At 44.4% G+C, this 115343-nt stretch carries 93 protein-coding genes and 1 pseudogene (1 of these 94 running past the window's edge); 36 read left to right on the top strand and 58 right to left on the bottom strand.

Going from position 1 to position 115343, the window contains the following annotated elements; translation table 11 throughout:
- Positions 1–474, bottom strand: the 5' end (the start) of a protein-coding gene (locus tag A3EU_RS32900; protein ID WP_020537043.1) for a stage II sporulation protein M. Its footprint begins 1359 nt before the window's first position; only the first 474 of its 1833 coding nucleotides appear in the window; it begins with the start codon at positions 472–474; its stop codon lies beyond the left edge, outside the window.
- A 77-nt stretch (positions 475–551) separates the two neighbouring features.
- On the opposite strand from A3EU_RS32900, the gene A3EU_RS0115195 reads away from it, so the two are divergent.
- Positions 552–1295, top strand: a complete 744-nt coding sequence (locus A3EU_RS0115195; protein ID WP_020537042.1) for an RDD family protein — start codon at positions 552–554, stop codon at positions 1293–1295.
- A gap of 25 nt (positions 1296–1320) precedes the next feature.
- On the opposite strand, the gene A3EU_RS0115190 is transcribed toward A3EU_RS0115195, so the two are convergent.
- Positions 1321–2286: an aminotransferase class I/II-fold pyridoxal phosphate-dependent enzyme gene (locus tag A3EU_RS0115190; RefSeq protein ID WP_020537041.1), complete on the bottom strand. Its 966-nt coding sequence runs from the start codon at positions 2284–2286 to the stop codon at positions 1321–1323.
- Positions 2287–2613: 327 nt separating this feature from the next.
- On the opposite strand from A3EU_RS0115190, the gene A3EU_RS0115185 reads away from it, so the two are divergent.
- On the top strand, positions 2614–3129 hold the full coding sequence (locus A3EU_RS0115185) for a hypothetical protein (RefSeq protein ID WP_020537040.1): 516 nt from the start codon (positions 2614–2616) through the stop codon (positions 3127–3129).
- 70 nt (positions 3130–3199) lie between these two features.
- Here A3EU_RS0115185 and obgE read toward each other — a convergent pair whose 3' ends face one another.
- The 4 genes from obgE to A3EU_RS0115165 all read right to left on the bottom strand — a co-directional run bounded on the left by obgE (position 3200) and on the right by A3EU_RS0115165 (position 6448).
- Positions 3200–4237, bottom strand: coding sequence for a GTPase ObgE (obgE, locus tag A3EU_RS0115180; protein WP_020537039.1), 1038 nt, complete (start codon positions 4235–4237; stop codon positions 3200–3202).
- An 11-nt stretch (positions 4238–4248) separates the two neighbouring features.
- Positions 4249–4824 carry an adenylate kinase gene (locus A3EU_RS0115175; protein ID WP_020537038.1) on the bottom strand — a complete coding sequence of 192 codons (576 nt, stop codon included), beginning with the start codon at positions 4822–4824 and terminating at the stop codon, positions 4249–4251.
- Positions 4825–5035: 211 nt separating this feature from the next.
- On the bottom strand, positions 5036–5764 hold the full coding sequence (locus A3EU_RS0115170; protein WP_425412692.1) for a sugar phosphate isomerase/epimerase family protein: 729 nt from the start codon (positions 5762–5764) through the stop codon (positions 5036–5038).
- A 327-nt stretch (positions 5765–6091) separates the two neighbouring features.
- Complete coding sequence (locus A3EU_RS0115165) at positions 6092–6448, bottom strand: transmembrane 220 family protein (protein WP_020537035.1); 357 nt, start codon at positions 6446–6448, stop codon at positions 6092–6094.
- A 226-nt stretch (positions 6449–6674) separates the two neighbouring features.
- Here A3EU_RS0115165 and A3EU_RS0115160 point away from each other — a divergent pair, with 226 nt between their 5' ends.
- Positions 6675–9068, top strand: a complete 2394-nt coding sequence (locus A3EU_RS0115160; RefSeq protein WP_020537034.1) for a DUF2339 domain-containing protein — start codon at positions 6675–6677, stop codon at positions 9066–9068.
- On the top strand, positions 9052–10296 hold the full coding sequence (locus A3EU_RS0115155; protein ID WP_044086027.1) for a DUF3999 family protein: 1245 nt from the start codon (positions 9052–9054) through the stop codon (positions 10294–10296). The genes A3EU_RS0115160 and A3EU_RS0115155 overlap by 17 nt, the downstream gene beginning before the upstream one ends.
- Before the next feature lie 37 nt (positions 10297–10333).
- On the opposite strand, the gene A3EU_RS0115150 is transcribed toward A3EU_RS0115155, so the two are convergent.
- The 6 genes from A3EU_RS0115150 to A3EU_RS32895 form a co-directional block, all read right to left on the bottom strand.
- Positions 10334–11071, bottom strand: a complete 738-nt coding sequence (locus tag A3EU_RS0115150; protein WP_156825779.1) for a hypothetical protein — start codon at positions 11069–11071, stop codon at positions 10334–10336.
- 26 nt (positions 11072–11097) lie between these two features.
- The gene (locus A3EU_RS0115145) at positions 11098–11850 is read right to left on the bottom strand and encodes a hypothetical protein (protein WP_020537031.1); all 753 of its coding nucleotides are present in this window, start codon (positions 11848–11850) and stop codon (positions 11098–11100) included.
- 37 nt (positions 11851–11887) lie between these two features.
- Positions 11888–12649 carry a hypothetical protein gene (locus A3EU_RS0115140; protein WP_020537030.1) on the bottom strand — a complete coding sequence of 254 codons (762 nt, stop codon included), beginning with the start codon at positions 12647–12649 and terminating at the stop codon, positions 11888–11890.
- A gap of 429 nt (positions 12650–13078) precedes the next feature.
- The gene (locus tag A3EU_RS30620) at positions 13079–13489 is read right to left on the bottom strand and encodes an FAD-dependent oxidoreductase (RefSeq protein WP_281169153.1); all 411 of its coding nucleotides are present in this window, start codon (positions 13487–13489) and stop codon (positions 13079–13081) included.
- A 16-nt stretch (positions 13490–13505) separates the two neighbouring features.
- Positions 13506–14045 (bottom strand): hypothetical protein, encoded by a 540-nt coding sequence (locus A3EU_RS0115130; protein ID WP_020537028.1) that lies wholly within the window; start codon positions 14043–14045, stop codon positions 13506–13508.
- Positions 14046–14085: 40 nt separating this feature from the next.
- The gene (locus tag A3EU_RS32895; protein ID WP_020537027.1) at positions 14086–15669 is read right to left on the bottom strand and encodes an N-acetylmuramoyl-L-alanine amidase; all 1584 of its coding nucleotides are present in this window, start codon (positions 15667–15669) and stop codon (positions 14086–14088) included.
- 358 nt (positions 15670–16027) lie between these two features.
- On the opposite strand from A3EU_RS32895, the gene A3EU_RS0115115 reads away from it, so the two are divergent.
- From A3EU_RS0115115 to A3EU_RS0115100, 4 genes are all read left to right on the top strand, one after another.
- Entirely contained in the window at positions 16028–17971 is a 1944-nt protein-coding gene (locus tag A3EU_RS0115115; protein ID WP_020537025.1) for a hypothetical protein, read from the top strand.
- Positions 17972–18060: 89 nt separating this feature from the next.
- Positions 18061–20817, top strand: a complete 2757-nt coding sequence (locus A3EU_RS32890; protein WP_020537024.1) for an FG-GAP-like repeat-containing protein — start codon at positions 18061–18063, stop codon at positions 20815–20817.
- Between the two features lie 181 nt (positions 20818–20998).
- The gene (locus A3EU_RS0115105) at positions 20999–23287 is read left to right on the top strand and encodes a TonB-dependent receptor (protein WP_020537023.1); all 2289 of its coding nucleotides are present in this window, start codon (positions 20999–21001) and stop codon (positions 23285–23287) included.
- A 10-nt stretch (positions 23288–23297) separates the two neighbouring features.
- Positions 23298–23783, top strand: a complete 486-nt coding sequence (locus tag A3EU_RS0115100) for a thioredoxin family protein (RefSeq protein ID WP_026211411.1) — start codon at positions 23298–23300, stop codon at positions 23781–23783.
- A 93-nt stretch (positions 23784–23876) separates the two neighbouring features.
- Here the strand turns inward: A3EU_RS0115100 and A3EU_RS30605 are convergent, their stop codons facing one another.
- Positions 23877–25475: a cytochrome c peroxidase gene (locus A3EU_RS30605; protein ID WP_020537021.1), complete on the bottom strand. Its 1599-nt coding sequence runs from the start codon at positions 25473–25475 to the stop codon at positions 23877–23879.
- 141 nt (positions 25476–25616) lie between these two features.
- Here A3EU_RS30605 and A3EU_RS0115090 point away from each other — a divergent pair, with 141 nt between their 5' ends.
- The 3 genes from A3EU_RS0115090 (at position 25617) to A3EU_RS0115080 (ending at position 29780) form a co-directional block, all read left to right on the top strand.
- Positions 25617–26132, top strand: a complete 516-nt coding sequence (locus A3EU_RS0115090; RefSeq protein ID WP_020537020.1) for an RNA polymerase sigma factor — start codon at positions 25617–25619, stop codon at positions 26130–26132.
- 87 nt (positions 26133–26219) lie between these two features.
- Positions 26220–27140 (top strand): FecR family protein, encoded by a 921-nt coding sequence (locus A3EU_RS0115085; RefSeq protein ID WP_020537019.1) that lies wholly within the window; start codon positions 26220–26222, stop codon positions 27138–27140.
- Positions 27141–27146: 6 nt separating this feature from the next.
- The gene (locus A3EU_RS0115080) at positions 27147–29780 is read left to right on the top strand and encodes a TonB-dependent receptor plug domain-containing protein (RefSeq protein WP_020537018.1); all 2634 of its coding nucleotides are present in this window, start codon (positions 27147–27149) and stop codon (positions 29778–29780) included.
- Positions 29781–29788: 8 nt separating this feature from the next.
- Here the strand turns inward: A3EU_RS0115080 and A3EU_RS0115075 are convergent, their stop codons facing one another.
- Together A3EU_RS0115075 and A3EU_RS0115070 are read right to left on the bottom strand one after the other, a co-directional pair.
- A complete protein-coding gene (locus tag A3EU_RS0115075; protein ID WP_020537017.1) occupies positions 29789–32083 on the bottom strand; it encodes an FdhF/YdeP family oxidoreductase in 2295 nt (764 codons plus the stop codon).
- Positions 32084–32165: 82 nt separating this feature from the next.
- Positions 32166–33311, bottom strand: a complete 1146-nt coding sequence (locus A3EU_RS0115070) for an ankyrin repeat domain-containing protein (RefSeq protein WP_020537016.1) — start codon at positions 33309–33311, stop codon at positions 32166–32168.
- A gap of 402 nt (positions 33312–33713) precedes the next feature.
- Between A3EU_RS0115070 and A3EU_RS0115065 the strand changes: the two genes are divergently transcribed.
- Positions 33714–34364, top strand: a complete 651-nt coding sequence (locus tag A3EU_RS0115065) for an SPOR domain-containing protein (protein ID WP_020537015.1) — start codon at positions 33714–33716, stop codon at positions 34362–34364.
- Positions 34365–34423: 59 nt separating this feature from the next.
- On the opposite strand, the gene A3EU_RS0115060 is transcribed toward A3EU_RS0115065, so the two are convergent.
- The 3 genes from A3EU_RS0115060 to A3EU_RS30600 all read right to left on the bottom strand — a co-directional run bounded on the left by A3EU_RS0115060 (position 34424) and on the right by A3EU_RS30600 (position 41226).
- Positions 34424–34720: a rhodanese-like domain-containing protein gene (locus A3EU_RS0115060; protein ID WP_020537014.1), complete on the bottom strand. Its 297-nt coding sequence runs from the start codon at positions 34718–34720 to the stop codon at positions 34424–34426.
- A 7-nt stretch (positions 34721–34727) separates the two neighbouring features.
- The gene (locus tag A3EU_RS0115055; RefSeq protein ID WP_020537013.1) at positions 34728–37277 is read right to left on the bottom strand and encodes a T9SS type A sorting domain-containing protein; all 2550 of its coding nucleotides are present in this window, start codon (positions 37275–37277) and stop codon (positions 34728–34730) included.
- Between the two features lie 181 nt (positions 37278–37458).
- Entirely contained in the window at positions 37459–41226 is a 3768-nt protein-coding gene (locus A3EU_RS30600; RefSeq protein ID WP_020537012.1) for a PASTA domain-containing protein, read from the bottom strand.
- A gap of 445 nt (positions 41227–41671) precedes the next feature.
- On the opposite strand from A3EU_RS30600, the gene A3EU_RS30595 reads away from it, so the two are divergent.
- A complete protein-coding gene (locus tag A3EU_RS30595; RefSeq protein WP_020537011.1) occupies positions 41672–42127 on the top strand; it encodes a TraR/DksA family transcriptional regulator in 456 nt (151 codons plus the stop codon).
- Positions 42128–42217: 90 nt separating this feature from the next.
- Here the strand turns inward: A3EU_RS30595 and A3EU_RS30590 are convergent, their stop codons facing one another.
- Positions 42218–43648, bottom strand: a complete 1431-nt coding sequence (locus A3EU_RS30590) for a M14 family zinc carboxypeptidase (RefSeq protein ID WP_020537010.1) — start codon at positions 43646–43648, stop codon at positions 42218–42220.
- A gap of 344 nt (positions 43649–43992) precedes the next feature.
- Between A3EU_RS30590 and A3EU_RS0115035 the strand changes: the two genes are divergently transcribed.
- Positions 43993–46857: a M16 family metallopeptidase gene (locus A3EU_RS0115035; protein WP_020537009.1), complete on the top strand. Its 2865-nt coding sequence runs from the start codon at positions 43993–43995 to the stop codon at positions 46855–46857.
- 63 nt (positions 46858–46920) lie between these two features.
- Here A3EU_RS0115035 and A3EU_RS32885 read toward each other — a convergent pair whose 3' ends face one another.
- The 4 genes from A3EU_RS32885 to A3EU_RS0115015 all read right to left on the bottom strand — a co-directional run bounded on the left by A3EU_RS32885 (position 46921) and on the right by A3EU_RS0115015 (position 50185).
- Positions 46921–47505, bottom strand: coding sequence for an SMI1/KNR4 family protein (locus A3EU_RS32885; protein WP_020537008.1), 585 nt, complete (start codon positions 47503–47505; stop codon positions 46921–46923).
- Positions 47506–47691: 186 nt separating this feature from the next.
- Complete coding sequence (locus A3EU_RS0115025; protein WP_020537007.1) at positions 47692–47907, bottom strand: Sec-independent protein translocase subunit TatA/TatB; 216 nt, start codon at positions 47905–47907, stop codon at positions 47692–47694.
- A 193-nt stretch (positions 47908–48100) separates the two neighbouring features.
- Positions 48101–49054: an isopenicillin N synthase family dioxygenase gene (locus tag A3EU_RS0115020; protein WP_020537006.1), complete on the bottom strand. Its 954-nt coding sequence runs from the start codon at positions 49052–49054 to the stop codon at positions 48101–48103.
- A 78-nt stretch (positions 49055–49132) separates the two neighbouring features.
- A complete protein-coding gene (locus A3EU_RS0115015) occupies positions 49133–50185 on the bottom strand; it encodes a gliding motility protein GldB-related protein (RefSeq protein ID WP_020537005.1) in 1053 nt (350 codons plus the stop codon).
- A gap of 128 nt (positions 50186–50313) precedes the next feature.
- Here A3EU_RS0115015 and A3EU_RS0115010 point away from each other — a divergent pair, with 128 nt between their 5' ends.
- The 5 genes from A3EU_RS0115010 (at position 50314) to A3EU_RS0114990 (ending at position 56077) form a co-directional block, all read left to right on the top strand.
- The gene (locus A3EU_RS0115010; RefSeq protein ID WP_020537004.1) at positions 50314–51042 is read left to right on the top strand and encodes a porin family protein; all 729 of its coding nucleotides are present in this window, start codon (positions 50314–50316) and stop codon (positions 51040–51042) included.
- A 228-nt stretch (positions 51043–51270) separates the two neighbouring features.
- A complete protein-coding gene (gene nadC / locus A3EU_RS0115005; protein ID WP_020537003.1) occupies positions 51271–52137 on the top strand; it encodes a carboxylating nicotinate-nucleotide diphosphorylase in 867 nt (288 codons plus the stop codon).
- A gap of 27 nt (positions 52138–52164) precedes the next feature.
- Positions 52165–54273, top strand: a complete 2109-nt coding sequence (locus A3EU_RS0115000; RefSeq protein ID WP_020537002.1) for a tetratricopeptide repeat protein — start codon at positions 52165–52167, stop codon at positions 54271–54273.
- Between the two features lie 100 nt (positions 54274–54373).
- The gene (locus A3EU_RS0114995) at positions 54374–54925 is read left to right on the top strand and encodes a class I SAM-dependent methyltransferase (RefSeq protein ID WP_020537001.1); all 552 of its coding nucleotides are present in this window, start codon (positions 54374–54376) and stop codon (positions 54923–54925) included.
- Between the two features lie 12 nt (positions 54926–54937).
- Positions 54938–56077 (top strand): PQQ-dependent sugar dehydrogenase, encoded by a 1140-nt coding sequence (locus A3EU_RS0114990; RefSeq protein WP_020537000.1) that lies wholly within the window; start codon positions 54938–54940, stop codon positions 56075–56077.
- Positions 56078–56156: 79 nt separating this feature from the next.
- Here the strand turns inward: A3EU_RS0114990 and A3EU_RS0114985 are convergent, their stop codons facing one another.
- The 13 genes from A3EU_RS0114985 to mqnC form a co-directional block, all read right to left on the bottom strand.
- Positions 56157–56774: a DUF937 domain-containing protein gene (locus A3EU_RS0114985; protein ID WP_020536999.1), complete on the bottom strand. Its 618-nt coding sequence runs from the start codon at positions 56772–56774 to the stop codon at positions 56157–56159.
- Positions 56775–57111: 337 nt separating this feature from the next.
- Positions 57112–58572, bottom strand: coding sequence for a lytic transglycosylase domain-containing protein (locus tag A3EU_RS32880; protein WP_020536998.1), 1461 nt, complete (start codon positions 58570–58572; stop codon positions 57112–57114).
- Between the two features lie 254 nt (positions 58573–58826).
- Entirely contained in the window at positions 58827–60416 is a 1590-nt protein-coding gene (locus A3EU_RS0114975) for a DUF4139 domain-containing protein (RefSeq protein WP_169433358.1), read from the bottom strand.
- Positions 60417–60488: 72 nt separating this feature from the next.
- Entirely contained in the window at positions 60489–61796 is a 1308-nt protein-coding gene (locus A3EU_RS0114970) for a TolC family protein (RefSeq protein WP_169433357.1), read from the bottom strand.
- A 31-nt stretch (positions 61797–61827) separates the two neighbouring features.
- A complete protein-coding gene (locus tag A3EU_RS0114965; protein WP_020536995.1) occupies positions 61828–62250 on the bottom strand; it encodes a GtrA family protein in 423 nt (140 codons plus the stop codon).
- Positions 62251–62254: 4 nt separating this feature from the next.
- Complete coding sequence (locus tag A3EU_RS0114960; protein ID WP_020536994.1) at positions 62255–62785, bottom strand: 5' nucleotidase, NT5C type; 531 nt, start codon at positions 62783–62785, stop codon at positions 62255–62257.
- 30 nt (positions 62786–62815) lie between these two features.
- Positions 62816–65959 (bottom strand): efflux RND transporter permease subunit, encoded by a 3144-nt coding sequence (locus tag A3EU_RS0114955; protein WP_020536993.1) that lies wholly within the window; start codon positions 65957–65959, stop codon positions 62816–62818.
- Positions 65960–66014: 55 nt separating this feature from the next.
- Positions 66015–67190, bottom strand: a complete 1176-nt coding sequence (locus A3EU_RS0114950) for an efflux RND transporter periplasmic adaptor subunit (protein ID WP_020536992.1) — start codon at positions 67188–67190, stop codon at positions 66015–66017.
- A 72-nt stretch (positions 67191–67262) separates the two neighbouring features.
- Positions 67263–67703, bottom strand: a complete 441-nt coding sequence (locus A3EU_RS30575) for a MarR family winged helix-turn-helix transcriptional regulator (RefSeq protein WP_020536991.1) — start codon at positions 67701–67703, stop codon at positions 67263–67265.
- 222 nt (positions 67704–67925) lie between these two features.
- The gene (locus A3EU_RS0114940; protein ID WP_044085992.1) at positions 67926–68222 is read right to left on the bottom strand and encodes a muconolactone Delta-isomerase family protein; all 297 of its coding nucleotides are present in this window, start codon (positions 68220–68222) and stop codon (positions 67926–67928) included.
- A 150-nt stretch (positions 68223–68372) separates the two neighbouring features.
- Positions 68373–69671 (bottom strand): ABC transporter permease, encoded by a 1299-nt coding sequence (locus A3EU_RS0114935; RefSeq protein WP_020536989.1) that lies wholly within the window; start codon positions 69669–69671, stop codon positions 68373–68375.
- Positions 69668–70306, bottom strand: coding sequence for an ABC transporter ATP-binding protein (locus A3EU_RS0114930; protein WP_020536988.1), 639 nt, complete (start codon positions 70304–70306; stop codon positions 69668–69670). Before A3EU_RS0114930 ends, A3EU_RS0114935 begins: the two co-directional genes overlap by 4 nt.
- A 69-nt stretch (positions 70307–70375) precedes the next feature.
- A complete protein-coding gene (gene mqnC, locus A3EU_RS0114925; protein WP_020536987.1) occupies positions 70376–71518 on the bottom strand; it encodes a cyclic dehypoxanthinyl futalosine synthase in 1143 nt (380 codons plus the stop codon).
- Positions 71519–71715: 197 nt separating this feature from the next.
- Here mqnC and A3EU_RS0114920 point away from each other — a divergent pair, with 197 nt between their 5' ends.
- Together A3EU_RS0114920 and A3EU_RS0114915 are read left to right on the top strand one after the other, a co-directional pair.
- Positions 71716–73353 carry a glycerol-3-phosphate dehydrogenase/oxidase gene (locus tag A3EU_RS0114920; protein WP_020536986.1) on the top strand — a complete coding sequence of 546 codons (1638 nt, stop codon included), beginning with the start codon at positions 71716–71718 and terminating at the stop codon, positions 73351–73353.
- Between the two features lie 113 nt (positions 73354–73466).
- Positions 73467–75128, top strand: a complete 1662-nt coding sequence (locus A3EU_RS0114915) for a long-chain-fatty-acid--CoA ligase (protein ID WP_020536985.1) — start codon at positions 73467–73469, stop codon at positions 75126–75128.
- Between the two features lie 5 nt (positions 75129–75133).
- Here the strand turns inward: A3EU_RS0114915 and A3EU_RS30570 are convergent, their stop codons facing one another.
- The gene (locus tag A3EU_RS30570) at positions 75134–76639 is read right to left on the bottom strand and encodes a lipopolysaccharide biosynthesis protein (protein WP_020536984.1); all 1506 of its coding nucleotides are present in this window, start codon (positions 76637–76639) and stop codon (positions 75134–75136) included.
- A 169-nt stretch (positions 76640–76808) separates the two neighbouring features.
- On the opposite strand from A3EU_RS30570, the gene A3EU_RS0114905 reads away from it, so the two are divergent.
- The 4 genes from A3EU_RS0114905 (at position 76809) to A3EU_RS0114890 (ending at position 80033) form a co-directional block, all read left to right on the top strand.
- Positions 76809–77912, top strand: coding sequence for a M42 family metallopeptidase (locus tag A3EU_RS0114905; protein WP_020536983.1), 1104 nt, complete (start codon positions 76809–76811; stop codon positions 77910–77912).
- A 226-nt stretch (positions 77913–78138) separates the two neighbouring features.
- Positions 78139–78729 carry a sigma-70 family RNA polymerase sigma factor gene (locus tag A3EU_RS0114900; protein ID WP_020536982.1) on the top strand — a complete coding sequence of 197 codons (591 nt, stop codon included), beginning with the start codon at positions 78139–78141 and terminating at the stop codon, positions 78727–78729.
- Positions 78730–79017: 288 nt separating this feature from the next.
- Complete coding sequence (locus A3EU_RS0114895; RefSeq protein WP_020536981.1) at positions 79018–79281, top strand: hypothetical protein; 264 nt, start codon at positions 79018–79020, stop codon at positions 79279–79281.
- A gap of 191 nt (positions 79282–79472) precedes the next feature.
- On the top strand, positions 79473–80033 hold the full coding sequence (locus A3EU_RS0114890; RefSeq protein WP_020536980.1) for a hypothetical protein: 561 nt from the start codon (positions 79473–79475) through the stop codon (positions 80031–80033).
- Between the two features lie 7 nt (positions 80034–80040).
- Here A3EU_RS0114890 and A3EU_RS0114885 read toward each other — a convergent pair whose 3' ends face one another.
- A complete protein-coding gene (locus tag A3EU_RS0114885) occupies positions 80041–80355 on the bottom strand; it encodes a hypothetical protein (protein ID WP_020536979.1) in 315 nt (104 codons plus the stop codon).
- Between the two features lie 311 nt (positions 80356–80666).
- On the opposite strand from A3EU_RS0114885, the gene A3EU_RS32875 reads away from it, so the two are divergent.
- Positions 80667–81377 (top strand): class I SAM-dependent methyltransferase, encoded by a 711-nt coding sequence (locus A3EU_RS32875; protein ID WP_052331309.1) that lies wholly within the window; start codon positions 80667–80669, stop codon positions 81375–81377.
- 122 nt (positions 81378–81499) lie between these two features.
- Positions 81500–82117: a NifU family protein gene (locus A3EU_RS0114875; RefSeq protein ID WP_020536977.1), complete on the top strand. Its 618-nt coding sequence runs from the start codon at positions 81500–81502 to the stop codon at positions 82115–82117.
- 5 nt (positions 82118–82122) lie between these two features.
- On the opposite strand, the gene A3EU_RS0114870 is transcribed toward A3EU_RS0114875, so the two are convergent.
- On the bottom strand, positions 82123–82983 hold the full coding sequence (locus A3EU_RS0114870) for a site-2 protease family protein (RefSeq protein ID WP_020536976.1): 861 nt from the start codon (positions 82981–82983) through the stop codon (positions 82123–82125).
- A 182-nt stretch (positions 82984–83165) separates the two neighbouring features.
- Here A3EU_RS0114870 and A3EU_RS0114865 point away from each other — a divergent pair, with 182 nt between their 5' ends.
- The 3 genes and pseudogenes from A3EU_RS0114865 to A3EU_RS35030 all read left to right on the top strand — a co-directional run.
- A complete protein-coding gene (locus tag A3EU_RS0114865) occupies positions 83166–84725 on the top strand; it encodes a YifB family Mg chelatase-like AAA ATPase (RefSeq protein ID WP_020536975.1) in 1560 nt (519 codons plus the stop codon).
- A gap of 104 nt (positions 84726–84829) precedes the next feature.
- Complete coding sequence (locus tag A3EU_RS0114860) at positions 84830–85594, top strand: exodeoxyribonuclease III (protein ID WP_020536974.1); 765 nt, start codon at positions 84830–84832, stop codon at positions 85592–85594.
- Positions 85595–85723: 129 nt separating this feature from the next.
- Positions 85724–86089: pseudogene (locus A3EU_RS35030) on the top strand (GxxExxY protein); the annotation flags it as partial.
- 52 nt (positions 86090–86141) lie between these two features.
- Here the strand turns inward: A3EU_RS35030 and A3EU_RS0114855 are convergent.
- Complete coding sequence (locus A3EU_RS0114855; RefSeq protein WP_020536973.1) at positions 86142–87299, bottom strand: methionine aminotransferase; 1158 nt, start codon at positions 87297–87299, stop codon at positions 86142–86144.
- A 114-nt stretch (positions 87300–87413) separates the two neighbouring features.
- On the opposite strand from A3EU_RS0114855, the gene speB reads away from it, so the two are divergent.
- Positions 87414–88223: an agmatinase gene (gene speB, locus A3EU_RS0114850; protein ID WP_044085988.1), complete on the top strand. Its 810-nt coding sequence runs from the start codon at positions 87414–87416 to the stop codon at positions 88221–88223.
- A 176-nt stretch (positions 88224–88399) separates the two neighbouring features.
- On the opposite strand, the gene A3EU_RS32870 is transcribed toward speB, so the two are convergent.
- The 5 genes from A3EU_RS32870 to A3EU_RS0114815 form a co-directional block, all read right to left on the bottom strand.
- Positions 88400–90859 (bottom strand): M12 family metallo-peptidase, encoded by a 2460-nt coding sequence (locus A3EU_RS32870; protein WP_425412691.1) that lies wholly within the window; start codon positions 90857–90859, stop codon positions 88400–88402.
- A 731-nt stretch (positions 90860–91590) separates the two neighbouring features.
- Positions 91591–92799 (bottom strand): T9SS type A sorting domain-containing protein, encoded by a 1209-nt coding sequence (locus A3EU_RS0114830; protein WP_020536968.1) that lies wholly within the window; start codon positions 92797–92799, stop codon positions 91591–91593.
- 6 nt (positions 92800–92805) lie between these two features.
- Positions 92806–93228: a hypothetical protein gene (locus A3EU_RS0114825; RefSeq protein WP_020536967.1), complete on the bottom strand. Its 423-nt coding sequence runs from the start codon at positions 93226–93228 to the stop codon at positions 92806–92808.
- Between the two features lie 16 nt (positions 93229–93244).
- Positions 93245–93649, bottom strand: coding sequence for a hypothetical protein (locus tag A3EU_RS0114820; RefSeq protein WP_020536966.1), 405 nt, complete (start codon positions 93647–93649; stop codon positions 93245–93247).
- 2 nt (positions 93650–93651) lie between these two features.
- A complete protein-coding gene (locus A3EU_RS0114815; RefSeq protein ID WP_020536965.1) occupies positions 93652–94206 on the bottom strand; it encodes an RNA polymerase sigma factor in 555 nt (184 codons plus the stop codon).
- A gap of 124 nt (positions 94207–94330) precedes the next feature.
- On the opposite strand from A3EU_RS0114815, the gene A3EU_RS0114810 reads away from it, so the two are divergent.
- The gene (locus tag A3EU_RS0114810; protein ID WP_020536964.1) at positions 94331–94882 is read left to right on the top strand and encodes a hypothetical protein; all 552 of its coding nucleotides are present in this window, start codon (positions 94331–94333) and stop codon (positions 94880–94882) included.
- A 64-nt stretch (positions 94883–94946) separates the two neighbouring features.
- Here A3EU_RS0114810 and A3EU_RS0114805 read toward each other — a convergent pair whose 3' ends face one another.
- The 4 genes from A3EU_RS0114805 to A3EU_RS35535 form a co-directional block, all read right to left on the bottom strand.
- Positions 94947–96164 carry an IS4 family transposase gene (locus A3EU_RS0114805; protein ID WP_020536963.1) on the bottom strand — a complete coding sequence of 406 codons (1218 nt, stop codon included), beginning with the start codon at positions 96162–96164 and terminating at the stop codon, positions 94947–94949.
- Positions 96165–96434: 270 nt separating this feature from the next.
- Entirely contained in the window at positions 96435–97979 is a 1545-nt protein-coding gene (locus tag A3EU_RS0114800) for a SulP family inorganic anion transporter (protein ID WP_020536962.1), read from the bottom strand.
- 441 nt (positions 97980–98420) lie between these two features.
- Positions 98421–99122, bottom strand: a complete 702-nt coding sequence (locus A3EU_RS0114795; RefSeq protein ID WP_020536961.1) for a response regulator transcription factor — start codon at positions 99120–99122, stop codon at positions 98421–98423.
- 16 nt (positions 99123–99138) lie between these two features.
- The gene (locus A3EU_RS35535; RefSeq protein ID WP_425412690.1) at positions 99139–99816 is read right to left on the bottom strand and encodes a sensor histidine kinase; all 678 of its coding nucleotides are present in this window, start codon (positions 99814–99816) and stop codon (positions 99139–99141) included.
- 864 nt (positions 99817–100680) lie between these two features.
- Between A3EU_RS35535 and A3EU_RS0114785 the strand changes: the two genes are divergently transcribed.
- A complete protein-coding gene (locus tag A3EU_RS0114785; protein ID WP_020536959.1) occupies positions 100681–101076 on the top strand; it encodes a hypothetical protein in 396 nt (131 codons plus the stop codon).
- A gap of 81 nt (positions 101077–101157) precedes the next feature.
- On the opposite strand, the gene A3EU_RS0114780 is transcribed toward A3EU_RS0114785, so the two are convergent.
- The 4 genes from A3EU_RS0114780 to A3EU_RS30555 form a co-directional block, all read right to left on the bottom strand.
- Entirely contained in the window at positions 101158–101403 is a 246-nt protein-coding gene (locus tag A3EU_RS0114780; RefSeq protein ID WP_020536958.1) for a VF530 family protein, read from the bottom strand.
- 113 nt (positions 101404–101516) lie between these two features.
- Positions 101517–102149, bottom strand: a complete 633-nt coding sequence (locus A3EU_RS0114775) for a hypothetical protein (protein ID WP_020536957.1) — start codon at positions 102147–102149, stop codon at positions 101517–101519.
- Positions 102150–102171: 22 nt separating this feature from the next.
- Positions 102172–102639 (bottom strand): GNAT family N-acetyltransferase, encoded by a 468-nt coding sequence (locus A3EU_RS0114770; RefSeq protein WP_020536956.1) that lies wholly within the window; start codon positions 102637–102639, stop codon positions 102172–102174.
- A 60-nt stretch (positions 102640–102699) separates the two neighbouring features.
- Positions 102700–104805: a glycoside hydrolase family 9 protein gene (locus A3EU_RS30555; RefSeq protein ID WP_020536955.1), complete on the bottom strand. Its 2106-nt coding sequence runs from the start codon at positions 104803–104805 to the stop codon at positions 102700–102702.
- Positions 104806–104933: 128 nt separating this feature from the next.
- Between A3EU_RS30555 and A3EU_RS0114760 the strand changes: the two genes are divergently transcribed.
- Both A3EU_RS0114760 and A3EU_RS0114755 read left to right on the top strand, forming a co-directional pair.
- A complete protein-coding gene (locus A3EU_RS0114760; protein WP_020536954.1) occupies positions 104934–105995 on the top strand; it encodes a hypothetical protein in 1062 nt (353 codons plus the stop codon).
- On the top strand, positions 105982–107541 hold the full coding sequence (locus tag A3EU_RS0114755) for a phage tail sheath family protein (protein WP_020536953.1): 1560 nt from the start codon (positions 105982–105984) through the stop codon (positions 107539–107541). The genes A3EU_RS0114760 and A3EU_RS0114755 overlap by 14 nt, the downstream gene beginning before the upstream one ends.
- 271 nt (positions 107542–107812) lie before the next feature.
- Here A3EU_RS0114755 and A3EU_RS0114750 read toward each other — a convergent pair whose 3' ends face one another.
- The 4 genes from A3EU_RS0114750 to A3EU_RS0114735 all read right to left on the bottom strand — a co-directional run bounded on the left by A3EU_RS0114750 (position 107813) and on the right by A3EU_RS0114735 (position 111930).
- Positions 107813–108451: a hypothetical protein gene (locus A3EU_RS0114750; protein ID WP_020536952.1), complete on the bottom strand. Its 639-nt coding sequence runs from the start codon at positions 108449–108451 to the stop codon at positions 107813–107815.
- A gap of 98 nt (positions 108452–108549) precedes the next feature.
- The gene (locus tag A3EU_RS0114745) at positions 108550–109896 is read right to left on the bottom strand and encodes a porin family protein (protein ID WP_020536951.1); all 1347 of its coding nucleotides are present in this window, start codon (positions 109894–109896) and stop codon (positions 108550–108552) included.
- On the bottom strand, positions 109886–110455 hold the full coding sequence (locus tag A3EU_RS0114740) for an RNA polymerase sigma factor (protein WP_156825777.1): 570 nt from the start codon (positions 110453–110455) through the stop codon (positions 109886–109888). The genes A3EU_RS0114745 and A3EU_RS0114740 overlap by 11 nt, the downstream gene beginning before the upstream one ends.
- A gap of 74 nt (positions 110456–110529) precedes the next feature.
- Positions 110530–111930 carry a hypothetical protein gene (locus tag A3EU_RS0114735; protein ID WP_020536949.1) on the bottom strand — a complete coding sequence of 467 codons (1401 nt, stop codon included), beginning with the start codon at positions 111928–111930 and terminating at the stop codon, positions 110530–110532.
- A gap of 31 nt (positions 111931–111961) precedes the next feature.
- Here A3EU_RS0114735 and A3EU_RS0114730 point away from each other — a divergent pair, with 31 nt between their 5' ends.
- A complete protein-coding gene (locus tag A3EU_RS0114730) occupies positions 111962–113065 on the top strand; it encodes a T9SS type A sorting domain-containing protein (RefSeq protein ID WP_169433356.1) in 1104 nt (367 codons plus the stop codon).
- Between the two features lie 69 nt (positions 113066–113134).
- Here A3EU_RS0114730 and A3EU_RS0114725 read toward each other — a convergent pair whose 3' ends face one another.
- Positions 113135–114778, bottom strand: a complete 1644-nt coding sequence (locus tag A3EU_RS0114725; RefSeq protein WP_020536947.1) for a hypothetical protein — start codon at positions 114776–114778, stop codon at positions 113135–113137.
- Positions 114779–115343 lie beyond the last annotated feature (565 nt).

The following is a 115343-nucleotide window of genomic DNA, read 5'->3' as shown; positions in this document are numbered from 1 at the left end:
AAACATCCCGAAGCGCCCCTTTTCTTTGTAAACAGCCATAGGGTCGCCCGATTCGATATTGGCGCGGGTCATCTCTACGTAGTTGTTTCCCAGGATGACTTCTGCAAACTCTGCATCCATTGCACAGGATAGCATACCGATGCCAAAACAAAGGAAAAAGAGAAAAAATGCGAGCCGAAAAGCTTGACGGGCATTGTATACCTCCTGCGGCAGTTCGTCGGTCCAGAAGGTGAGTAGTTTCCCGAGTGGCGTTCGGCGACTACGATAAAGTTTAAGGAAGACTTGCTGTGCTAGCCCATTAAGGTAAACCCTCACCGAGCGGTTGGGGTAAAAAGTGCGGGAATAAGATAAGTCGTCCGTGATTTGGACAAATAAATCTCGCAAACGATCAGCATCTTTGGCTTCGCCCTTGAGGGTTTGCTCAAATTCCGACCATTTTTCCTGATTTTGCTTAATGAATTGAGTTTCGCGCATAGATTTTCCGTGAGAGCAGACAAATTACCAAAAGTTTTAGGAAATTCCCTTAAATTCCCATTTCAAGCTGTTCTTTAATGCAAACAATTGATTTAAAAACGACTCAGAACGTCACCATTGAATACGAACTTGCCACGCTAGGCGAGCGAATGTTGGCCGTTATTATCGATCTGGTCACAGTAGGAATTGGTTATTTCCTGCTGGCAGCGCTAGTCACTGGAGCTTTTGGTTCAGCTTGGTCGGGTGTCCAAGTGGGGATTTTTGGTTTCATAATGCCACTGGCTTGTTTTCTGGTTTACAATTTTCTTTTTGAGTTGCTATCTCACGGGCAAAGTTTGGGTAAAAAAGCACTCAGTATTCAGGTCGTACGCCTTGATGGCGAAGAACCTGCCCCAGCAGATTACTTGCTTCGTGCTGTTTTTTATTTCGTAGACCTGTTGGCGACGGCAGGTCTTTTGGGCGGCTTGCTGATTAGTTCCTCCCCTAAGCGGCAGCGATTGGGAGATATGACTGCCGGCACCGGTGTTATTAAGATGCGCTCTGCTAACCGTTTTGGGCTGGGAGATATTTTGAGGATCAGCTCTCTGGAAGATTACGAACCGAGATACCCGGCTGTTCGACAATTCAGCGAGGAGGATATGCTGTTAATCAAAAATACTATCGCTCGTTATCAGCGCTACTCTAATGATGCTAATCGGCGATTACTCCATGATCTGGCCAGCCAACTGGGCCTCCAACTGGAAGCCCCCCGCGAAGAAACCCGGAATGCGACGGAATTTTTGAAAACCCTTATCCGGGATTATATTGTATTGACGAGGTGAGTTTAAGTCCAGCTTTTGATAAAAATCATTCCCCAAACTCCTCCAGACACTCCCGTAAATAAGCCACCTCCTCCTTCGTATGATCGGCCTTCACAATGATGCGAGAATACATCGGGGAGTCTTCATTCGGATACCGGAAAGAACTGATTAAGATACCCTTTTGTCGTAGCTTTTCTCCCCAATTATGATGTTGCAAGCCAAAAACAGGAAAGTTCTCAAGGTGTCGTATCCCGGGAATAGCCTTGATTGTTGGCAATAGCTGGTTCAAATGCGTTTGGAGCTTTTGCCGTTGTGCAGTGATAATATCCTGCCCATTAAGCCAAGCGTAAAGGAAAGCAGGAGGTGGCGGAGAGGCACCGCCAAACTGTGGCAGTTTACGTAGTTTAGCTAGCGTTTGTTGTTCTCCAAGCAGAATCCCGGCAGGTAAGGCCAGCGCTTTGCCAAGAGAAGCGGTAACGAGTAGCTCGGCTTCTGTTTGCGGATTTAGCTGTCGCCAACTACCTGCGTGTTGAGGGCCATACCATCCCAGGGTATGCGAATCATCGACAACCAATCGCGCTGGCTTTGCATCCAATAGGCTTTCCCATGGCGGTAATTGAATCCCTAAAGGATCAAGCGCATCTGTAAAAGCGACACTCTGTTTTGTACGTAAAGTTTCCAGAAAAGCATCCCAATTAGTGTGCATGGTTCCTTTTGGCCACCACAAAGCCGGATGCGCAAGTGGCCCGATTTGTAAGGGTAAATTCTCGTGTGCTAAATAACGAGCGGCAAGCTGCCCCGCAGCAGAGCCAGATCCCACCAATAGCGCTGCGGGTGCCCCCGTCCATTCCGCAAATGCGGCTTCAGCTTCTTCAAATATTTCCGGGCAGAGAGGAGATAAACGAGAGCCGCCATAATGTGTGCCATAACGATCCAGCCCTTCTTTGACTAAAGAAAGGAAGTCGGGGTGAGCGTTTAGTCCCAGGTAGGAGGTGCCAGAGAAAACTATCATGAAGAGGTGGAATTGAAGTGTTTATTGATCCAAGGTACAAGTCTTAATGCATAGTGATTTCAGCCATAGGCTATCTACAAATGTTGTTTTTTACTATTTGTTTCGTGTCACAAATACGAGGTGTTTGCCTCTGGGTGTTTTTTGTTCTGGTAGATATATGGCAGTTTGCCTATCTAAAGTAATGGATTGTAGTCGTTATTCTGCTATTGCTGTGACAATAAACATGTCACAAAAATATATATATCTGAAAGTTTGACGGGGTTGAAGTAGCGATTATTGTTACTAGAAACCCCCGAGGGCTCCAAGAAGTCCTTCAACTTGCATCACATGAAATACATTATTACACTAAATCTGCTGCTCGTAGCCCTTCTTTTGAGTGGGCAAGACTGCCAAATGGTCAGCTTAAAGCTCCCTATTCCTGAGGGGGTGAGCAAACATCACTTTCCCGCACAGGCCATGCCTGCTTCTGCTACAGAAAGCTTTTTTACCTATCTGTCTGAATGGGATCAGGGCGAGTTAGTTGTAAAAATGCGGTTTTCGAAAGATGGCCAAGAATGGACGGCCTGGGAAATACTGAAAAAAGATTATACCCAACCTGCTGCTAAAAATTCACCGCTTCACATTGCTGATAACGATTATGAACTTTTCGAATGGGCTGTATACAACAAAGCAGGCCTTGAAAGTGAGTTGGCGCTGAATTTTTACTACCCAAGCGAGGCTCCTGTTTTTGCAAACATCAATTCAGCTTACCCGGTAGAAGTAGCAACCGTTGGTTGCCCACAACCCACCATTGTAGCGGTAAATTCCGAAACAGTGATTGTTGGTAACGATAAGGATAAATAAATTGACTTATACCCCCTTTTAGTATAATGGGCTTGGCTTCTACGGAAGTCAAGCCCAGTTTTTTTTACTGCTATTCCTCTTCTTCCATCGCTCCCCGTCCATCGTCATCTTTACGTGCCTCACTGATATAGGTCCATAAATGATCTTTAAGCTCGGTGAGCCCGTGATTGGTAATGGCAGAGATGAAAAGATGTGGAATGTCGGCTGGAATTTCAGGTGTTAGTAGCTCCTCTAGTTCATCATCAATTAAATCTCGTTTGGTGATGACTAGCAGGCGGGGCTTGTCCAGTAATTCAGGATTGTATTGCTCCAGCTCATTCAGAAGGATCCGGTAAGATTCTTTTATACTATCGGTTTCGGCTGAAATGCAGAAAAGCAGGGTTGCATTGCGTTCTATGTGTCGCAAAAAGCGGTGCCCAAGGCCCTTGCCCAGGTGGGCGTCTTCGATAATTCCAGGGATATCAGCCATCGCAAAAGAGCGGCCATCCCGGTACTGCACAATGCCCAAGTTGGGGGTGATTGTCGTAAAAGGATAGTTAGCGATTTCGGGTTTGGCGGCAGTTAAAGCTGCTAAGAGGGTCGATTTCCCCGCATTGGGAAAACCTACGAGCCCTACATCTGCCAGCACTTTCATTTCCAAGATGCGCCAGACTTCTATTCCTTCTTCTCCTGGTTGAGCATATTGCGGCGACCGGTTGGTCGAAGATTTAAAATTGGTGTTCCCTAGGCCTCCACGGCCACCAGGGACCATGATTTGTTCCTGGCCGTGTTCGGTGATTTCAAAAAGTACTTCCTGGGTCTCAGGGTCTTTTACAACAGTACCCAGAGGTACATCTAAGACGACATCTTCACCAAAGGAGCCACTAGAGTTATTAGAACTACCATGGCCGCCAATACCGGCTTTTACGTGTTTTTTGTACCTGAAAGCCAGTAAGGTCCAGAGGTTGCGATTGCCTTTTACAATGATGTGGCCACCGCGTCCGCCATCGCCACCATCAGGGCCTCCTTTAGGAGCACCTTTGGTACGCATGAAATGAGCAGACCCTCTTCCTCCATGACCGGAAACACAATTAATCTTAACGTAGTCTACAAAATTGGTGCCTGCCACAGAATAATTATTTATACCAACACGTCAATTTCAGCGCAAAGACGAGCAAAGATATCATCAATACTGCCGAGACCTTCGACTTGTACTGCTTTCTCCTGCTCTGCGTAGAAATCGAAAACAGGGCTGGTTTCGTTCTTAAATATATTAATGCGATTGCGGATCGTATCTTCCTTTTGATCGTCAGAACGTCCACTTGTTTTACCTCGTTCAAGTAGGCGGGTGACGATTTCGTCGTCCTCCACATTCAACAAGATAAGTTTAGAGATAGAGGTTCCCATTTTTTCTATTAACGCGTCCAAGGCTTCTGCTTGGGCAACGGTACGAGGGAAACCATCAAAAATATAACCTTCTACATCAGGGTTGGCTTCTACCTTGTTGCGTAGCATGCCAATGGTGACACTGTCAGGTACCAATTCCCCTTTCTGGATGTATGATTTAGCCTCCTGTCCCAAAGGGGTGTCATTACCCATTTCGTAACGAAAGAGATCACCGGTACTGATGTGTAATAAGTTATACTTTTCTACCAACTTGGCCGCCTGGGTTCCTTTGCCGGATCCGGGAGGGCCAAATAAAATCAAATTGATCATACGTGCTTACTTTAAACCAATTACTTGGCGGTCTACAGGATTTTCTTGGTTAGGGCTAAAGAGAAAAATCACATAGATTATTCGGAGAGTAGGGGTATTAACCAAGGAAACTTTGGTGGCAACCATTACTGCTCTTGTAAGTAGGCGAATATACGCAATAAAGACTTAGTTTTCAATGAAAAATAAGTCTGATGGTACGTTTTCTACGCTCTCAATAACGCATTCCTTCAAGATACTTGTGACTGATCGTGATTTCGTCAAAAGGATCTTTACCAGGCACCGTTCGGTCTTGCTCTACAAAAAAGTACTGCATTCCTGCTTGTTGTTCTTTGCTGAAAATNGCTGGCCAATCAATAACGCCTTCTCCTACAGCGGCGAAAAACTTTTCGGGCGTATTGTCCATATCTTTGACATGCCATAAGGGAAAGCGGCCGGCATGTTTACGAAAGTATTCTTGATAATCACTCCCCGCTCTGGTTACCCAGTACAAGTCCATTTCAAATTGTACTAAATCGGGGTCAACCTCTGCCAATAGTAAATTGATGGGCCGGCTACCAGCAACCATCTTGTTGAATTCAAAATCGTGGTTGTGATAAGCGAGTTGTAAGCCATAGCGCTTGCATACTTCTCCACTGGTATTAAGAATGTCGATGAGTTCGGCATAACCCTCGGCATTGCGTTTGTCTTCGGGCCACCAAGGGATCACTAAAAAGGATTGCCCGGCTTCCTTACAAGTAGCAGCGGCTTTCTCGGGGGCTTCCTTCATGGCTTCCCAGCTAACGTGCCCACTGGGCATCTGCAAGCCGTAATTTTTTAACATAGCCAGAAAGGTCTGAGGGCTGTGGCCATAAAGTTTGCCATCACGATAACCAGCACCTTCTACATAGTCATAGCCGATGGCAGCAACTCTTCGCAGTGTTTCGTTGTCATCGCGTTGCATCGCATCACGGATGGTATAAAGTTGGAGGCCAATATTTTCCAAGCTTTCTTTTTTTGAACAACCTACAGCCTTCGCGGGGAGTAATGTTCCAACAGCCAGGTAACTGGTCGTTTGTAGAAATTTTCGACGTTGCATACTTTCTTTTGATGTTAAATATTGCGCAGAAAACAAAGTATGGTTTTTCTCAAGTTTTCCAAATAGTTGAAACGCTATATGCTATAGGCATCTCATATATTGACCCCCACGGAGCCTTCGGGGGAATGAATCGCTTATTCAATTATTATGGAAAACAAAACCAGACTTTATTTTAGTGCTGTTCCTAAACCATCAAGATAAGGAAGAATTCTTTTTTCCCAACCACCACCAAGCAAGAGCGCAAATACCAAGGCCCAGAAACTCTCTGGTAAGCTCGATATGTGGAGCTTCTGCTTTCATGCTGGTTGTAATACTAGGCATACCCACCTTGACCCAGTTGATGAAGTCGGGGAGCAAGAAGAAAAACCAAACCAAGATGACCAACATTCCCGCTTGGATTATACGTCTAGGAATTTCACTAAAGGCGGATATTGCCGATAATATCCCTGTGCTAGTGTATAGAGCGACCCATAACCAAGGGTCAGGATCGTTAAGTTGTACATAAGCGAACGCCAGAAAAAGAAGAGCAATGAGAATTCTGATGATCATAAAGGGAGTGTTTTGATCTGAACAGTATACCTGATTATTAAGTTTTGAGCATAAAACGAGGTTTGCTTCCTTACTGCTTACTCTCTGCTTAAGTCGATGATCTTCTGGTTTTTATCTATTTTATGACACCTTTGAGTACAAATTCTAAATTGAATGCGTACTATTGGTGGTTACAATGTAGCGTTCTGATTACAGATGAATTTCTTTGCACCATACCTATTAAAATATGACAGATAACCAAGATCAGATCAACCAGCTTCTGGCAAAGTTGGAAATACTGTCGCAAAAACAGGCACAATTTTCGCGAGAGATCAGTCAATTGCGGACGGAGATCAACACCTTAAAAGGGATTGAAGCTCAAAAAAGGTGGAGCAAAGAAGAAGTGCCAGCAAAACCTCCTGCCACCCCTGCAACGTTGGAGCCGATCCAGGAAGAAAGCACTAAAGTCTACCAAAGTGCCAAGGCCCGAACGCCTAAAGAAGCCATGGAGTACATGGTTCCCAAAGAGGTCGCTCCGCCAAAAGCTAAACTTGACCTCGAGAAATTTATTGGCGAAAACCTTATCAACAAGATAGGAATCGCCATTACAGTTATAGGGGTAGCCATTGGCGCAAAGTATTCGATTGAACACAATCTGATCAATCCGCTTACCAGGATAATCCTTGGCTATCTCGCAGGAATAGCCCTCTTGGCTTTTGGGATAAAACTGAAAAAAAACTACGAAAGCTATAGTGCCGTTTTGGTCAGTGGAGCCATGACAATCCTCTATTTTATAACTTATTTGGCCTATAGTCTATATGGTCTGATTCCGCAAGGAATGGCCTTTGGGCTTATGGTTGGGTTTACGGCCTTTACGGTGGTGGCGGCGCTCAATTACAACAGGCAAATTATTGCTCAAATAGGCTTAGTGGGAGCCTACGCGGTGCCTTTCTTGCTGAGTGAAGATAGTGGCCAAGCGGCGGTATTTTTTAGTTATGTCGCTATTATTAATGTTGGTATTCTGGTCATCGCGTTTAAAAAATACTGGAAACCACTGTATTACTCTTCCTTTGTTATCACTTGGCTCCTCTATATCTCGTGGTGTGTGTTTGATTACCGAACCGATGAGTACTTTGGGCTGGCGCTCACCTTCTTGTGTCTGTTTTTTGCTATTTTTTACCTGACGTTTTTGGCGTACAAACTACTACAGAAAGAGCAATTTTCCTTGGCAGATATTTTGTTGCTCCTTGCCAACTCGTTCATCTTTTACGGTATTGGCTACGCGTTATTGAATAATCATGAGACCGGTGAACAGCTGCTGGGCTTGTTTACGCTGGGCAATGCCGTCATTCATTTCATTGTTAGCGCAGTTATTTACCGCAGGAAACTGGCGGATAGAAAACTCTTTTACCTTATTTCTGGGCTGGTGCTGGTCTTTATCACGCTGGCTATTCCTGTTCAGCTAGATGGCAATTGGGTGACCCTTTTATGGGCAGGAGAAGCCGCTTTGCTTTTCTGGATTGGCCGAACAAAGCAGGTGCCAATTTATGAATGGCTGTCTTACCCGTTGATGTTTTTGGCCTTCTTTAGCATTCTTCAGGATTGGTCGGTGGGCTATAGCTATAATTTCTATTATCCACAAGAAGGAGAAACGGAAATTACCCCCATCTTCAATATCCAATTTTTGAGTTCTTTACTGTTTCTCGGTGCCTTTGGGTTTATTAATTGGGTAAATCAAAAAAGAGAACATTCTTCCGTATTGGCGAGTAGGGGTATAATCTCAAAGATGATTGCTTTGGCGATTCCGGGCATTATGCTTTTGGTATTGTATTCGGCCTTTAGGATGGAGATTGAAAGCTATTGGAACCAACTTTATGCAGATGCAATCATAACTAATAGTAGGAATGAAGAAGGGTATGTTGAACGTGTTACTAATAGAGATTTGCTCAAATTCAAAATAATCTGGGTAATCAATTACACGCTCTTGTTTGTAGGTGTTCTTTCTTTTGTAAATATTAGAAAACTAAAGAATACCCTTTTAGGCTTCATCAATCTTGTTTTGAATGTCTTGGCAATTGGGTACTTCTTGACACAAGGCCTTTATGCGTTGAGTGAGCTGCGCGAAAGTTATCTGGAACAAACCCTGGCGGAATATTACCATCAAGGCATTTTTCATCTCGGGATTAGGTATGTTTCTTATTTGTTTGTTGCCTTGGTTGTCGTTGCCTGTTACTATTATCGTCGGCAGGATTTTATAAAATGGAATTTTAAAATGGCCTTCGATTTGCTACTTCACCTTGTTGTTTTGTGGATAGCAAGCAGCGAATTGATCCATTGGATGGACATTGCCAATTCAACGCAGTCTTATAAAATCGGACTGAGTATATTATGGGGTGTTTATGCATTGATACTTATCGCCTTGGGGATATGGAAAGGGAAGCAGTATTTACGGATTGGGGCTATAGCGCTGTTTGCAATTACACTCGTTAAGCTGTTTTTCTACGATATATCTCACCTCGACACGCTGGCAAAAACCATAGTGTTTGTTTCCTTAGGGGTGCTCCTTTTGATCATCTCCTTTTTATACAATAAATACAAGCATATCATTGCTGATGAAAATACTGATGAAACTGCCCCTTAAATCATGGTGCTGGGTATTTCCGTTTATGCTGCTCACCATTGGGGCTTATGGGCAGCAGGTGGATACGTATAATTACCAGCGCGAATTGAATGGCATTACGGAGCAATGGCACAAAATTGTTTTACCAGATCCTGTTTTTGGTAAGGTTGCGAATGATTTGTCGGACATCAGGATCATTGGTGTCAGTGCCAATAACGATACCATTGAAGCACCTTATATTCTGCAGGTTGATGAAGAAAAAGTAGTCAGTAATACTATTCCTTTTAATAGGCTGAATACTGCTAGGAACCAGCATGGGTTTTACTTCACTTTTGAAGTGCCGACCGCCGAAGCGATTAACCAAATCCAGCTGGCGTTTAAGCAACAGAATTTCGACTGGAGATTACAGCTGGAAGGTAGCCAGGATCAAAGCGAATGGTTCACGGTTGTGAACGACTACCGAATTCTTTCCATCAAAAACGGGAGCACTGATTATCAATTCACGACCATAAAGATCCCCCGTTCCAAATATCGCTACCTGAGGGTGCTTATTGCCAGCAGGGAAGCTCCTGTCTTGACATCGGCGAGTATTACCATGCGTGAGTTGGTGGAAGGCGCTTATCGCACTTACGCTGTCCAAGCTACCAAGGCGATAGAGAACAAACAGTCGAAACAGACGGAAATAGAGCTGACACTTCCTATGCCCGTCTCTTTAAGTCGACTGAATATTGAGGTGCTAGATACTTTTGACTACTACCGTCCTGTGACGATCCAGTACTGTACGGATAGTATCAAAACGGAAAAGGGATGGAGATACAATTACCACACGATCAGTAGCGGTACACTGAATTCGTTGGAGGAAAATACGTTTAGGTTTAGTAGAAATACGATTGCGAAGAAGCTGAAAATTTTAATTCACAACCAAGACAATCAAGCCTTGAATATTGGCACCATTACGCCGAAAGGCTACGTACATCAAATGATAGCGCGCTTTAATGCGCCTGCCACCTACCATCTTGTTTATGGCAATAAATACGCCAGAAAACCGCAGTATGATATAGCACGATTCCCAGACAAAATTCCCACTACTGCCACGCCGCTGACCTTAGGGCAGGAAGAAGCCTTCGATAAAGCGGAAGAAGTCAAAGCAGCACCCTTGTTTGAGAATAAGCTCTTCTTGTGGGCGATTATGATTTTGGTTATTGTACTACTCGGAGGTTTTACCTTGAAAATGATGAGTGGGAAGTGATTTTAGAGACAATAGGAAAACGAGCTGGGCCGCTACTTTAGTCATACTCCACAAAAAATACACATTCCGCATTAGCAATCTCTACGACCTCATCGGTTTCGAACCAAGGCATACCATCGGAGGAGTCTACAGAACGATCATAGCGGCCAATCTGCCCTTCGAGGGTACAACGAATGAGTTTCCCCGTGATTATTTCTTCCGTAACACTCTTTTTCTCCGTGTAGCTATAGTCCTCCATCTCAATGATGGTAAGCTGACCGATTGGGGTATTCAAAAAAGAGCTTTTAGAAACCTGTAATTCTTCGTACGGACCACCAATTGGCAGGCGGAGTGATACATCTACTTTGCCTGCCCCTTCTCCAAACGAAAAATTATTGCCTAGTGCAAAGAATTCTTCAACCAATGCCTTAGTCATTGGTTGATTTGGTGTGGCTTCTTCGGGCCAAAATTGGAAACCATAATAGGCATCTCTCGCCCCTTCATCTGATGCATAAGCACTCATAATTAAGGTGGTAAAGAATGTCCCAAAAGGATCTCTACTAAATGGCCTTTCGGTGACACCCTGCTGCCAAAATAGATAACCATTTGCTTCACTGATGTAATCTAATGATATTAAAAAGCTGGAAAAAGTACTCTCCCCTGGTTCACGAATCTCACCTTTTAAAAACACATCTACTTTCTCATCTTCCAATATGACCGGAGAGAGTTCCCCTTGCTCACAAGCTGTAGCAAAAAACAGTACTGTAAGTACTAAACCTATCATTAATTTATTCATTTTTTCGTGGCTTTAAGGTTAGATATTTAAAATAAACGCGCCGAGAGCCCCAGTGCAAGTGAGCTAGCGTAAAACTGGGTTGCTTGCCCAAAGAGTGTATCCTTAAAAAGATTACGAAATCCTTGTAGATAACTGAGGTGCAAATCAAGGCCACGACTAATCCGATAGCTAAGATGTAGTTGCCCACCCATGTCCAATGATTGAAATGCAGAACGGGAAAGCGCTTCCTCTTCGGATTGACGGCTGTAAACATCCCAACCACCACTTATCCAGGTAGTACCTGTTGCACTATTGGCAGAAAAACGCATCTTTTCAGTATGAATCCAGGAGCTAGTTTGTTGGGCTCCCCGCCAGGTATGTAGAAAAGAAGTATGTACTCCAAGTCCCATTGTCCAAGGGGAACTAGCTTTGTGTTTGTAGTTCCAGCTGAGTTCCAAATCCACATATTGCAGGCTATTGAGCATGGTACTGCTAATATTACGGCGGTACTCACGTAGCACGTACTCATTATAGATGGTACTCGTATTGAGTTGCAATCCATTGAGACTTCGATGTGAAGCTGTTAGTCGCAAAGTGGAGCTTTTACTAATAGGAACCTCACCCCACACTCCAAGACTATTACCCATACTCATTCGAAAGGGTGTTGTACTGGTCAATTGGGAAACCATCTGTGCTTGAACCCCCATCCTAAGTCCATTATCCTGACCGAATAAGGAGGGCGAACTTGTTAAAACTATTGAGAATAGTAAAATGGTTACAGGAAAATATTTAATGGTCATGGTTGTTTTTTTGAGCGTGTTTTTAAAGGAGTCTACATTATCTGTCGGATAGGCGATAAGTAAGGCTTAGGCCAAAATTCAAACTGTTTATACCGGCTTCTCTTGGGCTTATTTTTTGTAGTGCTTCCTGATTGATTTCAGGATGTGATTCGGCGTATGCAATGCGAGGTTCATAGTATTCAGAGTAGGCCGTGTTTCCAACAAAAAATTCAGTTGAAAACTGCACACCAAACCAGTGTGTAGGCCAGTAAGTATAGCTAAGGCGTGTTGCGCCACAGCGAGAAAATTTCATTTTATATTTTATGTCAAACTCTTCCCCTCCAAAACCAATTGCTTGAAGCCGGGCATTGTGTATATTGAAACCCGTTCTAAATTCCAGTCCGAGGTCGCCTTGTCCGATACGAATAAATAGTTGTGGTCCAATGGTAAGCATTCGGGAGTGTTCGGCTACACTTTGTTGAATTGGAAAACCTTCTTCGCCGTTGTTGTCAACTAAGAACCTAGTGGATTGAGCTTGCAGGTTGCCATAACTTAGGTTTGCCGTAAAACCCAATCCACGGGTTGCTCTGTAATTGAAATGGCCACTAAACACTTGATAAGATTCTGGATCGCTATTTTGCAATGGCTTGTTTATAATATTGCTGGCATCGCATATTGAGCAGTCGAGTAATAGACCTCGTGCGATTTCTATCCCAACGGTAAATCGAGACTCAGGTAAGTTCTGGCCATTACATATAAAGGGCTGTAGAGCCAAAATGGGTACTGCCAAGAGGAGAAGCAATATTTTTTGGTTTTTCATACTATTCTGTTTTACTTTTTGCTATTAAAGGATCAATCCTACCGCATCGGAATACCCGCTAGTTCATCATAGTAGCTTTGATATAGTACATGCTGTGCACGACGATCACTAGCCAGGCAGCCCTGTCTGAGTTCCTCATCTGCTACTATGCTTGCTGTATACCATGAATGACTAATCGTTTTTGCTTTCACTTACACTATCGGTAGGGAAATCAAAAAGGTTAGTCAAAAGTGATTTTTTTTAAAAAGAATATCTTTTTGAGGCATTTTAGCGCTCAAGGGAAGGTGCAGAGTAGTAATTTTTCTCTTCGGCTAGGTAAATATGGTAGTTGCGCTGGATCTTGTTGCTAGGCAGGGATCACCTACTTTAGTATCTATTGGCTGATGATTCAGTTTTAACAAACCGACGGTTACCCCAAGGGACGAACATTTATAATGTTATTTCTTTTGCCAGCTCAATCGCACAGCCCCAAGCCACGGTAAAACCTGCACCACCGTGTCCGTAATTATGAAAAATGTTTGGGTGTTGGGGGTCAAACTCAAAACGAACGGAAGCTCTTTTTGGGCGAAGACCTACCACCTCCTCAATGATTTCTGGTTTGCGTTGTGAGAAGCCATTAGCTAAAAGTCTATTGACAATAATTTCAGTATCACTTTCTTCTACACTTAGATTGTAATCATTTACATAATCTGTGCCGCCAATTATGCAATCTTCAGTTCTGTTTATCACGTAACTTAGCGCGCCTTGTTTTGTTGCGTCTGCAAACGAGGGAATATCCATTTTTTTGCACCGTAAAATTTGTCCGCGCATAGGCTGTAAATCACCATCGTTACAAACGATTTGGTCTTGACCGGTTTTATTGTTTCCAAAGGCTTACCCAGCCGCTCCATCCATCAGGTCCTCCTATAAACATATCTGTTTTTAAGCCCCAGAAACTATCCTCTGTTATTTCCCAGGTATAAAAATCTTGACCGATCGGTGAAAATATTATTGAACCATTAATACGATTATAAGAACTTCTATAGGCAAAACTATCATTGTACTCACACACGAACTCAAAGGTACCGGTGTCTTGCCTACTAGCGTATATAGGATTTTCTAAAGAAGGAGCATACATGAAATAATCCAAACGATATTCACCGCCCTCATATAGTTTTAAATTCAAACGAGGACAAATCGTATCAGGACAATTTAGTGCTTCGACTGCAGTAGCACCGAAACTATGCATCTCCCATTCACCAATAAAATCATCTCTTTCACTACCGTCGCAATCCCAAGTCCTGTGCACATAATCATCTTCCTGGTTAGCACAGCTATCAATAAGTATTATTGCAGATGCCAAAAAAGAAAATAGAAGACTACTTGAAATGGCTAGCTTCATCGGGTTTTTCATCATAATTATATTCTTTGCGCAGAACTCATTTCCTCCACACCACCTACTGCGCTTTCACCACTTTCCAAATTCCGCGCTTCCCATCCACTTCTACGCTTAAGAGGTAGGTGCCGGCGGGCAGGTCACGTAAATCCAACTGCTCGTTCCACTGCGTGCTGTACTTCTGGCTTTGTTTGGCCAATAGCAGGCGCTGTGTCAGGTCTAGTAAGCGGATTTCTACAGCGCCTTGCCATTCTCCGGCGAGTGTTAACTGGAGGATGTCTTTGGCAGGATTGGGAGAAAGCGTCAGCGCATCCTTCGGTAAGGTGGCTTGGTCAGTGCCCACTACGCCGGTATTGATGATTACGATATTACTGTAATCAGAGGTGTCTATTTCGCTGAAAGCTCGGATTCGGTATTCGTAAATGCGCTCCAGTTCCAATCCTGTTTCTACGAAACTCAGCATGTTGGCTCCTATCTCGGCGTATAGATTGAAGGTGTCTCCTCCGTCTTCGCTACGCTCCAGTTGGAAGCCCGTTTCGTCTGGAGAATTATGTGCCCAACTGAGGAAGTAAGTGGTCTCATTGATTTCTGAAGCTGCCAAGCTGATTGGGCTGGACAAGCCGGCACAGTTGGCCAAAATCATGTTGTTGGTCTCTTCTCTGACTTGTGACATGAGAGGGTAGAAGGAGTCGCCGGGGCAAGCAGTTGCACAGCCATCCCGATGACCGGAGATGTTTTTAAGAATGCCATTAGAAGAGTTGTGGTAGCTTTCGCCTAAAGGATCGGCACCAATGTCGCAAGACTTCCAAGCGAGTAGTCGCTCTAAACTCTCCAGGGCTTCGCTGGTTGGCTCGATATCTGTATAATTACCCATCATGCATACGCCCATCGTACCTGTATTCATCCCACAAAAGTGTGCTCCCAGGATATTGTAGCCGCGGCCTTCGTAAAGAACCCCATTAGGATCAATTAAGTAGTTGTACCCAACGTCTGACCAGCCGTTTCCATTGACATGAAGGTCCCAGATTGCACGAACGATTGCAGCCCAGTCAGTGGCACTGTTGGTACCTGCTGCATGGTGTACAATCATGTGGGTGACATCGGTAGGTGTCGGAGAAGTTTGAGCAGGACAATCGCCGGAGGGGCACCATTCTGCACGACTCTCAATGTCTGGTTCAGGACAAGGGCAAGCAGAAGAATTAACTGGGTCTATATTCGCTGTTGGGGCAGGGGCATCTGCCGTAAGGCCAGGGTGATAAAAGTGCAGTATTGCCGTTTCTATACTAGAGGCCCGCCGCGCTGTTTTTAACTGAAAATAGCGGTGTTCTGCCTTTCCGATATAGAGTTGAGTGATTCCTTTTTCTGTGTTGTGGGAATCGGGATGAAGTGTTTCCCATTCCGTCCAGTTTTCCAAATCGTTTGTGAACCTAAGTTCAAATTCAGGGTCAATGTTGCCTTGGGGCCATTCCACAAAAAAAGAAAAAAATGGAAGCTGATCTACGTAAGGTAGTTCCGCAAAATAATTGAGTTCGGTCGCATCACGGGGAAACTCAACAGGAATGGTCATTCGTTGGCCTTGCTGGGCATTGAGGCCTGCAAAAGAGAAAAGGAAGATACTAAAGGAGAGGAGTTGTAATAGCCGCATCGGTTGTCATTTGATTTTAAACTGCTTGAAAATTAGCTTCGCTGATCATCGCCCCTCCTAGTGGTAGGGACAAATCCCAAGTATGTTTGAAGGGGAAGGTAAGCCATTCCTGAATAATACAATAATGATAAACGAGCATTTGAAACGTTTATTCCTATTGATTTTGTTCGTTAACTTCTTTGATTTAGTAAGAAAAATCAATTTTCTACTTGTTAGTTAATAGGGCTGTCAGCTAGGTGACGCATCTTTATTGTTGTGATAAAAAAATAACTTCTAGCTTTAAGGCTTGTTATAGCAACTAAGTTAAGTCAACGTCCGACTTCCTCATCCTTCGGGATGTAGTAACCTGAATACAACGATGGTAATTTCCAACTTGCCCCATTTTCGCTACTTGCTGATAGGTAGTTTATTTGTGTTAGTCACGCTTTTTTTTAGCCTTGACTCTCAGGCTTCTCGTGATGCAAATACCTTTCATTCTACCGAAGAATTTGCTTTTTTTACGACACTTACGGATTCTTTACCACGCGGCTACAATGGGCTCTTTGCGGGATCTGGAGAGTGTGTGCAATGTCACGGTTTTGATACAGCAATGATTGCCAGCCTTGATCCTCAGGGCAATGATATCAACTTGGTCGACGATTGGCGCGCTACTATGATGGCCAATTCTGCTAAAGATCCTTTCTGGCGGGCTAAGGTCAGCCACGAAGTGTTACTGCACCCTCAGTATATGGAGGCGATTGAAACAAAGTGTACGACCTGCCATGCGCCATTAGGGCATTTTGCTGCTTTTCACCAGGGCGCAGAGAGCTATACCATTGATGAGATGGTCAACGATAGTATCGCACTGGATGGGGTTTCGTGTCTCGCTTGCCACCAGCAATCCGAAGAAAATCTTGGGAACGGCCATTCTGGTGAATTGGTTTTTGAAACGGAAAGACTGGCCTTTGGTCCCTTTATTTCGCCATTGTCATCACCTATGTTGGAAGCTAGTCAGTATGAACCCGTTTACAGCCCTCATATCTCTGATGCTGGCGTATGTGCTGGTTGCCACACCCTGATTACAGAAACCATAGATTTGGAAGGAAACTTTACAGGAGGTACTTACGTGGAGCAAGCCACCTATCACGAATGGCTCAACTCGAATTACGCTGTCGATAATGTTAGTTGTCAGTCTTGCCACATGCCAACCTTGCAAAAAGGCCAATTTTATCTGGCGGCAGGCTTTGAAACGGTACCGCGTGACAAGTTTTCCTTACACGAGTTAGCTGGTGCCAATGTCAATATGCTTAAGCTGATGAAAGACAATGCCGCTGAACTTCAAATATCGGCTACGCCGCAGGATTTTGATGCGGTAATCACAGCTACTGAAAATATGCTGCGTTTTCGCACAATGGAAGTAGCACTCACGGATCTTGACCGTACAGCGGATACAGCCTTTGTGGCATTGCGTCTGACCAACATGGCGGGGCATAAGTTTCCTTCTGGTTACCCTTCGCGCCGTGCTTTTGTAAGCTTGGTTGTTCGAACTGCTGAAGGAGATACGCTCTTTCACTCCGGCGAGTATGATGCCAATTATGAACTAACAGGCCATGATGCTTCTTATGAGCCTCATTACGCTACTATTCGTTCGGCCGACCAAGTTCAGATCTACGAACAAGTTCTGGGTGATGTTAATAACCAAAAAACAACGGTACTCTTGCGTGCGGCCAGCGCACTAAAGGATAACCGAATCCCCCCAAAAGGCTTTACGCAAAGCCATGCAGTGTACGATACCACTCGTATATCAGGAGAGGCTTTGTTTGATACCGATTTTAATGTAAATGAACTGGGCGAAGGGTCAGGTTCAGATGTGGTTTATTACCACATTCCTACCTTGGGATACCTCGATGAACTCGATATTACAGCGACCGTTTATTATCAATCAATGCCACCTAAGTGGATGGCCGAGATGTTTGCGGAAAGCACTCCGGAAATTGACCTCTTTGTCGAAATGTTTAATGAAGCTGAACGTACTCCCAGCCTGGTTGGCGAAGACGAACTGACGATGGCCGGTATTGTGGGGCTACAACCCGTAACCCCTACGCTAGATGCAGAAGTCTTTCTTGCGAATGATCGACAACTAATGGTTCAGACTCCTGTAGCTACCGAACTAACGATTTACAATTATTTAGGGCAACAATTGCAGCAGCAGCGGCTCTCCGCAGGTTCTAGTTATGTTCCCTTACAATTCAAAAGACAAATTATCATTGTTTACCTCAATAGCCCTGAAGGCACCTTTACACGCACATTGTGGGTGAACTAAGGAGCACCGAAAACAAATGACAATTGTTTTCTGCGCATTGCTAATGTGCTTTTTGGTAACTTTATTCTCTATTTCATAAATTCCTTGCAATGAAAAAACATATACTCTTTTCCTTGGCTCTGGTCCTCACCGTTTGGGGCACTTTGGTAGCTCAACCGCTACCAGTATCCTTTACGAACCAAGGGAGCTTATTGGCGTCTGTTTCCGGCGGGTCGTCTAATGACTGTGCCGTTGATATGAATGGCGATTTCCTGGATGACGTCGTGCGCATCCAAAATAGTGGCGTCAACATCGATTTTCAGCAGCCTGATGGTAGCTTTGTTCACCAGTTTAGCCCTGTTAGTTTCAGCAATTCTCCTTCTTGGAGTATTTGTGCGGGCGACCTGGATGGCAACGGCTTCAATGACTTACTATTCGGTGGAGGAAGTGCCGTGTCTTTTGTAATGGCGAATGAAGATGGTACCGCATATACAGAGTATTTCAACCCTGATTATATTTTCTCTCAGCGTTCAACCATGTTTGATATCAATCTAGATGGACACTTGGATGCTTTCGTTTGTCATGATGTTGATCTCAGCCACCCTTACCTCAATTCAGATGGTCTGGGCACAATGGTAGAAGATCAATCGCTGATTGAAACGATGGATATGCCAGGTAACTACGCTGCAATTTGGGTGGATTACAACAATGATTCGCACACAGATTTGTTTATCACCAAATGCCGTGGTGGAGCTTCTCCGGGAGACCCAACGCGTACCAATAGACTTTATCGTAACAACGGTGACGGAACCTTTACCGAAGCTGGCGAAGAAGCGAATATGGCAGACAATGCCCAGTCTTGGTCAACCGTTTTTGAAGATTTTGATAACGATGGTGATTTTGATGCCTTTATCGTTAATCACGATTTCGCAAACCGCTTTATGCTCAATAACGGTGATGGTACTTTCACAGATATTATCGAAACTACAGGCATCGCTCCTGGAGACCTAGGTGCATGGGAAAATGCTTCTGGCGATTTCAATAACGATGGGTTTGTAGATATTTTCTCAGAACTAAACAATGAGCTTTACCTCAATAATGGTGATTTAACTTTTACCGGGCAGAACCTTCCTTTTGACGAAGGTGGTATTGGTGACTTCAATAACGACGGTTTCTTGGATGTTATTCGTGGAGGCAGCTTGCATATTAATGATGGTAATGATCACAACTGGATCAAGATCAACACCCAGGGCTTGATTTCCAATAAAAATGGTATTGGTTCACGCGTAATGATTTATGGCGAGTGGGGGATGCAGATGCGGGAAGTACGCTCTGGTCAGAGTTTCAGCCCAATGAGTAGCCTTTGTGCCCATTTTGGAATTGGAGAAGCAACGGCTATTGATAGCTTGGTTATCAACTGGCCATCTGGTATTCGTACGGTTATCGAAAACCCAGAGATTAATACGATGCACAATATTTTGGAAGCAAATTGTACCCTGCCTGCTGAAACGATAGAGGTTTTGGGAAGTACGGCGATTTGCCCTGGTGATATGGTAGAGTTAGCGGCTCCTGCTGGCTACGAATCTATTCTTTGGACAACAGGTGATACCAACCCAACGCTACAAGTAACGGAGCCAGGCTCTTACGGACTGGTTGTTTTTGACGAAGGTGGTTGTGCCTCTATCGCACCCAATATTTCCATTACACATATAGTAGATACTCCTCCGGTGATTGCTGTAAACGGTGATGTAGAATTCTGTGCTGGCGGCGAAGTAAGCTTGACTGTTAATAGCGGGGACAATCCTCTTTGGAGCAACGGCATGACTGGCGAGACCATCGTTGTGCAAGAAAGTGGCATATACAATGTTGCTGTAGATGCGCAATGTTCAGAAGAACAAATGGAAGCACTCGAAGCAGTAGAGGTAACTACCTTTGTAGTAACGGATCCTGTAGTAGAAAGTGTGGAAGTTGACCCAGACGGTGTTGCATTGTTGACGGCTAGTGGCGAAAACCTTACCTGGTACAGCGAAGCGACTGGTGGAACTCCTCTGGGTACAGGTAATACCTTTATGACAGATCCGCTTACGGAAGATGCTACCTTCTATGTAGAAGCTGGCGAGATATTTGGTGGTGGAATTGAAGCAGGAGGAAAGCTCACAGTCGATGGCCCAGGTGGTGTACCTTCTGTAGGTGCATATAGCTATTTTGATGCTTACGAACCATTTACAATTCTTACCGTAGATGTACTTGTACCGGACGATCAAGAAGAAGGAATGAGAACCATTCAATTGGCAGATGCTAATGACGTTGTCCTACAAGAAATACAAGTAGACCTTGTACATGGTCTTCAAACAATCGAACTTAATTTTGATGTTGCTGAAGGAACTGGAATGTCACTGCGCTGTCCTGAGAATAACCTATTCCGTAACAATGAACAAGTGAATTACCCTTATGCCATTGGTGCTGACTTGGGCGCTATAACCACTTCTTATTACGGCGATAATTACTATTACTACTTCTACAACTGGCAAGTAGAAACGCCTGCCATTTCTTGTATTTCACCACGGGTACCAGTGGATATTACTGTTGTAAATGTGAATGAAATTCCGGAAGTAGAAGCTTTAAGCTTGTTCCCTAACCCAGCTCAAACCAACCTGCGGGTAGAAATGACATTGGTAGAAAAAGCTGATCTTCAGCTACGTCTTTTCAATGCTTTAGGACAAGTTGTCTACCAGGAAGCATTAACAAATACTAGCCTTGGCTTGCAAACACAAGATATTGATGTCAGCAAATTGCCTGCTGGTGTTTATCAGTTGCAGCTTCGTGCGGGGGACCGGACGGCTACCTACAAAGTTGTAGTTGAATAAAAAAGGGTATAAGTTATTTGGTACGCAGTACTAAGTATACTTAAACTAAAACACAAATATTAATCCCGGACAGGACCAACGACCTGTCCGGGATTTTTATTTACTTAATTTCCTATTTAGCCTAGGCTAAATTTATATATTTGCAAGACTAAATATTTTTAAAGCTCAAGCAAATTACCCAATGAGACGATTCTTACACTGCCTGCTCGCTGTATTTTGTTTTTCTGCCCTTAGTGCTCAAACAGGAAGTATAACAGGAACGGTGAGCGCAGATGGCGCCCCACTTGACTACGCAACAGTTACGTTGAAAAAGAGCAATTACGGCACCTATTCTGATGAAGACGGCAAGTTTGAGTTTGACAAAATACCTGTAGGAGCCTATACCATAAATGTTTCTTTTCTAGGTTACCAATCCTTTGATGAAAAGGTAGTAGTGGAAGAGGGCGCAACCACAGCAATGAATATTGAGCTTATGGAACAAGTAGGCTTGCTTGATGAAGTAGTCGTGACAGGCACCCTTAAAGAGGTAAGTCGACTAGAGAGCCCTGTGCCAGTAGAGGTGTATACGCCCGCTTTTTTTAAAAAGAATCCTACTCCTAATATCTACGAAGCCCTTCAGAATGTCAATGGCGTTCGTCCGCAGCTCAACTGTCAGGTTTGTAATACGGGGGATATTCATATTAACGGTTTGGAAGGCCCATATACGATGGTTCTTATAGATGGAATGCCCATTGTTAGTAGCCTTGCTACAGTCTATGGCTTGTCGGGTATTCCGAATGCTCTAGTTGAGCGAATGGAAATTGTGAAAGGCCCTGCTTCTTCGCTTTACGGTAGCGAAGCTATTGGAGGTCTCATCAATATTATCACTAAGAATCCTCTCAATGCGCCCTTAGTGAGCGCTGATGTAATGGCTACAAGTTGGCAGGAGTACAATCTGGATTTGGGCATCAAACTAAAGGCAGGAAAAAATCTCAGTATTCTCACTGGAGCCAATTATTATAATTATGATGAGTTGGTGGATAACAACGGAGACAATTTTACAGACGTCACACTACAAGAACGTATTTCTGTTTTCCAGAAGTGGAATTTTGCCCGTAAGAGCAATCGGTTGTTAACCCTTGCTGGCCGCTATTATTACGAAAATCGTTGGGGAGGAGAACTGGACTGGAACAAAAGTTATCGGGGAGGGGATGAAGTTTACGGTGAAAGTATCTACACAGAACGCATCGAGTTTTTAAGTTCCTACCAATTGCCTACGGAAGAAAAATTACTGCTTTCTACTTCGTTTAATAGCCACGATCAAAACTCGGTCTACGGTGACTTGGCTTACCTTGCAAAACAGAAAATTGCTTTCGGACAACTAACCTGGGACAAACAAATAGGATCTCATGATCTGCTTCTGGGGACAGCATTGAGGTATACTTTTTATGATGATAATACGCCTGCTACAGGTGGAGATGATAGTAATCCATTGAATCAGCCTGACGAAATCTGGCTTCCTGGAATATTTTTTCAGGATGAAATAGTTTTGCACCAACAGCATAAACTATTACTAGGACTCCGTTATGATTATAATAAGGACCATGGAAATATCTTTACACCACGCTTTGCGTACAAATGGTCGCTCAGTGATCAGGATATTCTGCGACTAAATGCGGGTACGGGTTTTCGTGTTGTCAATCTTTTTACCGAAGAACATGCCGCCCTTACCGGTGCAAGGGAAGTAGTTATTGCAGAGCAACTGGCTCCAGAACAGTCTTATAACCTCAATCTCAACTACACCCGCAAAACATACTTGCCTCGGGGAGGATTCGTAGGGTTTGAATTAGCAGCCTGGTATACCCATTTTACCAACGTGATTTACCCCGACTATGAAACCAACGCCAACCAAATTATTTATGATAACCTCGATGGTAGAGCCGTTACCAAAGGTATTAGCACCAATGTTGATATTACATTGTCAAATGGATTAAGTTTGCTGCTGGGAGCTACCTTTATGGATGTTTCTACCGAGGAAAACGATATCAAAAAACGCCAAATCCTTACAGAACGATTCACAGGAACCTGGGCCTTGACCTACCAGCTTTGGGACCATAAGTTGGCGCTGGATTATACGGGGAATATCTACGGCCCTATGCGTCTTCCTTTGTTGGGAGAACTTGATCCGCGTGCACCAGAATCGCCTGTTTGGAGTATCCAGAATATTCAACTCACTTACCGTGGAAAGAAAAACGTAGAAATTTATGCAGGCGTGAAAAACCTACTCAATTGGACGCCTTGGAAGAACCAGGATTTTCCGCTCATTGCCCGTGCTTTTGATCCTTTTGATCGTGGCGTCGACTTTGATAGCAATGGCAATGTGATTGCTACCGAAACCAACCCCAATGCCTTGACTTTCGATCCCAGCTATGTCTATGGACCCAATCAAGGGATTCGCGGATTTGTGGGGGTACGGTATACGTTGAAGTAAAGACAGCCTTGTGAGAAAAATATTATTACCCGTTGTTTTTTGCGCAATACTTATGGCGTTTAGTTTTTGCGCTAAAGCACAAGCTGAATTGCCAAGAAGAACCTTTTTTACAGAGATTGACAGCCTCCAGCTGGCAGCACCTCGCCCAATGGTCATCTTTCTGCATACTGATTGGTGCAGGTATTGCCAAAATATGAAAAAGACGACTTTACGCGACCCTGACGTGAATGTATTACTAAACGATCACTTCTACTTCTTGTCACTAAATGCGGAAACAGAGGAGACTATAATTTTTGGAAACCAGTCCTTCCCTTTTCAACCAACGGGTAATGGTACCGGTGCCCATACACTGGCAACAGCCATTGGTACGATCAATGACCAACTTCAATATCCTACACTGGTCATTATGAATGAAAACTATGAAATCATTTTTCAGTACGGTGCATTCATCCCTGCGGATATGTTCTTGAATATTTTGGCAGCAACACTAAAATAACGAGCGCCTAAAGCTATGCTTTAGACGCCCTGGGATAGAGGAATCCCCCGATTCCTGTCAAACAACTTCAAAAGGATTTTTTAAGCGGTATGCTTATTCTTTCAGCACTTTGGTCGTGAAAATGCGTTCCCCATTAGCACTGTGCCCTATGACGAGATATAGCCCTGCGGGAAGTTGATAAGTGTCTAAATGAACAAGGTCGTCGTTGTAGCTCGTTTCTTCCGTGATTAAAGGTCGCCCGTGGAGATCATAAAGAGTGATGGTTTCCACTGCCGAGCTCGAAAATTCAATAGTTAGTTCGTTCCGGAAAGGATTAGGGTAGGTGGAAGCAGTACCATTTACAATCGCTTCATTGGTGCCATTGACAACACAGTCGGGGTGATTCTTGGGTAAAACAATGAGCTGAAGCTCGCGAATGGAGTCACATCCATTGGCTGCTGAAAATACATCCGTATAAATACCTGTTTCACTGTACCCTTCAAAAAGGTCGCCGCTACAGATGGTGGCCTCTAAGATCACATGTGCTGGTGTGCCACAAACAGGAATTATCGATAATTCCCCGTTTTGATCAAAAGGATTAGACCATTTTTCAGCGGTATATATTTCGGAACCTGATAGCGTGCCTAAAAACGCAACGAGGGCATTTTTCTCTGCTTGGCTCAAGCCCAGGTTTTGTCCTTGTCCTGGTCCACCGCCGACTTGTCCTCCTCTCAAGCGTGGGTCTAGGTTTGGATTAATGGCAGGATTGAAATTAATGTTGTCGTAGTGGTTTATGACATCCATTAGTGTCAACAAGCTTCCATCGTGCATAAAGGGCCCATTGCTTAGTCCTAGCGGATTTATTAAATCGCGCAGGGAAGGGGCTCTGGTATTCGTTAAATCGGTGTCGTCAGGGCTGCCAGCAACACCAATTACGCCATTGTTATTACTATTGGGGTCAATGTCAAAAGTAGGTGGGCGGTGACAAGCAGCACAGCCTGCCCCTCCTTGATTAGGAGCTTGGGCGAATAGCATTTTTCCTAAGTTTTCCTGTGCTGTAAAATTGGGAAAAGGCTGATTGTTATTATTTACCAAGGCGCGACCAACATCGTATTTGGCATCAAAAGATTGAATGCTTCTAATGAATTGTGCCAGTGCGCGCTGCATTTTTGGCTCTGTAATGTTAGAATTTCCATAGGCAAAGGAGAACAGCTCCTGGTAATAAGGAATGTCGCTGAGTTTCCGAAACAACGAGTCTAATGACGGGTTGCCATCCGCACCACTGAACCCCATTTCTACGTGATCTTGGATAGGACGGGTGGTTTGATCTTCTAGGGATACGGCTCTTTCATCCCAGAAAAAACGGCCCTCATCCGCAAATCGAGCATTTACAAGCCGCATAGAATGGCGGCCAGTAAGCCCATTGTTGAGCCCCAGGCTTTGTGTGGCGTTATCGCCAAAAGCAAACGCTTGCTTATGACAACTGGCACAGGCTACTTCATTGTTTGCAGAAAGGTTAGTATCATAAAAAAGCACCCGCCCCAAAGTGGCCATTGCGTCATTGATACTGTTATTAGGAGGCGTATTATCCCGATTTACATAAAGCGGAAAATCCTGATCTTCGTAATTGAACAATTCATTCAAGTTAATGGTGCCGTTCAAGCCCGCTAATGCAACTATGCTTGCTATCAATATACCGAGGCGTTGTTTCATTGTAACTGTTTATTTCGTTTAAGCGCATATATTTGTATGCCTTTGGGGCTGCACCTTTAAAATTGACTTCGAACATAAAGACCAGTTAAATGGTGTAACACCTACCAATGGAGGATTATATTTATTGTAATATTTTTTCTAATGCCTGAATCAGAAGAGCAACTCTGCGCTGAATCAACCTTTACAAAGGTCTTTAGAGCTTACGCTAAAACTTTGCATAGCTACCTGTTTTACCAAACGGGTAATGATAGCTTAGCCCAGGATATCGTTCAGGAAGCATTTAGCCGGCTTTGGAAAAATTGTCAAAAAGTGGCTTTTTCTACGGCCCGCGGTTACGTTTTTACCGTTGCTAAAAATCTTTTAACCAATAACCATCAGCATCAGAAAGTCGTATTGCAATACGAGCAGACACAACCTTCTTCAAGCAAAGTTCAGGACCCTCAGTTTCTTTTGGAGGAAAAAGAACTTGCTCACCAGCTGCAAGCAGCGATTGCTGACCTTCCTGAAAAACAAAGGGTCGTTTTCTTATTAAGCCGTATTGACAAAAAAACATATAAAGAAATTGCTGAACTACTAGGAATTAGCCGGCAGGCAGTGGAGAAAAGAATCTATAAAGCATTGGATAGTTTAAGGCTGGTCGTGGCGGCGCTTAAATAATTTATTAAAACGAGTGACGAGTAGTAGGTGCTGTACCAATAAACGGGTCTTTATATAAAAGCTTTCTTTTTCATAATAAACCAGGTCATGAAAAATGATGAACTCCTACATAAATGGGTAAACGGCAACTTATCTTCTGATGAGCAGAAAGAATTTGAGCAGCGCCCTGAATACAATTCCTTGCAAAGAATCAAGAGAGGGATAGGGCTCCTTTCCGGCCCAGAGCTACAACAAGAAGTAATACTTACCAATATCTTATCTGAGAAGAAAACAGCCTCATCAACAAATAACCGCGGCCGCATTCATTACTTGCTACCTTATGCTGCGGCTGCGGCTGTTTTACTATTGATAGGTTTCTTTGTTTTTCGCGCTCCTGCACCTACCATTTTTTCTGCGGGGCTAGCCCAACGGGTTGCAACGATGCTGCCAGACCAGTCGACGGTATCACTTAATGCCGAAAGCGAGGTGTCATTTCAGGCGAGTAAATGGCCAGGAGAGAGAGAGGTGCAATTGGTAGGAGAAGCTTTCTTTGCTGTAGAAGAAGGAAGTACGTTTACTGTCAACACGTCTGCTGGTGAGATTACGGTTGTCGGTACCCGATTCAATGTGGTGAGCCGAAATGGTTTACTGGAGGTAAGCTGTTTTAGTGGTAAAGTCATGGTGCAATACCTCTTACAAGAGATAAGCCGCGAGTTGAAAGCGGGAGAGGCTATTCGCTTTAGCGAAAACGAACCTCCTGTCACCTGGATGCTCGACGAAGCAGAAAAACAAGCCAGTTGGTTAGATGGTATTACTAAATTACAGACGGTTCCCTTAGAACGTGCAGTGGCGGAATTAGAACGACAGTTTGGGGTTCAGATAAAGACGAACAATGTGGACATGAAACGTGTGGTTACCGTTAATTTTCAGCAAGAGAACCTGGAAGAAGCTTTAATGACTGTTTTTCGCCCTCTCAATATTCGCTATGATATTAAAGGTGAGCAACAAGTAAATCTATTTCAGGAATAAGCAGTTATGAAGAGTTACCTTGCTTTTTTGGGGGTAGTAGTACTTGGCATGCTTATAGGAGCAAGTAATTGTTTTGGCCAGTCAGCTACTTATCAAGCGTCTTTTCAAAAGTCGCCTTTAATAGAGGTGATCAAGGTACTAGAGAAAGACTNTAATTTACTTTTCTCTTATGAAGAAGAACAAATCAGCGCGACCTCTATCAGCTTGGAGTATAGTACGAATGAACTTGATCAATTTCTGGATAAAATCTTCGAACAGACGAACTTGAATTTCGAAATAGTCAATGATCGGTTTGTTTTATTGGTTCCGCGTGATCAAGTAATTGATAACCCAATCCTTCGCTCGTTTTGTGGCTTGGTTCGTGATAGTTTGACCTTGGCTCCCTTGCCTTATGCCAATGCCTATTTGTTGAAAAATGCGCTCGGTGCTACAACTCAACAAGATGGTCGGTTTTGTTTTGATGCGCCAAACGATATCACAGATACCCTGGTTGTGAGCTATGTGGGGTATAAAGAATTTCGGCTATCGGTCAATGATTTTTTGGCGCTTTCTATGGCAGAGATCAAACTTTCTTATTACGATTTTGGGGAAGATTTTGTCATTGTTACCGATTACCTAAGTGACGGCGTACATTTGGATGATGCTGGGTTTGCTACAGCTTTGAATCCTCGAAGAATGCGTACCCTTCCTGGAAAAGTAGAACCGGATATATTGGAGGCGCTGCAAAATTTACCAGGTATTTCCAGCCCGGATGGTGCTTTGGCAAATTTACATATTCGGGGCAGTACACCTGACCAGAATCTTATTCTATGGGAGGATATTCCCATTTACCACAGTGCTCATTATTTTGGGACAATTTCTGCCCTTAANCCCTATGCCATAGATGAGGTCAAGGTGTATCGAGGAGGTTTCGGGGCAGAATATGGTGGAAGGATAGCAGGAGTGGTTGATATGCGGGCAAAACCATTGAAAGCAAAAGAAAACCGCATTGGACTAGGAACTAACTTGCTGGCTTCATTTTTAGATGGTCAATTGAAGATGCCTGGAAATGGAGGTGCTTTGCGTGTTTCATTGCGCCGTTCTATGACGGAACTTCTTTCTTCTCCTTATTATCAACAATTAAGTTTTCGTAATCAGCAAAGTCTGCTAAAAGGAAATTTTTCGGCCAATGATTTACCCGATGGACTAAGTGTTACAGAGGATTTTAACTTTGTGGATACCCAATTGAAATATGCGGTTGACTTATCAGAAAGGGATCAGGTTGCATTCTCTTACTTGTGGGCTCGTAACAGTTACAATAATATATTGAGTGACGACCGCCGAGGCCAAGATCACTATGACGACCTCTATGTAGAGAACCAAGGATGGAGTACCTCTTGGCAACGCCGTTGGACACCTTTCTGGTCTACTAAATTAACAGCACTAGGTACCAATCATGACTACAACTACGAATTTACGATAGATAAGCGAAACCCATCTTTGGGGGATGACTTCGGGCGCAGGGACAATGATATTCAGGAACAGCTTTTGAAGCTAAGTACTAATTACCAACTACCATCGGAAGCAAATATATTGTTAGGGTATCAAATAACGAATTACGAGCTTGGTTACGAAGTTGTCGAAAAGGAGCAGGAGGTTAATTTGGCCAACCAAACCGGAGGCAGTGCTTCTTTACTTCATACCCTTTTTGCCACTTATCAGATGGATGCACAGCAAAAAACGGGTATCCATCTTGGACTTAGGGTAAGCCGTTACGCCAATACAGGTTCACTTTACTGGGAGCCGCGATTACAGTTGTGGCATCAATTTAATCCATCCTTGAGGTGGCAGTTTGCTGCGGGTAAGTACTATCAGTTTGTCAGCCAGCTTAATGAATTCAAAGGGGCCAACATCGGTATTAGTAGCCCAATTTGGGTACTGGCAGATGAGCGGGCCCCTGTCATCAATGCGGTGCATTGGCAAACAGGATTACTATATGAAAAGAAAGGTTGGCTCATCGATGCACAGATTTATGCGAAAGAAAGTAAAGGACTTAGTGCGCTGGCTATTGGCTTTTTACCCCGCCCAAGTCAGGGCTTTGATCTTGGTACGTCTAGCGTTCGGGGCTTTGATTTATTGGTGAAAAAACGCTGGACAGGCTTTTCCACTTGGTTGAGTTACTCTTTGAGTAACGTCACGTATAAGTTTCCCACCTTTTTTGACCCCGTTTTTGCAGCGCCATTTGACCAATTACATCGCTTGTTTTGGGCGGGCACTTACCGAAGAGGTCGTTGGGAATACTCTTTGAGTTGGCAAATTAATAGTGGAATTCCTTATTCCTTATTGGAAGATTTTGAGATAATAATTCCCCCGGGTGGACAAGAAGTGATTCGTCCAATCTATGAAGCATTTAATGCTCAGCGGCTCTCTGCTCAGCATCAGCTAAATGCCGCCATCGTTTACACATTAAACGTAAAGACACCTGATAAATGGGCCGGCATAGTAGGCTTGTCTTTCTTGAATGTTTATAATCAGACCAATACTTACGAACGGGAATACTTTATAGACAATCGCCCTAATATGCCATTGGGTATACTTTTCGAAGACAGTATACAGATAGGCTTTACACCCAGTTTTGTGATTCGGGTAGAATGGAAGTAGTATTGATTTTATGCCTCTTCCAACCGTACTACAATTCGCTTTGATGCGGGCGTTTTACTACGGTCATCAAAGCTGTCTATAGGCACCAGTACATTGGCTTCCGGAAAATAGGCCGCCAGGCAATTTCTAGGGATATCGTAGGGGACGAGCAAGAAGCTTTCTGCTACCCGCCTTGTGCCGCCGTGTTCGTTGATGAGGTTAATGGCCTGCTTGGCTTGCCACCCACGAGCCTTCATATCTTCCGGATGCATAAACACAACCCGGCGCTCATTTTTAACACCTCGATAGCGATCATCCAGACCATAAATGGTTGTATTGAACTGGTCATGACTTCGAATGGTCATCAGCTGATATTCCCCCTCGTTTAATTGATTCGTGGGGACTTTGTTTACAGTAAAGTGAGCTTTCCCGTCGGATGTTGGAAACTGACCATTCTGTAGGCCATTCGGGAGATAGAAACCAAAATCATGGCGTACTTTTTCGTTGTAGCCTGCAAATTCGGGAATGGTTTTTTCAATGGCTTCCCGTACCAAGTCATAATCACCAACCCATTCTTGCCAAGATACAGTGGCTTGGTCGCCTAGTAAGGCCGCTGCTAATGTTCCAATAATGGCAGGCTCACTACGCAGGTGTTCAGAACAAGGAGGGAGCACCCCTTTACTGCGATGCACAATACTCATGCTATTTTCAACAGTAACAAATTGTTCTCCTTGGTCTTGTAAGTCGATTTCTGTACGCCCCAAACAAGGAAGTATGAGCGCACGTTTTCCTGTAACCAGGTGACTTCGATTGAGTTTAGTGCTCACATGTACCGTAAGTTGGCATCGCTCTAGCCCGGTGGCAGTATAAGCGGTGTCGGGCGCCGCAGAAAGGAAGTTGCCCCCTAGTGCAAAAAAGACGTTTACTTTTCCTCGATTCATAGCATGAATTGCTTCCACGGTAGAGTAACCATGCTTTCGGGGAGGATTGATCCCAAAGTTTGTTGCTAGTTTATCAAGAAAAGCATCATGAGGAGCCTCCCAAATGCCTACCGTCCGATTACCCTGTACATTACTGTGGCCTCGTACTGGGCATACCCCTGATCCGGGTTTGCCAATAGCGCCTTTCATTAGCAGTAAATTGACAATCTCCTGCACATTGGCGACGCCGTTTTCATGCTGTGTGACCCCCATTGCCCAGCAAATAATCACACTTTTAGCTTTTCTGATCATATCAACAGCGGTTAGTATTTGTGCCCTTGGGACACCACTAGCTGTCGCTAAATCAGTGAAATCTTGACGCCGCAAGTCTTCAACAAAAGCTTCGTAACCTGCCGTTTTCTCACTGATGAAATCCCAGTCTAAAATACTGCCGCCTTGTTCTCTGTCTTGGTGCCAAATACGGAGCATGATGGCTTTCAGTAAGGCGACATCACCATTCAAGGCTACAGGTAGGTGTAGGTCGGTCAATGGGGTGCCGCCACCTAGTACTTTGCCCAACCGCTGTGGGTTGATGAAATTAACCAAGCCAGCTTCGCGCAAAGGATTGATAGTGATTATTTTCCCTCCGTTTTCCTTGCATTTTTCGAGGGATGATAACATCCGGGGGTGATTGGTGCCCGGGTTTTGACCAATAATCAACAGCAGGTCGGAATTGTGTATATCTTCAAGGGAAACGGTGCCCTTGCCTATTCCAATTGTATTGTTAAGGCCATGCCCACTAGATTCGTGGCACATGTTTGAGCAGTCTGGCATATTATTCGTGCCAAATGAACGAACCATTAGCTGGTACATAAAAGCAGCCTCATTGCTGGTGCGGCCGGAGGTGTAAAAAACTGCCTCGTCTGGATTTTTCAACGCCTTTAACTCTCCTGCAATCATCGCATTGGCCTCCTTCCAACTGATGGGGGTGTAATGAGTCGCCCCTGCTTCAAGCACCATAGGCTCAGCTATTCGCCCGGATTTTCCCAACTTGAAGTCAGACCAATCGCCTAATTCTGCAACACTATTTTGTGCGAAAAAATCGCGGCCAATAGTTGTTTTTTGAGCTTCTTCAGCAATGGCTTTCATACCGTTCTCACAGTATTCTCCAAGACGACTACGGTCATCGTCGGGGTCTGGCCATGCACACCCTGGGCAATCGACCCCTCCTTTTTGATTGAGTTTTAGCGAAAGCTTGATAGCCTGCCCCGTTTTCATGTAACGATTGGCTTGGCCTACTGCTTTGGCGATGCCGGGAATGCCGGCGGCCTTGGCTTTGGGAGCTTTAATTTTAAGGCCGGTATGTGCGGTAGGTGTTTCGTGCTTAGGCTTCTGATCAGACATGAGAACTATCGGTAATTTGGCAGGTCATTTTTGATCGCCAAAGGTAATGGTTTTACCCAGAACAAATGACCTGCCAAATTAACTACTCATTTGATTCTTGTAAAAGGAAATCTACCTCTTGTTGTAGATAAGGATCAGTGTATTCGTAAGTACCAAAGTCGTTCGCCGCAATTCCTGAGTAATCCCGCAAATTAGGATTAGCACCAGCTTGCGCCAAGTGACTAGCCAAGTCATCGTGCCCACGTTGGGCCGCTGCCATGATGGGGGTAACGCCCATGATGTTTATTGGGTCAACAAAGGCCCCATTAGCCAAGAGTATATCTACCGCATCGGTCATCCCACGCTCTGCTGCCAGATGAAGTGGGGTGTTTTCCATATAGTCCACGGTATTCACATTGGCACCTTTTTCGACTAATACCCGCAGCATGGCCGTGTTTTGCTGCGTAACAGCCATATTCGTTAAGGTTTCTCCAATGGGCGTTTGCCAATTAGCATCCTTGCCGGGCTGCGTACTTCGGTGTAATAATACGCCCGCCAACACTGAGTGATCTAATTTCACCGCTTGGTAAAGGGGTATAATACCATCTTTATTAGCAATGCTGGGGTCGGCGCCATAACGCACGAGCATGGCTGCGTTAGCAATGTTTTCTTTTTCGACTGCACGGGAAAGAGGACTAATGCCATTGGATAAACGATTTGGGTTAGCGCCAAGGCTCGTTAATTGTTTTAAAAAAGCAGGTTCGTAGCCATACGATACGGCCAACATCAGAGGTGTTTCGTCTTGGTCATTAGGTAGATCTGCTTTTGCACGCTCTAGCACCAGGTTGATAATACCCATGTTTTGCTCCTTAATGGCCAGCGTCAATGGGGTTTCTCCATCTTCGTTTTTAAGATTAATGACGGCATCTTCACAAAGCCACTTTACCATTTCATATTGCCCCGCTTCGATGGCTAAAGTGAGTAAGGTTTCTCCTTCAGTATTGTGCTGATAGTAAGGAAGACTTACATCTGGTAGCATGGTTTGTGCCAGCTCCACATCTCCGCGTTCGACGGCAGCAAAAAGGAAGCGGATTTTTTTGTCATCTTTTAACTTGTCCCACTTGGAGGGCATATTGAGCACATCCTCAGCGTTGCTGGCAGGAGTATCAGGAATGGAGGTTTCTTCTTGAGCTTGTACACTACTTGTCGCTAAAATTACCAGCGCGCATAAATAAAATAGGTTACGCATTTTGCTTGGTTTTTTCGGGGTTACCCGGTTTACGAAATTGATTTATCGTGTACAATCTTACTTATAGTAATAGCCATTTAAGCCTGGGTAAAGCCAGGAAGCGTGAAGAAAAACTTATGGACGGTAGTTTGAAGGAATAAGGATTTCGTCTCTCTTGAGTCGAGACAAGTAATTAATGAACTTAGGCAAACTTTTATTATATCGTCAATTGTGTCAAGTCGCAGGTTGAGTTGTAATTTGCTGGTTTTCAGTAATGTAAATGAGTGTTAAAGAAATCCAAAAAAAGACTGTATTTTGGTGGCCGAGTAAAATCACTAAAACGCGGTCCGGTAGATACGGACGAAAATGTTGTTCTGAGAAAGAACAATGAACAGCAGAATAATAACTGAAAAAAGCTCACTTATGTCAAAACTTGATGTGCTCACGATTGCCATTGTTATAGTATGCTTGGCTGCACTTGGTTACCTGGTGTATAAGATAGTTAACCTCGTTAATCCTCCTGAAGAGCCTACTAGCTCCATTGAGGATAGTTACGAAGACACTGCTAGTACAGATGATAGTACTTACAAAGACTGGGATGATGAAGTAGATACAGCTGGAGATGATGTTGACCTGGACGACGATCAGGTTGCTACCTACGGCAATACAGATAATGAGGAGAATACTACTGGTGCGGCGAGTACCAATGCTTCTGCAGATGAAATGGACAATGAAACGTCTGGTCTTGCTGAAAAAGATAACCTTACCGATGAAACTACCTCGAAAGGTAGTACAGCCACTACTACGACTCCTACGCCGGCAGTAAACAACTCAACGAGTAATAGTGGTCGTTATATGGTTGTTGCGGGGTCTTATCGTCAGCGTGTGAATGCGGATAACCAAGTGGCCCGATTACGCAAAATGGGTTACAATAATACCCAGGTAAGCCTATTCGATCGGGGGTCTTTTGCGGTGGTCTTGGTCGACAGATTCAGCAGCTATGGTGATGCAAAGCGGCTGGTCAATGAGTTGGTCGGAAAAGGGGTAGACGCTATTGTAGACGAGAAGAAGTAAATACTTGGAACCAAGTACCTTTTGTAAAGGGACTTGGTTCCAATGCTTTTGGGGGTATCCTACATGGCCTGCCATGCCATCATACCACCGGTCAGGTTGCGAACATTCTTAAAGCCCTGCTGCTGCAGAAAGCCTTGCGCCATGCCGCTCCGGGCACCGCTGCGGCAGTAAACGATTACCTCTTTGTCTTTATGAGCTTCTAGGTCATCCACTGCGCCAGCTATCGTTCCTACAGGAACAAGCGTTCCTCCAATATTGAAGGCGTCGTGTTCACCGGGTTCTCTTACGTCAATTAAGACGAAATCTTGATCACCTGCATCCATGCGGGCCTTGAGGTCTTTTACACTAATATCCATAGCAAATCTATTTTATTACAATTAATCGCTGAGGAGCACTTTGGTTGCCATCAATTCCTTGTAACTGAGCAAAGTATATCCCTGCCGACAAGGTACTGATATTTACGACCTCCGCAAAAGACTGGCGGAAGACTTCCTGGCCCGTAGCATTGTAAATGATAAGTTGGGTGTTTTGCTGATCTTCCATGTTCGTTTTTAGGAACAATTGATCTCTGACAGGATTGGGAAATAACTTTAAATCGACTGTCCTCGTATCTTGTAAAGATTCGACGGAGGTAACACCAATCTCACTGTTCAAATAAGGCCGCAACATAAGCGCACCTTCGGTGATACCTGAAACCGGATTAAATCCAGCGCCGTTATCTGCAAAAATAAAGGCTTTGGCTTGAGGCCTGTTGCGGTCGTAGCCGATGGATATACATTCTGAAAAATCGCATGACGAGGCTTGTTGCCAACCTACATAAAAAGTACCAGCAGGGATAGCCAAAGGCGCGAGATCACCATTTTCATCGAGCAGACGATAAGAGGTGAACCCTTGTAAGGTGTCAAAGAAAGCACTGGGAAAAACAGGCTCGTAAATTTGGCTGTATTCTGGCGTTCCGTCCAACTCCCCAATCCAGATACGTAAGCGAAACTGTTGGTCAGGAAACCCATCATTGGTATTTGCAAAATGCATCTGTACACCGTGGATCGTATCGGCAACAGAAGCAGTATAAGCCACGGCTACTTGCCGGTTGGCACTCGTCTGTATCGCACTTTCTGCTGTACCGTCATCATAAGCAAAGTATTCACCAAAGTGGGTGATCCTGCTTACTTCGTCGTTGCGCTGAACAAAATCCAAACCTTCCTGAGAAGTATTGGTCAGGCTATAGGATAAGCGAAAGTCTATGTCGTCAAGGTTATTAAAATCACTGCTTCCCATTTGGGCGGCATAGTTATCGTAAACATTACTAAACCCGGTAGGGTCGCCCTGTAAACTGTAGGTGCGCAGAATGGATTCCTGAGCAGCAACATTACTCTCTAAACCATTGAAAAGGGTCGGTACAGCTCCGAATGGGTTGATTCCTGTATTCAATTCCTCGATGGAGGCAAAAGAAGGACTTGCATTCTGATCCGTAGCAAAATGATTATAAACACCGATGTCGATGTTGGTGCGTAATTCTTCATTGAGCTGTGGCTGAAAATGCCGCCAGGGCATGCTCGTGTAATTTTCGAGAATATAGTCGGGAGGGTAGGTGAAAGCGATATCATTGAAGTCTTCACTACCCGTGGGGTTGTTGTCAAGGCGGACATAGTCCAAGTGCCAATTGTCGCGGAAGCCTGTGCGATCATTGTAGTTGATAAAGCGGAATTGAAAACGATCATGTTGATAGTCTGCGCTCACAGGGGCAGAATAAAATTGAAAAGAGTCTCTTACGCTAAAAGGCTGATTGGCTGCCATGCCCTCAAATGACATGATCGAAATCCAGTCATCTTCTTCATCGCGGAATTGAAGTACAAGGGAGTCTTGTACCTCTGGCCGGTCGGCAATACCACCACGTTGTAGCCAGAAGGAAAGCGTCCAGTTTCCGTTTATGGTGTTCAGGTAGGTAGACGTCAGGCGATCTGCGGGACCATAGCCATCGCCATATGGGCGTCCGCGATTACTGAGGCCGTCAAAGGTGGCCACCCCAATTGACGGCGGGTTAAATGGCATTTCTTTATTAACATAGACCTCCTTGTCTAGCCAAAGGCCTGCTACTGGTACAGGGTTGTCGTAAGAAAAATCATCATAAAAAGGTGGTGTAATACTGTTTACCTGCACACGGAATGCGTAGTGGGTTGTATCACAAATACCGTTGTCATCGCAGAGCACTACACAGAGCGAATCCAAGCCGTCTACCCGGCTGGCACGGTAAACAATTGAGTTGACAGGACCGGAATAATCGGTGAAATAGGCCAGTTGTTCGCGGCCCTCATAATTATCTGGGCAGTCAACAAAGAAATTACAAGTGAGTTCGCCTGGAAGACTTAAAGGAATGTCTAAGTCGATCACCTCTTCTGGTTGCAGCGGAATTGCAGGAGGGTAATCGTTTGCTCCCGGGCGACGAGCCAGGAAAACAAAAGTTTCGATATCCGTACAAGCTGATCCATCTGCGTTACAATAGCGGATGCCTGCGAGGTCTGTGTCAGCGGCTACCCCCATGTTGGCAGTATAGAAAAGGCTATCGGTAGGCTCTCCTTCCTGGTCAAGAACGATACCAGCGGTGCCGAAAACAGCATCCACACAATCGATACATTCATAATAACCATCTGCACCGAAGCCAATGGTATCTAATTCTAACTGAAACTGGACGGTCTGCCCATTAAGGACAGGGATAGCCTGAGGATCAGAAGGAGTATAGCATGTGGTTTTGGGACGGGTAGTAAAAGTATCGTCCGAAAAAATGCCAAGAGCACGTTGCTCATCAGCGTGATAGATCTCTAAGATAGGGTTAGAGGTTAGGTCAACTTCTTTTTGTCCGTAAGCAAAGGTGGTCAAGAGCGCAAAGAAGGCGGTCGTAGCTATTATTCTCATGTCAAATGTTGTAAATATCTTCTTTGAGGGAACGTAAAAGGATTGGCTTTAGTGTTACTTAATCCAGTTTTGACACCCTCTGGATACTTATACCCGTTATATCCCGATTTCATTACGAGTCTGCTGGCCCCCAAGGCCCATTTATAGTTGAGGTTCCAACAAAAAAAGAAAGATTTTTTATCTACAGCCCGCCAGAGGTATCCACTGGTGTCACTGTGTCTTCTGTATCAGGTGGCAAACCACCACTGTCGCTAGGAGGTTCATTGATTTCTACCTCTACAGCACATCCCGCAGGACGTTCTTCTTGTAAATAAACCTTGATTTTCGATCCACGAAGGATTTTACCCCCTGGACGGTACTCCGGCTCTTGCCGGTAAATAAAGGCATCGGCGCGATTGAAAACATCTCCCACGACATCGCCCAGCTCTAAGTCAAGGCCTGGTAAGAGAAATTGTACCTCACTGAAACGCTTACACTTCAGTGCTGGAGTACCTACGTAATCATCTTGTTTTTTCGTGACAACAAACTCTAGTGTTTTACCCTGGAGAACTTTCACGCCACGTTTAACATCAGATGGCGTGTATTTACGGCCTTCGTAGTAAAAGTGTAGAATGGTACTATCAGCGAGCTTGGCGTCAAAGATGGTCTCTTTAACCGCTCCTTTTACTTGCAAAGCCCGCAATTTCGGACGATACTGACTGTAGTCATCAGCAGCGTCTTCAAAAGAAGGAAGCGTGACCTCTTTGGGGTCACCAACGATGGTTAAGTAAATGGTGCGGTTCTTTTTTATCCGGTTTAGCGCTATTGGCTCCTGGTCAATTACTTCTCCTTGTAGTGTATTGTAGTCAAAAGGGGACTCATTGACACTTACTTTAAAACCGCGTGTTCGCGCTTTTTTTGTAGCATTGTCTATACTCATGCCCACGTAGTTTTCTACTTGTACAGAATTTCCATGATTGGTGTACAGTTTGAGAAATACGTTAAGTAAAAAGAAGCTAACGAGAAAGACGCCCAGCATAGCTGCTAAATTCTTTAGGAAATACCTTGTTTGCAGAAAATCCAGTATCTGCCGCCACCACTTTCCTTTGCTCAGGTTAACGGTTTTAGCCGGAATATCAGATTTGTTTTCCATAGTATTGGTAAGTGTTTCTTTGACAATAGGTGCCGTTGGTGCTACTGGCGGAGCTAGTGTATCTGCATTTTTTATGGGCGCTGCTACCGAAGGAGTAACGACCGCTGATGAAGTACGTTTTGCTTGTCTGGCAAAGCCGTATTCCAATATTTTCTGAATAAATGAGGCAGGCTTGTAGCCGGCCAGCGCTGCTTGGTGGAAAATAGCAGTAGCAGGCGTCATCCCAGGGAGTGAATTGACCTCAATCACTTGAGTTTCTACATTACCATCGGCCAGGACTCTCACAAAAGCATCAATGCGACAATAGCCTTCTACTTGTAGTAAGCGAGCCACTCTCTCTAATGTTTGTTGAACTTGGGGCAGTAACTCTTCGTAACTGTAATTTCCTACGGCCATACGAGATGGTGTCAGGTTTTGCCCTTCTCCTGCCAGGAATTTTTCCTCCAAAGAGAGTACTTCACCACTTGCTAGTGTTTCGCTGGGTTCGAAAATTTCGTACTGAACCTGTCCATTTTCACCATAGGAGGTAAGCATACCGCCAGTGACTTCAAGAAAATGGATGCCTTCTTCTTTGGTGACCAACTGTTCAAAGAGAATTTCTTCTTTTTGAGAAAACTCTTCCTTTATTTTCAACTTTAATACTTTCCGCTGCTCTCGTTCATTATCGCTATCCTCCTGAAAGAGAAGGGCACTGTAAGCCGCCAACTGTTCCCTGTTACGAATAACTTTAACGGCTGAACTGCAACCATCGTCGACGGGTTTGGCGACGAACGGATAAGCGAAGGTTTTTTCTACGCGGTGGAAAAAGCTTTCTGCATCTATCTTGTAATCATTCTTGCTCAGCAAGAGTTGATGCGCAACAGGCAGGTCGTGTTGCCCCAAAAGCTGTAATGTCCGGTATTTATCAATCGTAATACTCGATGACTTAATTCCTGAGCCATTGTAGGGGAGGTCTCGGGCTTCGAGCTCAATTTGTATTTGGCCATCTTCGCCAGGACGTCCGTGCAGAGCGACGAAGACGCCGTCTACTTTCTTGGCCAGGCTATCATAGGTCAGTTTTTCCGGTGCAAATATGACATCTGCTGACGCATACTTTTTTGTAATCGGAGCACACTCCAGCCTTATTTTCTTTAGTACAGGATGGCTCTTCCAATGCGCGATTTTATCCTTGATATCATCCGCGTTATCTTTGAGTAGCAGGTTAATGGGCAACTGATACAACTCGTGCTGCTGGTCTGAACCTGTTAAGAAAACAGGAATTGGTGCATAATCGACAGAGCTGGAAAGTTTCTCGAAAATATTCCGCCCGCTTTCTACTGAAATATGGCGTTCGAACGAATAACCACCTAAGATAACACCAATCCGACGCTGCTGTTGCTGGTCGGCCTTTAGCGTGCCAATTGCAGTGTCTAATCGCTGTAAAAGAGCACGCCACTGTTCATTTTCTGGCCGGTCGCTACAGCGTTCCTGAACGGATAGACGAATAATTAGCGTGAGGAATTGGCTCGGATTAAGCCCGATTTCTGCAGCCTGGTGAAAAAAGAAAGAACTCGGGAGCATACCCGAAGTCGTGTTTGGATCATTCAGAAAAATGGTACCCTCAGGGGTGTAAAAACCGTCAATTCGGGCATATACCTGAAACCCAAGTTTGCTGAACAAGCTTTCACATTCTCGGCGAATGGTTTCGATGGCTTCGTTGGGCAGGTCGATGGGGGTTTCCTTACGGGAAAGCCCAGGCATATACTTAGAACGATAGTCAAAGACTTCCCCTCCTTTAATAATTTCTGTAGGAGGTAAGGCAATCGAAGAACCATCCTCCGCACGTAACACTATACAGGAAAACTCTTTTCCGCTGATGAAGGACTCCAGAATGACATGCTGCTCTGTTTGCGCCGCTTCTAATACGAAAAGCTGGCTAAGGTGCTCTGCATTGGCCGTTTCTTCATTAAGGAAAGCCAGTAAGTCTTCCGGATGATGGATGGTTTCCTTGCGTTGGCCCAGGCTGATATGCAGAGGAAACCCGAGGCCCTCTCTAATATCGCCCAACGCTTTTACGTATTCTATTCGATCGAAAGGTGTACGGTCATGCCATTCTCCCAGTGGGATCAGTTCGCGAAAGAACGCTCGGTTGACCGCCATTTCAAAACCCTCTAGTCCCTCATTTTCGTCGATGATACTTACACCAATAGAAGAGCCCTGGTTGGCAGGCCGGATCACTAGGGGGAAGCCAATTTCTTGACTGGCTTCTTGGTACAAGGCTTGTAGGTCGGCACTCAACCAACCTTTTTTATCCAGCACCTTTACGGTAGGGCAAGGAAATCCCTGTTCCTGCATCAAGCGTTTTTGCCAGGCTTTATCCATCCCTATCCGACTGGCTTGCACGCCACTGCCGGTGTAAGGAATCTGGAGTGATTCCAAAATACTTTGCAACTCACCATCTTCACCGTAAATACCATGAAGCGAGAGAAAAGCTACGTCTATATGTTGGTGTAACTCCTCTTGAGGCAATGGTTGGCCAATAGCTGCAAGAAGCTCGCGTTGTGCGTCGTCCTCTAGTCCGGCAATGCTCTCGGCATAAATCTGAAATTGATTAGCCGACGGGGGCAAACTGTTCACGGGAGGGAAGAAGTCTCTAATACTGCCCTTGTAGATGTACTCCCAGTCTAGCAACACCCAATTGCGGTGGCTGTCAACAAAAATAGGGACCGGTGTGAAAATACTTTGATTGAGGTTGTCGTAGACAGTTCGTCCGCCCGCGAAAGAAATTTCCCGCTCACGGGAAGGTCCACCAAAAAAAATACCAACTCTTATTTTCATATCATCATACCGGTTAAAAAGGCAAGAATGCTTTTGTAAAAATAGCTTTTGCGCAATACTTTATCCTAAAGATTTACCTGCATCAACTAAATTAGCCTGATTTGCGTTTGTAGCAAGGAATCAGGTAACTGTACTATTAAACAGGCGCAAAGTTAGGTAATTTCTTCGTGCAGCCCGATCAAGCTTCACGCATTGGTGCTACTTTTATGAGTAATCGTAGTACTTAATCCAGTGTTCGTTCAGTTTGGGCCGATAATCTGCTTTAAATCGTTAATATTATTGTACTTTATAGGTGCATTAATACGTTACCGACCAATAAATATTTGATTGCATTTGATCGTTGCAAGGAAATAAGACGGCTAATAAACATTTAACCCGAATAAAATTTTTTATTTTTCGTTTTTTTTGAACACTTTTGCGGCGATCATTAAAAAAGCCTGAATTTATGGCCAATAAAGAAAACATTACACGCTATTCAGATGAAGAGCTGGAGGAGTTCCAGGCTCTGATCGAAAAAAAGCTGCAGCAAACCGGAGAACAACTGGAAAGTTTGGAGAGCCAGATCATGGAGATATCCGAAAATTCTAGCGACGATCACGGTGGAGATTGGGTAGACGACAGTTCCACCAATAATGATATCGAAATGCTCAATAGCATGGCAACCCGGCAGCGCAAGTACCTGGTGGATCTCAATAATGCCATGATGAGGATTCGGAACAAAGTATATGGTGTCTGTGTAATTACTGGTGAACTGATTGATAAGCGCCGCTTATTAGCAGTTCCTACGACGACCAAGAGCCTTACTGCTAAAACGGATATCCGTAGAGAAGCAGAAGCACGGATGACGCACCGGATTACCGATAACCCTTACGTGAAGCAAGCTAAAGGTAAGAAGGAGTAAACCGGACTGATACCGTATGCTGTAAGAAAAAAGCCACCTTTCCTGCTTCGAATAGGAAAGGTGGCTTTGTGTTTTAGCAGCATTTTTTTCTTACTCCACCTTCACCAACTGCCCGTTAACAACAGCGTAAACAACTTCCCCAGCGCCGTTTCTGATGATCAATGGAGGGTTGAGCCCGGTAGCAACCTCACGGTCATAAATACCTTCTGCACCGAGAATCCATAGCGGATGTTGATCGCGCTCCCAGGGTGGGCCCGGTTTTTTTGTGCGTACGACGGCATAGCCAGCTTTTAAAAGGCTCATAGCATCTAGTGCCTTTGCCTCAGCTAAATCTGCCAAAACTTCTGGGAATAGTTTACCAACCTCAGCAGTGTAATTGCCACTTGATAAAGCGGTGTATCCTTGCTGATAAGTCAGGTCACCGATGTCATCAATACTGCCTTGGTAATAAAAACCATTGGCACCACCGTACTCCCGCTCTCCCAGATCAAAAGCAATATCGATTAGGTAGCTGTTCCCATTGGGGTGTAGGTACTTGACTTCGCGTAGAAGCAGGTCGTTGTAATTGCCAAAACTATTGTAAGGGATTTTATTGTAGTCGGCTCTAGTGAAACTACGGTAAGACTGGTTGGCAATACTGTGACAGGCCGCCAAAATACTGGCAAAATTCAACTGACGGATATACTGCTTTTCCCGATCCTCGGGGTATCCACCAGACTCAATCAAGATCGTACTGGTGCCCCATTTTTGCATGTTATCACCAAAAGCGCGTGGCTCAAAGGCATCACTGTAGCGGGCTACTTTGCCAGGGATATGTCGCTGCAAACTTGCATTGAGTTGTGCAATGACCTGCATCGCCCGTTCTCTGCCAGGATTGATGGTCTTTGGGAAGTCAAAAGCTGGAGCCAGAAAAGAAAGCGTCGCCATGTTTTCAGGATGAAAGCCGGCACCGTAGTAGCGGCTTTGGTCATGGAGGTTGAATCCCCAATCTGCATCCAACTCATCGCGAACCCGCTTTAATAATTGCGCTTCCGGGCTGGTGAGTCGCAACGCATCCCGGTTTAGATCAATACCAAGTGCATTTCTACGTTCAAAATCTTCTGCGCCATCCGGGTTAAGCATAGGAATGAAAACGAGGGTTAGCCGATCTAGGATGTTTTTGCGGAAAGCAGTAAAATCATCATCTTTTGCCTGGAGGAAACAAAAAATATCCATCAGGGCAGCGGTGGCTGTAGGTTCATCTCCATGCATTTGCGACCACAATAAAACCGTTGTCGGTCCGTCACCAATACGAACACTGTGGATGGATCGTTCTTCTACTGAAAGCCCTTCCTGCTGGACTTGAAAGGGAGATTCCAGTTTTTGGAGCGCATCCACCAACTCCCGATGTTTAAAGCGACGATCTTCCAGGGCTTTCTCCTGGTAATCGGGGTAAGCATCATGTAATTTGCTCAGCCAATCAGCTTGGGCGGCTGTGGAAAAGCCAAACCCTAGTAATAGAAAGAAAATTATTGTACGCATTTTTTTGAAGATCAAGGTTAAAAATACCCATTGACGGGATTGGCAAATAATGTATTGTTTTAATGCTGGATTTAGTCCTAGTTAAACGTTACCTTCGTGCCTCTTAAGTATCCACAAATCCTGCCTGCTAAACAAATTAGCAAGCGGATAGAAACTTAAGCTCCCTCTAGAATGGTACTATTTAGCAAGCTTACACACAGAACAGAAGTCTCAAGCCTTCTCTAAGGCTTAACTTACCGAACCCGTATCCGTGGTTCCTTTTCATTCTTAAATAGTATCAGCGAGGGGTAATACCCAAGGCAATGCCATGGATATTATTTGACCAAAAGTTTAAAAATAGAAATATGCCGAAAAATACGGTAACCACAAAATACGACTACGAAACGATTCCAGGCGATGCGCTCAATGTTAGAAGTTATACCTTAGCCAATGGTTTGAGGGTATTTTTGAGTGTCAACAAGAATGAGCCCCGTATTTTTACGAATATCTGTTTTCGTGCTGGCTCTAAACATGACCCTGCCGATACTACCGGGCTGGCCCATTACATGGAGCATATGCTCTTTAAAGGTACCAGTAAAATTGGTGCCACCAACTGGGAAGAAGAAAGTAAACTGCTCGAACAGATTGCAGACTTGTTTGAGGTCTACCGCGAAACAATCGGAGATGATAAACGCTCGGTAATTTACCGTGAGATTGATCGTCTTAGCTACGAAGCGGCACTACTGGCAGCACCTAATGAATATGATAAACTTGCGACCTCTATTGGTGCTAAGGGTACCAATGCCTACACCTGGGTAGAACAAACGGTGTATGTCAACGATATTCCCAGCAATGAGCTGGAACGCTGGATTAAATTGGAGCGTGAACGCTTTCGTTATTTGGCACTCCGACTTTTTCATACGGAGCTTGAGACCGTTTATGAAGAGTTCAATATGAGTCAGGACAAAGACTTTCGTAAGGCTCATCAAGCCATGCGGAGTTTGTTGTTCCCCAAACACCCCTACGGTACCCAAACGACCCTGGGCAAGCCTGAGCACTTGAAAAATCCGTCGATGCGCAACATTGAGCGCTTCTATGAGACTTATTATGTACCCAATAACGCAGCACTCTGCCTGGCTGGCGACTTCGACCCTGATGTAGCTATTGCTATGATTGAAGCCCAGTTTGGTAACTGGGAACCAGTAGAATTTCCTCCTTTCGAATTTGAGGAGCAACCCCAGGTTAATGAACCTCTTCGCCAGGCTGTTAAAGGCCAGGAAAGCGCCTACGTACAGATTGGCTGGCGGATGGGGGGCGGTAAAACCGATGACTATATGCTAGGGCTTTTGGTACGCCAAATGCTCTATAACGAACAGGCGGGCTTGTTTGACCTCAACTTGAATCAGCAGCAGCTAGTCCTCAATGCGGAAGCATTTAACTGGATTTACGAAGATTACAGTGTCTTTGGCGTCTACGGAAAACCCAGAGATGGGCAGACCCTGCAAGATGTGGAAGCATTACTGCTGGCGGAAATTGAAAAATTACGGCAGGGAGATTTTCCTGATTGGTTGCTGGAGGCCTCCATCCGTGACATGAAACTTTCGGACCTCAAAGCGGTTGAAAAAAATGCAGCCAGAGTAGGTGCCATTGCCAATTGCTTTATACTCGGTATTCCGTGGGAGAATTTTGTCAAGCGTTACGAGTGGTTGGAGCAACTTACCCGTGAGGATGTTATTCAGTTTGCCAAAACAAAACTTACGGCCAATGGCTTTGCCGTTGTTTATAAGCAGGAAGGCGACGATCCTAACATCAAAAAAGTAGAGAAACCAGATATCACGCCCGCGCCTTTACAAAAGGATGCTGTTTCGGATTATGCTCGCGAGTTTTTGTCAACGCCTCCTGCACGGATGGCACCTATTTTTGCTGATTACTCCAAAGTCCAGCATGAAAATTGGCAAAAAGGCTTGCGTTTTGATTACGTTCATAATCCTCAAAATCCACTTTTTCGTCTCGATTATATTTTTGAGATGGGAAAAAATAACAACCGCGAACTGGGCTTGGCTTTTATTTATCTGCCCTACCTGGGAACCAGTAAGTACAGTGCCTCGGATATTCAAAAAGAATTTTTCCGCCTTGGGCTGCATTTTGAAGCTTACAACTATGAAGAGCGTTGCCATGTATCGCTGACTGGCTTGGAGGAATCCATGGAAGCTGGCCTAGCGCTGATGGAGCATTTGCTGATCGATGTGCAAGCCGATACGGATACCTGGGAGGCTGTTATAGAAGACATTGTCACCAAGCGCGCTAATCAGAAGCAGAACAAAAATATTATCCTCCGCAGTGGGCTTGGGAATTTTGCCAAATATGGGCCCAATTCTCCCTTTACTCATCGTATTCCAGAGAAAGATTTGAGAAGCCTGAGTCCTGAACAGGTACTGCATTGGCTGAAGAACCTGCATACTTACGAACATCGTGTTTATTACTATGGCCAGATGGATGCTAGTGATGCTGCGACGATTATTAAACGCCATCACAAGGTTGCAGACGAGTTACAAGCTCCGCCGCCAGTGCATGTGTTTCCAGAACTTGATCAGGCGGAAAATAAAGTATACTTCACCCATTTTCCAATGGTGCAAAACGATATCATGATGATATCGCGCGGTACACCTTATTTCAATATGGCAGAACATCGCATCCATGATCTTTACAACGAGTATTTCGGATACGGCCTTTCTTCTATTGTCTTTCAGGAAATCCGCGAGGCCAAGGCCTTGGCTTATAGCACTTATGCTTATTACAGTAGCCCGGCGCTGGCGAATCGTTCACACTACTTACGGACTTACGTTGGCACGCAACCCGATAAAGTCGCTGATGCCATGCCTACGCTCATTCGTTTGTTAGAGGAGATGCCAGTCGTAGAAGCTGGCATTGAACAGGCTCGCTTGTCGCTACTGCAAAGGGTAGAAAGTGATCGTATTCCTCCTCGTAGATTGTACTGGGAGGCCCAGGGCGCATGGGATGTGAACCTGAATCACGATATCCTCAGAGATATTTACGAAGAATTGCAAACGGCAGGAAAAAAGGAGTTGCTTGAGTTTCACGAAAATCATGTCAAAGGCCGTAATTACAATATTACTGTTTTGGGTGACCGTGCGGCTACGCCACTTAAATACCTGGAGCAATTTGGCCCATTAGAAGAGCTTTCTCTGGAGCAGTTGTTTGGGTATTAGGGTGAGATGCCTTTTGTGTTGGATATGTGCACTTGCTGTATTCGCCAGTGTGAGGAGATGAATTTAGACTTCAAATAGTGCTTTTGTTGAAGCAATTTTTGCCTTGATAAAGTGATGGAAGTTTTTATGTCGTATTACGCCTGGAAACCAATTTCCAAATTCCCATACTTCATAATCACGTTTGTCTGTAGAGTTGGGGTTTAGCATTAATAAAGTACCATCTCCCCAGTCTGATATAGTTATCGTCTCTGTGAAATCCGAATACCTCCAGTTCAAATTATTCTTAGCTGAATAGTCTTTTAGCATTTCATTATTGATTTTTGAATCAAATTCCTCATGATCAGCATAAACTTCAAGTAAATCTGGGTGTAATTTTTTAGTCCAATTGATTTTTTTGATGGGGTAAAGCTTTCCCGTGAAATTTGATACTTGACGAAATCCGTTACTTATTTTCAAAAAGTTGATATATGAGGTAGGGAGCTTTGTTTGCAATTCATCTTCCTTCTCTTTTATCATAAAATCAATTGCCGGTTCGAAGCCTAACCAATCATTAATGATTTCATTTCTGTTATAAAGCAGAAAATTATCTTCGACATTTTGATTAATGAGTATACTTAATTCTTGTAATAATAATTTTAGCGATTCCATTTTTTCTTCGTTTAAAACTATCCCCAAAACACAACATCCCGAATACTATCTGTCTGATAGCATCCGGGATGTCATTTAATGAAAGTCTTTTTCAGTAGGAATCAGTAATGTCTCTTTAGGCTATTATCAAGTAACAACACATAGTCACATACTTCCGACTCCCCATTTCCGACCTCCGACTTTAATTTAAGACTCAGTCGTTGTACTTTTCTTATTTTCCTCCTTCAAGCCTTCTTTTAACTCACTTTCCAGAGAGTTGCGAGCGGTGTTGAATTCGCGAATACCTTTACCTATGCCGCGCATGAGTTCAGGGATTTTGCGCCCACCGAAGAGCAACAAAATAGCGAAGAAAATAACCAGCATTTCTGGTCCTAAAAATTGGAATAACAGCAATGTATTCATGCTATCAGGTTTTTTCTGCAAAAGTATACAGCTAAGTGTTCAGCATAGGCTGAATAGCTGGCGCAAAGGTAGTTGAATTTGTGGTACTCTGCCAGTTTTTGATGGTCTAAGCCCACAAAAGGCACTGATCTTCGCAAATATTGACGCCCTTTTGACGTCGTGTTGCGTTTGAAGTTTAGTGAAGCTAGAAATACTACTTCTTCAAACCAATCTCCCGCAAACGCTCATCCAGGTATTCGCCTGCCGTGATGGGCTCATAAGCAACCGGGCGATCAGCCGTTACACAACTGTCTAATACCGTCAAATCCATCTTGCCGCGAGGGTGTAGGAAAAACGGAATGCTCAAGCGCGGCAAGTGCCACATCTCACGAGGAGGATTGACGACCCGATGAGTGGTAGACTTTAGGTAATTGTTGGTCAAACGCTGCAACATATCTCCTACATTGATCACGATCTCGTCATCTTCAGGCTGAATGTCTTGCCAGTCACCGTCCATGTTGAGGAGCTGCAAACCTCCGGCTGAGGCTCCTACCAGTAGGGTGATAAGGTTAATGTCTTCGTGGCTCTCTGCACGAATAGCAGAAGCAGGCTCAGAGGTGATCGGCGGATAATGGATAGCTCTTAGGATACTGTTCCCTTTTTCGATCCGGTCATCAAAATAGCCTTCTGGCAAATCAAGATGAAGGGCAATAGCACGCAACAAGGATCCTCCTTTCTCTTCGAACGCCTGATAAAGCTGACGCCCAAGCTGAGGGAATTCTGGAATTTCAGCAACCTGAACATTGTCAGGGTATTCTGGCTTTAATGGATCTTCGTCGGGTACTTCCTGACCAATCTGGAAGAACTCCTTCAAGTCGGCTACTTTACTGCCTTTGGCGTGTTCTTTACCAAAAGAAGTATAGCCCCGCTGACCAGCTAAGCCAGGAACTTCATATTTCGACTTTGTCGCTTTTTCAAGCGCGAAAAAAGCCTTTGAGCTACTGTAAAAGTCATCAATCAATGACTTGGGTATCCCGTGGCCGGTAACGCCTACAAAACCGATTTCATGGAAAGCTTTTCCTAATTCATCAACAAAAGCTTGCCGTTCTGCTGGACTGCCGTGTTCAAATTTCGACAAATCAACCAAGGGGATGGTACGTGTCAACATAATGGTATTTTTATATTCCAATGCTATTCTAATAGCATATAAAGTTAAGCATTTATCTAAATAAGATAACAGGTGAAGCTACTTACGCGAAGGCTTATATCGCGATTGCTCTAAAATCTCCTGGGCATCCTGGTAAACAAGCAGGTCGCTTAACGGAATTTCCGGGTGCCGTTCCATGAATTGTTTAACAATCTGATAACCCACGTAGTTGGCCGATTCTCCGGGAGAATCCTCTGGCAGGACAGGCGAACCATTAGGACTGGGCTCAATAAGTTTACGAATATCCTGGAAGCGAGAATTATATAAGAGGTCTTCCGTAAGGAAATGAGACCATAGATTGCGTTCGTTTTCCACTAACCATTCTTGTTGCGTAGCAGTCGTTTTAAAGATCACTGTATCAGTCACCTCTGGTAGCAACTGTTCCAAAACATAGAGCTTCTTTCCACGATGAACCATCTCGTCGAGTAGTCTCGTTCCCGGAGCGCTACCAAACACATCATCCAGTAAAACGCGCAAAAGGGAGGAGGTGAGGTAGTCTTTATTGTAAGTACGTACCAGGTAATTGGAAAAAATGGCAGCACCAGGGCTGTATTTTTGGTAATCAAAATTTGGGCCTAGAAACATATCTAAACTGACCCCCAAATCATTTTCACCAAAGATGATACTCGCATAATTGAATGCCGAATTAAAAGTAATCAAGCGCTGAGGCGCTTCAATCTCCGGGAAATAATAGCGAAAATAACGAAGCGCCTGTTGTAATTCTTTTTCTGTGTCTGCTAAGTCAGGAAAAATCATTTGGGTCGTATCATAAACCGCTCGGTACACCGGAGAGGTGACGAATCCTCGAAAATAATCCAACTGTTCGGGGGACATACTTGCTAGAGAGCCAGCTTCCAGAATACTGGTGCTGAAAAGTTCTGCAAATTCCGGATATTTAGTAGCCAAGCCAGCAATAGAATTGGCGAAATCAAGGGTGTCTAAGCTAAAAAGGTCTTGCTCAAAGCGCAAGATGGTTAAAGGGGTTTCTATATCAGAAACATCAGGCAAAGGACGTTTATCATCGGTACAAGCTGCTAAAAGCAGTCCAAAGAAGATAAAAATGGTTAAACTTTGTTTACTATACTGGAGCATAACGTGATTTACTTATCAAAAAGCTATTTTTGCCGTGCTTTTTCCAACGAAGGAGCTTGGCAAAAATTGTTGAGCATCTTTCCAACATGACTACATCGCTTGCGTTAAACAAAAAAACAGTTTAAACGATGAAAAATATTATTGCAGTTTGTGGACTCCTTTTCTTCAGCTTGAGTCTGTCGGCCCAAAACGACATTCAGTTTGGTTTCGAACTGAGCCCAGCCGTTTCTTGGTTATCTACTGACGATAACAAGATCAATACCAATGGCCCGAATCTGGGCTTAAAGTTAGGAATGATTGGTGAATATTACTTTCGTGAAAATTACTCTTTCACGACAGGTATCGGTTTTCACTTCAATGCTGGAGGAAAACTTTTTTATGAAGAAACAATCGATACGGTTAGCTTGTGGACCGATGCCAATATTCCCGGTGATAATATCTACGAAGGAGGTACTGATTTTAAATACAGCATCCAGTACGTTGAAATTCCTTTTGGCCTGAAACTACGCACGCGCGAATTTGGCTATCTAAAATACTTTGTTGAGCCTCGTATGACCATGGGCTTCCGTACCCAATCCAAGGGCAACATCCTCAATGATGCAGCGGTAGATAGTGAAGAAGACTTCGATATCAAATCAGCGGTAAATCTTTTGAACCTTTCCTGGGGAATTGGGGGAGGAGTTGAATACACGATCTCTTCAAATACAGCTATTATAGGCGGGATTGCTTTTCAGTCTGGTTTTACAGATGTAACCAAGGATAAAAACACCCTTCTCGTAAGCAACGGTCGGGAATCGAAAGAAGATTCAAAAGGGAAGTTTAACAGTATTATTCTTCGCCTTGGGATCATGTTTTAAGAAACATAGACTTTAGACAAAGCCCCGCTCAGGAAGAGCACGAAAATAAAACGCGATTTGGCTACGCCGCTACTTTGTGGTCGCTTCGCATCTACTACGTGGTTGTTTTTTTACAATAGTTGAATAAGCGATTCATTTTAAGTGTTTTAAGTGTTTGAAAAACTTGGAAAAATCGCGTTTTATTTTCGTGCGCAGTACTTATAGTTTAAACAGCAAAAAAAATCAAACATGCCCCTTACCCTAGATGCTAAATTAGAAGAGCAGATTCAGGATTTTATCGTCCGTGCCTTACGTGAAGATGTGGGTGAAGGCGATCATACGTCGTTGGCTTGTATCCCGGCAGATGATCGTTCTACTGCTCGCCTGCTCGTGAAAGATCCCGGTATTATTGCTGGACTAGCTATTGCCGAACGTATTTTTCGCCATGTAGACCCTGATGCTGAGCTGAAAATAAATACAGAAGATGGCAAAACGATGAGCTATGGCGACATTGCTTTTGAAGTCACCTGTAATACGCAAGCCCTGCTTAAAGCAGAGCGCCTGGTACTCAATACCATGCAACGTATGAGTGGTATAGCTACCTTAAGTAATCGCTTCGTTTTTGAGGTGGAAGATATGCCTGTTAAAATATTGGATACCAGAAAAACGACCCCAAATTTGAGGTTCATTGAGAAATGGGCAGTTCGTTTGGGTGGGTGCTATAACTACCGTGATGGATTGTACGACCGCATTATGTTGAAAGACAATCACATTGATGCTTGTGGTGGTATCCCGGCAGCTATACAGCAGGTTACAGCCTACCAAAAGGAGAAGCAACTGAGTTTGCCTATCACTATTGAGGTACGGAACCTGGTCGAGCTTTATGAGGTTTTAGCAATAGGCCAAGTTGACCGAATCATGCTGGATAATTTTGAACTGCCTATCCTGGCGGAAGCGGTTGCTGTAATTAATAAACGCTTTGAGACGGAAGCCTCCGGAGGGGTAAATATCCACACCGTACGTAAGATCGCTCAAACGGGTGTGAACTTCATTTCTGTAGGAGCATTAACCCATTCGGCCGTTAGTCTTGATTTGAGTCTGAAAGTGGTAAAATAAGAGCTATTCCTGTACCAAAAACCGGCTATGTTGTTCTACAAGTATGTCTTGATCGGGTTCCTCGTTTTGTTCAGCCTTTCCTTGGGTGCACAGTCTAAAAGTACGCTGAAGGAAGAGGCCAAAGCCTTTATTGCGACCGAACATTACGAAGATGCTATCCAGACCTTGGAGCGATCACGACAGCTAGTTCGCACGGATGAAGAAAGTCAGTTTTTAATTGCTGTTTGCTATTATCAGCTGAATCGATTGGAAGATGCTCAGGCCTTATTGGCCTCTTTGACAGCGGCAGACAAGTCACCTTATCCAGAATGCTGGTTGTACCTGGGGAAGATTCTCCATGCTCAACAACAGTTTGGGGAAGCTGCGGCGCATTATAAACTATATCTGCGTACCCTTCGCCCCGACAACCCTAATCGTCCGATGATTATTGAAGAAATTCGGAGGTGTGATAATGGATTGCGGTTACAGTTTCATGATGCACGTGCGATTGTAGAAAATATGGGTCCTCAGGTCAATACTAGTGGTGACGAATTTGCTCCTGTATTGAGTCCTTCTCGCTCGACCCAGTTGTATTTTAGTGCCATTAGACCAGGCAATAGCGGTGGGCCAAGAGATAAGGATACTCGTCCTGATGAAAAATTTGGACGTTTTCTAAGTGATATGTTTTATACCCAACTTGAGGGAGGGCAGTGGCAGGAGGCGAAGGCGCTCCATAGTTTACTCAATAGCCCACAGCATGAACACCTTGTCGGTTTTGCAGGCCAGGGGCAGGTACTGCTTTACTATCAGGGCTGGAATTGGGAAAGGGGTGAATTTTTTGCAGATACTTTTCAGCAATCTGAGCAACGTACGCTTACCACGACACCATTGCTGGCACCTGTCAGAGGACAAAATGGGGAGCAGCAGTTGTTTTCTTATAATGATACGCTGATCATTTTCGCCAGCCGTAAGCCAGGAGGCTACGGAGGGCTTGATTTATATAAAACATCTTTTCGAGACGGGCGATGGACGGCACCGGTAAACATGGGCCCGGTTATTAACTCCGCCTTTGATGAAACGACTCCTTTCCTTGCTCGTGATGGTAAAACGCTCTACTATAGTACCAACGATAGTAAAAAATCTATTGGCGGGCTGGATGTCATGCGGACGGTATATCTACCTGAAGCTGCACGTTGGTCTCCTTCTATAAACATGGGGCTACCCATTAATTCTGCGGATGACGATACGCATTTTCGCTTGGCTCGCGATGGATTTACGGGGTTCTTGGCCTCGTCGCGCAAAGATGGGCTAGGGCAGCGTGATCTTTACGTAGCGTATTTTACCAAGTACCGCCAGGAAATGGAACCACCTACGATTTCCTTTGTTGCTAGTCAGCCAGCAGCACCCGTGGCCAATCCACCTGTGGTCAGTCAGCCAGTATCTAACCCTCCGGTGTCCGTACCGGTAGCTCCAGCACCGACGAACAATGCTTACGTTTGGCAAACAACGTATTCTAGCTTAAGCACTGCGGCAAGACCGACCTGGTTGATGAGTTTGGCAGAACAAGCTAGCCAGTTTCCTGAAGATCATTTGGTTTTGACTTGCTATGTACCCCAAAACCATCAGGGCACCCTCAGTGGTGAACTTTATTCGGCACTTCAGTTATTGACAATTTATAGTCGGACCTTAGAGTCAAATGGTATAAAAGCGGAACGCATCTTTATCCGGGCATTAGCCCATGGTGAGCAGGATTATCAAGTAGATGCTCACTTTGCTCCTGTAACGACTAGTTTTTCAACTCGCTCAGTACCGGTCATTGGAATTGAACAGGCTAAATCTCCTGCAAACAATGCTTTGGAAGAAGCCCTTTGTTATAAAGTGCAGGTCATGTCGGTGCAACGCTCCGTTAGTGATGCAAAGCTTAGCCAGCGGCCACAATTGATGCTGGAGCAGGCTTCTTCCTCTCCTTATCAACGGTTTACTGCTGGAGCATTCTCTAATTTTGCAGCGGCAGATAGTTTCCGACGTGAGTTGATAAGTACAGGCTATCGAGGAGCATATGTTGTTCCTTATCTCTATGGCAGACGCCTTGAAAAAGGCGAAGCAGCACAATATCTAAGCAGCTTCCCTGACTTGCGTAAGTTTTTAGGACGTTAAAACTTAGACGCCAAGTTCTTTCCTTCCTATGTTAATTCTGAATTAATACCAGAAATATTTCCGTACTTTTGGTTCTATCTGTGATTGACGAAGGAAAGGAATGAATAAGATCAAATTTTTAAGAGAGGGTATTAAAAACCTCCGCACCACCGGCACTGTAACCCCTAGTTCGCGCTTTTTATGCCAATCAATGCTTAAAGGGATTGATTTTGACAAAGCCCGGATTATCATAGAACTAGGTGGAGGAGACGGTGTTGTGACTCGCCATATCCTTAAGAAGATGCACCCGGAAGCAAAGCTTCTTACGTTTGAGGTGCAAGCTAATTTTTGTGAGTTACTTCGAAAAATAGAAGACGACCGTTTGGTTGTTATAGAAGACTCCGCCGAATTTATTGAGCAGTATCTGCGCCAACATGGTTATGAAAAAGCAGACCACATTATTTCTGCCATTCCCTTTGTTATTTTCCCCAAAGAAGTTGCAGGGAATATTGTCAAAACATGTCGTGACCATTTGGCACCGAAAGGCTTTTTTGTACAAATGCACTACTCGACTATTCTGAAGTCATTGTACGAAAGTATATTTCCCAATGTGAAAACGAGTTTTACACCATTGAACATTCCTCCCGCTTTTGTTTTTCATTGTAGTAACTAACTACTTCCAAATATGAAATATTTACCTCTTCTGTTTTGTTTGCTGCTAGCTGGCTGTGGACAAGTCAATCCTCCTATTAAGAATCCACTTAAATCAGCGTCAGAAGAATTGCCTATTGATCGAATTAAGCTTCCTGAGGGCTTCAAGGTTGAAGTATTCGCTAAAGACATTACCAATGCTCGCTCTATGGCGATCTCTCCAGCAGGCACTATATTCGTGGGAACCAGGGGGGAAGGCAAAGTATACGCGTTGAAAGATACTGACGGTGATTTCTTTGTGGATGAAAAATATGTGCTGGCAGAAGACCTGCAAATGCCGAATGGGGTAGCATTTCGCGACGGTGATCTATATGTAGCGGAAGTGAGCCGAATAATAAAATTCGTTGACATTGAGAACCATCTTGATCAACCAAGAGAACCCGAGGTTATTTACGATCATTACCCAACGGAAACGCACCACGGTTGGAAGTTTATTGGCTTTGGGCCTGATGGTAAACNGTATGTCCCTGTTGGTGCACCGTGCAATATTTGCGAATCAGAGGAGGAGATTTTTGCTAGCATCACTCGTATTAATCCTGATGGAACCGGATTAGAGGTGGTTCAACATGGTATCAGAAATACAGTAGGTTTCACCTGGCACCCTGATGATCAAGAGCTTTGGTTTACTGATAATGGTCGTGATATGTTGGGAGATGATATTCCCGCATGTGAACTCAATCATGCTACTGCTATGGGCCAACACTTTGGTTACCCTTATTGTCACCAGGGAGATTTGCCCGATGAAAAATTTGGAGAAGGTAAAGATTGTGCAAACTACATTGCTCCAGTGCAAAAGCTTGGTGCTCATATCGCACCACTAGGGGTAGAGTTTTATACGGGGGCAATGTTTCCTGCGGCCTACCAAAAGCAAATTTTAATTGCTGAACACGGTAGCTGGAACCGTAGTAAAAAAGCGGGCTATCGTGTTACGATGGTAACACTCGATGAAAATCAAGAAGCCATCGATTATAAAGCCTTTGCGAGTGGCTGGCTGGATGAGGAAGAAGATGAAGTATGGGGTCGGCCCGTAGATTTGGAATTTCTACCTGATGGCTCAATGCTGGTATCGGATGATTATGCCGATGCGATTTACCGTATAAGCTACGGAGAATAATAAGTGCTTGTAAATAAAGAAAACCCCAGCTACTGAAGAGAGTAGTTGGGGTTTTCTTTATTTACAAGCGGAGGTCTGTTTACTTGCGCTTGAACAAACCGCCCAGTAAACCTTTGCCGAGCATGCCTGCTACATCATCAATGATGCTACCGTCGCCATCAGCATCCAGGAAGCCAGTGATTAAGCTCATGGTAGGGTTACTTCCTTGCTGTTGTTTGGTGAAACCAGTCAATAGGTCGGTCAATCCACCTTGGTCAAGGCCTTGCTCACGTTTAGTTTTACCCAACATGCCCATTACAATAGGCGCAAGTGTTGTCATCAAACTACCCGTTTTGCTAGCATCCAAACCACTCATCTTACTGATCATGTCAATAGCACCACCTTGGCGGTTACCCAAAACGTGGTTCAAAATACCAGCACCATTCACGGCACGTTCGTTGTCGATGCTGCGCTGGCCCGTAACCATTCCCATAACATCGTCAAGGATACTTCCGTCGTGGTCATTTTCGAGGGCATTGTTCAAGGCAGAAGCTCCATCAGGAGTAGAAGCATTACGTGCCATAGCGCCTAGCAAAGTAGTAAGGATGCTGCTTGTAGCAGCAGAGGTCTTTTCCTTATCAACACCACCTAGTTGGTTTGATAATTGATCGATCAGTCCTTCTGATACTTGGCTTTGAATGAGGCTAGTTAAATCCATAAAAACATTTGTTTAATTTCTCTTGTGACGGAGGTTTTTCGAAAAAGTCATGCGTAAGATAAGTTTTTTTCATTTTTTTAGCAACGAAGCAAAAAAAAGGCAGCAGGCCATTCCTATGAATGTACACCTGCTGCTGATGATTCAAACTACTCTCTCAATAGTTCGTGCATCTTAGCTACTTAACGTAGTATTTTTTTTGGAGCGTGTTATATGTGAAGTATTATCAGATAAATAAATACTTCCTTTGTTGCGATGGTAGAAAAACGACAAATAGAATGGTCTATTGCCTGAGTAGCGAAATTTTTTCCGGTAGAATAAGAGAAGAACGTTCTGGTTATTATCGTGAAGGCAAATAGATTAACCTTCCCGCTGGTAAGGTGCGGTCTTTGGAAAGGTCATTTTGTTGGTAAAATTGCTCGTTGTCAACCTTTGGGAAGCGTGCTAGGATGTCCGAAGGCTTTTCTCTGCGATTTAACTGAAAACAGAATTTAACTTTAATCGCTGAAGGTAAAGCATGGAATACTGGATTCAGCATACTGACAATTTCATCGGCCTGCAAATGAGGGGCCAGCCAATTATTGGAGGCAATTTTCCGCATAGGAAGATCGTGAAAAAGAACGGGCTGGAAAAATTTTATGACCTGTCCTTCAACGAGCGAGTCCAAAGGGGAGATGTTGTTCCATATTGCCAATTGAGAGCTCGAGAAATTAAGCCGCTTAGCTACTGAAGCCAAGGAGTCTCCTTCGGCAACAAGTGTCGTGAATGTCTGATAATTTAAATAGTCGTTCGGCTGGTAATCGTTGAGCTTAAAGATAGGAGCCCATGGTAAAACTGGCTCATCTTCCGTCTGGTCATAAGTCGCTAGGTAGGTATTCATAGCTGGGATGACCCGCTGTGGCAAGATAAGGTTGTGGCCACCAGGGTAAGCTGGCAGGTAGCCTTTTTTATAACCAGGGTTTAGGTTTTGAATGAACTCAATGGATAATCCTGTTACCTGAGCAATCCGATAAAAACTTAGAGGTGTTTCAATGATCATCCTTTCTACCAACTGTTGGTCTAGTGTTGGGAAGAAAGGGGTTATTTCATGAGCGGCGTAAAATTCGGTAAGGTATATGGCCGCAATAAATGCAGGTACGTAGTTGCGCGTTTCTCTGGGTAAGTAACGACGTACAGACCAGAAATGCTTTCCCCCGCTGCGTCGTTGTGCTCTCCGGACTCGACCCTTCCCTGCGTTGTAAGCAGCAATGGCCAGGGACCAATCTCCAAGGTATTCATAAGCACTTTGGAGATAGCGAATAGCTCCTTGTGTAGCCCGGTAAGTGTCTAGTCGTTCGTCCAGATATTCGTCAATGGTCAACCCGTACTCTGGTGCTGTTTCAGGCATAAATTGCCACAACCCTTCCGCACCAACTCTAGACACAGCATTGGGTAAAAGAGCCGATTCAATAACGGGTAAATACTTGAGCGTTTCAGGTAAACCCGCTGCAGCTAGCTCTGCTTCAAAAATGGGGAAATAAGCAATTGCTCGCCCTAGATTGCGGGACGTTTGTGCAGGGTATCGAAGATGGTTAGATATCAGCCGTCGAACAGTTGCGTCCAGGCGATGCTCTAGTAAAGATTGATCAAGGAGTTGTAAGCGCTCCCTGACCTCTTCTTCCGCGTAAGCGATAATCTTGTCTACTTGTGCCTCTACCTGAGCATCAATAGATGTCGCACTTAAGCGAGGAATAAAGAGGCAAATAAAACTGGCTAAACCGATAAATCGGTACCAGGATAAAAAACTAGGGTCTGTATCCATGATAAGGTTAAACTGCCCCTCAAAGGTAAGAAAATTCTAATGGCCGCTTTTGATGGTGGTTTTGGTTTTTAAGGTAAACGCACCAGGAAGAGAGAGAAATGTACAAAACAGGATAGAACACAGACTCAACGGATTCGGTAGATTGACACGGTTTAAAAACCTGTGATTATTCACTTCGCATCTACTTTGTAGTCTGTTGAATCGGTGCTCTATCCTAACTTAGACAGCTTCAATTACTCAAATCTACCGCCAGATTATTCTAAGAAAATATTCATATTCTTGGGATGCTTGACAAGGTAGCGGAAGCCTATTTCTTTTTGCTCACCAAACTTGAGATCCAATTCCCAGCGAAGCTTGCCGGTGGTAGGATCATGTGTTGCACCTTTGGCCTGATCCAGTTCTACTTCTATTTCATCTGTAGTAGATACCGGGATCTGATCTTCAATAATGAGGGGGACATCATTTTTGCGGCTCTGTTGTACTTTAATGGTCCAGCCTATTTTTTGTTCGGTCTTGGTACCTAGGAAGCGGCGACTACGGTATTTATCTTCCCGCTCCCGTTCGATAGTAAGGCCTTCGTCGCGGCCCAAGCTGAAGACGAGTGTATCTGTAGCTATACCTGTAGACAGTTGGGATTTACCTACATAAGCGCCGTCGAAAAACAAGTTGACGGGGCCAGGTAACAGACTGTATTTGCGCCAATCGGTTACACGAGCGGTCAGATAAACATGACAATCGTATTTTGGTGCTGCGTAGTATTGGTAGTCTGCGGGTAATTCGTAATCGTCTACAAGTACCCGGTACTGCTGTCCATTGCTAAGGATATCTTGTGCGAGGCGTACTTTGAATTCTGTATTGGTAAGATTCACGGAAACATCTGCGCCCGCAAAATCAGCTTCTACCTCCTCTCTGGTAACGACAACATTAGAGGTTTGCATCAAATCATCGTAGGCATAACCAGCAGGTTGCTGCGCCCGAGCATAGGGCTGGTTGGGGTTGAGGTACCAGGTGGTAACACGAGGGGCATTTTGTTGTTGACGAGGATTACCTGTTGAAAGAGTGAGTTTGATGTTTTTCCAATCTTCGCCGGTACTTTGTGTCACAATTGCACCATAGCTAAGGTCAACAGCCTGCTCAAGGTCTTCAACGCGAAGGTCGTAGGTTGCCGACCAGGATGCTCCATTGATAAGGTACATAAGTTGAAATTCTGCATTGACAGCACGGTCTGCCTGGTATTGTACGACAACCTCTGAGACACTTTTTTGTTGTGTTTTTCGAATTTCGTTAAGCTGTTGGTCTACTTGCTTGAGCTTTTCCTGATCGGTACGCATATTGGTACTAATATCAAAGCGCTCTAGTCGTATTTCACCTAAACGTTGGCGCATATATTGGCTTACTTTCAGTAGTGCGTCTACGTCTACACCTGTTTGGGTGCCGCCAATTGATTTATTTGCCAATAAGACTTTTTCTTCTTCTGAAAGAACATCAAGTTTGATTTGTTCTCTGGCCAAAAGGTCTGAAAGGCGTTCACGCTCCGAGACCAATCCGGCATATTCTGGAGAATCGGTAGGTGCCGTGAGGTAATTATTACGAGGGTTAACCGTCAAAATGGTGAAGTCGCCCGTAGCACCAAGGCGTACAGAGCTTTGGTCAAGTTGGGGGCTCAGGCCGGTAAGCACGATTGTGCCTCGGCCGGCAGGTAAACTCATCTTCCCTGTACGGGTAATCTGGGCGGTTTGAAGATACACCGTCACATCACGAATCGTCGTTTCCAATTCCTTTTGAGCCGAGAGGCTAAAAAAGGTAAAACAACTCAAAAAAAGGCCAAGCAATACTTTGTTCATGTTTCCTGGAATTTTGGTTTCCAGGCGTAGATGCATTGGCCTTAAGAATTACATAACGGTATTTGAAAAATATTAACGCACCAGCTCCCCGGTCAGACGAAGTAATTCTGTTTCGGTGTTTTTTAGATTGAGAATTGCATTTAAGCGTGATTGGGTAGCGTTGATATACCCCAATTGTATACTACGGTAATCAAACGAATTGATCAATCCCCCTTTCTGGCGCTCCTCTGCGATGGTGAGATTACGGCGGGCATTGGCTACGAGTTCGCTTGTCAGACTCACTAGTTGCTGCTGGTTTTGGTAAGTTGCATAGGTATTGGCTAGCTGAGTTTTTAGACTTTGCTCCAAGCTGGTGTATTGTAATTGTGACTGTACCTCTTGTAGTTGGGCTGTCTCTATCTTACGTTTTCTAGCACCACCATCATAAATATTATAGGTCGCTGTCAAGTTGACGAAGCCCCGTAGGGTCCTAGCGGCTACGCCTGGTAAATTTTGTTCGTTGGGCATACCCCCAAAATTGAAGGTTTGAGAACCGTTGCTGACATTGATATTGTAGTTGGCACCAGCATTCAAACTTACCTGCGGCAAGCGAGCAACGCCCAGTACTTCTGTATTGAGGGCTGCTAATTGAATATTGACACTACTAGCTTGTAACTCCGGGTTGTTTCGGAGAAGTTTTTCTTCTAAATCTTGCTGTGTATATGCTGTCGTAACACCTTCAAGAGCGTCGGTCAGTGTAAAATTGGTAGGCGTCTCTACTCCCATAATCAACTGTAAGCTACGCAACGCATTTTGATAAGCATTCTGTTGCACCAGATAAGTGGTGGAATCATTGAGGTAAGCATCTTGTGCTTGTACCAAATCAAAAGCTCCGGCCTGGCCAAATTCCTGGCGGGTTTCTTGATAGCGAATTCGATCGCGAGACAAACCCAAGACCTCTTGAAGCACCTCTAGTTGTTCTCGCTGTACGAGCGCACCATAGTAAGCTTGAATGATGCTCTGAATAGTGCTTTGTATTTGTGCCTCGAGCTGTTCCTGGCTAAGATCCAACTGTTTGGCGAGTTGATCTTTAGCATAAGTGACCCGCGAGCCATTGTACAAAACCCAACTTGCAGAAACACCAGGCACCACGGCGTTGGAAATCACAGAGCTTTGCGTCACGACGCTCGCTGGGTTTTCCGTTGAGGAGTAGGAGTTGTCAGAGCCAAGGGTGAGGTTGACCTCTGGATATTTACCCGTTAAGGACCAGTCGTTATTGCTTTCAGCAATAGCGGCGGAAGCCCTGGATAGGCGAACTTGGTAGTTGTTTGTGAGCCCTTTAGCAATGGCTTGCTCCAGGCTTAGTGCTTCCTGGGCATTGAGGCTTGCAGAAAACAGCATTCCAAATCCAAGAATAAAACACAGTATGCTCTTAGAAAAAACGTCTTTCAAATACATAACGCTTACAATAAAAGTTGTAAAAAAATACCAGGCCGGTGGTCATCAGCTTAGCGATTAGTTGATACTCCTGAAAGAAGGGGTACCAGTTGAGGACATAAATAATACCAGCACTTAGCACCAGTCCTCCGAGTGATACTAACATACTCCACAAAAAAGTAGCACGAGTAGATCCTTGTTGTTCAAAAACAAAGTATTTCTGAAAAAGGAAATTAACAATCACTGAAACAGAATACGCGATCACTTGTGCTTTCACAGGAGCTACCCCTTGTTCAAACAGTGGAAAATAAATCAGGTAATCAATTCCTGTAGCCAGTGCACCTCCAACGGCAAAACGGGCTTTTTTTGAAACCAGTTCGGTAAGTTGCGCGCGTCGGATTTCCTTTTTATCAGCCATTTTATCAGGGAGTTTCCGATGCGAAAAATTCCCGAACCTCTAACCAGTTGTTAACCCTGGTATAGCTGTTCTCATCAATGTTGTGGGAGGCAGTATAAAGGAGGCCCTTGCCGACAAATTTTTTCAGGTTACGAGGATGATCATCAATCATATAGTCTGCGCGAAGGATACTTTTATCTCCGCAGAAGACAAATTTTTTCCAACTGATGAAAGGGAAATGATCCAAGAGCCAATCGTATTTGTCTTCCAGAGAATTACGAAACTCCATCGCCGATGTTGTGAAGAAGATGTCGTATTTCTCGTTGAGTTCCTGCACTACTTCCTGGCTATTTTCCATGACGGGCAAGTCGCGAAAAAAGCCCTTATTGTATAGAACGTTTCTGATATGGTCGGCACCGGGGATGTCATAGATTTTCTTTCCCCAGTAGTCTTCCCGTTGTAGGCACTTGCCAAACTCAGCTTCGTAAGCGGCCAGGAATTTGGGCATCACATTGGCGACTACCTCATCCATGTCCAGTGCTATTTTTTTTCGCATAGTGTCTTCTTAGTATTTTCGTGCTGTTCCTTATTTCGTGGGGATAGTTTCTTTATAAGCGGGTTCTACTTCTCTGTATTCTGGTTTCTTGGCGTTCCACAAGTAGTCCCGATAAACCCGGAAGCGGTTCAATGCAATGAGTAGAATTGGTAGCATGAGCAGGATGGTAACAGTAGCTGCCAATAAACCAAAACTAACACTGATGGCCATCGGAATCAGGAATTGGGCCTGTAGACTCTTTTCGAGCAGCAAAGGAGCAAGCCCGGCAAAAGTAGTTACCGTCGTTAAAAGAATGGGGCGAAAACGACTGACCCCTGCTTTGTATAAAGCATCCATTTGCGATTTTCCTGAGCGGAGTTCATCATTGTAGGTACTTACAAAAACCAAGGAGTCATTGACCAAAATACCGACCAGGGCGATAATTCCCAGGAAGGAAAATAAGCTGATTGGTGCGCCCATTAACCAGTGCCCCCAGCCTACGCCGATAAAGGCAAAAGGAATGAGCAAGAATACCATAATCGTTTGTCCTACGGACCGGAAGGTCAATGCGATGATGAAAAACATCAAGGCAAAACAAATACCACCCACCAGTTGAATGGAAGCAGCTGACTTGGCCTGCTCCCTGTTTTGCCCTTCGTACTGAGCGGCTACGGTTGAGTATTTTTTTAAAATATCAGGGATGATGATCGTCTGTAAGCTGGTCGTAACATCACTCACAGATACCTCATCGTTGGCGATGTCTGCTTCTACCTTAATCTCCCGCTTGCCGTCGATGTGGTTGATGCCGATCACACCGCGTTGTACATCTAAAGTAACGATTTCCGAAAGCGGAAAAGCACGGCCATCGGGGAAACGAACCCGCATTTTGGCTAAGTCTTCAATTGTACGGCGATCTTCTTCATCGTAACGTAGCCATACCCTTACTTCATCCTGTCCGCGTTGCAGGCGTTGTGCTTCGGCACCAAAGAAGCCTTGACGCACCTGCCCTACAATATCTTGAATGTCTAATCCCAGAAAGCGGGCTTTTTCTTTGAGCGTGATGTTGACTTCACGGAGCCCTTCCTGGTTGTTGTCCACTACGTCGGCCAGTTCTGCGAGTTGATTCATTTCCGCTTTCACTTCTTCTGTAGCGGCTTTGAGTTCGTCATAGTTTTCACCTACCAATGAAATTGAAACAGGTTTGCCAAACGCGGATTGAGCACCATAACTCAGTACTTCGGCCGCAGGGATTTGCCCCACTTTACTTCTGATACGATTAATGACCTCCCGTAATGCAAGTTCGCCACGGTTTTCGCCATCAAGCAAGGCTATAGAGATCGTTCCTTGATAAGTACTTGGTCCTAGTGTTACCTCAATTCGTTCAATGGCTTCTTTTTCGTCGTTGAAATATTCTTGGCTTAATTCTTTATTGGCTTCCCATGCTGATTTTTCGATGTATTCCAACCAGTTGAGTGTAATGTCATCTTGTGTACCAGCCGGCATTTGGAGAGTGATGCTTACGTCGTCTCTTTCAATAACGGGGAAGAACGTTGATTTGATGATTCCGCCACCCATGGCTCCAATGGTGATCATAAAGAGGCCTACAAAAATACTGCTGACCAACAAGATGTTCTTCATGCTAAAGCGCAGCGTTGGGGCATAAATATTGTCTCTTAAGTAATTCATCCGTCGGTCAAACCAAGCTTGTAGCGGATTGGGAGTGCGATCTTGACTTAATGCTTTGGAGTGTGCAACGTGGGTAGGCAAAATCAGGACACCTTCGATCAAGGAGAATAGTAGGGAAAAAATTACTACAATGGCCATTTCGCTGAAAAAATCACCTAGGCGGCCATCAATAAAGAGGAAGCTACCAAAGGCGACCATTGTTGTGATAATAGCAGCAAAAACGGCAGGAAGAACCTGCATTGTGCCATCAACGGCAGCTTGTACAGGAGACTTGCCGTCTTCGTATTGTTGATAGATGTTTTCACCAATGACGATGCCATCATCCACGAGGATACCAATTACAATGATCATCCCAAAGAGGGAGATAACATTGATGGTAATACCTAGTAAATTAGCACAGATAAACATCCCTGCAAAGGAAATAGGAATAGCCAATGCTACCCAAAAAGCGAGGCGCCAGTGCAAAAACATGGCTAAGAATGCGAGAACAATCAGGAAGCCAATGATCCCGTTTTTTGCAAGCAATTCCCGGCGTTGAACGAGAACGGTGCTACCATCGCGGGAGATTGTTGCCTGAACTTCTGAATTACTCTTATTAAAGTCCTCGATGTATTCTTTTACTTTAGCATTAATGCTAAGCATGTCTTCTTCCAGCGTATTCTGTACGTTGATGAGCACAGATGGGGCGCCGTTGAGGTAAGAACGATTAGGGGTGTCTGCCCACCTGTCGCGTATATCCGCGACCTGATGTAAACGGACGGTTCCTCCTCCTGGCGTCGTTTTTACAACAATATCCCGAAGGCCATCGGCATAGTATTCTTTACCCTGTGCACGCACTAGTAATTCTTCCTTCTTGCCTTTAATCGTTCCACCGGTAATATCTACGTTTGACCCACGGACAGCTGTTGATGCTTCTTGTAAAGTCAGCCCGAAGGCACGCAGGTCACGTTCACGGAAAGTGATCTCAATTTCTTCTTCCGGAAATCCACTTAACGTTACTTTGGAAAGGCCATCCATCGCCAAGAGGTCGTCTTCTATTTCGCGGGCATAACGTTTCAATGCGGCCAAGCTTACATCTCCACTCAGAGCGACATTGATCGCAAAGCCGAGGTTTTCACGCTTGTAAATTACAGGCGGTTCCATACCTGTAGGGAAGGAATTGATTCGATCCACGGCGTTCTTCACATCCTGTAAGACCAAGTCGGTATCATAACCCTTGAGGACTTCTACGGTGATGTTGCCACTGTTTTCAGAACTAACGGAAGTGTAGCGTTCGACACCTGTAAGCCCCTTGAGGTTGTCTTCAATCTTACTGACGATACCTTCTTCTACTTCTTCTGGAGCAGCACCTGGGTAGATCGTTTGGATACTGATGATCCGGCTAGGCGTTTCCGGGAAAAAGGTCGTTTTCATATTGACCGCCCCGAAATATCCCAGTGCCAGGAGGCCAAACATAATAAGGTTGGCCGCTACTGGGTATTTAATGAAGTATTGAACAATTCCACGCATAATCTTGGAAATCTAGAGCAATAATTGAAAAAGGTAAGAAGCAGGTATTGGGTAGCTAGTTCATTCCCAGCGGAGCGGCCTCAGTATTATCTGAAGCATTTTGTTCCACAGTAGGTAATGGTTCTACTTTCATGCCGTCAAAGGCACCGGGTATTGGTTTGGCTAATAGAGGGGTACCGTTGGGAACGCCTTGTACGATAACGTTCTCGGGTTCTACTTTTACCAACTTAATGGTGTGAAGACGTAGGGTACTATCTTGAATTGTGAACACCTGACGCTGATCTACGAGTAGGTTTCGGGGAATACGTACGGCTTCACCGACGGAACGAGCAACAATGTCGCCTCGGAGATACATGCCTTCTCGAAGTTCTTTGCCTTTCACACCAATAAAAACCTGTACTGTTTGAGAACCGGGATCAATCTGGTCGCTGATACGTTTGACTGTACCTTGCCATTCACCAGCAATATCTTCGGAGGCCAGTTTCACAGAATTCCCTACTTTGATATAGTTTAGGTCGGCCATTGGTACGGTGGCAATGAGTTCGTAGTTTCCTGTTGCCATCAATTCTCCCAGCTTCTGCCCTGTTCGGATAACGGTACCAGGGTTGATACTGGCTGAAGTAAGTACCCCTCCGAAAGGAGCGTAAAGCGTGAATTTATTTAACCGCTCTTCCTGGCTCTTGATATTGTAGTATTGGGTATAGAGATTGCGAGTAGCGATAAAGCGCTTCTCCTGATCTGTCTTAGGCTCTGGGAGCGGCTTGATGGCTTTTTCTACATCAAAACTATTCAAGTATTCTTCCCATACTGCGAAATTTTCCGAATAATCGATTTTTAAATCAGGCATCGCTTGAGCAATGGCATTGAGTAGCGTGCTTTTTTGTGCCAGCAAAGCCAAGCGGGTTTCGCTGTCGTCAATTTTGATAAGCGGGCTGCCTTTTGGGAAAAAGGTGCCTACTTTGAATGCGCGCCCTGAACTTTGTACCATGCCTCCCACTTCGGCATATAGTTCTACCTTGTCAAAGGCTGCTAACTGCCCTTGTACATCTAAGGTCGTTACAATGGTTTCTTGTTGTGCCGTCATCACCTGAGCTTGCTTAGCAGTGGTAACTTTTGGCTTACGAGGGGCTTCTTCCTTTTGCTGAGAAAGGTGATTATACCCTAGGTAGCCGATTAAAAGAATTATCCCTGCTCCAACAATGGATAATCGACGTTTTGTAAGATCAGTCATATCGTCAACCCAATTTTAATTTGTAAAACAAGCGATGCTTGAGTTTTAATTTTATACAAGTTGCACGTGCAACTATTTACTTAAGTTGTTGTACATTTTTTGTAAAACAGCTGCGCAAGCTTCCAGTTCCGAATCTGTAATTCCTGTTTTTGCTTCGGCTATAACCTCTTGGCCAAGCGGGAGAATAGTTTGATACACCTTACGCCCTTTTGGGGTAATGTAGATGCGTTTGGTACGTTTGTCTATAGGGTCAGCCACTCTTAATACCAAGGCTTCGCGCTCTAAAAGCTTGAGAGACCTTGTAATCGTAGCCTTGTCTTTGAAACTAGATATTGCTAAATCCTGCTGACGAACCCCATCTTTTTGATATAAGTCTGATAATACCCCCATGTGAGGCCCCATCAAGTGCTGGTCCTCTTTGTTGAGTTTATTATACATACTACTGGTTACCATTCGCCCAAGGCGAATCATAAGTAGTAAAATGGGGTCTATTCGTTGGTTAGAAGTGGACAAAAAATGATTTTTTGGTTGCGCATGCAACTATAAACCAGTAGAGGTGAGAATAGTTTTAAGGGGGGCTTTTTTTTTAAAGAGTCCTGAAAATAAAGCCCCGTGATCTCTATTAGTGAAATCACGGGGCTTCGTCTTTAACGATAGGTTTTGCAGTTGGTCAGCACGGATTTTGATGACAATCAAAATTCAGGATGACTCATGTTTTGAGAAGCGAAAGGGTTATTAGTTTAAAGAGAATTGCATTACTTCCATAGAAGAGTTGTGAAACATCAACTGTGAAATATCAGGGACCATATAATCAATCAATGGCATCCGCTCAATTTCTTCCATTAGTGAAAACTCGCTTTCTGCGATCATCACTGCCCATAGGCGAGAGCGATCCAACGAAAGGCTGTAGTTTTGAATGATTCCATCCGCCAGCATCTGGTTGATCATAAACCGTTGCCGAGGGATAAGTGCCATGAACTCTTCTGTAAACTCTTCGGGGAGTTCGAACTCCACCATATATGCATTTTTCATCTCGGTATCTTTTCGTCTGCAATCAGATATTATACGCGTTAGGGGGGCAAATTGTTGTGTGAAATGCGTCCTACTTGTCTGATTGTTAACCAAAAGAAAGTAGGAGAAGTTCCTGATGAGGAGTAAGAAAAGGGTTGGGCGAAAACTCAACTACCCTTTTAGCAAGGTTTCCGAAATGTCAGTTTTACTAGCTTTTATGGCAGGCAATATTGCTGCTACCAAGCCCAATAGAAGCGAACCACCTACTAGGTACCATTCCTGAGGAAGAAACGTCCAGCCAGAGAAGGTATAGCCATAGGCTTTTTCTAAAGTACCAGCAAAGACCTGCATTCCGCCGTGACTCAGCAGTAGGCCAAATAAACAACCAAGTGAAGCCAATAACAATCCTTCTAAAATGATAAGTGTGAATAAGGTGGCGCGAGTTCCTCCCATTACCCGCAACAGGGCCAGTTCATACTGGCGTTCTTTCAGTGAGGCAAACAGGGAAATGAAAATACTCAGGCCGGAGACAAAAATGATCACGAAAGCCAGAATACGCAGTGCTTTTTCGCCGGTATCCATAAGGCTGTAAAGACGATTTATCTCAATAGCAGGCGTTGCTGCTTGTAGGTCCGTGTTTTCATTGATACTACGCTGCATATTGAGCGCCTGGAAGTTTCGGCCTTTAAACTTGATTAGCAAAGAAGTGATTTCTTTTTCGCCTGGCTCTTCCAGTAAGCTTGGTAGAGTAACTGGTACAGCTTCGTGATCGTGGGCATGGTCATGATCATCATGATCGTGATCCGCGTGATCTTCTTGTGGAGCTGCCTCTTCATTTGCTGCATCATGTTCGTGGGTAAGCCAATAACTCTGGTTGGTCGTAAGAATGAGTTGATCTAGTACGGTGCCGCTTGAGGCTAAGATACCGACGACTTTAAAATCGGTATGGTCATGTCCCAGGTTTTCGTCTTCCAGGAAGCCATGTGAACTGCTAAATGTTGATCCCAGTTTCAGGCTTAGTTTTTGCGCGACAGTGTTGCCAATCACCACTTCAAAATTCTGAGACCAAACCTTGCCACTGGCCAAGCTTACATCATAGAAATCAAGGATATCTGTGCTGGTGCCCACAACGCGAAAAGTACGATAGCTATCGCCCAATGAAAGTGGAATGGACGTTTCAATAAGCGGATGTTTGGGATTAAGGAAAGGTCTGATTTCCTCAATGCTAATATTTCCCGTAGGCGCATCGAGATGGTACATACTGCTAAGAATCAATTGCAGTGGGCTCCCCTTTGCGCCGATAACGAGATCAATGCCTGCCAGGCTTTTTTCGAAATTATCTTCTACTTGTTTTTGTAACAAAAAAAGCAAAGACACGAGACCTACGCCTAAGGCGAAAAGCACAATGCTCAGCAAGGTAGAAAGTGGCTTGAATGTCAGATTTTTCCAACTTAGTCGTAGTAGATTCATAACTCGATTTGTTGGTCAAAGATATTTTTCAGACGGTTGTCGTGGGTAACGACTAAAAGCGTTGCATTGGCGGCTTGCGCTTGCGCTTTGAGAAGTGCGACTACCTGTTCCGTATTTTTATCATCCAGGGCCGATGTCGGTTCATCCGCTAGAATGATGGTAGGGTCGTTGACCAGCGCACGGGCAATGGCCACTCGCTGCTGCTCTCCAACGCTGAGTTCACTGGGAAGTGCATTAAACTTATGACCAATATTTAGTTGCTCCAGTAATGCTTTGATCTTATTGTTGTCAGCAGGCAGTGCCACTAATTGTCTAGCCATCGCGAGGTTTTCCCCAACGGTTAAAGCTCTTAAAAAATGAGATTGTTGAAAGATCACACCAATCTCTCTACCCCGAAACTGATCTAGTTTTGCGCCAGATAATTGATTGAGGATAGTGTTGTTTACTTTTATTTCACCGCTTTGTGGCGTTCGCAGTCCGGCTAAGAGGTGCAATAAAGTCGTTTTGCCACTACCAGATTGCCCCAGTAACAACCAGTGTTCTCCGGTCTGGCATTCAAAATCAGGAAAATTCAAATGTATGCTGGCTTCCCTGGTAGAAGCAAACGAGAAGCTGACATTGTGGGTGCTTAGCATATTCTGGTGCTGTTCCTTAGCGAATTATAAAACCGATTAAAGCAGGCTTTAAAGGTGGTGATTTTTTTCTTAATCTACAATCATCGCTTCCTTGTCCAGCTGTTGTTGTTGGATGTTTTTTGGAAGCTCCCGGTATTCGTATTGCTGGTTACGTAATTGAGGAACATAACCGGCTTCGCGGATGGCCTCCTGGATACCGTCGGCAGTAAACCGGAAGCGGGCACCTGCGGCTGATACTACGTTTTCTTCAATCATGATTGAACCAAAATCATTGGCACCAGCATGGAGACAGAGTTGAGCAACCTGCTTGCCTACTGTCAGCCAGCTGGCTTGGATGTTGATTACATTGGGTAACATGATCCGACTTAAGGCAATCATGCGGATGTATTCATCACCTGTTACAGTATTTCGGGCACGCTTGATTTTTTTCAAAATCGTATCCTCATCCATAAAAGGCCAAGGAATGAAGGCTAGAAACCCTTTAGCATGAGCAGGCTTTTCGGCTTGTACAGCACGCATTCGGACCAAATGATCCATGCGTTCCAGATTGGTTTCGATGTGCCCAAACATCATAGTGGAACTAGTGGTAATGTTTAACTGGTGGGCGGCGCGCATCACATCCAGCCATTCCTCTCCACCACATTTGCCTTTCGAAATAAGGCGACGTACCCGATCACTCAGAATTTCAGCACCAGCACCAGGCAAGCTGTCAAGGCCTGATTCGTGAAGTGCTTTGAGTACCTCATAATGAGAAGCTTGTTCGAGTTTGGCGATATGTGCAATCTCTGGTGGCCCCAGCGCGTGTAGCTTGAGTTGAGGGTAGAGTGCTTTTAACTCTTTGAATAACTTGACGTAATAATCCAGTCCCAAGTCGGGGTGGTGCCCGCCTTGTAGCAAAAGCTGTTCGCCACCAAAAGCAAATGTTTCTTCAATTTTTTGTTTGTACTGCTCTATGGTGGTGATGTAAACCTCGTCATGGCCAGGGCGACGATAGAAGTTGCAAAACTTGCAATTTGCAATACAAACATTGGTGGTGTTGGAGTTGCGGTCAATGATCCAGGTCACCTTGTCATTTGGTACTTGCTGCATTCGCAAGCGATGAGCTACGTGCATCAATTCCGCAGTGCTGGCATTTTCCAAAAGAAACACCCCTTCTTCCGCGCTCAAAAACTCCATTTTCAAGCCTCGGTGCAATAAGTCGTCAGTACGCATTTTACTAGATTTAGCTGTCTACACAACAAAAGTAACAAAACTAGGGTTTTGATATCTTTCATTTTTTTCTGAAAGATTTTAATGCCTTGTTTTTTGAAAAAGCAACAATGCCCCTTTTCTGTTGTTAGAGAAACACCAATTGGGCGTATCTTCGTGGCAGGTATGTCTGTTGTTATTATTATAAATAATCCCCTTGCATGAAGCGATCGAGTCATTTGGAAAAACTGCGTACAGAAGAATTTGATTGTTTAGTCATCGGCGGCGGAGCTAGTGGTGCTGGGTGTGCCCTAGATAGCGTACTAAGGGGGTATAAAACGGCATTGATTGAGAAAACTGATTTTGCGGCAGCTACCTCTTCAAAATCAACCAAGCTTATTCACGGTGGAGTACGTTATTTGGAGCAGGCATTCAAAAACTTTGACTTTGCTCAACTCGCACAAGTTCGTCATGGCTTGGAAGAGCGTCATACGGTTTTGCAAAATGCACCTCATCTTGCGCATGCTCAAGCACTAGTTACGCCGGTTTTTAGTTGGCTTGAAGGATTGTATTTTACCATTGGCCTCACGATTTACGGTTGGTTTGCATCTGGTAAGGATACACTGCCCAGTAGTAAATGGCTGAGCAAGGCTGAGGTGAAGAAACGAATACCACGTATTTCCGATAATGTCCATAGTGCTGTACTGTATTATGATGGTCAACTGGATGATGCGCGCTATTGTCTGGCTATTGTACAAACAGCGGCAGAAGCGGGGGCAGCAGTAGCTAATCATGTTGAAATAACTGGTTTTGAAAAAGACGCAATGGGCCAATTAACAGCAGCCTATGCCAAAGACTTGCAAACAGGGGAGGAAATCCTTATTAAGGCTAAAGTCTTCATCAACTGTACAGGTCCTTACGCCGATCACGTTCGGCAATTGGCCAACGAAGCACAAATGCCTCGTATTCGGCCTAGTAAAGGGGTACACGTTATATTACCTTATGAAGTCTTAGGAGGAGAAGATGCTNTGCTTATTCCTGAAACGCCGGATGGTCGCGTGGTTTTTGCGATTCCTTTTCAGGGGAAACTTATGTTGGGAACCACTGATACGGAGTACAGTGATCTGGAGAAAGAACCCCAATTGGAAGCAACAGAAGTTGATTTTCTTTTGGAAACCCTAAATCCTTATCTCGATAAAAAAGTAAATGCTCAACAGGTCGTTTCCGGCTTTGGTGGCCTGCGACCGCTGATTGCTTCAGACCCCAGTAAAGGAACAAAGGGCTTAGTGCGTGATCACGAAGTAGAGCACGACAAAACCTCCAACCTGGTCAGTCTTTTAGGAGGTAAATGGACGACCTATCGCTTGATGGCTAAAGACACCATTGACTATGTAGGTGAGCACTTGTTGAACCAACAAATTACCTGCACAACAGATAAGCAAATATTAGTAGGAGGAAAAGGTTACACTTCGGGAGGTTGGAAAGAACTTGTAGGAATTAGCGGATTACCAGCGATTACCTGTCAGTACTTACATGAGCATTATGGTAGCCAAACACCTGTATTGCTAGAAGTGCTGAATGAGAATGTTGCTTGGAAAAAAGAACTGGCTAAAGGTTATCCCTACCTACTAGGGGAGGTTGTTTATGCTGCCCGTCACGAGATGGCTAGGACAGTGAGAGACTTTTTAGCCCGACGTATTCGGTTGGAAATTCTAGACTGGAGTGCTGCGCAGCAGGTAGCTGGTGAGGTAGCCAAGGCAATGGGACAGGAACTGGGTTGGGAAGAAGGCGATTCTCTGAAAGCAGCAGAAGGGTATATCGAACAGCTTACTGCAATACGAGAATTGGCTCAAGCTTAGTAAAAAAGAAAGGTGCAGGCCGCTATTCCTCTGNTTGTTCTTTATTTTTTTCTAAATTACAATCACATATATAGACAAAGAAAGAAGTTTCTAAAACTAACGAAATAAAGGTGATGAACGAGCAACGCCCCTGGTTACAGCACTACCCACAAGGTGTACCTGCTAATATTGACGCTGATGTTTTTCCAAATTTGATCGGTGTATTAGACGATATTTTTGAAAAGTACGGTCCTCAAAAAGCCTTTTCTTGTATGGGAAAAGAGTTGACGTATCAGCAAATCGAACAACAATCACGCCAATTTGGGGCGTATCTCCATTCGCGAGGACTACAGCCGGGGGATAAGATTGCGTTGATGATGCCTAATATGCTTCAGTATCCTATTGCCTTGTATGGTGCTTTTCGGGCAGGATTAGTGGTTGTAAATACGAATCCGCTTTACACGCCGCGGGAAATGAAACACCAGTTTAATGACTCTGGCGCAAAAGCGATCATTATTGCTGAAAATTTTGCTGCTAACCTGGAGGCGATTCTAAAAGAAACTTCTATCACAACGGTGATCACAACCAGTATTGGCGAGCTGCTGGGTTTCCCAAAAAAGATGGTTGTCAACTTCGTTGTTCGCAAGTTGAAAAGAATGGTGCCCAAGTTTAATATTCCGAATACGGTCACCTTCTCAGAGGCGCTTAGCCAGGGAAAGAAATTCAAGTTGCCGGAATTCACAAGTAACCCTGAGGATGTTGTGGCACTTCAGTATACAGGAGGTACTACTGGTGTTTCAAAAGGTGCTATGCTTACCAATCGTAATCTGGTGGCAAACATGATGCAGATTCGTGCCTGGATGATGCCTCAGCTAAAAGAGAAAGAAGAAATAGTGCTGTGTCCGCTTCCGCTCTACCATATTTTTGCCTTTACGGTAAACTGTATGGCACTAGCAAGCATCGGTTCACTTAATGTATTGGTCACTAATGCCCGCGATCTAGGCTCGGTAATTCAGGCAATGAAAGACTACCCCGTCACCTTGATGACAGGTGTGAATACCTTATTTAATGCTTTACTTAATCACTCCGATTTCGGGACGGTAGATTTCAGTACGCTCAAAATTACAGTTGGCGGAGCGATGGCCATTCAAAAGGCCGTGGCGGAAAAATGGCAACAAACAACGGGCTGTACCTTATCTGAAGGCTACGGCATGACCGAAGCAAGCCCTGTTGTAACAATCAACCCTCTCAATAGTACGGGGCGTATCGGTACCATTGGTTTACCGATTCCCTCTACCAATGTTCGCATCTGGGATGAAGAAAAAGGAGTTTGTGCCACAGGTGAGGTCGGAGAAATACAAGTAGAAGGTCCTCAGGTTATGAAAGGGTATTACAATCGCCCTGATGAAACGGTCAATACTATTCGCGAAGGCTGGCTCTGCACTGGCGACATGGGGGTTATCGACGACGAAGGCTTTGTGAAAATCGTCGACCGTAAGAAAGACATGATCCTTGTTTCTGGCTTTAATGTTTACCCCAACGAAGTGGAAGATGTTGTAGCCAGTCACCCGAAAGTACTTGAGGTTGCTGCGGTGGGCATCCCGAGTGAGAAATCAGGCGAAGTAGTCAAGATTTTTGTCGTCAAAAAAGACAAGTCTTTGAAGGAGAAAGAACTCATTGAGTATTGTCGCGAAAACCTCACAGGTTACAAGGTTCCTAAAGAAGTGGAATTCCGAGATGAACTTCCAAAGACGAATGTTGGTAAAATTTTGCGGCGGGCTTTACGAGAGGAGTAAGGGGGTTATCTTAATACCTTTCTTAGCCAGTTTCCTTCCGTTTTATACAAGAGTAATAGAATAGCTAAAAATACGAAGCTATTCCCGATCAAGCGATATACCATTTGATCAGGGAGAAATGAGGTCATGATGATCGTCAGGCCCCAGCCGGCAATAGCCAGCAACAGGTAGTAGGCCATCCGTCCTAGTTTATAGTCTACTGGCCAAAGCTTGCGGGTGAGCCAATAGCCAGCGACCGTCATCGTAAAGAAGCAGGCCAAACTGGCCCACGCCGGGGCGTAAATCGTGATACTTGGTATAAAAATAATGTTGATTACAAGGGTAATGACCGTTCCAAAAAGTGCAATATATCCCGCCCAACGAGTTTGGTCCGTGAGCTTGTAACCAATAGAGAAGTTGTAGTATAACCCCAAGAAGAAATTAGCGACCAATAGAATGGGTAACACACCCAGTCCCTCACGGTAGTCTTCTCCTAGGAAAACCTGAATCAATTCCAGGTAAAACATAATACCTACAAACGCCAAGCTCCCCACTAAGGCGAAAGCCCGCGCGACATCAGCATAGATGGCCTTGTCTTGAGAAACGGCTGATTGCCGGAAGAAAAAGGGTTCCGCAGCGTAGTTAAAGGCTTGGACAAAGAGATTCATAAGTACAGCTAACTTAGCTGCTGCAGCATACATTCCCCCCATGTCGAGGTTAGCTTCAGTGGTGCCTGTTCCAAAATATTTCAATAGTGTTGTTCCTGCTAACTGATTGACGATTCCCGCGATAGCAGCAATAACTAATGGCAAAGCGTAGTTGAGCATTCTTCGCCACAAGTCTGTTGCAAAACGCCATGCTAAATGACGATATAAAGGGGCGAGCCATAAAATGCTTATTCCACTGGCGATTAAATTGGCCCAGAAAACGTAGGCAATACGATGCTCTGGATTGTAAATATCTGCGACAAAGGTGTAATCATGTGCTAATAGCCAGGGGCACCCTTCCAGGAAAAAGAAGACCAATAGGATATTGAGCGCGAGTGCACTAAGCTTAATCGCCGCAAAGCGCAAGGGGCGACTTTCCATCCGTAGCTTGGCGAAAGGGATAGCTGCCAAGGCATCAAATGCAATGATAAGGGTGAAAATGCGGACATAATCTTCACGCCCTGGGTATTTTAAAAAGGAAGCAATTTGTGGTGCTAAACAGAAAAGCAGTCCAGTAAGGGCTACGGTTGTACCAATAATGGTAAGGGAAGCCGTAGAGAAAACAGTATCCTGGTCATGGTTTTCATCTCCCAATTCTTGTTGTCCGCGGCTAGCAAACCGAAAGAAAGCGGTCTCCATCCGGTAAGTAAACAATACGAGTAATATCGCGATCCAGAAGTATAAGTCGGTCACAATACCGTATTCCCCCTTTTCAAATACCCTGGTAAAATAGGGGGTAAGGATGATCCAGTTGACCACTCGCCCGAGAATGCTGCTTAATCCGTAGATGGCTGTTTCGCCAGCCAGTTTTTTTAGTAATGCCATACGCCTCAAAGATAATGCTATTGCCAGCTTATGCGTTACTATAACTGATTTTCTGGTCTTAATGAAAAGAACTCACCAAATAGCACCTGACCAAATTCCTGTAAGCCAAATATGAACACATTCAAAATTTAACGCTAACTTCGCCGATCGGCCAATAACTACACATGCTATGATTAATATCCAACTACTCAAATCTATCTGTCAGGCCCCTGGAGCACCGGGTTTTGAACAACGTATTCGCGAACTCGTACTGAGGGAAGTAACCGATCTGGTAGATGAGGTTTCGGTAGATAATATGGGCAATGTTATTGCTGTTAAGCGTGGGCAATCCCGTAAAAAGGTAATGATTGCTGCTCACATGGATGAAATTGGCTTTATTGTTAATCATATCGACGAAGAAGGTTTCCTTCGTTTCCTACCATTAGGAGGGTTTGATCCCAAAACATTAACCTCGCAGCGTGTGATTGTTCATGGCCGCAAAGATGTCATTGGTGTGATGGGATCTAAGCCTATTCACTTGATGAAACCAGAAGAGCGCACCAAGCAAGTTCCATTGCAGGAATATTTCATCGACCTTGGGATGAGCAAGGAAGAAGTGCACAAACTTGTCAGACTTGGTGACCCTGTAACTCGTGAGCGTACACTGATAGAAATGGGTGATTGTGTTAACAGCAAATCTATAGACAATCGGGTTTCTGTTTTCATTTTGTTGGAAGCACTTCGAGCACTCAAAGACCAGAAGGTACCTTATGATATATATGGTGTCTTCACCGTGCAGGAAGAAGTAGGGTTGCGTGGCGCTATTTCGGCAGCTCACCTGATTGATCCTGATTTTGGTTTTGGTCTGGATGTAACGATTGCTTTCGATGTACCGGGGGCACAGGGGCACGAAAAAGTCACCCAGTTAGGTAAAGGGGCAGCCATCAAAGTACTTGACGGTACGGTTATCAGTGATTATAGGATGGTCAATTACCTCAAGAAGACTGCGACGCAAAATAATATTCCTTGGCAGGTAGAACTCCTTCCTGCGGGTGGAACTGATACTGCGGGTGTCCAGCGCTATGGCAAAAAAGGTGCAATTGCCGGAGCCATCTCCATTCCGCTGCGCAATATGCACCAGACCATTGAAATGGCCCACAAAGAGGATATTAAGCATTGTACTGAATTACTTACCCTCGCAATTAGCCGTCTTGATCAGTACAATTGGGACTTTTCTAATACCGATGATGATGGGAGTACGACCTCTAAGCAAGAAGAGGATTCCTTCTTTTAAAATGTTAGGGTGCACTAAGTTTCTTTAGTGTTAATATTTTCTAAAAAAAATATCTGCACACAAGTTATTGATAGTTAGCTGGTTGTAGAGATGTTTTTATTTTTTTGAATAAAAAAATAAAAACATGGGAACTAAAAGCCGGCCCACTTCGGTTAGTCTTGTCGTGTACGCACGGGAAAGCCCCGGCAGGAACGTGTTGCACACGTAACTTTAAAAATCTATTTTTATGGTTCTGATGGCTAACAACGACGTAAGACAAAGGGTCTTTGAGCGCGAGTTTCTTCCAGAGCTCGGCGCCTTGTACGGATTTGCCTTCCACCTCACATACGATGAGGCGGCAGCAGAGGATCTTGTGCAGGATACGATCGAGCGAGCCATCAAAGCCATCGATCAGTACCGGCAAGGTACCAACGCCAAGGCATGGTTATTTAAAATCATGCGTAATCATTTCATCAACGGCTACCGCAAAAAGTCGCGGCGCCCAAGCATGGTGGATTACGAAGATGTGGCTGCAATTATCCCAGATACGGATACGCAGAGCATACCTTCCTTGATGGATTGGAATGACGAGAGCCTCCTGGATATGGTAGGCGATGAACTCTCCGCAGCAATGTATCGATTATCTGAAGATTTTCGTACAGTGATTGTGTTGAGTGATCTGCAGGACTTCAAGTACGAAGAGATCGCAGAAATTCTCGAAGTTCCTATCGGAACAGTTCGTTCACGACTGTTTCGGGCTCGAAACTTGCTGGCTAAAGATTTGCAGGATTATGCCGCTGAAAACGGCTTTACTAATAATCGTAACCAAGATTCATAACCTTGCCTAGTGCAGGTTGAGCCTTACCTAAGAAGAACGTTTTCCTTTTACCCGCTTTTTCTATTGTCAACTTCCAAAATGATTACCCTTGCAGGTAAAAAGGAAGCGTTCTTCGTCGGGGAAACAACAAAGATCATGCTAACGAATTCGTTCTCAACGCAAAATTCAATTTACGCTGTCGTCCAACCATCCAGTTGGGCTACAGCGTTTTTTGTGTCTGATAATGATCGATCATGGCCCTGTTGTTTTTTAGGGATTCAACGGCATTGGCAAAGAAATTTTACAGCCATGAGAGATCAGAATTTTCAAGAACTGATGAGCAAGTTCGGCAATCGAAATTTGCTAGATGATGGCCCCGGTAGCGTCAGTGAAACCCAACCCTACAATACCGTTGGTGAAGCGAAACCCAGTATAGAAGAACAGTTAGATAGTCAGTTAGCCTTTAAGCAGTTTTTAAAACGTAGCCTTCCTAATATTAAACCCTCCTCCGAGTTCATTCAGTCGATTAAAGACCGCATCAAAATTATTGATGCCCCAGAGAACTCGCTCTAGTCATTAATTTTTGTTTTTTATTGTCAAACTATTGCCAGCCCGGTGATAGCAGGGACTATATTGTCCATTAGCTACTGGTTCTTGGTTGACGAGTAGTTGGCCAGTCAATAGCTATATCATTCCTCCTCTGACAGTTTTTGGGTTGTTTCTAAAGAACAATCCGAAAACTGTCAGAGGATTATATTTTTGACGTGTATTACTTTACTCCGCTTATCCTTTTTCTTTTTTTTGTCACTTCTACAAAGGGGCAGGAGCAGCTTCCGCTTGAATATCAATTACAAATAGCGCAGCAAGGACTCGATTGGTTTCCACCAGAAGAATCATACAAAGTGCTAAGAAACCCTTCCGTGGTTTTTCAGGAGTATGATTTTGCTGTGAATTTCAGGAAAGAGAAGTTGGAGATTCGATATCTTTTTGTTGCCGTTGAACCTGATAGCGATCAGGCTTTGATTCCTCATTTGAGTGCTTCTCGTATGGCTATGCATCTTGCTAGCAACGCAGAAGATAGCTACCTCGTTTCACATGAGGTGGATCTAGCTGTAATGGATACCGTTTATCATGCAGATTGGGTGCAAATTTATTTTTTTAAGCCTAAGCAGATTTTTAGTGCTTCCGAAAATTGTCAGATGCTTGCCTTTTATCGCGAAGATTTAGGCTTGTGCTATGCCTTTTTGCTCTTTGATGATCCCCCTGTGACCTTGCCTGAGCGAGCAAATTTGATGAGGTTTAGACCTCGGAAATTACCGAAGTAAGTCTTCTTTACCGGAACATATCTTCATCTAATAGATCGTCCTCTAGCGTCTGATGGTCCTTTTGGGCGTATTTGGGCATTTGCTGATAGGCAAGGTAAGCACAGATAGCACCGACAACTATGCCAATGAGATTGAGGGTTAATTCAGACAAGTCTTCAATACGTTGGCCCATCATATCAAAGGCTATTGCCATAACGATACCTGCTACAAATTGCGTAAGGAAATAAGCAGCAAAGCCAATAGTTCCCCAGAGAAATTTATTGAGACCTAGTTCTCCTGCTTTGTTCACAAAGGCTATAATTATTGCGATAATTACAATCATAATAATCGTGTTTGAGTTTTAAAAGGCCGTTAGTTAGGAAAATGATCTTACTGTTGCCCTTTCAGTGAAAGCACTAAAAAACCAACAAGGTACTTGATTGATAAATAAAATAAAAGGAAGCCAGTAAAACTTCCCTTTGGATTTCTTACTTTAGAAGACGATAAGGAGTAGTTCAGTAATAAATTTACATTCCTAAGGATACTCTTTCTAATTAATCTTCACAAAGGACTTTGTCCATACGTTAAGAAAAGTAAAAAAACTTGTTGAGCTACGCGCGGCGATCTATTTTTACACAAATTATCTACCTGCTTATGCATTTTCTACGCTTACTCTTGCTGGTTGGTCTAACCATCTTCGCCTCTGCGTGTGACACAGACACCCCTGCTACTAATGAAATCACGACCACGGCAACAGAGGAGCACCCTCCTCGGGCAACGGATACTTTTGATTTAGATGGGTTTACGGCAAGTTACGAAAACACAAATCGCCTGGATTGGCAGCGCCCTAACCTTATTATAGGCTTATTAGGCAAAGGTGACCTCTCTAATAAAGTAGTCGCAGATATTGGTACAGGAAATGGTTTTTTTGCGAAACGTATTACCCCACTTGCCGAAAAGGTTGTTGCATTGGATATTGATCAAACATTCCTGAACTATGTAGATAGTACCAGCATGATTGAATTGTCCGAGACAGAAAGAGCCCGCCTGGAAACCCGGCTAACGCCACCTGATTCACCGAATTTGTATACGCAAGAGGTAGATGCTGTTTTGATTGTAAACACGTTTATGTATATAAAAAACAAGCTGGANTATTTACAAAAGTTAAAGCCAAAGATCAAAGAAGGTGGCCGCCTGGTGATTGTAGATTTCAAGCGTAAGCGAACACCAATTGGGCCTCGGCCTTATGAACATCGTGCTCCTCTTTATGTGGTAGAAGATTTGCTTTATCAAGCTGGATACAAAAATATTCAGGCCATAGATACAGAATTGAACTATCAGTACATTTTGGTTGCAGACCTCTAGCTTGCTTTAGAAAGAATGACCGGGAAACAAACTTAGAATAAGTCTAAATAAACTCAGCTTAAAGCCAACCGAATCGCAGATCAGTTGTTACCTTTGTATTATTATTGTAAAGCAGAGTAACCATGGAAAATACCACCGCTGTTAAAAGTCCGGTGCTTTTGTATACAGAGCAGACTCCGAATCCTGAGTCATTAAAGTTTGTAACCAACCGGATGTTGTACCGGGGGACAGCCGATTTTCGGGAAGAAGATCTAGCTCGCGAATGGTCTCCCCTTGGGACTGCTTTGTTTGACCTTCCTTATGTAAAGGGGGTTTATATTTCTAATAATTTCGTTACCGTAACCAAGGAATTCAATTATGCTTGGGAGGATATTATGCTTAAACTCAAAGAGTTTATCAAGGCGTATGTCCAGGAGGATAAGTTGATCATCAAAGACGGATTTACGGAAGCAATGGATGCTATCGAAGCCGAGCGTGGTGCGAGTTATGATTACAGCGAAGATGACGCTGAGATTGTAGCTAAAATTAAAGAACTCATTGATACTTACGTAAAACCAGCTGTAGAAATGGATGGTGGTAATATCGAGTTTAAGCACTTCAAAGAAGGTATAGTAACGGTAATTTTGCAAGGCTCTTGTAGTGGCTGCCCAAGCTCTACGGTTACCCTCAAGTCTGGTATTGAAGGAATGCTAAAGCGGATGTTGCCTCAGGTAAAAGAGGTGGTGTCAGAAATGGGCTAGAAGCGTTACTTTCTGGCTTTTTCCAATTCTTTTTCCATTGCTGTCACCATTGATTTAGACAGTAATTCTCCGGTTCTTCGAAAGCTGTCCCAGTCTTCGGCGGAAGGTTCTATGTCTTGTTCCAACTGTTGATACAGTTTGTTAAACCAACCAAAATACCGCATAAAAGGCTCCTCATCTTCGAGGAGGATGTTGATGTCTGCGGGGTCGACATTCTGGTAAGAATTATCTTGAGCATATTGCCCCATAATTCTTAGCGTAGCCAACTCCACCTGTTGGGCTTTGCCGGGGCGTGTCAGGCGTTGATAGCGTTTACGGTCGGTGAAAAACGCCCCTGTTTTACTGGGCACGGTAGTCGCCAAAAATAGCGCTAAGGAAACTAGGCCACCCGAGAAAACAATGGTATTCCAAGGTGTCCCTAAAAGGGTAGAAAGATAAAGTAGGATGATTCCTCCGAATAAGGAAGTTAGCGGCCCTGCAATGATAACGCGGGCAAATTTCTCAGCATTGCCGGGGGCATTATTGACAGGTGTTGTGGCAGCTATCCCTCCATAGTGGCCAAGATTGGTGTTGAGGTACCATTTTATTTTTTCATCTTCTTGCTTTACCCCTAAAGGGCCAACAACAAATATTGCAAATCTAAATCCTTGTGTCAACCCTGTAAGTAGATGACCCAATTCATGGAGTCCTAGCATCAGGAGGGCCATAATAAAGATACCGGTGAATGTTACTATTTTCGCTGAAGTAGATGCTGGTTTTGGAAAATCAAAAGCAGGGATTTTTTCAATAAAATAGACAGAAAGAAATACGAGTAATACTAGAATAGTGAGCTCGATAAAGCTCTTAAGGCGTTTATTGTTTTTCATTAGAGCGACTATTTTGATTTAAAAATAAAGAAAATATTACTAATTGTATTATATTCGTCTAATCATAGGAATTGTTATTTATCAGCGGTTATTTCGAGTAAGGTCTTCCCTCAATCAGCGGTTATCACTCTTTCTTTCAGGAATTTATCCGACCTTGCTCTCAGACTTAATTACTACCAAGTATGTTGGTTAAAACTTTTGCCAGCGCCGTCGAAGGCGTTGATGCACGTACGATTACCGTTGAAGTAAATACAGGCGGCAATGCTGCTTTTGATGGCAAACAATTTTACCATTTAGTAGGCTTACCAGACAACGCTGTGCGAGAAGGCATGATGCGGATGGAACCCGCTTTGAAGAACAGTGGCTATGAGGTGATTCGCCTGCGCACCATTGTCAACCTCGCTCCTGCGGATATCCGCAAAGAAGGGGCCGCTTATGATCTTCCTATCGCTTTGGCTTATTTGGCTGGTTCACGGCAAATTTTAGCTGATGACCTGGACAAGTATGTCATCATGGGTGAGCTCTCGCTTGATGGAAGTTTACGTCCGATCAAAGGCGTATTGCCAATGGCTATTCAGGCACGTAAGGAGAAATTCAAAGGCCTCATCTTGCCCAAGGCCAATGCCCGGGAAGCTGCTATTGTGGATGGGATAAAAGTCTACGGCGTCAATAACCTGGCCGAAGCCGCGGCCTTTTTGGATGGCACCCTTGAACTGACGGCCACTTTCGTGGAAACACGCGATGAATTCGCGGCCAATGAAGGCAACTACGATGTAGACTTCTCTGATGTAAAAGGGCAAGAAAACATTAAACGTGCGCTGGAAATTTCTGCAGCTGGAGGCCACAATGTCATACTAATTGGCCCTCCTGGTGCGGGTAAAACCATGCTTGCGCGGCGTTTGCCTACTATCCTTCCTCCATTGGATTTGAGAGAAGCTTTGGAGACCACTAAAATTCATTCTGTTGCGGGTGTTCTTCCGGCGGGTTCGGCACTGGTGACCCAACGACCTTTTCGTTCGCCACACCATACGATCAGTGATGTCGCCTTGGTAGGTGGCGGTTCTAATCCTAGTCCGGGAGAGATTAGTTTAGCTCATAACGGCGTACTTTTTCTTGATGAGCTCCCCGAATTTAAACGAACCGTCCTCGAAGTGATGCGGCAACCGATGGAAGAACGCCGCGTGACCATCTCGCGAGCTCGGGTAACGGTGGATTACCCTGCCAGTTTTATGCTTGTAGCTTCGATGAACCCTTGTCCTTGTGGCTACTTTAATCATCCGGAAAAAGAGTGTGTTTGTGGGCCAGCTGTTGTGCAGCGTTATCTCAATAAAATCAGCGGGCCTTTGCTGGATAGAATAGATCTTCATGTAGAAGTTACGCCTGTATCTTATGATGAACTTTCCAGCAATGAGCGGCCTAGTGTGAAAAGCAAAGACATTCGTGAGCGTGTCATTTTGGCTAGGAAAGTGCAGACAGAACGCTATGCAGAATTGCCCAAAATTCATTCTAACGCGCACATGCCTAGCAGGATGGTAAGGGAGGTTTGCCAAATTAATCAGCCGGGCACGCTTTTAATTAAAAAAGCCATGGAGCGTCTACAGCTATCAGCGCGAGCTTATGATCGGATACTAAAAGTTGCCCGAACAATCGCAGATCTTGGTGGCAGTGCAGAAATAAAAATTGAACACCTGGCGGAGGCCATTCATTTTCGGAGTTTAGACCGAGAAGGGTGGATGGAGTGATAAGTGTTTATTGGTTCGATGTTTTGTTTGTTTGTTGGTATGAATGGTTTGCTACCTGGGCAAAAGACAAGCTTTTTAAAAACAACTTATCGTATCTTAGCCGAATGCAAATCATCTCCTACAACGTCAACGGAATTCGTGCTGCTGCACGGAAAGGCCTCGCTGAGTGGCTGTCTACAAATAATTTTGATATCGTCTGTCTGCAAGAGTCCAAGGCTTGGCCGGATCAGGTAGATATGAGCGAATTTGAAGCGCTTGGTTATCATCATCACTGGCACTCTGCGGAGAAAAAAGGCTATAGCGGTGTCGTTACCCTAAGTAAAGAAAAGCCCACGCTTGTGGTAGAAGGTTGTGGGTTGGAGAAATACGACAGAGAAGGGCGTATAATACGGACAGATTTTGGAGACTGGACCTTGCTTAATTGCTATTTCCCTTCGGGAACTACCGGTGATGTCCGTCAGGATTTCAAAATGGAATTCCTGGCAGATTTTCAAACCTGGGTGGAAGAACTTCGCAAGGAGCGTCCCCAATTAATAATTGTTGGCGATTATAATATAGCCAACCATCCAATCGATATTCACAACCCTGTTAGTAATAAGAAATCGTCGGGCTTTTTACCCGACGAACGGGCTTGGCTCTCTGCATGGTTTGAAAATGGATTTACAGACGCTTTTCGTTCTCTACATCCAGAAGATGTAGAATACAGTTGGTGGAGTTACCGAGCGAATGCGCGTGCTAATAATAAAGGTTGGCGAATTGATTACCAATCTGTCTCTGATAACCTTGCTGATAAAATAAAGGTAGCACACCACCTGTCAGATGTCGTACACAGTGATCATTGTCCTGTGTTTTTAGAAATTGATTTGTGATCTAGGAATATTTTAGAAGAAAAATAAGGGTACGAAGTGCTGCGGTGGGATGATTTTCATTAGTCCAGACTAGGTTTTTTTGGATTTAGGGATTTTAGGATTATTAAAACAGGACGAGTGAAAAAGGAAATTAATGACGATTTGACGTATAAGATTATTGGCTGTGCTATGAAAGTACATGCTGCACTCGGGAGTGGTTTTCAGGAGGTTATTTATCAGCGGGCACTAGCGATTGAAATGGGGAAGCAGAACTTGAATTTTGCTCGTGAAATGGAGATGAGTATATTTTATGATGACATTCAAATAGGAACACGAAGGGTTGACTTTTTCGTTGAGGATAGAGTTATGTTGGAATTGAAGGCCGTCATCAATTTGGAGGATGCTCACCTGTCTCAAGCAATGAATTACTGTGAAGCTTATAATTTACCCGTTGGTTTACTGATCAATTTTGGAAGCAGAAGTCTTCAATATAAGAGGGTGTATAATTTGAATCACCCCGAAAATAAAAAATCCAATAATCCTGAAATCCTGAGAATCCTAGTCCAGACTAGGATAATCGCTCCCTCAGTACCTCTGCTGCTGCCGATAGTACTTCTTCCGTTTTGGCGAAGCATATTCGTACCACCCTTTCGTCACTTTCGACAGAGCGGAAAGCAGAAACAGGGATGACAGCTACACCAATTTCGGTGGTGAGCCAGCTGGCAAACTCGAGGTCTGGAGCATCGGATATTTGTCTATAATCAAAAAGCTGAAAATAGGTACCTGCACAAGGTAGAGGCTGTAGAGGCAAACCCTCCAAACGCTGGAGTAAGAAGTCTCGTTTTTGTTGGTAGAAAGAACTCAGATTACCGTAAGTGTCAGGGTCTTTTAGGTAATCAGCCAGCGCGTATTGGACGGGGGTATTTACAGAGAAAACATTGAATTGATGGATTTTCCGGAATTCTTTCATCAGGTAATCCGGGGCTAAACAGTAGCCTACTTTCCACCCTGTAGAGTGGAAGGTTTTTCCAAAAGAATAGGTGGCAAATCCTCGTTCGAATAAAGCAGGGAAGTCGAGTAGGCTATAATGTCGTTGTCCATCATACACCAGTTGCTCATACACTTCGTCACTGAGTACGAAAATATCCGTGCCTGCTACTAATTGCTCTAGTTGTTCCCAGTCTTTTTTTTGCCAAATGGTGCCCGTAGGGTTATGCGGCGTATTGAGAATGATGAGCCGGGTACGGTCTGTCAAGAGTTTTGCAAAAGCCTCCCAGTCTATCTGATAGTCAGGATACGTTAATTGGTAAGCAACTACCTTTCCGCCAGATAATTCTACAACAGGGCGGTAACTATCGTAAGCAGGCTCGATAAGAATGACTTCATCTCCTGGGCGTACTACCGTTGTAATTGCACAAAAAATGGCTTGGGTAGCGCCAGAGGTAATGGTTATTTCTGTTTCAGGATTGATATCATTACCTGAACTTCGTTTATGCTTGTCTGTTATTACTTTTCTCAATTCCGGCAATCCGGGCATTGGGGCATACTGGTTATGGCCACTTTCCAAGTGTGAATTCACCAACCTGCGTAATTCAGCGGGTGGGTCGTAATTCGGGAAACCCTGTGATAGATTAATGGCCTTGTGTTCTCGGGCCAGTGCCGACATTACTGAAAAGATACTGGTGCCGGTATTCGGTAATTTGGATGCAAAGTTAGTGGTGGGCATAAAGTGGAATTGATAAGTTGAGGGACAAGCTCTAATTTCTACTTTCGACAAGATAAAAAATAAGTGCTCGCCATCGCTTATATTTAACAGCCTATAAATCTTAATACCGCTACTATGAGTTCAATGAATTTTCCGGAATCGGTTTCTTTAGGAAGCGTCGCTTTTGATGCGCATTCCAGTTTTATGACGGGGCCAGCATTGGCTCCTTCCCGAATATTGGAGTGTTTGTACAGTGATTCCAGCAATTACTGGACGGAACGTGGTTTTAATCCTCTTGAAGACAAGCGTTTTTCCAATGATGGGCCTTTGAGTTATTCTGATTACCTGGGTATTCAAAAAATAGCACAGCAAAGAATTCAGCAAGGCAAACGTTTGCTCACACTAGGAGGCGATCATTCTATCAGTTACCCTTTGATGAGAGCCCATCGGGAATTTTATCCTGATTTTGCAATTTTACAAATTGATGCGCATGGCGATTTGTATGATAATTTTATGGGGAACCCTCATTCACATGCTTGTCCATTTGCTCGAATTATGGAAGAAGGCCTCTGTGATCGCTTGGTTCAAGTAGGTATCAGGACGTTGAATCCACATCAACGGCAGCAAGCAGATAAATTTGGGGTTGAGCAGATCGAGATGAGGCACTTCGCTGAAAAAATAAAAGACCTACATTTTAACCGCCCACTTTACATAAGCCTGGATATGGACGGTATTGATCCTGCTTTTGCACCAGGCGTTTCTCATCATGAGCCTGGTGGGCTGAATGTTCGTGAGGTCCTTGATTTATTGCATAGTATCAATGTGCCCATTGTTGGCGCTGACATAGTAGAATACAATCCTCATCGTGATCCGGTAGGGATTACGGCTGCCTTAGCGGCTAAACTGGCGAAAGAAATATTGGAATTGATGCTAGAGAATTCGTAAAAAAGCTTTAAAAAGCGAAGGCTCTGCCAAAGCAGAGCCTTCCAAATAGATTCGCGTATTATGCATACATCTTGAAATGAGGCAAGCCTATTTGGTATCAATTTGCTGCTAAGACCTCATTGTGTTTTATCGCTAGGACTTGGTCGTTTTACCAAGTGTAATATCTCTACTAAGGCTTATTGTACCGCAAAGCGGACAGTCTGTTCTCCTTGCTGATCACGCCAACGTAGTAGGTAGGTACCTCTAGCTAGCGTACCAATTGCGATGTTTTCCTGGTAATGAGAAGATGTTAGCTCCAGCTGTTTTTCTTGCATTACCTGTCCTGTCATGGATAGAATTTGCCAGCTTGCATCGCCAGTACCAACCTGATCCAGTTGTAGCTGAAACTGATCATTAATCACCGGATTAGGAGCAACCTGGATAGTTCGTTCATTGATATCAATCAAGTTGGCAGATTCTGGGTTTTGTATTCCTCCGGTTTGGCAATCAGTGCCTTCGTAGATTCGTACGTTGCGGAACCAGGAATTACCATCTCGGCTACCACCGTCATGATCGGTGCTGAAAAAGAGTCGATCAGCCAAGCCTACATAGAATTCACCTACTGGGATCGTGTAAGATTGCCAATCGACTCCGGCGTAGTTGTCATAGTTAGTTATGCCCCAAGTTTGGGTACCGTGTACCTTGAAGGTATAGCCATAGGAAATACTTTCGTTGTTGTCAAAACCGATACCGTGAATTTCTCCCTGGCGAGTGGATTTGAAATCGAAAGCAATCACGGTGTTTCTGGTAACTTCATAATCCATCGCAATAGACTTCCAAGCATTGTTGGCCATGTATAGCGTTTGCCCATCATCAAGAATGGAATATTGCCCAATGTCTTGATTTACACCATAAGAGTCAATCGTATAATCATTGAAGTTGATGGATTGACAGTCTTCGCCTTGTTCTTCCTCAAAGGGTAGACAGAAACTAACGCTTTCTATACCCGGAAATTCACCTCCCTGTGCAATCAATTGCTGTGCACCATCAAGAAGGGTGTAGCTTCCGTCACCGTAGGTACAGCAAATGCCATCGTTATAAGCATCGTTGATCTGGAAAGTGTAGCATGCTGCTGGCAGACACAATGTATCGATCAATAACTGATTGGCTACTGTTTTGGGATAAGGCCCGCCTTGGGCGACTACTGCTCCCTGGGGATTTGTCAGTGTCCAAGTTGTTTCCGGGCTGTAGGTGTCCAGTTGTAGGCGTAGGAAAAGTTGCTCCTGTTCGCAACCCGTTACTGGAGGGTTGCCTCCGCCACCAGTACCGCCACCACCAGAAGTAGAGCAAGCCGACAAACAAGTAGCTGCGGCCACTCGGTTGCGGATCAAGTTACCTGGTTGAGTGCCAAAACCACGGCTCAGGTTGATGCCTACTTGTGATAAGTGACAGTAAGACATAATGGTACCGCCACCTGATGGTAAACCAGGACTGGAACATCCTCCTTCTGTATAACCAGGGCAACCATCAATAGCAGTGCTGTTGCCGTTCCATACACAAGCGTGTGTGTGCTGAGACCCAAGTAAGTGGCCCAGTTCGTGAGCTACTACCATTACTGACCAAGAATAAGTAGGCACCTGATTAAAGGTACTCCCAATCCCAGCGTAGCTCATTTTGGCAATCGTATATGGATGGCAAAGGCCATTCACAACGGCAATGCCACCACTTGCTTGATAGGATAATAATTGTGCCAAGTCGCCATTGAAGCTGGTACGTTGATTTTGAAAATCAGTAAGCATCTGACCACTACTGGTAGAGCTATATGGGCTGGGGGTATTCCATACCAATACCTCTGAGATGCTCATGTTGATCTGCTCGTTAGCGTACAAGGTTGCTACTTGATTAAAGAGTGCTTCAACGTACTGTACTGTCGCTTGAACACTTCCTTTGTCTTGATAAATATCGTAGTTGACCTCGAAATAAATCTGGACACAATCGCTTAAGTCCCGGCTGTTGTCAACCAGTTCGGCCAACTCTTCCCGTAGATATCCTTCGCCGGAATCTGGTGTAGCACAAGAAAAAGTCTGTTCTTGAAAAATTTCACGGTCCTGATAAAAAACGTAATCATTGGTTAGTGATCTATCAACGCCTNGTACAGCCGGTTGTCGGCCAAGTACCCAGTTGCCTCCAATTGTAGCACTGCTGACGAGGCCAATTACCTCGCCTTCAAGTACGCTGAACGCAACGATAGAATTGGGGTCACCCGCAACAATTCCCTGGTAATGAACAGCCGATTTGAAGGCAACCGGGGCATGGGTCGCGCTTTCAATGACTATTGGGATAGCGCGGTCTATTTTTACTAGTTGTAATATGATCTGGTCTTCTCCTTCAACGGGGAGTTCCAGGCTCAATGTCGTTGGTGCTTCATGGTGGAGAGCGGAACTACGCTCTTCATCCAGCTGTAAAATGTGAAATTTCTCTACTTCCTGAATATCACTTGTTCTGTTCTTTTCTGTAGCAAATAATGGTGTTGTTTCTTGAGTAGTAAAAACCGTTTGCAATGCTTGAACCCGGGTAGCGGGTGCAAGGTTAGAATTGTTGTTTTGGGCAAATAGATTAGCTTGTGTGACTATGATAAATAGGCACAATAGTTGCATCACTTTCATCGTGATTTGTTTGTTTTTGGGTCCAAATCAACCCCTGTCTGTACGACCTTAGTATCCCCTAAGTACTATGCTAAAAGTAGCGTACGGCCTATCCAGTACAGGACGTTGATCCTGAAAATTAGTTTACAAGAGGGTTGGTTGTAAGTGAGCCGATTGTCTGGTTTGTGTCCTGACAATCAGTTTCTTACAAAGCGTTGCTCATCCTTCCGGCGCCAGACGGATAGGCAAAGAGGTGGCCATTAATTGCAAATGCAACTTAGTGGCCGCCAGGCCAAACTTGGTGGTGTACGCGAATCAACTGAGGTATCCAACAAGCGGGATTACTTGCTGAATAAAAAAGACATGTTCAAAGGATAGGTTTGTAAAGGGTCACCTTTTAAAGAGGTGAATTTCATGGAGGGGAAATAACAGAGGCGAGCCTCGTCAGTTCTCCCGTTTTAAAGTCAAAATTATAAACGTGAAGATCAGCTAAAAATTTCCAGAAGCCTAGCTTGCAACGGCCCCGTTTATTGTACGGGGTCATAATTGCAGGAAACGGTGACAATTTGCACTACTTTTTTTTCATTTTGCCATAATAAAGGTGTTTTGAGGAAATGCCAGGGCTGCTTTTTTAGTTTGTAAGACAATAGGAATATGGTTGAAATAAGTATCCCGAACCATAGTTTTGGCCATGGTTCGGGATATTCAAAAAGCACTTTTATTTTAAGACAAGTGCCTGGCGCTTATTTTACAATAAGTAGTTTGACCGATTGTGCGATCTTCAAACTACGGCTGTTTAAGGTAAAGTAATAGGTGCCGTTTTGCAAATCTGCTAAATCAACAGGGAGTTTATTTTGTCCAGCATTGAATTGCTTACGCGCAACGTTTCTTACTAAATTACCATCTGCGTCACGCAAATCAATTTGCATGGCAGCTGCTTCTGGTAGCTCGAAGGTTAGAATTGTGGTATTGGTCGTGGGGTTAGGATACGTACTTGCGGCAATCCGTTCAAGTGTTGGAGCATCAGTAGTAGTCTGCTCTTCTTCTTTGTTAGGATCTTTAAGCAAAAAGCGAATCTTGTGTGCTAATGCAGCACGTTCTGCACGTTCTCCATCTATTTGCTTGTGATGAGGACGGGAAGGATGTTCGCGGCGCAAATCAGCAGGAATGTAGCGTTCCTTGATTGCTTTCTGCGCTGCTTTCCATTCTTCTTGTTGCGGCTTGACTTCCTCTAGTAAGTTGGTAATCTCTGTGTCGTACTCTTCTACCATTGCAACCAATGCAGCAAATTCCGAAGGATGATTCTCCTCTAGTCGGTGTAGTTTCTGGCCACGATGTGGTCGTTGGTGACCGCGTTTTGCATGGCGGTGGCCATCTCTTTCCTTTCCTTCCTGGCGTTGTGTCGCTTTATGCTCGCGATGCTGGGCCTTAGCTGCGTCTCTCGCTGTTTTCAGCGTCGCTCTTATTTCTGTGAGGCTAGCTTTGTTATCCTGGCTGAGGTCTTCTTCCAGTTTTAGGCGTTGGGCGCGCATTACTGGTGCAATTTCTGTTTTTCTATATTCCTGAATTTCCTCACGCATTGCTTTGCGATCTACGGACTCCATCAGTTCACGACGTTCGGCTTTTGCCGTGGCACGAAGCTCTTTAAGGCTAGCGAGTTGATCGGCGGTAAGGATTTCGCTGACGCGATCTTTGGTTGACTGATGAATAGTACGGGCAGCATCACGTTTGCCTTCGCGGTCGAGGTCGGTGCGTTCATGCAATGCAGCCATGGCCTCCTTGGTCTCTTGATGAAGCTTGTCTAAAGAAGCAGCTTGCTCCGAGCTTATTCCTAGTTCGGTTTTCATCTCTTCAGAGAGTTCCCTCGCAGGCATCCTGTGTCCACGTTGAGCTAACAAACTGCCTGCGGTAGTAACGGCTACCAGTAGCAATAAAATGATTCGATTCTTCATTTTTAATTATTTTTGTATTGTTCCTTGGTTTTTTGATTGATCCGGTTTTTTCTTCCGTCGCTTGGATTTTTCAGGGCCTCGCTCCAGAAAACGGCGCCACTTCTGGCTGAGTTCTTGTTGTTGTTCTGTGAGGATGGGTTCCATGGTTGTAAAAAGAGAATCCGTAAGAGAAATCCGCTCTACTTGGTGTTGTTTATTCAATTCATGGAAACGCTCACCGTATGATTTCAGCAATGGTCGCAATTCCAATTGTTGCTCTTCCGTCGCAGTAATTTTTTCTAAAAAGAGGTCGCCAAAATTTTGGCCGCGCTCTAATTGTCGAAAATGCCGAACTTTCTCTTTAACCAAATATCGGTTTGTCAGAAATCCTCCTACAAAACCTATGAGAAGAAGACCTAATACGACTAGTATGACTTTAAATTTTTGCATAGGTTTATTTTAATATTTATTCATCAAAAGCGTAAACGTCATCCAATTCCATTTGTTCCAGCCCAAGGATAGCTTCCGACTCCAGGTTTCCGCTAGAGTTGTAGATAAGGCCAAGCCCTAGTAGCAAAGCTATACACGCTGCGGCTGCCACGGAACGCCACTGTACGATAAGCGGCCTCAAAAACTGTTGTTCTTCCCGCAAGCTTTGCAAAACATTGGCGGTAAACACGGGGTTTGGAGCAGGATGCAATTGTGTTAATACATTCCTTAGCGTTTGTAGCGTGACGAGTTCTTTCCTTAGCCAATCGTTTGCTTCCATAGCTTTCGCTAAACGTAAGTTTTCTGCCTCAGAAAGCTTACGATCCAATGATTGGCGGAGCAACTCTGATAGCTCGGCGTGTTCAGGTGGACGGGATGACATAATTATTGGTTTAAAATTGGTTTCAAAATTTGTTGAAGCGCCTGTTGCGCTCTCGATAATCGCGAGGCTACGGTACCCATAGGTAAGCCGAGCATCTTTGCTGTTTCGGAAACAGAATATCCTTCTACTAATCTCAAGACGACGACTGCTCTTTGATCTTTGGGCAATTTCGTAATTGCCATTTGTAGCGTGTCTCTTAAATCTGCTCTTTCCGGAGATTGGGAGTTGTCAGCCTGTTCCGCGGCGTTATATTCCTCTAGTTTAGACCATGGTAACCAACGACGTTTTTTACGCTTAGCAATGGCGGTCAGCGACGTGTTGATAGCGATGCGCCCGAGGTAAGTACCCAGCTGGGAGTCGCCCTGAAAGTTATTCAGTGCCCGAAAAAATTTCAAGAATACCTCTTGTGCTATATCGTCCACTTCTTCTGGTCCCAACATACCTCCGATGATCCCTCGTACTGTTGCTTCATGGCGTTCCACAAGCAAACCAAACGCTCGGGTATCTCCCTTGCGAGCTTTAGCTAATAGTAAATCATCGTGCAGTGTTGCGGTCAAATCTATTGGGTTGCGGTTTCGGAACTTAGACCGGAGTAGGTATCTTTTTTTTCCTTGTGCTAATTATTATTTGGGAAAAATAGTAAATTGTCACAAGCTAACGATTCTTGCAAACCACCGCTGGATGGAAAAACCTATCGAAGATCACCTGCCTCCCTACCGGGTGAGGCCTCGCTTTCAGGTTGTCACTGAGGATGATTTTAGACAAGTTGAAGATAAGATCAGTAAAGCGCTCGATGAAGAGAGTGCACCTTGTACCGGGCGTGTCAATCCTGGATACATTACGCTTTACCTTCCTGTCGTAGAGCAGCACTATTGGTCGCCTCAACTATCCATAACGATGGATGAGACGGCAGAAGGAACATTGTTGCGTGGACTGTATGGCCCTAGACCTGCAGTGTGGACCATGTTTGTTTTTTTCTACGCACTCCTTGGTTTCGCCATTTTAGTAATTGGCATTATCGGCATGGCGAACCTTTCGTTGGAGAAGTCGGGCGCTATTCTTTGGCTGGTTCCTTTACTTGTTGTTGCTTTTTTATCTCTTTATTTGGTGGCTTTCTTTGGACAAAAGGCAGGGCATGACCAGATGGTTACGCTTCACCAGTTTTTGGAAGAGAGTACAGGCTTGAATATTGATCGAGAGCATCAGGAGGAGGCGGAGAAGATAGCGACGTAGGTGCAACCTACGCCGAACAAGTTAGCATTAGTGCGCAAGGCGTAGCCCACTAGTGTCTAAAACCTTAGAATGGCTTTAGTAAATGAAGTAAGTTAGGGTCCCCCTTACAAATAGTAACGATGATTTTCATTACTTCAAAATCAAGTTCATGGACAAATTCCATTTTAGCGATTTTGAAACTTTCTACTTGATTAAGTTTATAATACAAAAAAATCAAAGTGAAGGTAATTAAGGTCATATAAAGGACAACTTTAATCCCATTCTCGTTCCGAGACAGAAGATGTTTGAAACCAAACTCTTGTTTTAAGAATTTGAAGAAAACTTCGATGTCCCATCTATATTTATAGATTAGGAGTATCTCCTGTACCGTCAAATCCATTTCATTTGTCAGAAAAAAAAGAAGCTCATTAGAATCTTTTCTTCTAGCTTGTATGAGTCGATAGGTATGCCCAGATTTCTTTCCTTTTTTATTAAACAAGAATACTTCTTCATCTTTTTCAATCCATAAATTTTCTGTTTCTACAGGGTTGTGAATATCAATACTGGTGATATTTCTAACAAAGTCATTTTTTACTTTCTTGTTTTGTGTCCTCATTCGAGTAACAAACATCAAACCATTGTTAGAAAAATCATCTAATGTATCTCGCTTGTTTAAGCCACGATCAAAAACGGCTATTTCATTAGGTCTAAAGCTATGTTTTTCAATAACTTCTTTCAAGGCAACTTCCTCTGATACGTAGGTCTGTTCGCTAAAAAAATCAGCTGAAACGGGACTTAAGCCATCGAACCCAATGGTGAATTTTATATTGACCGGATCACCTTCTTTTTGATAAGATTTATTTACACCAAGTTCTAGTCCTTCGATTTTTTTCAGAAGGGTTCCTGCTATTGAGACTAAAGTAGAATCAAAGCGAACTATTTTATATCCTCCGACCTTTTTTACCTCAAAACGATCAAGTAGCTCTTTGTTTAATGCCTCATGAATCTGCTTGAAATAATCTACATTAATATTGGAAATTCGTGTTGCCAAAGAACTATGATCGACACGTTTACCAGCTGGCAATTGAGCAAAATTCAGAAATTTGTAATGACTGAAAATTGTTTCTAGTACCCGCCATGATAACTCTTTTTGACTTGATAATCCGTAAAGAAATAGTTTGAAAATCACTTTACCTGTCAACTTTTTAACTTGATAATCAACCCTAGTTTCTTCACCGATCTTATCTAGGAGCTCTTCTGGAACCAGATTTAATAATTCGCTCAATGCCATTTTCTTCTTCATCAAATAAAGATAATTTTTCTTTTTCTCATGTTTTAGACACTAGTGGGCGTAGCCTGAAGCTCGGGGTGCGGAGCAACCAAGGACAAGGGANAGCAGTGGTACCGAAGGTGAGAACGGATGGCCCGGTGCCGATCCCGTCCCGACTAGAAAAGTCGGGACGGGAGAAGGCATGGCCCATTATTTTGTATTTCCGGAATTTCTAGTCCGGCGGTGTTTCAGGTAGCTAAAAAGCCCCTCAATCAATATGACTGAGGGGCTTTTTGAATGGGACTAGACCATTCCCAAACCATCTGGTCGGGGAGGAAGTTCTTTGGCAGATTTTTCCAAAACGTTGACATCGATGATCTCGTCGGCATTGCCCAATAGGCGGCGACAGTCTTGGCTGAGGTCTTTGAGGTGAACTCTTTTGCCTACTTTATGGTAACGCTCTGTGAGTTTGTTCAAGGCTTCGATTGCTGACATGTCTACGACCCGGCTTTCGGCGAAGTCAATGATGATTTCTTCTGGATCATTCAGTACATCGAATTTATCGTTGAATACGGTTACGGAGCCAAAGAAAAGCGGGCCGTAAATTTCGTAATGCTTTACGCCATTTTCGTCGAGGTACTTGCGGGCACGAATACGCTTGGCGTTGTCCCAGGCAAAGACCAGCGCTGCAATGATTACCCCAATTAACACAGCTAAAGCTAAATTGTGGAGTACCGCCGTAACAAGGGTGACGAGAACCATCACAAAAATATCAGAAGGAGGCATCTTGGTGAAGGTCTTGAGGCTTGCCCACTCGAAAGTGCCGATGGCCACCATGATCATTAGGCCGGTTAAGGCAGCTAATGGAAGTTGTTCGATAAGGTTGGCACCAAACATGATGAAGATAAGGAGCATCACAGAAGCGACGATACCAGACATTCTGGCCCGAGCGCCAGCAGAAATATTGATCAAACTTTGGCCAATCATTGCACATCCACCCATGCCGGAGAAGACGCCCGATAGAATATTGGCAACCCCTTGGGCTACGGCTTCTTTATTACCACGGCCACGGGTTTCGGTGATCTCATCAATGATGTTGAGCGTAAGAAGACTTTCAATGAGTCCAACTCCGGCCACGATGGAGGCGTAAGGGAAAATGATGGCCAAGGTTTCCATATTTAAAGGAACATCTGGGATATGGAAGGGAGGGAAGCCACCCTTTATTGAGGCCATGTCTCCTACTGTTTTGGTATCGACACCGAAGACTACGACCAATCCGAAGATGGTGAGGATGGCTACCAAAGAAGAAGGAACGGCTTTGCTTAATTTGGGTAAGCCCCAAATGATCAACATGGTTAGCAATACTAAGCCAGTAAACCAATAAAGGGTAGGCCCTGTAAGCCAAGCACCGCTGGCGTCCTTGAATTGATCGAGTTGCGACATGAAGATGATGATGGCCAAACCGTTGACGAAACCAAAGATGACGGGATGGGGCACCAGGCGCATCAGCTTACCCAGTCGTAAGAAGCCTGCCGTGGCTTGGAGGATACCGGCTAAGACAACGGTCGCAAAAACATACTCTACGCCGTGGGAGTAGGCCAGGGCGGCGATTACTACAGCAACTGCTCCGGTAGCACCGGAAATCATACCTGGGCGACCACCTAAAATGGAAGTGACAAAACCCATGACGAAGGCCGCGTAAAGCCCTGTCAGCGGAGATAACCCGGCAATTAAAGCAAAAGCTACAGCCTCAGGGATCAAAGCCATTGCTACGGTAAGACCAGAGAGAAACTCCAGCTTATAATTAACATCTTGAGAGAGGTCGAACAGATTGAAATACTTTTTCATTTTGTCTTATCAATTCGTGTACCACCAATATCCATTATATGGATAACGTGGAAAAGGAAAATTAATGTGGTGGTTTTGAGGGCACAGGGACTAGATTTTGCTAGCCTCGTGAAAAGAAGGCGCAAAGGTACGCTTTTCTATGAAACAAGAAGGAATGCCGGTTTGTACTTTGTGCTGCGCTTGTGGTAGTGCTCGTTCCTCGCGTCGGTGTCCGCTAAAGCTCGCGCGTAGTGCGGCTAACGCTGATGCCGTTGGGGGCTCTCGTGGTTCCGATTTGTGTGAAGTGCAGTGGGACAGCTCGGGGAAAAATAGGAGCGATGGTTCGCTGCACCGGATGCAGGCCTCTGGCGGCGATGGGCTTTCCTTTTCCGTCCTTCGGAGACCTCCTCCACAAGAGGACAGAACACCCAAGTACTCGAAGCCACAAAATAAAATTTGACCCTAGTTTAGCACCGGCACATTGAGGATGAACCCTACTTTGAAGACATTTTCGATAGAAACATCAGGGTCTTTATTTAATATTTTGCGTAAGCGGCTAATAAAAACATCAAAGCTACGACCGAGGAAGTAATCGTCTTTGCCATAGATGCGTCTGACGGCGAGGTCTCGCTTGAGAATGCGGTTGCGATGCTGGCAGAGGAGTAATAGAATCTCGCTTTCTTTTTCTGTTAAGCGGCGGACCTCTGTGTCTAGCTTTATCTCCTGTCGGGAATAATCAAAGAGATAGCGACCAATTTCGAATTGTTGTTCTGCTGGTTGAATGGGAGCCCCTTCTTCCCGGCGGCGGAGAATTACTTTGATTTTGCACAGGAGTTCTTCTTCATCAAAAGGCTTGGTGAGGTAGTCTTCTGCGCCAAGTTGATACCCTTTGAGTTTGTCTTCTTTGAGCAAGCGTGCGGTTAAAAAGAGAAAAGGAAACTGCGGATGCTTGTTGCGAATATGTTTGGCCAGGCTAAATCCGTCCATTCCTGGCATAGTGATATCCAGTACCCCCAAGTCATAATCTTGTTTTTGTAGTTCCTGGATGGCTGACTGGGCATCTTTACGCCAGGTTACCTTCATTCCTTCTAATTCAAGAAATTCCATCAACAAAAAGCCAAGATTAAGATCGTCTTCAACCAATAATATATTATGCTGATCCATTTTGTGAGGGTGGGTTTTAAGATTTAGGGAGGTTAATTTCAAAGCGCGTACCCTGCCCTTCAATACTGGATACATTGATTTGCCCCTGGTGTAAGTCGACAATACGCTTGACGTAGGCGAGGCCCAAGCCAAAGCCTTTGCAATTGTTACGAGATGTTTGCTGGCGGTAAAACGGGGTGAATATTTGTTCTTGCTGCTGTGGTGATAATCCGGGGCCATTGTCGCTGACGGAAAACTGTATACGATCGCCGGATTCCTCTAGGTCTATACGTATTTCAGCATCTTCTCCGGCATATTTAAGGGCATTATCCAGCATGTTTCGCAGCGCGTTTTGCAGATGCAGGGAGTCGGCCTGTATGATAGGGAAGTCAGAAGGAGGNGAAAAGTGGATGTTTGCGTTTTGTTTGGTCACCTGCAAGTCCATAGCTGTAATTGTTGATTGGAATATTTTCGCCAAGTCGCAGGTTTTTTTTCTGAGCTGGTAGTCGTTTTTTTCTAGCCTTGCGAGATAGAGCACCTGTTCTACCTGCTGCATGAGTTGAGTGGCTTCACTTTGAATAATGTTCAAGTGAGGTTTGCCGGATGGTACCAATTCCTTGCGCTGTAATAAACTACTGGCTAGTTTGATATTGGTAAGCGGTGTTCGAAACTCATGGGCCATGTGGTTGAAAAACTCCCGATTTAAGTTGCTCATTTTTTGTTCGCGTAGTAGCCTATAAGTGGCGTAGAAAAACAAAGCGCAAATCAGTAGGAGGATACCAAATGACGCTCCGGTCATCATTCCCATTTTGTTGAGCATGTATTTTTTGCGCCCTGCAAATTCCAGATTAAGGAAATGACTATCGGTCTGGGTGATAGGGTCGAGGTCACAGGAATAGGGGGCTAGTTCATCGCTGAGTTCCTGTAGCGAATCGGGTAATTTGGCGCAAACCTTGGCTTCGTAAGGTAGGTTGATGTTAAAGCCGGCAAGGGTAGAAGACAGTGTTTGAGCAAAGAGATCGGTTTTGATCAGTTCATCCAATTCTTGTTCGGATTCCATTGCTGTAGGCAGACACACTTCGCCGAAAGGTTCTTGAGCGCCTTCTTGTTGCGCCATTGTTTGCACCGTGCTGCACAATGCTGTATTGACGTTGGTTTGGAACTGCTCTTCGATCAATTGTTGGGATTGGCGTAGCCATGCCACTTGAATGGCAATGAGCACAGCCATGGCTATGACAGAAGCCAAAACAAGGTAAGTACTAGTGGCGTATCGCATAATTTGATCAGTAGGAACAGCACAAAGAAAAGCTTTTATGCTGGACTCTGGTCAGCGTTTAACAGCTTTTTAACAGCTGCCTAACAGCTAAAAAACAGCAACTTGGGTGCTGTTTCTCTAAATTTGCTTACGAATATTGCGCAAAAAACAATTTGAACCGTCTTTGTGGTTTTCCAAATAGCTGACACGCTTAAATAGAAACGCTTAACCAGCTTTTTGAAAAACGACGGCTAAACTTGTTTTTGTGCTGTTTTAAGAAAACCGGTAGCTCAGCGGAACTGAGTGGAAAACAAAATTAAAGTTATGCTACGTTTACTTCTTCTCTGCGCGTTTGTTACTGCTGGTCTTGGCTTATCTGCACAAGAAACGGCCGCTAAACCTGCTTGCAACCCAGCCCAGTGTGTTTCGAAAACAGCTGCGAATACGAGTTGTCAGGCAAAAACTACTTCTGTTGCAGCTACCAGTGAAACTGCGCCTGAACGGGCTAGTGCAGTTGCTGTTGCTGCTGAAAAGGAGGCTGCACCAGTAGCACAAACAACGCTTCTCAAGTTAACCAGCTTCGCACCAAAATCTACCAGCTGCCAGCCAGCGGATTGTAAGAAAACCTGCAACCCAAGCCAGTGTACTCCTCCTCAGGGACTAAAGACTGCTGCTGCTCCAGTTACTAAATCGACAGCAGTTGCTGTGAAGCAAGAGTAAGAGCAGCTTTTAAGCTAATGCTTTGAGACATTTTGCTAATACGAACTGCGGTAATCCTTATAATGGAGTGCCGCAGTTTTTTTATTTTCGTGCTGTTTCTAGCTCAAGGTAAAGCTGCTCCACCTTGTCTCTGGCCCACTGGGTTTTTCTCAGAAATTTGAGGCTAGACTTAATGGAAGGGTTACTTTTGAAACAGTTGATGTCAATTTTCATGGCTAGTCGTTCCCAGCCATAGTGGGCTACTAATGACTCTAAAATATTCACCAGTTTTACCCCATGCAGAGGGTTGTTGGGTTGTTCTTTTTTAGGATTGTTGTTGCGGTCCATTAGAGGGGGAATTTTAAAGGGTGGTTTATTATTATCGTGAGTGCACATCTTTTCTTGTGTGGGTAAGGGGGATCTGTTTTTGGATTGCCTCAGTTTGTGTTTTATTTAAAAAATCAATTCCTACCGAAAACGAGGCACCGAAAATGTAGATCCACGGAAAACTTTTTTTTAATCCAATCACCATCAATTCTCTTTTCATAATAGTCTTGACTGAAGCCTGATAGTTTCCATTCGAGTAAAGGAGAATTTTCATCTATCCAAGATTTTGATAATATCAGATTACTTTCAGTTAGAATTAGTTCTAACTCATCAATTGGTTCATCCGATTGTTCGATCCTTAAGTTTTTGTTGCCGTCATGATTAATAGATATAAAAGCCTGATAATTTTGGTTGCTTAAGTGTCCCATTACTCCTATCCCAATTCCTGCCTGAAACCCTAAACTAGATACAAGAGCTATGGAATCTTTATAGCGTAGGCAGTCACACCAATATACATTGTCAAATAATTCCTGATTAATTTCTTTACCATCTTTAAGGGCTATTTCTGTGATTTTTAGTACACCTAGTTGAGGAAGTATTTTATCAATTTCTTCCTTCTCAAAAATATTTAGTACGCTTTGATAGCCTTGCTCATAGTCATATTTGAAAATACTATCTATTTCTCCTTCGATATTATCATAGCCTATGTTTTTTTGAGCAAAAACTGATAAAGGAATAAGAAATGTGAGTATTGTTATGAGTTTCATTGTTAATATAGATTAGGTTTTATCAAACTATCTCCCTTCTTTCATAAACCATCCCCACATGAGGAATCCCATCCTCCAGATAGACCTCGCCTACGGGGCTAAACCCTACGGAACCATAATAGCCCTGCAAGTGAGCTTGTGCGGATAATTTGATGGGCACATCTCCCCAAATGGCTTTGGTTTGCTCAATGGCAGTTATCATCAGAGGGCGCCCTAGTTTTTTGCCACGGGCAAAGGGGGCGGTAATCACTCGGCCAATAGCGGCGTAATCCTGGTAGCTACTTCCTACGGGGAGCAGACGGACATAGGTGGCTAAAGCACCGTTTTCTGTGAGGCCTAATAAATGGTAGGCTTGCTGGTCATTGCCATCTGCGTCGAGATAGGGGCAATGTTGTTCCACAACAAAAACCTCTTGGCGTAATGCGAGTAGTGTGTACAGCTGGTCTTTACTCAGGTCATCGTAAGAAAGGCACAAATAGTTAATCTTCATGGTCGGTGGTTGTCTTACTACTGTAGCGTATTGGATTCAAAAGTACGAAAGCTTCTCCCTTTATTGTTTTACCAATTTGGCTTGATANTATTGCTTGTTTCCAATATGTTGCAAGTTTAGCATATAGCTTCCTTGTGGTAGTTTCTTTATGTCAAGTAAGGTTCCTACAGGATAGGTGGATTGGGTTACGAGCTTTCCTGTGGCGTCTAAAATACGCAGCCTGTAACTTCCTTCTGGTAAATCAATGCTTATGCTGTTTTGAGCAGGGTTGGGGAATACTTCTACGGCTAGAGCAGCAGCAGGAGTGCTGGTACTATTTATCGGCCCTTGCGCATCCACGAAATGGGCTAATAAGCGTATATAAGCAGCCTGGTAAGAAATAGAAGGCTCGGTGATCTCCCAAGAGTTTAGCGGATAACCATCGTTGAATTCCAGGTAACTTTTTAGAGCAGGTTGGTTAGCGGGAGGGGATAAAGTCGTTACCGAAAAACCGGGGTTTGGCCCACCAGTGACGTACCCTGGCGCAGGGCCTTTGGCAGAGGTGAGTGCATTGTCGTATTCGGTTTGGTTGTAGAACCAAGTGTGGTAGATTTCATTGACACAACGGTCGCTTCCCAGGTCATACATGTTCGACAACATGACCATGCCCAATGGATTTAGGCCATGAAAATAATGAAGATGTTCGGTTCCTTTCCTGGTCAAGCTTTGCGGGTCGTCGCCTAAATTTTGCAATGCCAAGCTAAGGTTAAGCGCAGCATAGTAGGATTTTGGCCGATTGCTCCCCCAGTGGTACGACCAAGCAGGCATGAAGCTCCGGTACAAATCATTCTCTTGCCAACCAAAAAAGTCATTCCAGTTATTGTTTACTGCATTCTCTACGGAACCGCGAATATTTTGCTGGATAACAGCATCGGCATTGCTTAGGTTTAGGTAGTATAAATAAGCATCTTGTTGGAATAAAACATCTCCTCCCCAATAGCCATTCGAAAGAGGGGCGATCGTTTGGTAATGGTCTTGAAAGAATTGCTGATAGGTATTGTCGTTTGTGAACGCATACAGGTATACTGCTGCGGTAAGTAGTGACCTCAATTGTCCATCGGGATTGTTGTCAGCGTCGCCGGCAACAATGCTGCCATCGTCACAGTTGGTTTCTAAGGTTCCCGCATTAAAACGAGGAAGAACATAGTTGAATGCTTGTATCGCATGACTTTGGAGTTGGTTGGCATAAGCTTCATCAATGTCGCTAAATACCAAAGCCGCGTGCGCAAACATACTGGCTACGGCTGCGGAAGCGGCGGTGCAAGTAGGGCCATAAAATCGCTGATCTGTATTTGCACTGGGTGGGGAGCTTGTGTTGTCGCTATAGTTAGAACTACCCATTTTGATGTGGGTGCTGCCGTCTGTATTGACCATTTTTTGCAACCAATCCAGTTCCCATTTAGTCTCGTCCAGGATATCGGGGCGATTGTTGCCGCTTTCCGGGATATTCCAGTCATCGCCAAAGGCTTGAGGGTTTTCTTCAAAGGCGGTCAATAAGTCATGGATAGGCCCTTCCGCAAAAGTGACATACTTGTTGTAGTCGCCAGCGTCAAACCAGCCTCCTGACAGTTCCTTTTCCAGCGAAGCATTTCCGGCATCATAGATGTAACGACAATTGGCATCCTGCAATGGGTTCATGAAATTCATGCCATCCGCCCAATTAGGTTCTGCGTAAGGCGTGGATTTAGGCGCATTGCAACGGTTGTAGTAAAACATCCGACCAGCAGCATGCAATACTTCCCGGTAAGGGTTTTGGACAACTTCAAATGTGGCCGATCGTTCATCGTTGGTTGCATCGTAGAGATAGTAGTTGCCTTCAGTGGTGAGGTCAGAAAAATCTACCCACCAGCCTCGGTCACCGGAGGTGACATCTAGCTCGCCGTTGTTGAAACTGGTTGGGCTTGCCATCATTACGATCTCATCGTTCAGTGCGTTTCGGACCTCCAGTGCATTGGCTGGTATGTAAATATCCGCAGCATTGAAGCCGATCTGGGGGTCGCTCAACACGGCTACTTTTTCTGCATCTGGCCAATAGCCGAATTGATCGACATGGATAAATGTGCTGGTTTGGGCAGGAAGAAAAATGATACGGAGGAGTAAATAGCTAAGTAGTAGGATGCGAGGCATGATGAGAGTGTTTTGAACAGCGGCTAAGTTACCAACTTGCAACAGAACAGTAAGTTTGATTTTAGCTGGGATTTTGCCAAAAAAACCAGCTAAAAAACCTATTTTACCTGCCTAAAACACCAAACCATATGACATCTAAGTATTCTCCTCTTTTTCAGATTGATATCCAACACTCCTATTTTTCTAGCGGCATTTGTCCGGATTTTCAAATTCAACCCTCTCCTGTTTCTCAACGACTGATGAGTACCTATGGTATAAGGTTGCAACCCACTCCTAAGGGGATCAAGGTATATCAAGGATTTGAAGACATAGAAGGAAGCGAGGCAGTTAGTAAAGTTGATACCCCGATAGTGCTGACCTTTTTTCTAAAGAGCAGCGATCCGTTGTTCTATAATTACACTCAATTAGACCTTATTACTGGAAAAAAGGCAAAGCCATTTTTTAGCAATACACTGCCTTCAGACGTTGATGGCATCATTCCTGTTTCTATCACAAACAAAGCCATTTTTACGTCATTGCACCAAACTATAAATTTTTCACCACCCAAAGAGGCCTCTTCCATTACGGCCAAGCTTTACACCATTACTGGTGAAAATTTTCATAAAGAAGTGCTGGACTCGGAAGTAGCAGAAACGGGGACCTTTCAATTAAACATCCCACAAGATCGAGCCGATGAGGGTGAGTTCTTGCTTAATCTTGAAACAGAAGATGGCCAAATACAGGAACAAAGCCTTTATCTACTCTCTGAGCAGACTTCTTCAGCAGCGGTATGTGTAGTACAAATAGTCATTAATCCGTCGGTTGCACAAGCGCTACTTAATGGTCAAGGTCCTATTTATCAACTTGATTTTTCTCCTCGCGAAACAATTTGGCGGTACTATTTTACTAGCCAGGATAATTCTGCCGATAATTTAAAGTTATTGAAAAACGGAGAGGTCTTAACGGACGTTGCAGGTTCGACAAAAGCACAACTACCAAATGGCCAAGAGGCGCAAGTCATGAGCTTGCAATCACCAAAGGCGCTGAGAGAACGGGAGCAGGATAAGTTTGAATTGGAATTTACAAGTAGTCACAGTCAGGGCCGTGCAATAAAAATACAACTCCCTGCCCCCTCGCCAGACAGGCTCGTTCCGGAGAAAGACGAAAATGGAGAGCAAGTGATTTTTTCTGACATATATGTATACCTATAATATCCCAAATGGAATGGACAAAGTTTATAAAACACCCGGTGTCTACATCCAAGAGCAGGGTGCCTTCCCTAATTCGGTGGTGCCTGTTGCTACGGCTGTTCCTGCTTTTGTGGGTTACACCCAAAAGGCGGTCTACAACAAAAAGGATGTAGTGCTTAAGCCCACGAAAATAACTTCTTTTGGAGAATTTTCAGATTACTTTGGTGATGCGCCCAAGACTACTTATTCGATAGAGAATATTCGGCGGCAAGATCCGAATAGGGTCTATGAAATACAGCTCAAAAGCAACCGCTACCTGCTTTTTTCTAGTATGAAGTTGTTCTTCGCCAATGGCGGATCAAGTTGCTACATTGTTTCCGTGGGCGATTATGCTGATCCTGTTAGCCAAAGCCGCCTGGCGGAGGGAATACAAACCCTTGAAAAGGAAAAAGAGCCTACGATGTTGGTTGTTCCTGATGCGGTACTTTTGGAAAAACGGGAATGCTACGCCGTACAGCAAACCATGTTGGCGCATTGTGGTTTGCTCCGCAGCAGGGTAGCCATTCTTGATATCTTTGAGGGCTTCAAAGAGAATACCCCCGGCGACGATGTCATTGTAGACTTTCGGACAGGTATTGGTAGCAATGACCTGCAATGGGGCGCGGCTTATTACCCTTGGGCAGAGACTACCATTGTGGCTGCCAATGAAGTTGATTTTACGAATATTGACAATGGATCGTTGGTTGCATTTGTCGACCTACTCAAAGAAGACATTGCATTGCAGGTTAAAGATGGCCTGCTAAATCAAGCCCGCGCAGACCGGATCATTGCCGTCATTGAGCANATTAGGTCAACTAAGGCCGTTTCTTCAGAAAACACAGGTAAAGAGGACCGCAGTAAATCACTTTCAAAAGAAGAAATTCACCAAAGCTTGCTTACGGCACACCCCCTTTACAAAGCCATTTTGCAAAGTATACGAGAGCATCTCAATCTCCTTCCTCCCAGTGGAGGCATGGCGGGAATTTACGCGATGGTCGATAATACGAGAGGGGTATGGAAGGCTCCAGCAAACGTCTCTTTGGGCGCCGTCGTAAAACCTGCGGTAAATATAAACAACCAAGAACAGGAAGACCTCAATATTCCGCTCGATGGCAAAGCAGTGAATGCTATCCGTACTTTTCCAGGCAAGGGAGTGCTCGTTTGGGGAGCACGCACGCTGGATGGCAACAGTATGGATTGGCGTTACATCAGCGTACGGCGTACAGCCATTTTCATTGAGCAATCCATAAAATACGGTATTGAGCCCTTTGTTTTTGAACCTAACGATGCGAATACCTGGACTAACCTGAAAGCAATGATCACTAACTTTCTTACCAGTATTTGGCAGCAAGGTGCCCTAGCAGGAGCCACGCCCGAGGATGCTTTCTTTGTGAATGTCGGTTTAGGTTCCACGATGACGCCCGCAGATATTTTGGATGGATGGCTTAAGATAAGCATAGGTATAGCCGTCGTAAGGCCCGCCGAGTTTATCGTCATTACCTTACAGCAGAAAATGCAAACTTCATAAAAGCAACTTGTCATGGACGAACTCGATGATTAATTTGCCTTGGTTGAAGAAGCGTGTAGAGGTGGGTTGGAGGACTTCTTTAGGTTAAAGTAACCTCTTTCTACAACGGATACTCAAAGGGTGATAAGCGCTGTTGAAACGGGATAGAGTACGGATTTAACGGATCTGACGGATTTACACGAATTCTAAAGCCGTGAAAATTAACTTCGCTGCTCCTTCGGAGGCTGTTTAATCCGTTTAATCTGTGTTCTAGTATTGTTCTTAGAAGTTTTTACTTATCAATCATCAATCTCCATAGTCGTTTATTGACCTTCTTTTTACCTCTGGATATAATCAGTTGACGAAGCTTAGGTTCGTGCGATCTTAATCTTTCATTGTTAATGTCAAACTCAGCATTATCATTCATACCTACTTTTATGACTTTTGAATTCACGTAATATATTGTGTGAATATCTCCATCAATAGGGTCATAAATCATCTCATTTTGATAACCCGACACTAAAGGGAAATGAGTAATTACTACTGTATCTCCACGTAAAATAGGAAGTTTTTCATGTTCAAATATCTCTAAATCAATTTCTAAAAATTCAAAGATATGATCTGGAAAAAGCTTTGTCATTAGCTTTTTATCCCTGACCATCTCGCTATTGAGAACTCTTCCTGGCATTAAGGAGTCTTGCATGTAAATCTTGCTATTAACCAGGGAGTCAAGTAGAAGTAAATAACTTGCTTCTGAATACGTTCCAGTTGAGTTAAGAATATGCCAATCAATTATACTTTGATCGTATATTTCCTGAAGGCTGTTTTCAACGATAATCTCCGGATAGTTTAGTTGTTCCTGACAACTAAGTAATTGAGCAATGAGTAGTGTTAAGACGATTGTTTTAAGTAAGCCTTTGGGGTTTATCATTTTATAAATGCTTTTCTATTACAACCAGCAATAAAAAAAACGCTGCGTCTCTGCGTGCTCTGCGCTTTGCGCGATGCACCTAGTTTTGGACATCTCTCCTAAAACGAATAGCCAAAGCCCATTCGTATTTTCAAGAATTCCCGATTTTCGATAATGTTATTCACTTCGTGGAACGACCACTGTGCGTTTGCGTCAAGCAAAATATGCCAGTTTTTACCAAGGTAGTAGTCAAATCCTAGCATCAGCCAAGCGTCTTCGAGTAAGAGTTGTTTGCCAAGTAAATCATCCTGACTCAGTGAGTAGTAATCGTTGCTACTGTTTTCATATTCATAATTCAGGAGCGATTGGGTAGGCCGGATGGCCATGAGGCCTACTCCTAGATAAGGGCTCAGTCGTTTTTTTACCAACATTCGATATTTGATGCCTAGCGGGATTTGCCAATAGCGAAAATCCCCTTGTAGTTTTTCCAGTTCATCTCCTGGAGTATTGGGAGGAAGAAGAGGGAATTCACTGAAATCGACGTCGTCATCGTGTTTGAGGTCGAAGGTATTAGCCAGGTATTCTCCTCCGAGTACAATACTAAAATGTCGGTTATAACTAAGTTCTGCTAAAAGTGCTCCAGAGAAATTAGACTGTTTTTCTACCTCGGGCAGCCCAGTTGTTGCAAAGGAGCCTGCACTAAATCCAACCTTTATTGCTGAAGGCAATACGGACGCAAGTCGCCCAGGTAAAGTTTTTTTACGTTGCTCAATGGTTGGAACCACAATGGTGGGCAGCTTTTGTTCTTCTGAATAATTCAGGAAAAAGAAACGAAAAGGCAAAGGTGTGGTGGGCGTGTAGTCTCGTATGATATTGGTCGGTTGTCCTACCACCAAGTCCCCCGGATTAGTTGTGTTTCTTTCTTCGTTTGTGTTGCTTTGTGCAGACCATCTTGGCCAAGGGCTTAACGTTACAGGTATTGGCTCTTTGGGAAACCATCTGTTTGGGGCAGTACTATTTTGTGATGATCTTCCGGTCCAAAGGCTAGGGAATGAAGGATTAGTGCCTAAAAGTAAGGAGGAGGAAGGTTGTCTATATTTAGATATTGAATCATCACCGGTAACATGTGTCTCATAAACGGTACGATAAATCGTATCATACTCCACAATAACCATTCGGCGCACGATGGTATCCATGATGGTCATCTGCTCATGGGGTGTTCTTTGCTGCAAATAGGTCAACTCAGCACCTTGCTGCTGATAAGCACCCCACAACCAAAACAGTAGTAGCAATGGGATTGCTGCCGCTAATAGCGGAAGCCACCAAAAAGGAAACCCTGATCTTGGCTGGCCTTTATCCAGTTGGTCGAGTCGCCCTTCTAAATTTTGCCAGACGCGTTCCTCAAAGGGATAGTCCGGCGGGGAATTCAGGCTCTCCCGAATCTTATCCTCAAACTTATCGTCCATCTCGGTAGCGTTTTGCCAAAGGCGTTTGGTTTATTTTATTTTGTAAAATCTTTCTCGCTTTCGCGTAATTCGACTTGGAGGTTCCCACGCTGATGTTGAGTTGCTCGGCAATTTCGTGATGCTTAAATCCTTCCAGCACATAAAGGTTAAATACCAGCCGGTAACGGGGTGGTAATTGCTGCACATGTGCCAATACGTCTTCGTAAAGTAGCTTGTTCCAGCCTTCGTTGTTTTCCCCGTCTGTAATGTCTACGTGTTCAGCGACAGGGTAGACGTCTAGTTTTTTGTACTTACGGTGGTAATCAATAGCCGTATTGACTACAATTTTCCGCAACCAGGTTTTAAATGCATAAGCATCATCGTACTGGTTGAGTTTGGTGAAAATCTTCAGGAAGCTTTCATTGAGAATTTCCTCGGCCTCCGCGCGGTTTTCGCCATAACGTAAAGCAATACTAATGGCATAGCCATAGAAAAGCCGGTACAGCTTTTTCTGGCCAGAACGATTGCCTTGCCGGCAAGCATCAAGCAGTAGTTGTAAATGACGCTTATTGTCCTCCAAACAGATGGTTTTTAACCCGTACGTGAGTTTTTTGAAAATGGTTGCCTGAGACTGCACAAACAGCAAACGTCACACTATTTCAGCAACTGCTTCTTCAACCAATCTCGCTCCAAAATATCCGTGACGGGAGGGAGATTTTTAGCCAGTTCCTTTTTTCTTTCTTGTTCAAAATCAGGAATCTTAGCCATCTGGCGAACTGTAGTAATAAATGCTTTTACCTGCGCTTTTAGGCTCGGTTTTGCCAGCGATTGCCGGTAAATATAAACGCGATAAGCTTCCAGGAAATGGAGGAGTTGTTCAATTTCCTCATTCTCCCAATATATTTTCACCAACAAGTTTTTAGCGGCAATCGCCAGTAAAAGGTCACTTAATTCCAACTGATTAAGTAATAGCTGAGCAGTTTCATAATCTCCTTCATAATACTTGGTGTGGGCCAGGTTGTAGTGATAAATGTTTTCTTGTGCTGCCGTAGGTAGGTAGGCTCGGTATTTTTCAAGAAAATCAGAAGCCCACGATATACGCCCTGTTCTTAAACCCACCGTGACGAGGTTGCTATAGCGCCAAGGTGGCAAAAATCCATGCTCTAACAGCATCCCCTTTTCAATGAGGTGCGTATTCAGATCGAGATAAAACTCATAATACAAAGGATCATTCTGTAGCCTTATTTGTTGGGTGCAGTGGTTGAGTAAATATGTGTAGAAATTTTTCAAAAGCGCGGGTGGAGTGGCCGATTCATGCGCTTTGAGCAATGCGCGTGCTTCGCGAAAATAAGCCTCTTCGGTAGCAAATGCTACCATTTTTAATATAGCTGAATAAAGTTTAATAATTACCGCTCTTTGGTAGGGGAGTTGCTCCGACCAGGTTTTTACATCTTCCGCAAGTCGCCGTTCGTAGGGGATGTCGAGTACCAGTCCGGCGCTAGTCATTTCCAGTAAGTAGGGCAGTTTTTTGGCGAGATAAGCATGGTCTAGGGCATCGGCAGCAGCCTGTAATTCCGGATAATGAATTCGCTCGTAATTCGTGATTGCCCGAAATTCGCTTTCCTTTAGTTCGCTCAGATATTGCCAGTAATCGGCATCCTGATAGGGGACATTATCCAGGTGTTTTTTTATTCGTCGTGCGGTAGCTAGGTAGTGTTTGTCGAGTTTTTCTTGCTGATAATACTGTAGTAAAATAAGCTCCCGCCGTGGAGTATCATTGAGCACCTGATCAATAACAATGCACTGCTCCAACGCTCGTAAAAGATCACTACTGCGGTAAGCAAGGTTTTTTATGCTGATCCCCAGGGATTTAGCAACGATTCCTTTTTTTAGTTGATCTCCTTTAAATCGGGGCGCAAGAGGGCTTAGATATAGGAATAGTGCTAGGATTTCGGTATTTTTATTAACCAGCATTCCTGGCAGGCGTTCCGAAAAACGCTGCAGTTGTGCCTTGGTGAGCACGCGAAATAACGCCACCAACTTGCTTTGCTCCATAATGGGCCGATTATTAATCAACCCTACAAAAATGCAATTTAATCTCCTATTTTGCCTGATTATCCTCAGCAGTACCCTACTGCCCGCTCAAGTTATCTTCCCAGGTGATCTTAATAACGACGGTACCGCCAACTTTCTTGACCTCTTGCCGCTGGGGGTCGCTTACGGACAAACAGGCCCAATGCGGTTTGAGGCTACACTAAACTGGCAGCCGCAGGAAGCAGAACCTTGGGCCCTCAATTTACCGGTGAGCGGTGTCAATCTGGTCTCCGTCGACGCCGATGGAAATGGAGTTATTGATTCGCTCGACCTGGACGCCATTGCCTTTAATTACGATAGCATCCAGGTACTGTCGTTACCTCCACCACAGCCATATCTGCTTACGGATACCTTCCCGGTAGAGGAACGCCCTACCCTGGAGCTACGCTTCAACCGCACCGAAGTAGCAGCAGGAGATACCGTAGAGGTCACGATTTTTCTCAATATCCCAGACCCGACCGTTTTTCCACCCACGAATCCCCCTACGGCTATAGCTTGCCGAATATCTTTCGATCCCACCATGATCAATGAAGCAAGTACCCGCTTCCTCGCGGCAGAAGATTCCGAAGACTTGATGTTCATCGGAGCCGGCACAAATAATGTCGATTTTGGACGCTCCCCGCTCTCCGGGCAGCTAGAGTTTGCCGCCGCAGGCCGTGGGCAAGGTGCCCTGGCAATGAGCCGACCAGTAGGTAAGTTCATCATCGTCATCGAAGACATGATCTTGCTGGAAGGGAGCCCCGGCATTGATATTGATAACGCACTGCTTATCAATCTATTCGAACAAGTAATCGACGTACAAGTGGAAACCGACACCCTCTTGGTTGTGGAAACCCAAACACCAATACCTACTTCCGCCGCACTAGAAGCGTTTCCCAACCCTTGCCAAAAAAGCGTAGAGATTTGTGGTCTCAATAGCCAAACCCAAACGCTAGAAATGTTTGATAGCCAGGGCCGATTGCTACGGACTTTTCAGCAAGTAGGCCAAGATTGTCAACAGATAAGTATGGAGAATTTTCCCGCAGGCACTTACTTCTTACGGACACAATCGTTGAGGAATTACGAGACATTGAAGCTTATTAAACAAGTGAAATAAAGGTTTTTTACAAAAAAAATCGAGGCGACACTTCGCAAGAAGCGCCACCTCGATTAAGGATAAAATCTTTTACCGCCCAAAGTTCAGCCCCACTCCCACAGCAACACCATAGCTGCCATTGTCACCTGTTTGGCCCCATTGCCCTTGCAGGTTGAGGAATAGTTGGCCCGGCGACTGCCAGCGCAAGGCCGCTTCCAGTGTATAAGAAAATGCCGTCCTGGTATCCTCTCCAAGCTGCCAGTTCACATCGGCTATTGTGGCCGTTACGGTTTCATGTTGTTGCGCTATTCCTGCCCAGGCCCCCAGCAGCGGTTGCCATACCCCATTGCCGAATCGGTAGTTGCCACCAGTGCGTAGGCCCATCGCGTTTTGCCGGAGGGTATAGTTGCCCTGAATGGTTACCGGGCTAGGGTCGGTACTCCCGAAATCCAGGGTCGTTACCGGAAATTGGGCCTCGGCCATTGCATTGCTGTAAGTGAATTGAATACCCATTTCGCAATGAGCCCAAAACTCCCTCGTCAGCGTGATCCCTCCTTGCTTGCCAGCCCGCGTGGTCGTTTCCGTGAAAACGGGAGCAGTAGAATAGGTGCCCAACCAAAATTCTCCTCCCAAGCTTTCAGCAAGTAGCTCATAAATACCAGGCTGCTCGTAGATGTTTTTCAGCAATCCTTCCATCTGGTCTGTTTCAAAAGTGGCAGCACCCGGGTTAACCAGGCAACCTCCAAAGAAAGTGCCTCGGTAATCAATCGTGCGGTGCTCCTCCTTCCGGTCCTCCCACGGCAGAGCGTTTTCGTCCTCTGGGTTTTTATCTTCCTCCTCCTTAGGCTGTTTTTTCTCTTCTTGTGGTGGCTTTGGCACGATGTGAGCCTTGTCTTCAAGTTCCTTTATTTTGGCCTTGATGGCTTTCTTAACTTTTTTCCAAAACTCTTTGTTCCACTTCTCCTTAATACGGCGTTCACGCTCCTCTTTATCACCCTCTGGCTTTTCTTTCGCAAGGGCCTTCCAAGGATAGCGGCGCTGTAAATCAATTAATCGTTGCAGGTAATCCTCCTCAGATTCTTCTTCTTTCTCAGATTCACCAACTTTACGTTCAAGCTCTTTTAATAAGCGGAGGTAGTACTTGGGGCAATCCTCCTCTTCTGTTTTGTGGTTGTTTTTCTCCAGAATACGAACAAATTCTTCGTCAACAGCAGCTTTCACGAGGTCTTCTCTTTTCTCTTGATAAGCTTCCTCCTGTTTCTTATAAAAGAGTTCATATTCTTTTAAATCAAGGCTTTCATTGGATTCGTCATTCTCCAAGGCTCTCCGACAGGTTTTCTTGAACTTCTCAATTTCTTCCTGTAGCTGTTCCGTGAGTGCCAGCATCTCGGCATATTCCTCCCGCAGCTTATCCAGGCGGTTTTCTTTACCACGGCGCTCGTCCTTTACATTTGTACCATGCCTTTTGCTACAGCGATATTCGTCTAGCCAGCTTTGTCGCTGTTCAATATCCTCTTCCATTTTTGCCAGCGGGCTTTTTTCTTCACCTGCGGCCACTGTGTTTTGCTCATTGATCTTCTTGATGAGGTCATCAACGACCTTTTTCTGCTCCTCGCAAGGGTCTTTTTTCAGGTAAGTAAAGCTACTCGCTAAATCAGTGGGTTTGCTTTCCAGGCTTGGAAGCATCAGCACGGTAAGGCTTAATATCAGCCAAAATATTTTTAAGTTTTTCATCGTAGTGGTGTTTTAGTTTAAAAAACAATCACTACAATATTACTGGCCTCTCCTTTTGTTTGCGCGTTCAATTTTTTCTGATTTTCGAGCGAGATAAGCTTGGGTAGAATACCGTTTTAGTTGTATTGCGGGTTGTAAGTGTTTGATTGTCAGGGTGTATGTTGTGTACGTGAAAGGGGGCGTTTCGTGGAGTTTAAAGTTTTTTGGGCCATGCCGGCAGTGGCCTTGCTCCGCAAATGCCCCTGCGGCACCAGGCTGTCCAGTCGCTACCGCTCCTTATCATCCTCGTATGTTTGTGACATGATCATTCCTTTTTTAGGTTTAGCGGCCTAAAACAGTGATCTTACTTCTAGCTTGATGTAGTTCGTACCATCCTAAAGCGGTATTCGAGAGGATATCAGCTACTGACGAAGGTTGAACACTCAGGCTAGAAGGCTTTTCGAGTCACGATAGCACTTAACTCGGTAGCTTCTATGCTATCAGAGACGATAAGCTTACGAGGAAAGACGACGGAAGTTCTTCGCTACTTTCACTAATTAATTTGATGGGTTATGAGCATGATTAA

Origin of the sequence: Lewinella cohaerens DSM 23179 (assembly GCF_000379805.1) — a bacterium.
Taxonomy (GTDB): Bacteria; Bacteroidota; Bacteroidia; order Chitinophagales; family Saprospiraceae; genus Lewinella; species Lewinella cohaerens.
This window is presented reverse-complemented; position numbering and strand designations above follow the sequence as displayed.

Coding starts and splice junctions, on each gene's coding strand:
- A3EU_RS0114855 (WP_020536973.1), bottom strand. CDS start 87,299: ATGCCCACCACTAACTTTGCATCCAAATTACCGAATACCGGCACCAGT.
- A3EU_RS0114995 (WP_020537001.1), top strand. CDS start 54,374: ATGAATAAGATCAAATTTTTAAGAGAGGGTATTAAAAACCTCCGCACC.
- A3EU_RS0115055 (WP_020537013.1), bottom strand. CDS start 37,277: ATGAGAATAATAGCTACGACCGCCTTCTTTGCGCTCTTGACCACCTTT.
- A3EU_RS0115190 (WP_020537041.1), bottom strand. CDS start 2,286: ATGATAGTTTTCTCTGGCACCTCCTACCTGGGACTAAACGCTCACCCC.
- A3EU_RS0114820 (WP_020536966.1), bottom strand. CDS start 93,649: ATGTCATCCCGTCCACCTGAACACGCCGAGCTATCAGAGTTGCTCCGC.
- speB (WP_044085988.1), top strand. CDS start 87,414: ATGAGTTCAATGAATTTTCCGGAATCGGTTTCTTTAGGAAGCGTCGCT.
- A3EU_RS32895 (WP_020537027.1), bottom strand. CDS start 15,669: ATGCGGCTATTACAACTCCTCTCCTTTAGTATCTTCCTTTTCTCTTTT.
- A3EU_RS30570 (WP_020536984.1), bottom strand. CDS start 76,639: ATGGCATTACTAAAAAAACTGGCTGGCGAAACAGCCATCTACGGATTA.
- A3EU_RS0114750 (WP_020536952.1), bottom strand. CDS start 108,451: ATGATAAACCCCAAAGGCTTACTTAAAACAATCGTCTTAACACTACTC.
- A3EU_RS0114900 (WP_020536982.1), top strand. CDS start 78,139: ATGGTTCTGATGGCTAACAACGACGTAAGACAAAGGGTCTTTGAGCGC.
- A3EU_RS30600 (WP_020537012.1), bottom strand. CDS start 41,226: ATGAAAATAAGAGTTGGTATTTTTTTTGGTGGACCTTCCCGTGAGCGG.
- A3EU_RS0114960 (WP_020536994.1), bottom strand. CDS start 62,785: ATGCGAAAAAAAATAGCACTGGACATGGATGAGGTAGTCGCCAATGTG.
- A3EU_RS0114770 (WP_020536956.1), bottom strand. CDS start 102,639: ATGAAGATTAACTATTTGTGCCTTTCTTACGATGACCTGAGTAAAGAC.
- A3EU_RS0114975 (WP_169433358.1), bottom strand. CDS start 60,416: ATGAACAAAGTATTGCTTGGCCTTTTTTTGAGTTGTTTTACCTTTTTT.
- A3EU_RS0115155 (WP_044086027.1), top strand. CDS start 9,052: ATGAAACTGCCCCTTAAATCATGGTGCTGGGTATTTCCGTTTATGCTG.
- A3EU_RS0115010 (WP_020537004.1), top strand. CDS start 50,314: ATGAAAAATATTATTGCAGTTTGTGGACTCCTTTTCTTCAGCTTGAGT.
- A3EU_RS0114760 (WP_020536954.1), top strand. CDS start 104,934: ATGACATCTAAGTATTCTCCTCTTTTTCAGATTGATATCCAACACTCC.
- A3EU_RS0115195 (WP_020537042.1), top strand. CDS start 552: ATGCAAACAATTGATTTAAAAACGACTCAGAACGTCACCATTGAATAC.
- A3EU_RS0115075 (WP_020537017.1), bottom strand. CDS start 32,083: ATGTCTGATCAGAAGCCTAAGCACGAAACACCTACCGCACATACCGGC.
- A3EU_RS0114935 (WP_020536989.1), bottom strand. CDS start 69,671: ATGAATCTACTACGACTAAGTTGGAAAAATCTGACATTCAAGCCACTT.
- A3EU_RS0115115 (WP_020537025.1), top strand. CDS start 16,028: ATGGTAATTTCCAACTTGCCCCATTTTCGCTACTTGCTGATAGGTAGT.
- A3EU_RS0114870 (WP_020536976.1), bottom strand. CDS start 82,983: ATGAAAAACAATAAACGCCTTAAGAGCTTTATCGAGCTCACTATTCTA.
- A3EU_RS0114860 (WP_020536974.1), top strand. CDS start 84,830: ATGCAAATCATCTCCTACAACGTCAACGGAATTCGTGCTGCTGCACGG.
- A3EU_RS0115035 (WP_020537009.1), top strand. CDS start 43,993: ATGCCGAAAAATACGGTAACCACAAAATACGACTACGAAACGATTCCA.
- A3EU_RS0114780 (WP_020536958.1), bottom strand. CDS start 101,403: ATGGACCGCAACAACAATCCTAAAAAAGAACAACCCAACAACCCTCTG.
- A3EU_RS0114965 (WP_020536995.1), bottom strand. CDS start 62,250: ATGGCTGATAAAAAGGAAATCCGACGCGCGCAACTTACCGAACTGGTT.
- A3EU_RS0114725 (WP_020536947.1), bottom strand. CDS start 114,778: ATGAAAAACTTAAAAATATTTTGGCTGATATTAAGCCTTACCGTGCTG.
- A3EU_RS0114730 (WP_169433356.1), top strand. CDS start 111,962: ATGCAATTTAATCTCCTATTTTGCCTGATTATCCTCAGCAGTACCCTA.
- A3EU_RS0114895 (WP_020536981.1), top strand. CDS start 79,018: ATGAGAGATCAGAATTTTCAAGAACTGATGAGCAAGTTCGGCAATCGA.
- A3EU_RS0114735 (WP_020536949.1), bottom strand. CDS start 111,930: ATGGAGCAAAGCAAGTTGGTGGCGTTATTTCGCGTGCTCACCAAGGCA.
- A3EU_RS0114930 (WP_020536988.1), bottom strand. CDS start 70,306: ATGCTAAGCACCCACAATGTCAGCTTCTCGTTTGCTTCTACCAGGGAA.
- A3EU_RS0115145 (WP_020537031.1), bottom strand. CDS start 11,850: ATGACCATTAAATATTTTCCTGTAACCATTTTACTATTCTCAATAGTT.
- A3EU_RS0115015 (WP_020537005.1), bottom strand. CDS start 50,185: ATGCTCCAGTATAGTAAACAAAGTTTAACCATTTTTATCTTCTTTGGA.
- nadC (WP_020537003.1), top strand. CDS start 51,271: ATGCCCCTTACCCTAGATGCTAAATTAGAAGAGCAGATTCAGGATTTT.
- A3EU_RS0115160 (WP_020537034.1), top strand. CDS start 6,675: ATGACAGATAACCAAGATCAGATCAACCAGCTTCTGGCAAAGTTGGAA.
- A3EU_RS0114885 (WP_020536979.1), bottom strand. CDS start 80,355: ATGATTGTAATTATCGCAATAATTATAGCCTTTGTGAACAAAGCAGGA.
- A3EU_RS0114970 (WP_169433357.1), bottom strand. CDS start 61,796: ATGCTGTTTTCTGCAAGCCTCAATGCCCAGGAAGCACTAAGCCTGGAG.
- A3EU_RS0115065 (WP_020537015.1), top strand. CDS start 33,714: ATGTCAAAACTTGATGTGCTCACGATTGCCATTGTTATAGTATGCTTG.
- A3EU_RS0115090 (WP_020537020.1), top strand. CDS start 25,617: ATGCCTGAATCAGAAGAGCAACTCTGCGCTGAATCAACCTTTACAAAG.
- A3EU_RS32890 (WP_020537024.1), top strand. CDS start 18,061: ATGAAAAAACATATACTCTTTTCCTTGGCTCTGGTCCTCACCGTTTGG.
- A3EU_RS0114950 (WP_020536992.1), bottom strand. CDS start 67,190: ATGACTGATCTTACAAAACGTCGATTATCCATTGTTGGAGCAGGGATA.
- A3EU_RS0114795 (WP_020536961.1), bottom strand. CDS start 99,122: ATGGATCAGCATAATATATTATTGGTTGAAGACGATCTTAATCTTGGC.
- A3EU_RS0115025 (WP_020537007.1), bottom strand. CDS start 47,907: ATGAATACATTGCTGTTATTCCAATTTTTAGGACCAGAAATGCTGGTT.
- A3EU_RS0114875 (WP_020536977.1), top strand. CDS start 81,500: ATGGAAAATACCACCGCTGTTAAAAGTCCGGTGCTTTTGTATACAGAG.
- A3EU_RS0115085 (WP_020537019.1), top strand. CDS start 26,220: ATGAAAAATGATGAACTCCTACATAAATGGGTAAACGGCAACTTATCT.
- A3EU_RS0115000 (WP_020537002.1), top strand. CDS start 52,165: ATGTTGTTCTACAAGTATGTCTTGATCGGGTTCCTCGTTTTGTTCAGC.
- A3EU_RS0114940 (WP_044085992.1), bottom strand. CDS start 68,222: ATGAAAAATGCATATATGGTGGAGTTCGAACTCCCCGAAGAGTTTACA.
- A3EU_RS32885 (WP_020537008.1), bottom strand. CDS start 47,505: ATGGAATCGCTAAAATTATTATTACAAGAATTAAGTATACTCATTAAT.
- A3EU_RS0114830 (WP_020536968.1), bottom strand. CDS start 92,799: ATGAAGAATCGAATCATTTTATTGCTACTGGTAGCCGTTACTACCGCA.
- A3EU_RS0115185 (WP_020537040.1), top strand. CDS start 2,614: ATGAAATACATTATTACACTAAATCTGCTGCTCGTAGCCCTTCTTTTG.
- A3EU_RS0115020 (WP_020537006.1), bottom strand. CDS start 49,054: ATGTTGACACGTACCATCCCCTTGGTTGATTTGTCGAAATTTGAACAC.
- A3EU_RS32880 (WP_020536998.1), bottom strand. CDS start 58,572: ATGGATACAGACCCTAGTTTTTTATCCTGGTACCGATTTATCGGTTTA.
- A3EU_RS0115150 (WP_156825779.1), bottom strand. CDS start 11,071: ATGAATAAATTAATGATAGGTTTAGTACTTACAGTACTGTTTTTTGCT.
- A3EU_RS0114775 (WP_020536957.1), bottom strand. CDS start 102,149: ATGAAACTCATAACAATACTCACATTTCTTATTCCTTTATCAGTTTTT.
- A3EU_RS0114905 (WP_020536983.1), top strand. CDS start 76,809: ATGATTAATATCCAACTACTCAAATCTATCTGTCAGGCCCCTGGAGCA.
- A3EU_RS0114985 (WP_020536999.1), bottom strand. CDS start 56,774: ATGGATTTAACTAGCCTCATTCAAAGCCAAGTATCAGAAGGACTGATC.
- A3EU_RS0114805 (WP_020536963.1), bottom strand. CDS start 96,164: ATGAAGAAGAAAATGGCATTGAGCGAATTATTAAATCTGGTTCCAGAA.
- A3EU_RS0114865 (WP_020536975.1), top strand. CDS start 83,166: ATGTTGGTTAAAACTTTTGCCAGCGCCGTCGAAGGCGTTGATGCACGT.
- A3EU_RS0114825 (WP_020536967.1), bottom strand. CDS start 93,228: ATGCAAAAATTTAAAGTCATACTAGTCGTATTAGGTCTTCTTCTCATA.
- A3EU_RS0114745 (WP_020536951.1), bottom strand. CDS start 109,896: ATGGACGATAAGTTTGAGGATAAGATTCGGGAGAGCCTGAATTCCCCG.
- A3EU_RS30595 (WP_020537011.1), top strand. CDS start 41,672: ATGGCCAATAAAGAAAACATTACACGCTATTCAGATGAAGAGCTGGAG.
- A3EU_RS0115165 (WP_020537035.1), bottom strand. CDS start 6,448: ATGATCATCAGAATTCTCATTGCTCTTCTTTTTCTGGCGTTCGCTTAT.
- A3EU_RS0114800 (WP_020536962.1), bottom strand. CDS start 97,979: ATGAAAAAGTATTTCAATCTGTTCGACCTCTCTCAAGATGTTAATTAT.
- A3EU_RS0115105 (WP_020537023.1), top strand. CDS start 20,999: ATGAGACGATTCTTACACTGCCTGCTCGCTGTATTTTGTTTTTCTGCC.
- mqnC (WP_020536987.1), bottom strand. CDS start 71,518: ATGCGTACTGACGACTTATTGCACCGAGGCTTGAAAATGGAGTTTTTG.
- A3EU_RS0115175 (WP_020537038.1), bottom strand. CDS start 4,824: ATGATCAATTTGATTTTATTTGGCCCTCCCGGATCCGGCAAAGGAACC.
- A3EU_RS30590 (WP_020537010.1), bottom strand. CDS start 43,648: ATGCGTACAATAATTTTCTTTCTATTACTAGGGTTTGGCTTTTCCACA.
- A3EU_RS30605 (WP_020537021.1), bottom strand. CDS start 25,475: ATGAAACAACGCCTCGGTATATTGATAGCAAGCATAGTTGCATTAGCG.
- A3EU_RS0114915 (WP_020536985.1), top strand. CDS start 73,467: ATGAACGAGCAACGCCCCTGGTTACAGCACTACCCACAAGGTGTACCT.
- A3EU_RS0115070 (WP_020537016.1), bottom strand. CDS start 33,311: ATGCGTAACCTATTTTATTTATGCGCGCTGGTAATTTTAGCGACAAGT.
- A3EU_RS0114955 (WP_020536993.1), bottom strand. CDS start 65,959: ATGCGTGGAATTGTTCAATACTTCATTAAATACCCAGTAGCGGCCAAC.
- A3EU_RS0114785 (WP_020536959.1), top strand. CDS start 100,681: ATGCTACGTTTACTTCTTCTCTGCGCGTTTGTTACTGCTGGTCTTGGC.
- A3EU_RS0115060 (WP_020537014.1), bottom strand. CDS start 34,720: ATGGATATTAGTGTAAAAGACCTCAAGGCCCGCATGGATGCAGGTGAT.
- A3EU_RS0114810 (WP_020536964.1), top strand. CDS start 94,331: ATGGAAAAACCTATCGAAGATCACCTGCCTCCCTACCGGGTGAGGCCT.
- A3EU_RS0115130 (WP_020537028.1), bottom strand. CDS start 14,045: ATGATGAAAAACCCGATGAAGCTAGCCATTTCAAGTAGTCTTCTATTT.
- A3EU_RS0115140 (WP_020537030.1), bottom strand. CDS start 12,649: ATGAAAAACCAAAAAATATTGCTTCTCCTCTTGGCAGTACCCATTTTG.